Origin of the sequence: Exiguobacterium sp. s46 (assembly GCF_018618875.1) — a bacterium.
In the GTDB taxonomy this organism is placed as follows: domain Bacteria; phylum Bacillota; class Bacilli; order Exiguobacteriales; family Exiguobacteriaceae; genus Exiguobacterium_A; species Exiguobacterium_A abrahamii.
The window spans coordinates 1,427,301-1,542,643 of record NZ_JACSMY010000001.1; the positions used below are offsets into that span (position 1 = coordinate 1,427,301).

A 115,343-nucleotide genomic window follows, 5' to 3' on the forward strand; every position below is an offset into this window, starting at 1 on the left:
CCTTCTCGTTCCGTGATGTAAAATACTTCTCCTTCTCGGACAATATTCCACGGAGCGTTTAGCTCTTTAAATACGACGCCTTCTTGCGCTTGAGATGATTGCGTCGCTTCTTGATCACCTGAATCCTGTTGATTGTTTTCTTGTGTCGGCTGATTCGTTTCCTCTGTTGACGATTCTTCTGACGTTTGTGTACACCCCATCAGGATACCCGCTAACAGTAGGGGTATGACATACCTTATTTTCACTGTTTTCTCCCCCTTTTAGTATCATTGTTCCCGCTACGCTTTAAATCATGCATCTGAATTGGCTCAAAAAAAAGAACGAACCTCCGAAGAGATTCGTTCTTTTGATTCATGACATGCTTCCGTCAAGAAGCTGTCCGTTCACGTTCACGCTTGACCATCCACATCCGGAAGCGATAAATACCAAGTACGAAGACCATCGCTAAGAGTACTTCAGGAATCGGCCATGTCCAGAAGACAAGCGTCAATGCTGCCGAGAAGACGGCGAGCAAGAGATAGACGATCAGTGATTTCCACCATGCTAGTTCCTTAGCAAATCCTAACTTAAAGACGATAAGTGTCAAGATGACGACGGTAATCATTAAAGGATAAAATCCCGCTTCGATGTTATTCGGATCACTTCCGATACCGAGAAGTTTCGCGATGAACGGAATATCGTATTTCGAGAAATCAGAAGCAACGGCAGCTTGTGCATTCATTGCCAGTCCCCCTATTCGTTCAAGACTTAATCTTTACCTAGACGACGACGTTTTTCTTGCTTTTCACGTTCGTTCTTATTCAAGACTTGTTTACGGAGACGAACCGATTGTGGTGTGATTTCACAGTACTCATCTTCATTCAAGAATGTCAACGACTCTTCAAGTGAGAAGACACGTGGACGTTTAAGAACGTTCGTTGAATCTTTTGCAGATGCACGCATGTTCGTTAATTGTTTTGCTTTAACGACGTTGACAGCGAGATCGACATCACGGTTACATTCGCCGATGATCATACCTTCGTATACTTCAATACCAGGCTCGATGAAGATCGTTCCGCGGTCTTCAAGAGCTGAGATCGCGTAAGCAGTTGCTTTACCTGTTTCGATTGAGACCATAACTCCACTACGACGTCCACCAATATCCGCTTGGATGAACGGACGGTATTCTTCGAATGTGTGGTTCATGATTCCGTATCCGCGTGTAGCAGAAAGGAATTCGTTACGGTAACCGATCAAACCACGTGAAGGAACGATGAATTCCATTTTTGTTTGACCGTTGTCCATTGTTTGCATGTTCGTCAATTCACCTTTGCGGAGACCGATCGATTCCATGACAGAACCTGTGTACTCTTCTGGTGTATCGATGACGACGCGTTCGAATGGCTCGACTTTGACGCCTTCTTCTTCTTTGATGATTACTTGCGGTTTCGATACTTGAATTTCGTATCCTTCACGGCGCATGTTTTCGATCAAGATCCCGAGGTGAAGTTCCCCACGACCAGAAACGATCCAGCGGTCCGGTGAGTCTGTGTTTTCGATGCGAAGTGAAACGTCTGTTTCGAGTTCTTTTTCAAGACGCTCTTCGATTTTACGTGAAGTAACGAGATCCCCTTCACGACCAGCGAATGGCGAGTTGTTGACGATGAATGTCATTTGAAGCGTTGGCTCATCGATACGTAATAATGGGAGTGGATCAACGTGTGAAGTCGGGCAAACCGTCTCACCGACGTTGATATCTTCCATACCAGCGATCGCAATCAAATCTCCAGCTTTTGCTGTTTCGATTTCGACACGTTTTAGACCGAAGTAACCGAACAACTTCGTAACACGGAAGTTCTTCGTTGAACCATCAAGTTTTGAAAGCGAAACGCTATCACCAACTTTGATTTCTCCACGGAAGACACGACCGACACCGATCCGTCCGAGGTAGTTATCATAGTCAAGCATCGTAACTTGGAACTGAAGCGGCTCCATTGTGTTATCGACAGGCGCTGGTGTGTGCTCAAGAATTAAATCAAGAACGTTTGTGATTGTATCTTCTTGTTTCTCTAATTCAGGTTCAAATGAACTTGAGCCGTTGACTGCCGATGCATAAACGACTGGGAATTCGAGTTGATCTTCGTCAGCTCCGAGGTCGATCAAGAGATCAACGACTTCGTCGACGACTTCAAGAGGACGGACCATCGGTTTGTCAATTTTGTTGACGACGACGATTGGTTGAAGTCCTTGCTCGAGTGCTTTTTTCAAAACGAAACGTGTTTGTGGCATACAGCCTTCACGTGCATCGACAACGAGGATAACGCCATCAACCATACGCATGATCCGCTCAACTTCTCCACCGAAATCGGCGTGTCCTGGCGTATCAACGATGTTGATGCGTGTGTTCTTGTAATCAATTGCAGTGTTTTTCGCAAGAATCGTGATTCCACGTTCCCGCTCGATGTCATTTGAGTCCATTGCGCGTTCTTCGACTTGTTCGTTCGTACGGAACGTACCAGACTGTTTTAAAAGCTCATCGACTAATGTTGTTTTACCATGGTCAACGTGGGCGATGATCGCAACGTTGCGTAAATCATTTCGTACTAATGTTGTCATAGGTGTGTACCTCTTTCTATTCATTTAAATAAATCTTATCATACTTTCGGTCAACTTTAAGAGTATAGCACAGGTAGAGTCCTAATTGGCAATGACTAAGATTCGACATCAGTCCGAAAGCCTTTTCATTATCCTTCATTCACGCTACACTGTTAACGTACTCACGGGTAGAGGGGGAAAAGAACATGCGCCTGCTATATTTATTACTCGCCATGCTTGCCGTAGGATCCATGGCAGCCATCGGCATCTTCATCGCGGAACAAAACGTCCCGATGACGATCGCCTCTGTCATCTTGATGATTGTTGCGATGGGTGCTGGGTTCGTCTTAAAGGCACGTTTACGAAAACAAGCATGAGCAAAAAGGTTCCTTTCGTTCAAGACGAAAGAAACCTTTTTTCAATCCTCTTGTGTTTGTACGAATGTCAAAACATCTTCAACGAACGTCTGGCTCCCTGCTAGCACGCTCGTTTGTTCGAGAAATGACATCGATTCACCTGTGATCGTTCCGACACGCCCACCGACCTCTTCAATCAATAACTGACCGGCTGCGTAATCCCAAGGCATATTACGCATCGTGATATACCCATCAACGCGTCCTGCAGCTGTCCATGCAAGTTCAAGTGATGCTGCACCAATTGCTCGTACACCTACCGCGTGTCGCACGAGCGGAGCAAGGCGATCCGTATTGATCCGGCGATTCGGTGTCACCCAGGTCGCATTCATACAGATGATTGCTTCTTTAACACTCCGCTCCTCGATTTGTGGTAGTCGTATGCCGTTTTGATAAGCACCATGCCCCTTGATGACATGGAACAACTCGTCAGCCATGACATCGTAGACGAAACCATAGCGTAACTCACCATCCACCATAATCGCGATCGAGATGGCAAACATTCGTTTTTGACGAATGAAGTTCATCGTTCCATCGATCGGATCAACGAACCAGATCGTGCCTTCGAGTGTATCAGGTCGAGCGATTCGTCCCTCTTCCCCATAAATATGATGATTCGGATAGCGATCTAAAATACCTTGGATCAATAAATCCTCGACGGCTTGATCAATCTCTGTCACTAAATCGCTTTTTCCGGTTTTTTGTTCGACGTGATACGAACCATCAATTTTTTCTCGAATGTACTTTCCCGCTCGTTTGATCAAATCTATCGCATCCAACTCAATCTGCATTTGAGTTCACTCCTTCATCATTGTTTCCAGCTTCTTCTATAGTAACAAAAAAAGAAAACCAGCGAACAGTTCGCTGGTTGAAGAGTTGATATTTTATTATAAGGTAGAGATCGGAACGTTGAAATCAAGCTTCAAGACGTACCATCTCTTGACGATATTTTTCGAGGCGCTCTTTACTTGCGCCAACAGCTTCTGCGTCACTTGCCACCATCGCATCGTGTAATGTAGCAAGCTCATAATCGATTTCGAGACGCAATACAGGAATGCGTTTTTCTGCATCTTTTCTCTTGTATGCTTCTATCACTTGTTTCACAGTAACCACACTCCTTCGCGGGATAAACAGAGGTTTAATTTGTCAGACAATTGCGACTTATTAGTGGATTGAATCTATAATAGTACGATTCAACTTAGATGTAAAGCATCTAATTTTAAAAAATACAGTTTCACATATTTGTAAGGCCAACGTCTTGTATGTAGTATATAGCCGCTTCCTTTCCACTTTAAACAAATGTTGATCATTTCCCGCACATTTCCAGTCGGATTAAAAGATAAGACTCCTACGCGATCGCATAGGAGTCTTATCTTCATGATCCAATTATTTCTTCATACGAACAATCGGTTCTTCCTGACGTTTCGCTTGTTGCATCGTCCGATAACTCGAACAACCGGTCTCTTCCATATAAAACTGATCCCACTGTTTTTCCTCGGATTTCGAGGTGACGATTTGCTTGAATTCACGATACGCTTCGAGCAATCGTTGTCTTTCAACACCTGTCTCATACGCTTGCTCGACTAAATTAAAGAAGTCGATGACTTTCACGATTTCTTCAGTCGACCAATCGGAATTGAGCGGATAATTCAATGCCATCATTCCCACTTCCTTTCTGCACTTTTCTATTTTACACGCAAAAGAAGCATAAAACAGTTGCAACCGTCCGAAAACTTGTTATAGTTAGCTTGTTTGATTGTATTTTTATTCGGTTTTAAGGGGGGAAATCTGGTGCAAACAAAAAGCTTAACACAGCTCGATACACCTTTATTCGATGCGCTACTCGCGCATGCGAAACGTCAACCAATTCAATTTCATATTCCCGGTCATAAAAATGGTCAGGGAATGGATCCAGCCTTTCGATCGTTCATCGGTCAGAATGCGCTCGATATCGATTTAATCAATATCGCTCCCCTTGATGATCTCCATCATCCAAAGGCAATCATTAAAGAAGCTCATCAATTGGCAGCTCAAGCCTTCCATGCCGACGAAACGTTCTTTTCCGTACAAGGAACTTCAACGGCCATCATGGCGATGATCATGAGTGTCGTCGGACCTGATGATAAAATTCTCGTTCCTCGGAACGTGCATAAATCGGTGATGTCAGCTATCGTTCTTTCTGGTGCGCATCCGATTTTCATTCACCCTGAATTCGATGAGACATTCGGAATCGCACACGGTATCACACCAAGCGCGGTAGAACGTGCCCTTGCACTTCATCCCGATACAAAAGCCGTTCTCGTCATCAATCCGACCTATTTCGGCGTTGCTGGTGACTTAGAGAGCATCGTCAAGCTTTCCCATAGTAAAGGTATTCCGGTACTCGTCGACGAAGCACACGGCGTCCATATCGCCTTCCACGAAGATATGCCGTTGTCAGCGATGCAAGCAGGAGCTGATCTTGCCGCAACCAGCGTGCATAAACTCGGTGGCTCACTTACAGGAAGCTCTGTCCTGAACGTTCGTCGCGGACTTGTCTCTCCAGATAAAGTTCAAGCAGTGCTCTCGATGTTGACGACGACATCGACATCTTACCTGTTGCTGGCTTCTCTTGACTGCGCTCGGCGTCATCTTGCGATCAACGGTGAAGCGATGAATCGTCGGGCACTTGAACTTGCGACACGGATGCGCTTTGGATTAGCGAAGCTTCCTTATCTCGCCGTTTTCGGTGAATCCGATCTTCATTCGAGTGCGACGTTCGCCTTTGATCCAACGAAAGTGCTTGTTTCCGTCAAAGGGCTTGGCATTTCTGGTCACCTCGTCGAAGAGTTCTTACGTGAAGAACATCGGATCGAAGTTGAACTTTCTGATTTGAACAACATTCTCGTCATCATCACGTCTGGTGATTCAGAAGAGACGATTGATGCCTTTCTACATGCGATGTCGTTACTTGTCGCACGTTATCAAAATAATGGCGCCGAGACGACTGATCATTCGATTGTTCTTCCAGACATTCCAGCGCTCGCTCTCAGTCCTCGTGATGCATTCTATGAAGAGACAGAGACGATTCCGTTGGTCGATGCGGTCGGGCGGATTTCGGCTGAATTCATGATGGTATATCCACCTGGTATTCCTATCTTCATCCCAGGCGAAATGATCACTGCAGACAACCTTGCCTATATTAAAGAAAACATCGAAGCCGGTCTTCCGGTTCAAGGTCTTGAAGATCATTCGCTTGAGACGATCAAAGTCATTCAACAATCGAATGCGATTCGGTGAAGACAAGATAAAGCAGTAATCCTTATTCAATGAGGATTACTGCTTTTTTTGTCATTTCATTCTGCGTATTCATCGTTTGGTGAACAAGGAATGAATGCTGCGAGTGCTTCACCGATTACTTCGACATCCTCTCGTTCAATCGCAAATGTACGAATTAAGACATCTCCATTCAACACATCCTGTTGATCGAGTAACGCTGACTGACCACCGGTTAAACTGACGACAAGTACTTTCCCGAAGAATTGTCCCGTACAGACGACAGCAAAATCATAGCGGGCGAGTGCAGTCGTCCAGCCGACAAAACGAACCTTATCCATTTCCGATACGTAATACAGCTCCTCTAAGGTAGTCACGGATTCCATGTGCGTCCACCCTCTCCGATTTTTACTTTTTCTTTTCCTTTTTTGTATCAAGACCAAACAAAAAAACACCTCATACACGGTCGGCTCCCCGTGTATGAGGTGTTTCGATATTATTTAATGATGTGGATTGGGCTACCGATTGCAACTTCAGCAGTTTCCATTGCGATTTCACCGAGTGATGGGTGTGCATGGATTGTGAGTGCGATATCTTCAGCTGTCATACCAGACTCGATTGCGAGTCCCATTTCAGCGATCATATCAGATGCGCCTGTACCAGCGATTTGCGCGCCGATCAAGAGACCATCTGATTTACGAGTGATCATTTTCAAGAAGCCGTCTGGCTCGTTGAGTGCAAGTGCACGACCATTCGCAGCGTAAGGGAATTTAGACGCGATGTAATCGAGTCCTTCTTCTTTCGCTTGTGCTTCCGTGTAACCGACTGTAGCGAGTTCTGGATCTGTGAAGACGACCGCTGGAATCGCGCTGTAGTCGAGGTATGCAGGGTGTCCTGCAGCTGCTTCAGCAGCAATTTTAGCTTCGAATGAAGCTTTGTGTGCAAGTGGTGGTCCTGGAACGATATCACCGATTGCGTAGATGTTTTCGTTTGAAGTACGGCACTGATCGTCGATTTCGACAAGACCACGGTCGCTGACTTTGACTTCTGCCATTTCAAGACCAAGATCACCAGTGTTCGGACGGCGACCGACAGTAACGAGGACGTAGTCCGCTTCAACTGTTTGTGCTTCACCGTTGACTTCGAATGTTACTTTAACGCCATCTTCCGACTCTTCTACACTTTGAGCAAGTGCTTCGTTGTGGATTGTGATGTTACCTTTTTGTTTGAGCTTTTTCTTAACGACTTGCGTCATAGCAGGCTCGAAACCAGAAAGGATGTCTTTTGTTCCTTCAAGAATGACGACTTCTGTATCGAAGTTCGCATACGCTGTACCAAGCTCCATCCCGATGTATCCGCCACCGATGACGATGAGTTTTTTCGGGATTTCAGGAAGGTTCAATGCGCCTGTTGAAGAAAGGACGCGTTTTGACCATTTGAAAGCTGGAAGTTCGATTGGAGTCGAACCTGTCGCGATGATACATTTCTTGAATTTGTAAGGAGTCGAAGAATCTTCGTTGATGATACGGACTGTATCTTCTGATTGGAAGTAAGCTTCCCCAACGACAGTCTCGACTTTGTTCCCTTTAAGAAGACCACTAACGCCGCCAGTCAATTTGTTGACGACAGATTGTTTCCAAGATTGAACTTTCGAGAAATCGACAGTTGCATTCTCAGAAGTGATCCCCATATCGCTTGCACCTTTAGCATGCTGGAAGTTATGTCCTGCAGTGATCAAGGCTTTTGATGGGATACATCCAACGTTTAAGCAAACACCGCCGACGTTTTCACGTTCAACGATTGTTACTTTCATACCGAGTTGCGCGCCGCGGATTGCAGCAACGTAACCACCAGGGCCAGCCCCGATTACGAGTAAATCAGTTTCTTGTGCGAATTCACCTACTACCATTGCTTATCCCTCCATGATGAGAAGTTGTGGGTCGTTCAATAGGCGTTTAACTAAGTTAAGCGCGTTTTGTGCAGTTGCACCATCGATGAGACGGTGGTCGAAGCTGAATGAAAGTGCAAGAACTGGTGCAGCAACGATTTCGCCGTTTTTAACGACTGCTTTTTCAGCGATACGGCCGATACCGAGGATTGCAACTTCTGGGTGGTTGATGACTGGTGTGAACCACTGACCGCCAGCAGAACCGATGTTAGTGATCGTGATTGATCCGCCTTTCATCTCTTCGCCAGAAAGTTTACCTTCGCGTGCTTTACCAGCAAGGTCGTTGATGTCGTCAGCGAGTGAGAAGATCGATTTACGATCTGCATCTTTAACGACTGGTACGACAAGACCGTTGTCTGTATCTGCAGCGATACCGATGTTGAAGTAGTTTTTGTAGACGATTTCTTCGTTTACATCGTCGATTGATGCGTTGATTGCTGGGTATTTTTTAGCAGCAGCAGTCAATGCTTTTACGACGAACGGAAGGTAAGTCAATTTCGTACCTTGAGCAGCCGCAACTTCTTTGAAGTTTTTACGGAGTGCTACGAGGTTCGTAACATCGACTTCGTCCATGAGTGTTACGTGTGGAGCTGTATGTTTCGAGTTAACCATTGCTTTCGAAATCGCTTTACGGATTCCTTTGATTTTCTCGCGTGTTTCAAGTTCAGGTTGAGCAGCAACGTATGGCTTAACTTCTGTTTTTGGTGCAGAAGCAGCTGCAGCTGGTGCTTTTTCTTCTGTTGCTGGTGCTTCAGAAGTTTGACCACCGTTTGCGAATGCATCGATGTCTTCTTTGACGACACGACCGTTGTCTCCAGAACCTTGGACTTCACGGATGTCGACACCTTTTTCACGTGCATATTTACGGACAGATGGCATCGCGATGACGCGTTCTGATTTATGGATTTGAACCTCGTTTGGTTTGTCTTCCACTTTTTGATCCGTATCTTGAACGTCTTTCGCGTTGTCTTCAGCTTTTGGTTGCTCTGCTTCTTCAGAAGGAGCAGAACCTTCGCCTTCGACTTCGAAAGTGATGAGGACGTCGCCAACGACAGCTACGACACCTTCGTCAACTTTTACTTCTTTAACAGTACCATCAACTGGTGATGGGATTTCAACGACTGCTTTATCGTTTTGTACTTCAAGAAGAACGTCGTCTTCCTTGACAGTGTCGCCCGCTTTTACGAACCACTTTACGATTTCACCTTCATGAATACCCTCACCGATATCCGGCAATTTGAATTCAAATAAACCCATTTGAATATGCCTCCTTTTAGTTCACTCTTCTAGTCGATTGTTATCTGTAAAAACGGAAGCAAGGAGAGAATGAACCCCTCTCCTTATTTTCCGAAATGCTCTTAGAAATTGTAGACAGTTTTGACTTTCTCAACGATATCTTTGTGATCTGGGATCCAGACGTCTTCACCTTGTGCGAATGGGAAGATTGTATCTGGAGCAGCAACACGAAGAATTGGCGCTTCGAGGTCAAGGATTGCACGTTCTTGGATTTCAGTTGCAACCATTGCAGCGATACCCGCTTGTTTTTGTGCTTCTTGAACGACGACGACACGGTTTGTTTTCTTGACAGAAGCAAGAATCGTATCGATGTCGATTGGGCTGATTGTCATCAAGTCGATGATTTCGACGCTGATGTTTTCTTTTTCGAGCTCTTCAGCTGCTTTAAGTGAAGCGTGTACCATCGCACCGTAAGTGACGATTGTTACGTCTGTACCTTCACGTTTAACATCAGCTTTTCCGAGTTCGATCGTGTAATCGCCCTCTGGCACTTCACCGCGGAATGAACGGTAGAGTTTCATGTGCTCGAGGAATACGACTGGGTCGTTGTCGCGGATTGACGCGATCAAAAGACCTTTTGCATCGTAAGGTGTTGAAGGAATGACAACTTTAAGTCCTGGTGACTGAGCCATGAGTCCTTCGAGGTTATCTGCGTGAAGTTCCGGTGTTTTAACACCGCCACCGAATGGTGAACGGATTGTAACAGGTGCACTGTATGTGCCGCCTGAACGGTAACGGAGACGCGCAAGTTGTGCTGCGACTGAATCGAATACTTCGAATACGAATCCGAAGAATTGGATTTCCATGATTGGACGGAATCCTGTCAGACTGAATCCAACAGCAAGACCACCAATACCTGATTCCGCAAGTGGTGTATCGAAGACGCGGTCTTCGCCGAGCTCATCTTGAAGACCTTCTGTCGCACGGAATACCCCACCGTTTTTACCGACGTCTTCACCGAACAAGAGAACTTGTTCGTCGCGTTTCATCTCGACGCGCATTGCGTCAGTGATCGCTTGGATCATCGTCATTTGTGCCATGGGTTATTTCGACTCCTTTGCTGTATACTCATCAAGCTGCTCTTGCAGGTTTTGTGGAAGCTTCTCAGCCATCACGTTGATGAAATCTGTAACTTTTTGTTTTGGTTCTTTGTCAGCTTGTGCAAGTGCTTCCTTAACGTCAGCTTTTGCTTGCTCGATGACTTCGTTCTCTTTATCTTCGTTCCAAAGACCTTTTGCTTCCATGAAAGCACGGAAACGGACGAGTGGATCTTGTGCTTGATACTCATCATCCATGTCTTTTGTACGGTAACGTGTTGGATCATCACCAGCGAGTGTGTGTGGTCCATAACGGTAAGTCAATGTTTCGATCAATGTCGGAACACCGTTGAGTGCTTCAACACGCGCTTGTTTCGTAGCTGCGTATACAGCAAGAACGTCCATACCGTCGACTTGGATACCATTGATACCAGCAGCGACAGCTTTTTGAGCGATTGTTTTCGCCATAGATTGTTTTTCGACAGGTGTCGAGATTGCGAAACGGTTGTTTTGAACGACGAAGATTGCAGGTGCTTTGAAAGCTCCAGCGAAGTTCATACCTTCATAGAAGTCACCTTGTGAAGAACCACCATCACCTGTGTAAGTGATTGCGACTTGTTCTTTACCGCTTTTCTTAAGACCGAGAGCAACACCAGCCGCTTGAACGATCTGCGCACCGATGATGATTTGTGGCATTAAGACGTTAACACCTTCAGGGATCTTACCACCTGTGATGTGACCGCGTGAGAACAAGAATGCTTTGTAAAGTGGGAAGCCATGGAAGACCATTTGTGGAATATCACGGTATCCAGGAAGAATCCAGTCATCTTTATCCAAAGCGAATTGCGTACCGATCATTGACGCTTCTTGTCCAGCTACTGGAGCATAGAAACCGAGACGTCCTTGACGGTTAAGTGAGATTGCACGTTGGTCCCAGATACGTGTGTATACGAGACGGCGCATTAATTCCGTAAGCTCTTCATCCGAGAGGTCTGGCATAGCGTCTTTATTGACGACTTCACCTTTCTCGTCAAGAATGCGGAACGTTTCAAAGTTTTCTTCCACGTTTTTAAACATGTTTACGTTCATCTTTTCACCTCATCCTTTCACTGCGTTCAGCGAAATATTCCTCTGACTGATTTGCCCACATGACAATAGTGTCCAAAAAACGAAGTCCCGTGTGACTATCCTTTGAACATGTGTCTGTGTACCTATTCAGTTGAGTAAACTGTATTATCATGAATCGACACGTTATAGTGTCTTGTTCATTACGTTACAAGTATAAATCTGTAACACCTTAAAATCAAAGGAAATGTTTTATTTTTTTCGCGTTTCACATTGTGAATTCAATCACAAAACTAGAATATTCCATCTTCTGTATCATTCGATATTTTCCTACTGTGTTAGTTGTCATCATTCCCCACTTTCCTATGCTATACTTTTTGTAGACGAAAGGAGTGTTGTTCATGATCACCATGAATGAAATCGTACGCGAAGACGTTCCTGCTCTTCACGAACGGTCAGTAGAAGTGACCTTCCCTCTCAGCGATGAGGATAAGGAAACGATGCGACTCATGCGCGAGTTCCTCGCCAACAGTCAAGATGATGAAATTGCGAAGAAATACGATTTACGAAGCGGCATTGGACTTGCAGCACCACAAATCGGTGTCAACAAGCGCATGTTCGCGATCCGCTTACCGGATGGTGATGATTTGCTGGAATTTGGTATCTATAATCCAAAAATCATCAGTCATTCCGTCGAGCAGACCTATTTAACGGGCGGCGAAGGATGTCTGTCCGTCGATCGTGAAGTCGAAGGACATGTACCGCGCTATATGCGTATTACCCTAACTGGCATCGATCATAACGGAAATCCTATAAAATTACGTTTAAAAGGGATGAAAGCAATCGTCTGCCAGCATGAATACGACCATCTAGATGGCGTCATGTTCTATGATCGGATTGATAAAAAAGAACCGTTCAAGGAATACGGTCCTGCCACGTAATTCAAAAATCCTCGTTTCCGTTTCGGAGACGAGGATTTTTTTGAATCAGACTTCCATGATGATCGGCATGACCATTGGATGACGTTGTGTTTTTTCTGTTAAATACGGTGTGAGCGTATCATTGATGACTTGTTTGATGTCCGTCCATTTCGTATTACGGTTCGCAAGCGATTGATCAAGCGAACGCTTGAGTAGACGTTCAGCATCTTTAATCAAATTACCCGACTCACGCATGTAGACGAAACCACGCGAGATGATGTCCGGTCCAGAGACGAGACGATTCGTCTTCGAGTCAAGCGTCACGACGACGACGACGAGTCCCTCTTCTGAGAGAATACGGCGATCGCGTAAGACGATGTTTCCGATGTCTCCGATTCCTTTTCCATCGACATAAACGGCATTCGCTTGAATCTTCCCAGTGATAGCGGCTGCATTCGCATCTAATGCGAGTACTTCACCGTTATCCATGACGAAGCAGTTCTCTTCCGGTACACCAGCATCCATCGCAAGCGACATATGCTTCTTCAGCATCCGGTATTCCCCGTGAATCGGCATGAAGTATTTCGGATTCAATAGACGTAACATGAGCAACTGCTCTTGTTGACTACCGTGACCTGATGTATGGATATCATTCAGTTTACCGTACATGACATCTGCGCCAGCTTTATATAGCTGATTGATCGTCTTTCCGACAGAAACGACGTTTCCTGGGATTGGGGACGAAGAGAAGATGACGAGATCATCCGGAATGATCGAGATTTGACGATGTGTTCCGTTTGCGATACGGCTAAGTGCAGCCATTGGTTCTCCTTGTGAACCGGTACAAAGGATCGTCAACTCATTTGATTTATAACGTTTCATCTCGTTCGGCTCGATGATCGTCCCCTTCGGTGCTTTGATGAAATCAAGTTCTTGACCAATCATCATGACCTTGTCCATGCTACGTCCGAAGACGACGATTTTCCGTCCTGCTTCTACAGAAGCATTGACGACTTGTTGCAGACGATAGATGTTCGACGCAAACGTCGCGAAGATGATCCGTCCTTCCGCTTTACGGAAGATGTCTGAGATCGTTTCCCCAACGACACGTTCACTCATCGTAAACCCTTCCACTTCTGCATTCGTTGAATCCGATAGAAGACACAATACGCCTTCTTTACCGAGTTCAGCCATTTTCGCTAAATCAGCCGGCTCTCCGACTGGCGTGAAATCGAACTTGAAGTCCCCTGTATGCACGATGTTCCCTTGTGGTGTTTTGACGACGACACCGAACGAGTTCGGAATCGAGTGTGTCGTACGGAAAAACGAGATGCTTGTCTTCCGGAACTTGATGACCGAATCTTCATCGATCTCATGCAGTTCCGCGTTGCGAAGCAAACCATGCTCTTCTAACTTCACCTTGATGAGACCCATCGCAATCTTACCAGCGTAAATCGGTAAGTTCACTTGTTTAAGCAAGAAAGGCAGACCACCAATGTGATCTTCATGACCGTGTGTGATGAAGACGCCTTTGACCTTATCCTTGTTCTTGATCAAGTACGTGTAATCTGGAATGACATAGTCGATTCCAAGTAATTCATCTTCTGGGAACATGACACCCGCGTCAATGACGATGATCTCATCTTGGAATTGAACGACATACGTGTTCTTCCCGATTTCCCCGAGTCCACCGAGTGCGAAAACGGCGGCCTGATGGTTTTTGACGAACTTCATTCGAACGTCGCAACCTTGAAATCAGGATGTTGTTGTTCGTATGTCAAAAATTCTCCGCTGACTTCGCGGATGAACTCGATGTTGATATCTTTGAGGTGGTCAATCGTTGATCGCACGTCACGAATGCTTTCCCCTTCTACATACATTGTTTCTGTCCGTTCACGAACAGGTGCTTCCGAACGAAGCGGTTGGTAAAATACTTTAAAAATCATGCCTAGCAACTCCTTATCAGTACATTGTTTTTTGTCCTTAGTACAGTATACACGATACATGGACTATTTTTCATCCTTATTCGGCATGTTCCCTTCCGGCAACACGCTTTTGGTTATGCTATACTTTCACATGAACAGGTCATTTCGACCAATTAAAAAGAGAAGGTGAAACCATGGCAAATCAGAAAGTCGTCTTTTTCGATATCGACGGAACCTTATTGCATGATGGTCATTTTGTTCCGGAATCAACAAAACAGGCAATTCGTAAGCTTCAAGAAAATGGTGTCTATGTAGCCCTTGCAACTGGACGCGGACCTGCGATGTTGTCTGGAATCCGTGAACTACTCAACATCGATACGATTATCGGCTATAACGGGCAAATCGTCGTTCATCAAAATGAAATCATCTACAAACGTCCACAACCTAAGACGGATTTAACGCATTTAACGCAACAAGCGAAAGAAAACGGGCATACACTCGTTTATCTTGGCGAAACAAAAGGCTTCACGACGAAATCAAATGACACGCATGTCGTAGATTCGCTCGGCGAACTCGACATGCCATTACCGATTCACGATGAAGAAGCTTTCTTATCGCATGATGTTTTCCAAACGCTCGTCTACTGTACGGCCGAAGAAGAAGCGGATTATGTTAAACGGTATGACGCATTCGATTTCATTCGTTGGCATCCACACGCAATGGATGTCATCAATGTCGGTTCCTCGAAAGCAGAAGGGATCAAACAATTCCTGAAATTGACGAATATTCGCCGCGAAGATACCTTTGCATTCGGTGATGCTTTAAACGATTTAGAGATGCTCCGCTACGTTGGAACCGGTATTGCAATGGGCAACGGGCTTCCAGAAACGAAAGCTGCCGCTGACTATGTCACGAAACCAATCCTTGAGGACGGTATCGCACACGGATTAAAAGAATTCCAACTCATTTAATTAAGTAAATGTAAAGCTGAGGCGCGCCTCAGCTTTTTTTTAGTTCTTCACTTTATGAATCGCACGCTCTAGACGGTCGAGATCCTCATTTTCACCAATGACGACGAGATAGTCCCCTTTTTCAATCATTTCATCAGCTTGTAGAGAAATCAGAACGTTTTCTCCACGTTTAATGGCGACGACGTTCGCTCCGTATTTGCTTCGTAGATCAAGGTCGATCAATGTTTGTTTTGCCATCCGGTCACTGACTTTAATTTCAACGATCGAAAATTCTTGAGATAAGTCGAGATAGTCAAGAATATTTGAACTCATTAAACCATTTGCAATCCGGACTCCCATATCCCGTTCGGGGTGAACGATGAAGTCTGCTCCAATTTTTCGTAATACCTTTTCGTGGTAATCGTTCGTCGCTTTAACGGTGATCGATTGTACCCCAAGCTCTTTTAAGATCAATGTCGTCAAGATGGATGCTTGAATATTTTCACCGATGGCAACGATGACATGATCGAAGTTTCGGATTCCTAGACTTTTTAAGACATTCTCATCCGTTGTGTCCGCGATGACGGAATGCGTCGCAATTCCCATGAATTCATTGACGCGCTCCTCGTCGGAGTCAATCGCTAAGACATCGTAGCCATTTTTCGATAATTCACGGACAATCGAGCCACCAAAGCGCCCTAGTCCAATTACTGCAAACTCTCCATTCATTTTCACAACTCTCCTTCACAATCGCTCTTCCTTAGTAGTGTACCCGATTCAATTTAAAAATACTATAAACGCCCCTGCGATTCGCAGAGGCGTTTATTCATCCATTATTTTGAGGATTTCCCACGTACATAATCGTTATCGAACAAGAAGAGTCGTAAAATCAAGTACAACGCCGGAATCAAGAGTAAGAGTCCGAAGATGAAGACAACGACGAGTGCGGAAGCCATTGTTTCGTTAACGACCGCTTTGTTGATATCGATATATGGATACAAGATGTATGGTAGGTGCGTATAACCGTAACCAAACCATGCCACTCCATACTGTAACATGACCGCGACGAAGGCAATTCCGTAATTCTTCTTCATGTAGACGAGTGTCACCGCAACGAGGAAGAAGATGAAACTAGCAGCGAACCACCACCAGTTCCCGTTTAAGATGTTCTCATAGTGCCATGCCGCTTGATTTTTCAATCCAAAGAAGACGAGTGCACAGACAAGAATCGTCGGACCACTCCAGAAGAGTGCCCATTTACGAATTAGCGGAGTAGCCCCTTCATCCTTCGCTTTATCTGCGTAGAACAAGAGGAACATCGCACTGATATAGAGGACGGATACGATAGCGAGTGCTACGACCGACCAAGAGTAAAAGTTCGTAAATAATTTTGTTCCTAAAAACTCGACTGTTTCATTCGTTTTACGAATGAAACCACCTTGACTGATCGTCAATGTCGTTGACATCGCCGCCGGAATCAATAGACCAGTTGCTCCATATAAGAACGTATAGAACATGCTGTCGTTTGATCCATAATTGGCAAATGCATAGAAGCTACCACGAATCGCAATCAATACGAGAACGATCGAGGCTGGCACGAGCAGTGCCGTACCGAAATAGTAAGCGGTATCCGGGAAGAACCCGACTAGTCCGACGAAGAAGAATACGAAGAAGACATTCGTTACCTCCCACACTGGTGAGAGATAACGAAGAATCAATCGATTCGTTAAATGATCCCGCTTCGTATATTTTGAATAAAAGGCGTAAAATCCAGCACCGAAGTCAATTGAGGCAACGATGAGATATCCGTACAGGAAAGTCCAGAGGACCGTAATTCCTAGTGTTTGAACGTCCAAATCGTTCCCTCCTTACTTGTTATCATCCACGAACATAGCTTCCCCACGTGCGTGGTGGTTTTCAGCAAGTTCTTGAAGTTCTTTTCCAACCGGGTTTTTCTTGAACATCCGTAATAATACGACTGTACAAATCGTACCGAGCATCAAGTACAAGGCACTGAATAGAATCAACATCGGACCGACGGCAGTTGATGTCGTCGCCGCATCTGCTGTCCGCATGATGCCGTAAAGTGTCCAAGGTTGGCGACCAATTTCAGCATACATCCAACCTGCTTCAATGGAAATCATCGCCAGAGGTCCACCGATGAAGACACCTCTTAAAATCCATTTGTTATAAGGATTTAATTTTTTCAAACGGAATGCCAAGATGAACAAGGCAGAGATGGCAGCCAAATACATACCAATCGAAACCATGATATCGAAGAAATAGTGAACGATCAGCGGTGCTTGATCTTCTTTTGCGAACTCATTTAGACCAATGACTTCTGTATCTGGAGCTCCACCCGCAAGGATCGAGAGTGCATATGGGATTTTGACGGCTCCCTTGATTTCATAACTGCCGTCTTCTTGCTGATCAAGTATCCCACCAAAGATCAATTCTGCTTCACTTGTCGTTTCAAAATGCCATTCAGCAGCCGCGAGTTTCTCTGGCTGATATTTCGCCAAGTATTTCCCTGAGAAGTCCCCGACAAGTGCAGTCGAGAAGGCAAAAATCAATCCAGCCATAACCGTTAAGCGAAGTGCTTTTTTGTGATACGCTGTTTCCGCTGCTGAGAGTGTTTTTTTGCGGAGTAAGTGGAACGCCGCGATTGCCGCCAAGATGAAGGCGACTGTCAAATAAGCCGATACGATGACGTGTGTTGCTTTTGTAGGTGTTGCTGTATTGAACATTGCTTTTAATGGTTCAATTTGCGTTAGCGTTCCGTTGACGATCTTAAATCCTTCTGGTGAGTTCATGAAGGAGTTGACCGTCGTAATGAAGAATGCTGATGCTGTCGCACCGATGACGACTGGAATCCCGATCAACCAGTGTAACCATGGGTTTTTGAATCGATCCCATGTATACAGGTAAATACCGAGGAAAATCGCTTCAAAGAAGAATGCGAATGTTTCCATGAACAGTGGTAATGCGATCGTTTGACCAGCCACTTGCATGAGTGACGGCCAAAGTAGTGATAATTGCAATCCGATGGCCGTCCCTGTCACGACACCGACTGCGACGGTAACGACGTATCCACGCGTCCACCGTCTTGCTAATAAAATATAATCCGGATCTTTGCGTTTCAGACCGATGAATTCAGCTGCGAGTACCATGAGCGGTACCCCGACACCAATCGTCGCGAATATAATGTGAAACGCTAATGTGAGCCCTGTCAACAATCGACTGAGCAATACGGGATCATTGAACATGTATATAGCCCCCTCTTCCTAAAACATACTTCTCTATATGGTCTATAACCGTATCATAGAGAACATAACCCTTTATGTCTGTTTATAATGTTTGATGTAACAAATTGTTCACATGTGCACGTGATTTTTTTCACAAAATGTTCGAAAACTCCTATTCTTACATATATAAAAAGCTTTCCCATTCTTGATTTCGAAAGGGAAAGCTTAATGTCCTTCATTATTTCATAAAACTTTTTAAACATATTCTCGGAAATAATGATCGAGTAAATCAATCACAAATGGAATCGCGGATTCATCCGGATTCAAGGTTGGTTGATGAAGTCCAGATGTCGGATTGTCGACTCCAAGCCAAAACATCATCCCTGGAATTTCCTTCAACATGAATCCGAAGTCTTCTCCTGTCATTGCTGCATCACATTCAATGTAGTTCGCATTCATCTTGACGAATGATGAAAATTTATCAACGATGTGTCGGTCATTGACGACCTCGTAATAACGATTTCCGAATTGCAGATCAATCTTGACGCCAAAGGAAGCTTCGATTCCTCGAATGATGTCACGAACGCGTCGTTCCAGTTTTTCCATGTCTTCCCCATTGAGCGCGCGCATCGTACCGTCAAGAACTGCTCTACCGGCGATGACGTTTTCCCGAATCCCGGCATCGACCTTTCCGATCGTGATGACGCTACAGTTCATCGGATTGATGGATCGGCTGACGATTGTTTGCAGTTGCATGATTAAGGCTGCTTGCGCGACGACCGTATCAATCGTCAAATGAGGAAAGGCCGCGTGACCACTTTGACCATAGATCGTGATATGGACTTCTCGAGCACTCGCGAACAAGACGCCGGGACGGCTTGCAATCGTACCGACTGGATACTCCGGTGCGACGTGAAGACCATACATCTCACTTGGACGATATTTTTCAAACAACGGACTTTTGATCATCGGTTCTGCCCCGCCCGGACCTTCTTCCGCTGGTTGGAATAAAAAGACGACATCATCCATGACCGGCAATTCAATGATTCGTTTCATCAATCCCAACGCAATCGACGTGTGCATATCGTGACCACAGGCATGCATGAAGCCTGGATGTTCCGAGCAAAACGGAAGACCTGTCGCTTCTTCAATCGGTAACCCATCAATATCTGCACGGTACCCAATTGTCCGATTTCCAGTCAATCCTTTCACTCGAACGAAAACTCCCGTTTCAAACGTGTCATACGTGACACGATCTGGTGGATAGGCACGAATTTGTTCCAATATAAAAGCTTGCGTCTTAAACTCCTTGAACCCTGGTTCTGGTATTTTATGAAGCGCGCGCCGCATTTCAATGGCGTATTCCATCTGACTGACTTCCTCCTTCTTCTTTTACGATATCCCAAAATGCTTGAACTTGTTTTAGTTCAAGCATCGATTCCGTAGACAAAATCCATGTATCTCGCTTTAATATTTTTCCAGACGATGTTTTTAACGGAAGCTGCATGACTTCATTTGATTGCTGAATCGTCGACTCGGGTAAAATCGCAAATCCAATTCCATGTAGAGCCATCTGCTTACATGTCTCGATTTGATCGACGACCAGCGTCCGAGATGGTGGACTTGCGAACCGATCTTGCCACCATTCTAAAATTTCTTGATAGTACGTTGAATCACTCTTGAACTGGATGAATGGTCGATCCGTCACGCGTAACTGTTCGATTGACGTCAACTCACTATCGACTAAATAGAGCGGATCCGAGAAAAGACGTTCTTTAACACCTTTCCAGTCCGGGTTTCCACGAATGATCCCGATATGAAAATGTTCCTCTAACATATGACGCATCATCTCACTGGACCATCCCGTGACAAGCTGAACACGGACATGCGGATAACGCTCAACGAATCGTTTTAAGACACGCGGGAGCCAATATTGCCCCATGATGGAAGCGACGGCAATCCGAAGCGTCCCATAAACGGCACCCTCTTCTGCTGTCAATTCACTTTTTAACTCAAGTTCCTTCCGATTCATCTCTTTTGCGAGACCGATTACTTTTTCTCCTTGTGGTGTGATGCTTAACCCACGCGATGAACGAATGAATAATTTTGTTCCCCAGCGTCTTTCAATCGCAACGAGACGTTGACTAAGCGCAGGTTGCGAGACGAATAATCGTTCAGCAGCGCGCCTCATATTCAATTCTTCCGATAAGGTGATCAACATTTCCATTTCCGACACTTGCAATGTGAGATTCGACTCCTCATGATATAAGATGGCATTAGTTTAACACGTTAGAAAGGACGATACATATGACACGCTATCATTTTATGTTCATCATCTCAACGATTGCAACGCTTGGCAGTCTCTATTTCAGTGAAATTCGCGGATTCATCCCCTGCCCTCTCTGTTGGTGGCAACGACTATTCATGTATACGACTGCCTTTTATTTGCTCATCTCGCTATTCCGGTCGAAAACGATCGATCCGCTCTTCGTTCGCCTGTATGTGCTTGCCGGCTTTGGTGTCGCCTTGTACCACGTCATCCTTGAGCGTTTACCTGATGGCGAAGCGTTATGTACAAGCGGCTGTCTCATCAAGTGGGTCAACTATTTTGGTTTCTTGACGATCCCGATGATGAGTCTCATTGCCTTCACATTACTTTTGATTCTAGCGTTCTATCCAGCACGTTCGAACAATGAAGCATAAGATGGGGCTGACTCAAAAGTCAGTCTCTACAAAGATAAGTGTGGCAGAATGATGATCTGCCATCCTTATCTCGTAACAAAAAGAATGACGCGTCTTTTCACGCCCTTTCCTCAGGCGAGACACAAGCCAGTTTTCCTGCTTCGTTGAAGCAGGAAAGCGGGTCTTGTTCGTCTCTGACAGCGCATAAATGCGCTTGTTCCTGTAGGAGTGGCGTGTGACGCGTCATTCTTTTTTTGAGTCAGCCCCCGTTTGACATCACGTCCAGCGATTGAAGACGCTCACGGCACTTGAGAACGCAAGCTCCGAGAGTTGTCCCGTACCTTCACACCAGTCCCCGACGAAAGCGACACCTGCATGATCCGGAATGTGAGTCGCAAGCGGCGTTTGCCCCATTTTCCATTTGATTTCTTGTACGACTGCTCGTTTGATCGTTCGTTCTGCGACGATACGTTGTCGCCAATCTGCAAAATGAGCGTCAAGCATCTGTTCGATTCCTGTTCGGACATGTCCAATATAATCAGGATCCTCAAGTCGATCGTGTTCAAGGTAGGCGATTGCTTGAAGAACTTGACCATCCTTCGGTGCAAGACTTGCATCATAATGCGATAAATCCGTGATGAACGCTCGATGCGAACGGTCGTAGATGTATGAATACGGTGTTTCGATATACGGATGAAGTCCAAGATCATACACGAATACTTCTACCGGTTCATGGCTCGCGTACGGTGTAACAAATCGCTGAATGTCAGTGGGAGTCGCCATTTTTAAGATTTCACGCGGTGGGACGGCAAAGATGATCCGTTCGACGTTCCATTCTTGTTTCTTTCGATCACGTACTAAGAATCCTGTCGTAGTCGATTCGACTGCTGTTATTTTTATTTTTTTCAGGATCTCTCCGTGGTTCTCTAGGATGATCCGTTCCAACTCCTGTACTAACCCTTGCCATCCACCTTCGATGTATGAGACAGGCTTGCGCGTCCGAAAAAGTTTTTGATAATACTCGAAATAGACGTCTGACGGAATTTTTTCGGGTTCTGCCGTAAAAAAGTTCGTTGATGCCAAATCAAGCATCAACTGTGCCACTTGTTCATCGACTCGTTCTGATTTTAACCACTGCCCGATCGATTGTTGCGGATCCCCTCGTTCGACTCGTAAAATCGTTTTAATGATTTCCCATGTGAAACGTACTTTGTTCGTTCCTTCGATGACTTCTGTTTTCAATAATCCCCAGGCATTCGCAGGAACTGCCGTCAAATGACCTGAAAACTCATATTTCGCACGACTCGCTGAGAAATCCAGCCACGTCACTTCGATACCGAGCTGTTTCGTTAGTTTGCGAAGAATCGATTGATCGCGTCCATAAATCGCATGAGCACCGTAATTAAACGTAAATCCTTTTACGGTTTGAGAGGTGGCACGTCCTCCAAGTAATCCCGCATCCCAAAGCGTGACCGGCGTTCCTTGTTTTGCGAATAATGCAGCTGCCGTCAAGCCGGATAACCCTCCACCTATGATCCCAATCGTCATACTCTCGCCTCCTCAATCATCGTTTCTCTTCTTTTCCCATAACAATTGAAGAAGAATCGAAGAACATGAAAAAAGACGTGATTTCACGATTGAAATCACGTCTCCTTATTTTGGATTAGGCTTTCCACCATTCATCGAGTGGTGAGACCGGCATATGATGCTTATGCACAACACGTTTATACTGCGTCTCTAACTTTTCTTGACTTGCTTCTGAAATCGTCTTTCCTTCCAAATAATCATCGATTTCTTCATATGTCATACCAAGTGCCACTTCGTCTGGTAGTGCCGGACGATTTTCTTCAAGATCTGCTGTCGGAACTTTTTCAATCAAGACTTCTGGTGCGTTCAAGTAACGTAAGAGTTGTTTCCCTTGCCGTTTATTCAGTCCTGTCAATGGCGTCAAATCACATGCACCATCACCATGTTTCGTGTAGAATCCCGTCACGAATTCAGCTGCATGATCCGTTCCAACGACTAAACAGCCATAATGAGCGGCTAAATCATATTGGCTTTTCATTCGCTCCCGCGCTTTCGTATTTCCTTTACTAAAGTCGGAAAGTTCTGCACCTGTCGCTTCTTTGAACGCCTGCATCGATGCTTCGACTGCTGGTTTAATGTTCACACGAAGCGAATGATCCGGTTGAATGAACGTCAAGGCTGTCTGTGCGTCTGCCTCATCTTGTTGTTCCCCGTAAGGCAAGCGGACCGCATAAAATGCGACATCTTTTCCCTCTTCTTTTCGTAACTCTTCAACTGCCAGTTGGCACAGACGACCGGCGAGCGAAGAATCTTGTCCCCCTGAGATGCCCAGTACGAATCCTTTTGCACTTGTATGCTTGAGATACGCCTTCAAGAAGGATACCCGCTCGTTTACTTCTTGTGCTGGGTCAATGACAGGCTTTACTCCTGTTACTTGGATGATTTCTTGTTGCATGAATCGCTTCACTCCTTCACATTATGTTGATCGTCATTTCGAATCAATCATTTGTTGGTCCGTCGTTTGTTTCGCACTTGCTCCTTTAAACTGACGGATTGTCGATACGCGAACTTCCGTGCTATCACCTAAAGAGGAGATCGGTAATTCAACTGTATACTGTTTCGTTTCACGTTTCGTGAACGTATCCTTTTCAATCGCTTGCGTGAATACTTGCTCTTTCTCAAAATCATACGTTACGTGTTGTTTCGCATCAATCAATTGAGCCTGAAAACGTTGTGAGGAAGGATACGTCACGTTCACACTGTGATCATTTGGATTCGTTAAAGAAATGTTTAATTGCATCATGTCGTCCTGCTTTGTCGTTTTGACTGCAATCTGAATCGGTTCGTTCGTGGTTGTTGTTGCCTGTTGTTTCTTTTCTTGGCAACCTGCTAAACAAACAGTAAGCAGTAGCAGAATGAAAACGAGACGTTTCATCTCATCCCTCCTTTTATCTTTATCAATTTTATCATAAAAAAAAAGCGAGAGAGGATTCTCCTCTCTCGCACGTTTATTCACTTATGCTACAGGTAAAGTCGATGGATTCATCTTGAATGAAAACAATTGCTCTAATCCTGTCGCAAAAAGTTCGTCACAAATATCCTCTGCCGCGTTTGCTGGTGCGACTAATGTAATCGTACGACTGTCGATTGTTTCGATCGTTACATATACCCCTGTTTTTGTCCGTTCCTTGTATCCTACTGCTAAATCAGTTTCAGCGAAAAGTAACATATCCCCGATTCTCCCCTTTTCTCATTCATAATGCCCAGCCAAGAGATGACCTACATGATTCGAATTCGTTATTGTAGATTAACTGTACCAAAGGGCAGGAAAAAGAAGAAAATTGTCATTCGACATTTCATTTCAAAACAATATTTCAATTTCATCAGGGATATTTTGGAATGCTTGATTTAGTTGTTAGATGCAAGCGTTTTAATAAGCATTTCCAACACATTTCATTTCGATTTCAAAAAGATGACAACATAATTTTGATTATTTTACCAGCGTTTTTAGACAACAGGGAAAATATACCTATACAATCAGTGACTCATTTTGTCGAATGATTCTCTCAAGCAATTATTTTTTAAGTTCTTATGAACTTTCATCTATCATTCGATTCATTTGCTGCCAAACCGTTCCTAGTGCTTCTTCCCCACTTTCGATCCGCGTTAATGCGAGTTCGGCTTGTAGAGCCACTTCATATTCCCGGTCTCGGATGGCTTCACGCAGTCTTGGAATTGATTGTTCCGTTCCGACATCAAACAGGAAGCGAGCAGCTCGCCAGCGTACTAATTTATTTTTATCCGCTAACGCTTCCATCATCATTGGTTCAGCTTCTGGCATCGCCCAATCTGAAATCGTATCGCCTGCTGTCCGGCGAACGATCCCTGACGGATCATGCAGTGCACTCGTCAAATACTCTAACAGTTCTTCTCGGTGATCTTCGAACATCCCAAGCTTTACAATCGCTTGACGCCGAATTTGCATCTTCTCATCCTGTAACAGGCGAGCATAAGCTGGAACCCACTCCATCTCAACAGGTAGTTCATCGAGCGCCGCGAATCGTTCTTTCCAATCGGATGATTGAATCGCTTGACCGCTAAACGTAATATCCTCTCCTGCTGCGAGCGACTTGAGACGTTCGATACGTTCGACTGGATAGGCAATCTCAATCTCACTCGCTACTTCACGCAAACTTTCGTCAAGGTCACCGTATCGAGGTGCTTGTTCCACCCAACGTCGATCGCTAATGACATTCTGAACGAATGGTTGAACGAATAGCGCTGCTTCTCGGAAACGTTCCGACAGCCCTTCTCGTTTTTCTTCTAATCCTTTTACACCTTTGATTTGCATCGGTACGCCTAAAATGAACTGCACGAATAGATGGACAGGCTCATACTCAGCATCTGTCTCGTGCTGTTCAACGTCATTCAACGTTTCACCGAACGCACGTCGTATATCGATGACAAGCGAGCGCCAATCATACTTCGGATAACGCTCGATCGATAAAAAGTCACTGACCTGATAAACGAACTTAACGCCAGGTATTTCAAGTAATCGCTGAATGTGTTCCGGTGCGCCAAAGGCATGCTCGAATGTCTGCCCTTTTTCCGAAAAGACCTCATCAACGATGACTTTCATGTTATTTGGACTTGGTGTTGGTTCAATCGCTACGATTTTCATGTGTATCCCCTCCACTTCTATCATTTCAGATATCTTATCTGAAATGCAAAGCAAATGCCCTACAGACGTGACTGTAGGGCAAAAACTTACTTGAATGCCTCTTCGATGATTGCAACGAAAGCATCCGGTGTCTCAAGCATCCCCATGTGTCCACTGTCTGTTGACCGATGTATGAGATGATCATTCTTTGGTGCAAATGCACTTTCCTCTGAAATCAGTTGATCTTTCGTGCCGTGAATGATGACACCCTTCACGTTTGACCTCGTCAAGACCTTCGTCATATCTCGCCGATCTCGCATCGCAGAGAGCGCACGAATGGCTCCTTCGACCGTCATCATGTATCCAATCTCAAGTGCTTCAGCGACAGCGAACTCATCTGCCCCTTCAGCGAATAAGGATGGAACAAGACCATTGACGAATTCTCTGACACCGACTTCTTCAACGCGTGTGATGTTTTGATTTCGTTTTTGTTTCGCTTGTTCATCATCTGCTTTAGCTGTCGAATACACAAGACCGTATCCACTGATTTGATCCGCATACCCTTCAACGATTGCAGCTGTGATGTATCCACCAAAGGAATGTCCGATGATGATCGGCTTGTCGATACCACGTCGATCAAGTTCATGCATGACCCATTCTGCAAAGCCTTCAATCGTATCCGGACCAACGTCGAGTCCCTCATGTCCTGGTAAACTTAGTAGTAAGACATCAAAGGAATGTCGTAAATTTGCTTCTACCCGATTAAAATAATCTGTTCCTCCTGTAAATCCATGCAGGAGTACAAGTGTCTGTTTTTCCATTGACTACCTCATCCCTTCCATTCAGATGCGAGCATACGGTACATCGTTAAATCCATGAAACGCCCATGACTGTATGCATAATCTTCTAGTAATCCTTCTGCTTTGAATCCTAATTTTTGAACCAATGCGTTAGAAGCGAGGTTTTCAGGTGCGACGAGGGCGCTGATTCGATGGAGAGCAAATTCTTCAAAACCATATGTCAGAACAGCTCTTGCCGCTTCTGAAGCGACACCACGTTGCCAATAGTCTTGACTAACTTCAAAACCAATTTCAGCCCGATGGTATTGGGACAGCCAGTTATGAAAACCGATAGTACCGATCAATTGATTCGTTTGTGCATCAGCAATTGCCCAGCGAATCGCTTTACCTTGCGTGAACTGTTCTTTAAAGTAACTGATGACATTTTTAGCTTCATAGACCGTCACGAGCGGATCTGATCCGTAATAGTACATGACTTTATCGTCCGATAGGATTTTAAACAATTCGCGTGCGTCACGGTTTTCGAGCTCACGTAATATGAAGCGCTCGGTCCGCAATTCCGGGAAAGGCTTTCGCAAGCCCCACATGCTCCATCACCTCTCTTTATGCTTCTCTATGTAGTATGCCCGTTTTCAGAAGTAAATATCCTTTCAGGCAATTCGAAGTTTTGCTACTATTAAATTATGAAGTAGTTAGTCATGGAAAGGAAGCGAAGTGGTATGTCGAGTGCGTTACTTTACTTATATGAGGACGAGGAAAATCAACGATTAACGATGTCAGGAGTACATTTCTCTGATTTCGCTGCAGCCGTCGATTTGAAACGTCCTTTACTCATTTCAGGAAGTGATTTCAAACAGACGAAACAATCGTTTCGAACGATGCTTCATTACATCGAATCGCATGAGATCCAACAGTTTTCACAATCAACGGATGTCCAGCGTCATCCTTTGACTGCTATTGATATTCGATCTTCCCATTCGCTCGATGTATTGACGGATGTCGAAATCGCAGAATTATTATTTTTAATGCATATGAAACGAGGGACACCTCTTCCTTTCCTTGACTCGATCGAGAATGAACTGGTCTATTTTAGCGAACACGATGGGCTTCATGCTTCTGTTTACTTGAAGGATTGGTCACGAGTAGAACAACTTATCTCCGATCTCGTACAACGGAAATTTCGTCAGCACGCACGATCCGTCGCCTCGATCGCCTTAACAGCTGAAATCATGATTCATATCCGTCATCTCCTCAAAGAAGGAGTATTGATTAATTTCGAAAGTGCAAAACGGTCTGTTTTCTCAAGAAATATCACGATTCCCGTATATGTAGCAGGACGCTACGAAGATATGAGCGTATTACATGAAGATTTTGAAGCGGAGAAAGAATCGATCCTTCGACGAGGAACGCTTGTTTGTCGCAAAAAGAAATGGAGTTTTGAGTTAGATTGACCTTTAGCATCTTTTTCTTTTAGAAAAGGATGCTTTTGTTCTATTTGAATTTTACATGACGATTCCCTCTCAAAAGGTATTCCTATCCATATGACAATATTGTTAAAAAATTTTTCGAATTTTCACATAAAATAAGACTAGCATCTTGTGAAGACTTCGCTATAATGAGGATAACCTTTTCAAGATAGAAGTTAGCCCCGGTTTTTTATAGGGATAGTACTGGAATCAGCAGAAGGAGGAATTCAATATGGATCAGTTAAAAGTGAACGGAATTGGCTCATTCACGAAATTTGCGACAAATGGGAACATCCTGAAATTAAAGGATGCGACACTCGGTGAAGTGAAATTGTCGCTGAATGAGGCGAGTTCAATGACCATCGCCCCTGTCGATGAAGAAAATGGACTTTTCATCATTAAAGGGCAACAGCAGGAATCGCTTGTTGAACTGACGTTACCACGTCAATCCTGTGAGGTCGTTCACGCTTGGCTCCTCCATAAATTGAAACGTCACAAAAAAACGCGCTCGATTGCAACGAGCTGATGTATAACGTATAACGTCTTGGGTAGAGACCTCATCTCTCCTCAAGGCGTTATTTGTTTTCAAAAATTCGGTGGTGAATTTTCAGAAAATATTGTTTTATTAATTTCTTCATGTTATCCTTAGAAAAATTCAAACAGGAGGTTTTAAACATGACACACGCAACGCTCATCCAAAAACGACTGATTGTGATTAAGAGTAGGGACTGAAGATTCATTTCTCGTTTGAGAAAATGAAGATCCAGGCCCTTTTCGTCATTTCGACAAGGCGTCTGAGCAAACGACGCCTATCCACAAACTTAGTGGATGAGGCTTTTTTTATGAAATTAGGATGAATGGAGGACAACACATGTTTAAGACAAAAGATACATTTGCTTTAGGATTTATGATTTTTGCTTTATTTTTCGGTGCGGGTAACCTAATCTTCCCACCGGAACTCGGTGCGCTTGCGGGTTCACAGTTCCTTCCTGCCATCCTTGGTTTTATCGTAACGGGTGTCGGTCTTCCTTTGCTCGGCTTACTTGCAGTTGCCTCTATCGGGGGTGGCATCAAAACACTTGCTTCACCACTCCCTCGTTTTGTAGGTGCTGCCTTGACGTTCGCACTCTATGTTGCGATCGGTCCCTTTTTCGGAATTCCGCGAACATCGGTTGTCACGTATGAGCTCGGAGTCGTACCATTTCTTGGTGCTCCCTCACAAATGACGTTGATCATCTCATCGAGTCTCTTTTTCCTTGCCACACTTTATCTTGTACTACGACCAGGAAAATTACTTGAGATCATCGGGCGTTTCATCACACCATTATTACTGATTGCTCTTGCTGCATTAAGCATCAGTAGCATCATTTCGCCACTTTCGGGTGTCGCTTCACCAAACGAAGCGTATGAGACGACTGGACAGGCATTCATTCAAGGTTTCCTTCAAGGATACTTAACGCTTGATGCACTCGGCGCCTTGGTATTTGGTGTCGTCGTACTGCATACATTGAAAAGCCGAGGCGTTCATGAACGAAAAGCACAATTTAAAGTCGTCACTCGTGCCGGAATTATCGCTGCCACTGCTTTGACTCTCGTCTATGTCGGACTTGGAATGATCGGACGTAACACATTTGCCGCCATCGGAAAAGTTGATGGTCCAGCACTTCTTCAGCATTATGCAAATACTGCCTTCGGCTCAATCGGTTTAGCTGTACTTGGTCTTGCGATCTTGCTTGCATGTTTGACGACATCAGTTGGTCTCGTCACCGCATTTGCAGAATATATGATGACGATTTCCAACCGTGTATCTTTAAAAGTGGCAAGTATCTTCACGACTGCTCTTGGTCTTACGGTATCGATCGTCGGATTGCAGACATTGCTATCCATCGCCGTTCCGGTATTGATGTTCCTTTATCCAATCGTCATCGTCTTGATCGCTTTGACATTCATGCGTCATCTGTTCCGTCGTAAGTCGGTTGTTTATCAATCAACTCTTGGTGTAACGATTTTCTTCTCATTCTGTAGTGCGTTGAATCAACTTTCGCTTTTCCCGGGAAATCTTAAAACGTTCTATCAATCCTTGCCTTTAGTGGATCAAAGTTTAGAATGGTTATTCCCAACACTCATCGCCTTCGGTATCAGTTCATGGTTTGGACACGTTTCCAGTGCTTCTATCACACAAAAACGCGCTAGCTAGTGATTCCGCTTTCATCGCTATGGTATGATGAACAAAATGGTTCTATTAATGGAGGCGTCATATACATGGATAAGATTGCTTGGATTACCGACAGCATGGCTTTTTTTGAGCCAGGAGAGGCTGAAAAAATCGGAGTCCATGTGATACCGACTTTACTCATCTTAAACGGAGAGTCTTACCGGGAGTATGTCGATATCTCGATTGAACAGCTTGATCAAAAAATGCGAGAAGATGCTCACGCTTCACCGACGACTTCTCAACCATCATTCGGTGATTTCGTAACCTTGTATGAACAATTGCTTGAAGATGGGTATGATTATGGGTATGCGATTCATATCACGAGTGGACTGAGCGGCACATATTCGAGTTCTGTCGCTGCAGCTGAAGCCGTCGGTTTCCCCTTATACGCGATTGATTCGTATACAGGTGCTGCGAATCAGCAAGAACTTGTCCGGATCGCACAACGACTCGTTGCTGCTGGTAAAGGTCCAGATGAAGTCATGTCTACGCTTGAGACATTCAAACACAAATCGCATTTTTATCTGATCATCGGAAATATGGAGACGATGCGACGGAGCGGACGTGTCTCAGGAAGTCAATTTTTACTAGCAAACATGCTCAATATTAAACCAATCGCTCAATTTAATGAGGAAGGACGACTTGTCCCATTTAAAAAAGTCCGTTCCATCAAAAAAGCTTTTAAAGAAATGGTCAGTGAAATTTCATCAAAAGTCAGTGCTCATGGTGTATATGATCGGACTCTTTATGTCAGTCATACGCTCGCTCATGCCGCTGCTGAAGAATTACGGCGCTTGATTTCTACAGAACATCCGGAGCTTCAAGTACGCATTACCCAATTTGGTCCTTCCATCTTGGCACATGCTGGCGCTGAGACGGTCGGTGTGTACTGGTTCGATGAGATTCCTTTACCAACAACTTGACATCTTGCACGAAACGATGAAAACCGGACGGTCTGCTTGAGACCGTCCGGTTTTTTCATGTCGTTTCATACTTACGAAATAGTTCTTCTAATAATACGGCTTCGTCCGTCGTCCGTTGAATCGGCTCATGCGGAAGCGTGATTACACTGGATAACGTCTCAGAAGGATATACATCAATCGAAACTTGTTCCATTTCGATGAGATACTCAAGGATGGAATCAAGTGATGTCTCCTTATTGAATTGACGAAGCCAATTTTCATATCGACGATCCACTTTTCCTTCTTTAAGCAAAATCTTTCCACCGTCAATGATCGCCCACTTCGGTGGCGCATCGATTTGAAAGAGTTCCAACTGCTGGTACTCTTCCATCGTTCGTTTCGTCACCGGAACAACACCGTTAATCGATACTAACCGTTTTAATCTAAGATGCGCTCGCATCGTTATGAAACGAGGTCGCCCAGCGACTCGCTCGACAAGCAACGTCGGCTTGTCGATGGAGCGCATCGTCTCTTCATCAAATAATAAACTATGATCAACATCTAACAGTAACATCAAGCCACTCCTTTTTTTCTACGGGAGACGATGAATGCATAGGAGCTACATAAAAGAATCGCGGCAAAACAATATCCACCGATGACATCTGAGAAATAGTGAACGTTTAAAATGATTCGAGAAGCTCCCATGGCGAGGAATAATCCAATCGTCACGATCGATACAAGTACCTTCCCACCTGTTTTCAAATGACGAAACGCAACGACGAGAAATCCGGTATAGACGGCAAAAGCCATCGCTGAGTGACCACTCGGAAAACTGTATCCTACGCCACCAACCAATTCATTTAAGGAGGGGCGCTCTCGGACAAAGGCGAACTTAACGACTTGATTCAATACACCTACTGATATTGCCATGATCACATACCAGATGCTTGCAATGCGATCTCGCCACAAAACATAACTCAGTATTCCAAGTAACACCGTCATCGTCATCGCCCCTGGACCTGATCCGAGTTGAGTGAACCAAGAAACGTAATCCCCTGGGACGTATTGCGACATATGTGACGATAATTGAGCATCAAATAAAAAATAGCCTGTTGTCCGAATGGAGACAGCGATGATCACAAATAAGACGACAGCAATGGATGCACCAATCCACGCCGCTCTTGCACCCCGCATCAGTATGTCCCCTTACGTTCTTCTAATTCTTCTGCTGAATAGTCTTCCTTATCTCGCAAACGATGCGCTAGTCGTCCGGATGCATTTGCTGCGATGGCCGCGACGATATCATCCATGAACGTATTGACTTTTCCGTCCCCAAGTTTCGTATCGAGTTCTTTGATGATACCGACCTTTGCTTTATCCAAATAGCCAAACGTCGTAACCGCAATCGAACCATACGTGTTGACGGCACCAATCGCAATCGTCTCATCTACGCCAAATAGCCCTTCATCGCTTTGGATGATGGACAGCAGAGGTTCTGATAATAACCCTTTTTCCGCCAGGATGTCTAGTTCTGCTCCGACGAGAATCGCATGTTGTAATTCACGTTTTTCAAGAACACGTTCTACTGAACTGACACATGTTTCAATTGTCAGATCCACCGTGTAGGGAGCCTGCATTTGGTACACGATCTCAGCGATCGCATGAATCGTCACCCCTCGTTCGTGTAACTTATCGATAGCTGCCTGTTTGACCTCTTTTGAATGTGTTTTCTTCATGACTATATCCACCTCTCCAACAAAGTACTTCATTAGTATACACGGATTCTGAACCTCCTCTCAAACTTCTTTGACATCGACGCCAGAATCCGTCATGATTATTTTGTAAAGCGTTATCATTTCAGGGGAAAGTAGGGGATTTTCGATGAACATCGGGGTTGTATTGTTTCCATCGAAACGCGTTCAAGATTTTGCCAATTCATACCGAAAGAGATATGACTCGAAGTATTCACTGATCACACCTCATATCACGCTACGGGAGCGAACAGAGGTCGATGAGTCAGAACTTGATCGAATCGTTAGTGAATTAAATCAGATTGCATCTGAAACTAAGCCAGTTAATCTACACATTCAAGGAGCTCGTTCGTTCCATCCGACGAACAATGTATTGTTCCTTAAAGTAATGCCGACGGATGAGTTAGAACAATTACATCGCGCTTTGCATACGGGACCACTCGAACATAAGCCGAAATACGATTTCTTGCCACATATCACAATCGGTCAAGAACTGTCGGATGTCGAACTGTTCGATGTACTAGAACGTCTCAAGATGGAAGATATCCGTTTCCAAGAGGACGTCACGAAAATGGCTTTATTGTATGAACTGGAGAACGGTGCTTGGAGTGTCTATGAGACATTCCGCTTCACAGGTCAATGAATGATTAAACTTCCCGGTCGAAGCTTCGACCGGGAAGTTTTAGTTCTGGTAATACACCGTATGCATTTGCCTGTTCTTCTAAAAAGTCGTCTGCTTCGTGTTCGCGGTAAGGATCAGTTGGGCGAATTGGTTGAACTCGAGCGACTGGTTCAGTCTTTAGCTGTGGATCGACACGTACTTGACGATTGACATATTGTACGACTGTAAAATCGATTGCGTTCATCCTCTGCACTTCCTCTCTCCTTCTAATGACACTTATATTTGATAGTTCCCCGATCGAGCACAAAAAAAACCAAGCCTCCCGCATGGGAAAGCCCGGCTTAATCGATCGTTTATTAAAGAATGTGGAATCCGCTATCGACGTGAAGGATTTCTCCTGTCACCCCACTCGACATTTGTGAAAGCAAGAACAGTCCACTTTGACCAATTTGTTCCGTCGTCACGTTACGATGAAGTGGCGCTCGTTCTTCGATGCTATCAAGAATCGAATTGAAATCGCCGACACCTTTTGCGGATACTGTCCGAATTGGGCCAGCTGAGATCGCATTGACACGAACGCCTTGCTGACCGTATTCAGCAGCGAGATAACGAACGCTTGCATCTAATGCGGCTTTCGCAACACCCATGACGTTGTAGTTCGGAACCATCTTCTCACCACCGAGGTACGTCAACGTGATGACGGATGCATCTTCCGTAAAGAAATCTTTCGCCGCCTTGACGACTGCTGTTAAGCTGTAAGCTGAGATATCAAGTGCTTGCGCGAACTGTTCACGCGTTACCCCAGAAAATTCGCCACGAAGCGCTTCTTTATCCGCGAATGCGATCGAGTGAGCGATCCCTGAAATCTTACCGTGGTCCGCATGAATCGTTTGGAAGACCTGTTCAATCTCTTCGTCACTCGTGACATCACACGTATAATAAGAAGCCGGTCGTGATAATTCTTGTCCTAATTTTTCAAGTGGTGCCTTGAAACGCTCCCCGACATATGTAAATGCCAGGCTTGCTCCAGCAGCGTCGAGCGCACGTGCGATACCCCATGCAATCGAACGTTGGTTAATGACGCCCATGACGACGTACGTCTTGCCTTCGAGTGAAGGATAAATATTCATGATAAAGTCCCCCTTGAATTAGTACCTGGTAATAAAACCTATCTTCAGGTTACAAAAACGTAACGCTTCTGTCAACCATCGCTCTTGATATTGCGGATTTGATAAATTACGGTAATATAGAAAGAGATAGAAAGTAGGGATGAAATGAATCGATTCAAATCATTTACACAACGTTATGATCATACGTTGCTTTTTTTACTCGCCTGTCTGATGGTCATCAGTATCATCGCCATCTATACAGCACAACCTTCGCTTAAAGGTGCGATCAGTGCCATTAACTTCTCTGCCAAACAAATTCAATGGTATGTCATCGGCTTCATGGCGTTATCGGTCGTCATTTTCATCGATTATGAACAGTTGAAGCGATTCCACTGGTTTTTATATGGAGCAGGTATCGTATCGTTAATCGGTCTTGTCATTTTCCGTGGTACACCAATCGTCACTGAAATCAAAGGGGCATACGGTTGGTATCAATTCCCCGTTATCGGTACGGTTCAACCGGCTGAGTTCATGAAGTTCTTTTTGATCGTTACGCTCGCTGCCGTCATTACCGAGCACAATGCGCGTTATGTTCAACATGAAAGAGATCTCTTGTTACTTATCAAGTTAGTCGCGGTTACAGCCTTGCCGCTCGGTCTTATCATCATTCAGCCCGATTTAGGGATCGGTTTGATTCTATGCGTCATCTTAGCATGTGCGATGTTATTATCAGGACTGAATTGGAAATGGCTTTTGACGATGTTCGGTCTGTTCGCAGGAGCTGTCATCATCTTCTTTTACCTGTTCTTTTTCCAAAATGATTTACTCGCAACCTTTTTCCCAGGTCACGCGATGAACCGGATCATGGCTTGGTTGCAACCGTTCGAATATGCGGATGATTTGTCGTACCAGCTCGTCCAAGCAATCAACGCGACAGGTTCAGGTCAAATGTTCGGCGTTGGATACGGGAAACTGCAAGTGTTCGTTCCGGAATTGCATACAGACTTCATCTTCACGACGATTGCCTCACACTACGGTTTCATCGGAGCTGCCATCGTCTTGATCGTCTTGTTCCTGTTCGTCTATCGGTTGATCCAGATTGCTCTCGAGACAGCGGATCCATTTGGTACCTATATCGTGACAGGATATGTCGCGATGTTTACGTTCCAAATCTTCCAAAACATCGGGATGACGATTGGTGTCTTACCGATCACAGGTCTTCCCCTACCGTTCATCAGTTATGGGGGATCAACGATGATCGTAAACCTCGTCGGTCTAGGATTGATCATGGCAATCGCCTCTCAATCTCGGATTTCCATGTTTGATGAAGACTAAACACAAATAAAAGGCAGTGGACCAAGTCCATTGCCTTTTATTTGTGCACTTTATCATTCCAGTCGGAGATCCTCAGGAAGTGGTGCTTCAAAACGAACCCGTTCTCCCGTCGCAGGATGAAGGAACGTTGCTGACGCACTATGAAGCGCCTGACGCGGAAGTAACGGGTTCCCTTGATACATCGTATCGCCAATCAAAGGATGCCCAAGAAAAGCAAGATGGACACGAATTTGGTGTGTCCGACCTGTCTCTAGTCGGATATCGAGTAATGAGATTTCTTGGTCAAAGGCTCGAACTAGACGGCTATTTAAGATATGCGTAATGGCTCGTTGACCATCTGGTCGTACCATCCGTTCCATGAAGGAATGATCGGTTTGACCAATCGGTTGATCAATTGTTTGTACCGGTACGTTTCCGGGTGCATACGCTAAATAATGTCGTTCTAATTCATTGGATCGTTGCATGAGACTCATCCGGTGATGGGCAAGCCCATGTTTCGCGAACAAGACAAGACCACTCGTATCACGATCGAGCCGATTAACGATATGGATTGCATACGGAATTCCTTGTTTTCGGTAATAACCAAGGACATAGTTCGATAATGAGCGTTCTGGATGCAGTCGAGACGGAATCGATGCCATGCCCGGCGGTTTATTGACGACGAGCAACCAATCATCTTCAAACAAAATATCAAGTTCCCCTTCTGTCGCCACCATATCCGGTGCTGGTGTCTCTTCCGGGAAGAAGACATGGACATGATCACCCGCGTGTAAGACGTCGTGGACGTTAACATGGTGACCATTACGCGTGATATCCCCATGATTTTTAATCGATACTAACATTTTTCGCGAAATCCCTAAGCGGGTCGTACAAAAATGACTGACACGCCAGCCATCCTCGTTGTCAGTCACCATCTGTTGTAGCTGAAATCCATTCATGTTTCCATTTCCTTTACTTTAACGTCTTTCGTCTGCCAGGAAAGATTCCCGCACCCGTTGCCAGAACGGGAAAGAACGAAAACGAGCAAATTTCACTTTTTTATCAGAGACCCGGCATCGAATCGATGTCACGTTTTGATGAATGATTGAAGCATAGTGGTCATAGGTCATCTGAAAATCAATCGGATTAACGGGACGAATTTCGACATCATGATGTTTCGGTAACAACATCGGTGAGCCGATCGTCCGGTAAACACGATTGTTGATGGAAGCCATCTCTGTAATTTGAATTGCTTCGAGCGCCGGGTGAACGATCGCTCCGCCGAGTGCCTTATTGTAAGCTGTCGAACCAGACGGTGTTGATACACACAACCCGTCCCCTCGGAATGTTTCGAAGTAGTCGCCTCGAATCGATAAATCGCAAACGAGCGTCTGATTAAAACTTTTAATCGTACATTCATTCAAGGCAAGCAGTTGGTTGTGTGAACCGTCCGCATAATCAATCGAGAGTTCAAGCAACGGGTATTGAACCGTCGCTAAATCCTGCTTCGCGATATGATCAATCAGTTCATCCATTTCTTCAGGGCGCCAATCCGCATAAAAACCAAGATGCCCCGTATGAATCCCAACAAGCGTAATTGTCTCTACTTGATCGAGATACGAATGAAACGCCTGTAACATCGTTCCGTCTCCACCGATCGAGACGACGATTTCCGGCTGGCTGACATCAAGAATACATCCCCGATCCGTCAATGCCTGCTCGAGTTGCTGTTTCAGCGCATGAGATCGCTCATCATCACGAGCCGTGATTGCAAAATGCATGGTCATCCCCCTACTCTTTTAATCGTTCAGACGCCTTAGCGTCGCGTTGAAAGACGAGTTGTGCATCTTGGATTTCTACTTTCAGCTGGCTCATCTCCGCATCAAGCAAAAATGCTGCCTCTGCTGCACGACGCAGACGCTCACGCGTCTCTTCCGGAATATTTCCTTGGTACTTATAATTCAACGAGTGTTCAATCGTTGCCCAGAAGTTCATCGCAAGCGTTCGAATTTGGATCTCGACTAACGTCGGAACTTCACCTTCGATCGTCTGTACCGGATAGGCAATGATGACGTGATACGATCGATAGCCACTATCCTTTTTTTGCGTAATGTAGTTTCGTTCTTCGACGATTTTAAAATCTCCGCGCGAGCGCAACAGCTCAAGGACATGAATGATATCATCGACGAATTGACACATGATACGTAATCCGGCGATATCCTGCATATCTTGTTCTAATGACTCGCGCGCAATTGCTTTTCGTTCCGCTTTTTGAAGAATGCTCTTTACAGGTTTGACCCGTCCTGTGACAAATTCAATCGGTGAATGTTCTCCCCGTTGCTGAAATTGTTTACGAATCGCTTTTAGCTTAACTTTCAACTCATCGACCGCGATTTGATACGGCGCAAGAAATAAATCCCAATTTTCTTTTGTCATCTGATTTGTCACCACTTTTAATCGAATAGTATTGGTTCACTGCCTGTTCCTACCTCATTCATGTTATCATATTTTCAGACATTCAACTAGAAAGGCGTGATTCCGATTAGACAAGAATTGGAAATCGAATTTAAGAACTTATTGTCTGAACAAGAATATCTATCGTTATTTACCCATTATGCGTCAACAAAACAACCCATTTGGCAAGCAAATGATTATTTTGATACTCCTGATTTTGAACTTCGAAAAAAAGGTGCTGCTTTACGGATTCGTGAGAAAAAACAAGGGCTCGTACTGACTTTAAAACAACCTCATGAGGAGGGGTTGCTTGAAACGCATGTTACGTTATCATCAACTGAAGCAGAAGATCTATTCAAATACGGTCTAATTCATTCCGAAGAGATGAACGAACAGCTAAAGTCATTTGATTTACAGGGATCTTTAGAACATTTAGGTCGATTAGAGACAGAACGAATCGAAACCGTGCTCCCGGAAGGATTGCTTGTCCTTGATAAAAGTCGCTATCTCGGACATACCGATTATGAGTTAGAGTTTGAGGTCAGTAACTTCGAACAAGGGCAAAAGGATTTCGAGCGAATTCTTTCAGAACACGACATTCCACAACGCAAAACAAAAAATAAAATCGTTCGCTTTATGGAACGTAAAGCGCTTTCTTGATTTTTCGTGTAGAAATGAACAAGCAAAACCTTTGCTCTTTCTTTTTTTTCGTTGCTAAAATAGGGTAACGATAACAACAGGAAGGGGTGAACGGATGGAACACGCACAATGTAACGGATCTTATTGTTCATTGGACGAACCATCGATTCAACAACCGACGAAACCTCTGGAAATCTATCATTTTCTAGATGTGACACAAACGGATGGTTTACGGTTGATACCCGTTCTCAAGAAGTTAGAACTAGAATATGGCCATCTGTTCCGTCTTCGGACGATTGCAACGATTCCATGTGCTCCATCACGATCCGCATGCGACATGTCACCACTCGTCATTCTAAAAGCAATTGAGCTTCAAGGAAAAACGTTTGGTATGCGATTCATGCGACGCCTTCGAATGCTTCATAACGTCGAAGGAGAAAGTGCTTATAGTCGACCATCATTGATGCGGCTAGCAGAGGCATTAACGGAGTATGGTTTGGATTTAGATGAGTTCCATCGTGATGTCTCGTCGGATACGATTCAGCAAATGCTCGAGAAAGAAACCGAACTAGTCACCGAATGGGATGTTCGGATTCTTCCAACACTCGCTTTCGTTGGAGACGAAGAAGCGATCAAAGCAGAAGGACCTTATGAGTATTTGGTGTATGTCTCGATCTTAAGTGAATTGCTAGATCATACGATCGAAAAACAACCGAAGCCACCACTCGAACAATTCTTGAGACGGTATGAAACAGCAACAACGGCTGAAATCGCCTTTATTTATGACGCTCCTGAATCCCAGATTGAACACGAATTAAAAAAATTGGTCTTGCAACAAAAATGTGCTTCTCTATCGTACTGTGATGGAAAAGTATGGCGTCATTTAAAAGATTCGGCACATGCATGATAAAAACAACAAAAAGGACAGTGAAGCACGCTTCACTGTCCTTTTTGTGTTCAATCATAGATAAAAGAAAAAGTCCCTCATGACGAGAAGGACTTTTTCTTTTGACCATTGGATGGGGGAAAAAGAGAATCGACTGGGGAATGTGACCCTCTTCACAATATAAGTATATCGTGGTTCTCTTTTCTTTTCCACCCTTTGTTCACTTTGTCACAAAGATGTCACTCTGCTAACAAAGCTTCAAATTCATCTAGGACACGTTCAAATTGACGCAGTGCTGCTTCAACTGGTGCTTTTGTTGTCATATCAACACCCGCAGCTTTTAATACTTCGATTGGATAATCACTTGATCCCGCTTTTAAGAAATTGTTGATGTATCGCTCTACAGCAGGTTGTCCTTCTTCTAGAATCTGATCCGTCAAGGCAGCAGCAGCAGAAATGCCCGTTGCATACTGATAGACATAATAATTGTAATAGAAGTGTGGAATCCGAGCCCATTCTAGACCGATTTCTTCATCCAATACAATTTCTTCTCCGAAGTATTTTTGATTCAACGCATAATACGTTGACGTTAAGAATTCCGGTGTCAGCGATTGTCCAAGACGAGCCGCATCATGAATTGCATGTTCGAATTCAGCGAACATCGTTTGTCGGAACAATGTTCCACGGAATGTTTCGAGTTGATTGTTTAATAGATAGAGTTTTTCTTTACGATCCGTTACTTTCTTCAATAGATAGTCGTTCAACAATGCTTCATTCGTCGTTGAGGCAACTTCTGCGACGAAGATTGAATAATCACCGTATGGATATGGTTGAGACTTCCGCGTGTAATAACTATGGACAGAATGTCCGAATTCATGTGCGAGTGTAAAGAGGTTGTTGATGTTGTCTTGCCAGTTCATCAAAATGAACGGCTGTGTATCATAAGCACCAGAAGAGTAGGCTCCACTCCGTTTACCACGCGTCTCTCGGACATCAACCCAACGTTCAGACAACCCTTCTTCGAGGATGTGCTTGTACTCTGCTCCGAGCGGTGCGAGCCCTTCGACCATCAATTGTTTCGCTTCCTCGTAAGAGACTTTCATCTCCACCTCAGAAACGAGCGGTGTGTACATATCATACACGTGTAGTTCATCGAGTCCGAGCACTCGCTTACGTAGGGCGACGTAACGATGGAGCAATGGTAAATGCTCATGTACCGCTTCAACTAATCCATCATAGACGGACTCAGGAATCGCATTACCGTGTAAAGCTGCTGCGCGTGCCGATGGGAACTTCCGGACATCTGCATAGAAGTTGTCTTTCTTAACTGACCCAGCAAGTGTCGAAGCGAGCGTATTCGTGTATTTCGCATATGTTCCATACATCGCTTTAAATGCTGCTTCACGGACCGAACGATCAGATGATTCCAGGAATGTGATGAAGCGACCATGTGTCAACTCTGTTTCTTCTCCGTCTTCCCCTTTGATTTTCGGGAATGTCAGATCTGCATTGTTCAACATACCGAACGTCGTACCGGATTGACCGAGTACTTCTCCTGCCTTTGCAAGAATCGCTTCTTCCGCTTCCGTCAGGACGTGTTCACGCTCTTGATTCAATTCATCAAATGCATGACGATACATCGCAAGATCTGGATTCTCATTAAGATACGTCTCAATCGTTGACTCAGGTACAGCTAATAGTTCTGGTGTCATGAAAGCAAGTGTTGCTCCGATTTGCGACGCGAGTGTTCGAGCACGGTCGTTCATTGCTTGGTAGAAACTATCTGCTGTATTTTCGTCATAACGCATGTGCGCGTATGTATAAAGCTTATAAAGACGTCTTGAGACTTCGTCGCGTAACTGTAACCCTTCATAGAGCGTTTCTGCACTCTGTCCAAGACGACCCTTATACTCGACGAGTAATGGGAGCATTGCTTTCACCGATTCGAATTCTTCTTCCCACGCTTCGTTCGTTGCGTAAATCGACTCTAGATTCCATGTTTCTGTAACGTCAACATCTTGACGTGTTAATACTTCTGCCATTTCCCTCACTCCTTTAATTCAGTTATACCTGTTTTCTTTTCGACAAACAATCGAAGTGCTCCTGCTAAAGCAGCTTATTCGCCTCCTCAATCCGCTCCATCCATTCCCTGACGAGAGCACCAATCAAATCTCTTTCAATCGATAGATTCAATTGGTGAAGCAGTTGATTTATGACATATTCCAGACGGCTCAAAGTGTACCGCCCTTTTATCTCTAAAAAGACGACGATTTGAAATTCAAAGGGATGGACGGGGAGAAATAATAGACGTGTGATGGGGAGAAAGGCAAAAGAGGGAAGATTTTGTAGATGGAAACCTGATTGATACAGTGGGATCTTGAGGATGCGTGGAGGTAATGAAGGATAAAAAGGACGTCGCCGATAGCGATGAACGATTCCTTGCCATCGAGCGATTGAAAATTTCCGAGGAAATGATGAAGGTTCTTTCGAAAGAAAATCAGATAATGAGAGCGGTTGAACCGTACAATAGACATGATGTTTTGCAAAAGGAACCGGATGTCGAAATCTCCGGATTTGATTCTCGACGATCAGATCCAAGTAATCATGTTGTAAAAATGCTTGTCGCATCCAACCTTGCAATCGCAACGTGACACCATGTGAAGGATGAAATCCGATCCACCGAACCGTTTGTTCTTGTTTCGCATCAAGTAAGGCTCGTCTAATCCATTCCTCTGCCGACATCGGAGAACGTTGAATCTCAATTCCAAGTTTCTGTTCTGGTATCCACAGGTCAAAACGTCTCTCTCCAGTCACCCATTCAATTTCGACTTGGATACCTGCGTTTATTAAAGAATCGGCAATGCGCTTTTTCCAGGACATATGCAAACTACTTTCTCCTGAACAAGCTGAGATATGTGCAAAATGTGGTCGTCGTCCTTGCCTGACGCGCAAGGGCTTCAGGCAATACGGACAACGTAAGGACATCGCTTTTAATTCATGGATGGGAAATCTGTGAATCATGATGCGTTTACCAGAAGCATCAATGGCTTCAAACATCTGAATCGTCCCCTTTTTCTAGAGTAACGGTGAGAATAAACGTGAAATCGATTCAATCAATCGACGGCGTAATGGACGCCGATGGAACATATCAGCATCAACTTGTGTCGAATGGCTAAAATCTTCATAAAAATCACGTGTTAGTTCATGGACAGAGTTCGTTCCATATAAGAAAGCATTCACTTCGAAATTCAAATGAAAACTACGTAAATCCATGTTCGCTGTCCCAATCGTTGCGATGGCGTCGTCCACAACGATGACTTTCGAGTGCATGAATCCCTTATTGTACTCGTAAATTTTCACACCAGCTCGTAGCAAATCATCAAAATAAGAACGGCTCGCATAAAATACGATTTTATGGTCTGGAAAGCTCGGTAGCAAAATACGGACATCAATCCCTGCCATAGCAGCTGTCTTCAGTGCTGTCATCAGGTCTTCATCCGGTATCAAATACGGAGAAGCAATATAGACTGATTCACGCGCTTCCGTTATGAGCCCGAAGTAAAGTGATTTCATTGCCTCATGTGGCTCATCAGGACCGCTCGCAATGATTTGAACACCCCCTGTTGCTTCTTCAACGTACTCAAGTGGCTCCATGTAAAACGGTGTAAACAGCCGTTCACCGGTCATGTAATACCAGTCTTGGAGAAAAATCAGTTGGAGTTCAGAGACAGCCTCTCCCCTTACGAGAAGATGGGTATCACGCCAAAAACCAAAATGTTGATCACGACCGATATACTCATCCCCAATGTTGATTCCGCCTGTAAATGCAACCGTTCCATCGATGACGACGATTTTCCGATGATTCCGGTAGTTCGATTTACTCGAAATAAACGGTAAGACGACAGGGAAAAACGCGCGAACCTCAACGCCAGCCGCCTGCATCTTCTTGAAATAATGCTTATCCGTCGAAAAACATCCGACGGCATCATAAAGAAAACGGACCTCGATTCCTTGCTCGGCCTTTTCAATCAACGCTTCCTGTAACTGAAGCGCAAGTTGATCATCCCGTACGATATAGTACTCCAAATGAATATGATGCTGTGCTTGACGAATCTCTTCTAAAAGAATCGGAAACTTTTCCTGACCATTCGTCAAGATTCTTGTATGTGTATTATACGAAATCGGAAGACGACTGATTGAATCGATAAGTGTCACAACTTTTCCATAACGCCCTTCTTGGAACACTGATTGGTGTACCCCTGCCTTAAACTGGGTACGATATTTAATGTAAGACTCCTCATCAAGCATTGCCTTCAGTCGAAACATTCGTTTTCGGCGGTAGTTCTGACCAAATGTGAAATACACGAATACGCCAACGACAGGCAATGCCATCATGACGAGTGCCCAGACGAGCGTTCGTTCTGGGTTTCGATTTTCGAGTAGAATGATGACGAACACGCTCATGACGACCAAAATGATGACGATGGACAGCCATCCTACCATATAGACACTCCAATAGTAGGATAAAAAGGCAATCAAGCCGATGGTCAAGATGAGGGTCATGAGAAGTTGTACACGTCGTAGCATGAATCCCCCTCCTTTTATGTAAGTAGTACAAATCGTATTTAAACTGATGACAGAAAGGAAGCGTTTAAATGGGTACGTATATCATTACTGGTGCAACAAGTGGAATTGGTGAGGCAACTGCCCTTCAACTCATCCGGGAGGGACATACTGTCCTTGCGATTGGTCGTAATGAAGAAAAAGGATCCTCGCTTGAATCAAATGGAGAAGGACGTTTATATTTCTTCCCTGTCGACTTAACTGATTCCTCTGCAATCGATGCGTTCTTTGAAGAAACACAAGAAGATTTCCCAGAAATCGATGGTATTTTCAACAATGCAGGTACTTTCGGTAAACCCGTTGCACCTGAACGTGTCTCCGATCAACAAAAAGAAGTATTCCAAGTGAACTATCACGCACCCGAACGAATCATCCAGCTCGCGACGAAACGCTTTTCAAAAGGTGCTTCCATCGTCAATAATAGCGCCATCGTAGGTCATGTTAAGTTTCCAGCAATGCTACTGCCTTACGCTTCGTCTAAAAGTGCTTTACTGACGCTAACAAAGACATACGCCGCCCGCTTCCATGGTAAGTACCGATTTAATGCTATTTGCCCGGGACCAGTCGATACGGCGCTCAGTCATGCGTTATATGGCGGGAAAGATAAATTTGATCTCGCAATGAAACATCACCTTCGAGGTGAGCCCGCACAACCTTCTGAAATCGCTGAGGTCGTTTGTTTCTTACTATCAAACAAAGCAAGTTACATCAACGGTCAAGCGCTCATCGTAGATGGAGGCTATACCCTCACTTAATACCAGAACAAAAGGAGGTATCACGATATGTGATCCTCCTTTTCCTCGCACTTTTTCTGACCTTAGTTCGGAAAATGTTTCCGAATGAACGGAAAGACATCTGAAGCAATAATCTGTTTCCCGTATTCAGCTACAGGATGTATCGTTTGTTCGCTGAACTGGAGATACTCTGCGATTAAACTCATGACGTTTTCTTGCGCTTCTACGTTCACATCATCTTCGAAATGAACATGCAGTAAATAGAGTCCATCTTTTTGATAAAGCGCTGTTTCAAGTTCTGCGAATACAGGAGCATTCGCATATTGACTGAGCGCGATGATATGTTCGAAATCGCGAGTTTCAAATAAAACATCTTGGCTTAACTCTGTATCTTTATCTTCTGTCTCAGACATCGCTGATCGTAAAAGTGAATCGAGTTCGTCTTCATCGACTTGCTCACCATCAACTGCATTTTTCGCGATCGTTACAGTGACTTCAAGACCTTTTTCAAATGCTTGCACTTGTATCCATAGTGGACCTTCGAAGGAGATGGACTCTTTTTCATTCGCTTCGTCCATCATCTGCCAGAATAACTGTTCTCCCCGTTCCCGGTTATACCAAATCTCATCTCGGGCAAAACCACGGCGTTCGATGTCGGTGTACGTGATGAAGAACTTGACCGTATTGTCATTGACGCGTTCGATTTTCAAACTGTCCACTCCTTTCTTCTCGTTCCTTATCTAGAATACGAACGAGGACATGACTTGGATTCATAGTTTTGAATCCGAAGGATATATTTCTATTCCTTTGTTATCTTTATTTTAACCTTTTTTATCGGTAACAAAAAGCACACTGCTCACGAAGCAGCGTGCTTTTTAAAATTACTCGTTTACAAGACGCTGTGCTTCCAAAAGTTGGAATGTACGCACCTTGCGCGGTAAGAATCGACGGATTTCATCCTCGTTGTATCCAACTTGAAGGCGTTTTTCATCAATCAAGATTGGGCGACGCAATAATCCTGGATATTCTTGAATCAAATCGTATAGGTGCTGCAACGATAAGTTTTCAACGGAAACATCGAGTTTCGAGAAGACTTTTGAACGTGTTGAGATAATCTCGTCCGTTCCATCTTCCGTCATACGAAGAATCTGTTTGATTTCATCGAGCGATAATGGTTCTGAAAAGATATTACGTTCAACGAACGGGATTTCATGTTCTTCAAGCCACGCGCGTGCTTTCCGACAAGAAGTACAACTTGGTGAAGTATAGAGTGTTACCATTGAAAAACATCCTCCCCCTGATTTAACATCATTCAATACCTATGTGAATAAGCAGATATTGATGATGGTTCTATTACTTGACAGTTTACATCTAATAAAGCAGAAAACCTAGCTTTTTTATAAAGATGAAAGAACTTTTCGTAAAAAAGCTTGTTAAAGCCACCACGTGGCTTTAACAAGCTGGCGTGTGATCAAATGGCTGAGAAATCGTCTCTTTTGCTTTAGGAAGTTTCATTTCTTTCAGTTTTTTCTCTAAAATATCCCGCAAAAGGCGCTTCTTCAGCTTTTTCTTCTTGTCACGTTCTTTCATATTCCGACACCCCAATCGGCCCGAAACAGAACTAACAACCATACGAAAGCAAAATAATCATCTTCTACATTAGTAAGTATACCACGTATCTCAAAAATCTATTCCTACTTTAAGCAATTAAATATGTGAGATTGTCGATTGAGGAATGAAAAACAGTTGCAATTTCTTTCAAATTTCTGTAGAGTGTATAGAAATATCAACGCTCAGAAAGGAGTTTTTCATTCATGGCATTAACACTCGTTACGATTCTCGATCATCCGATCGCTCAAAAATATTTATCTCGTTCTGGCTTGAATCATGCGATTTCAGTAGCGGAACGCGCACTGACGCTTGCTACGAAACGCGGCTTAGATGCTGACACTGCTACGAAGGCAGCACTCTTACATGATATTGGTCATTACGAATGGTATACCGATGGCACTTGGAACTATGATTTATATCGCCAAAATGATATTCATGCCATTAAAGGAGCTGAACGTGCTCACAAACTACTAATCCGCCTTGGTGAAGAACCAGCACGCGCAAAAGAAATTGCTCTCGCCGTTCTTTTGCATACGGATTCTTATCTTCCACCAGGTGCGATCAATCGAACACCTCTTCAACAACTTGTCCATGATGCGGATACGCTGGAAGAACAGCCGGGCGGACTTCATCATTACGAAAAAATTGACTTTGAAGAAGCTATGCGTCGTCTTGATGCAATCGATGCAGTCGTCCATCGATTTGCTCATCTACCGCGTATCGCATCAGAAAATTAAAAGGCATTTCCACGATCAACGTGGAAATGCCTTTTTGCTTTAACGATTATACGAGTTGCGCTTGATACGCTTCAAGTTCTGCATCCGTCATCGAAACGAAGTGACCAGGCTCGATTTCACGAAGTGGCGGAATGCTCGAATCTTCATCCGATTTACCAACCGGTCCACTCGTCGGACGATCAAAGATGATCCGTTTACGTGTCCGCTCGTGCTCTGGATCCGGAAGCGGAATCGCAGATAAAAGTGACTTCGTATAAGCATGAACAGGATTCTCATACAGACGATCCGCATCACACAATTCAACGAGGTGCCCCTGATACATAACACCAATCCGGTCTGAGATATACTTGACCATCGATAAATCGTGGGCGATGAACAAGTATGTCAAACTGCGATCACGTTGTAGTTTTTTCATCAAGTTGACAACTTGGGCTTGAATCGATACGTCGAGTGCTGAAATCGGCTCATCCGCAATGATGAAGTCCGGCTCTACAGCAAGTGCACGTGCGATACCAATCCGTTGACGCTGACCACCTGAGAACTCGTGCGGGTAACGACTCGCGTGTTCTTTCGTCAAACCAACAGTTTCAAGCAAATCATATACACGGTTATTGCGCTCTTCTTTTGAGTTCGCTAAACCATGGATATCGATTCCTTCAGCGATGATATCGCCAACCGTCATCCGTGGATTTAACGATGCATACGGATCTTGGAAGATCATTTGCATTGCACGGTTGAATTTCAATTTGTCTTTACGTGACTTCTTACCATGAACGTTTTCACCTTTAAAGATGACTTCGCCGTCTGTCGCTTCGTATAAACCAATGATCGAGCGACCAGTCGTAGACTTACCACAGCCTGATTCTCCAACGAGACCAAGTACTTCGCCTTCGTAGATATCAAATGAGAGTCCATCAACCGCTTTGACGACGCGTCCACGTCCAATATTGAAATGTTGCTTCAAGTTTTTTACTTCAAGTAATTTATTACGGTTTTCCATTATTTCAGACCGCCTTTCAGAAGCGATTTTGAGAACACGCTGTCCGGACGGTATTTTAACGCCAAGTCACGGATTGCAGCGGGTGGTTCAACGTATGGAGCTTGTGGATGTAGCAACCACGTCGCCGCTTCGTGTGTATCTGAGATTTTGAAGAAAGGTGGTTCTTTCTCGAAATCAATCTTCATCGCGTATTTGTTACGCGGTGCAAACGCATCACCGACTGGTGGATGCATCAAGTTCGGTGGAGTTCCTGGAATCGCCGGAAGATCTTGCGAACGGTCATCAGATGGACGCGGCATTGAGCCTAGTAGTCCCCAAGTATATGGATGACGCGGCTCGTAGAAGATCTCATCTACTGTACCTTTTTCAATCAACTTACCAGCATACATGACGGCTACACGGTCAGCCATGTTCGCTACAACACCTAAATCGTGCGTAATGAAGATGATTGCTGTACCCGTTTTTTGCTGAATGTCTTTCAATAACTCAAGAATCTGAGCTTGAATCGTAACATCGAGTGCAGTCGTCGGCTCATCGGCAATCAACACTTTCGGATTACATGCAAGTGCGATTGCGATGACGATCCGTTGACGCATCCCACCCGATAATTGGTGCGGATATTGTTTCAGACGCGCTTCTGGATTCGGAATTCCTACGAGTGTCAAAAGTTCGAGTGTACGCTTTTTCGCTGCGTCACCTGTTAAACCTTGGTGACGCTTTAATCCTTCAGCGATTTGTTTGAAGATGGTCATCGTCGGGTTAAGTGATGTCATCGGATCTTGGAAGATCATTGCGATATCACGACCACGGACTTTTTGCATTTCTTTATCCGAAAGCTTAACGAGGTCACGACCTTCAAATAAGATTTCACCTTGTGTGATTTCACCTGGTGGGTTTGGAATCAAACGCATGATCGCTTTTGAAGTAACCGATTTACCAGAACCAGACTCACCAACGATTGCGAGTGTCTCGCCTTTTTTCAAATCAAACGATACACCGCGGACGGCTTGTACCGTCCCGGCATACGTATGGAAAGCGACATTCAGGTCGCGAACAGATAAAATAGTTTCCATTGTGAATGAGCTCCTCTCTAGTTTCCGTTAGCGTCGTAAACGTGGGTCGAACGCATCACGCAGTCCATCTGCCAACATATTGAAGCTGACCATGAGGAGTACGATGACCGTCGATGGAACAACGAGCAAGAATGGGAACGTTTTGAGTTCTTTGTACCCTTCGTTGATCAATGTACCGAGTGACGGTTGTGGTGGTGCAAGTCCTAAACCGATGAAGCTTAAGAACGCTTCGAAGAAGATCGCACTTGGAATCGTGAACATGAGTGAGATGATGATCGTTCCCAAGGTATTTGGAATCAAATGTTTAAAGATCAATCGTGCGCTAGAAGCACCAAGTGTCCGTGCTGCAAGAACGAATTCTTGGTTCTTTAGTTTCAGGATTTGACCACGAACAAGTCGGCTCATCCCGATCCAGCCGGTAATCGTCATCGCAAGGATGATCGTCGTGATCCCTGGTTCAAGAATCAAGATGAACAAGATGATCAAGATCAAGTTTGGTACACCTGTTAAAATTTCAGCAATACGTTGCATGATGTTATCGACACGTCCACCATAATAAGCAGAAATTCCGCCGTATGTGACACCAACGAGAACATCGATGAGTGCTGCCATCAAACCGATGAATAACGAAATCTTCGTTCCTTCCCAGACGCGTGACCAAAGATCACGACCAAGGTGGTCTGTTCCGAACCAGAAGTTCTCCGTCACCTGTTTTTGTTTATAAAAATCAATCGGCGTATCACCAAGTGTTGCCATACCGTCAAAACCAGCCCACTCTAAACCAGTAACTTTAGGTGGAAGTTTAGCTTGCGTGATTGTTTGGGTATAAGGGTCATTACCAGATAAAGTAGGTCCGACTAATGACATGATTGCGATGATGATGATGACAGCAAGTGAGAGAATTGCCGCTTTGTTCTTGCGTAGACGCATCCAAGCATCTTGCCAGAAGTTTAAGCTTTTACCAGCAAGGCGTTCACCTGCTTGTTCATTGAACTCAACGTGTTGGAACAGCGATGAATCAAACTGTTCTGCTTTTGCATTTGAATTTTGTTCAGCCATTATTTGTTACCCCCCAAACGAATCCGTGGATCAACGACACCGTACAGCAAATCGACGATCAAAATCATGAGAATGAAGACTGCTGAGAAGAACAATGTCGTACCCATGATGACTGTGTAGTCATTTTGTGTGATTGATGATACGAAGAGTTCACCAAGTCCAGGTACAGAGAAAATACGCTCAATGACGAGTGTTCCTGTAATCAATGCGGCTGTCATTGGTCCAAGAATCGTGATCGCCGGAATTAAGGCGTTCCGAACCATGTGTTTCCAAGTAATCGACTGACCATCTAGGCCTTTTGCTTTAGCTAACGTGACATAATCCTGGTTCGTAACTTCTAGCATCTCTGTCCGGACGAATCGAGCAATTGAGGCTGTGACCCCAAGTGATAACGATATGGTCGGCAAGATGGTATGCGCCGGGCTTTCCCAGAACGCGACTGGCAAAACGCCCCATTTCACGCCAACGTAGTATTGAAGGAGTGAGGCGAATACGAATGACGGTACCGAGATTCCGATAACCGATACGAACATCGCACCGTAATCGATCACTGTGTTGTGGCGAAGCGCTGCGACAACACCTAAGACGAGTCCTAAAAATACTCCAAGTACTAATGCTTGAACTCCTAATTGAGCCGATGGTCCAATTCGTTCAGAGATTAAATCCGTTACCGGACGGCTATCATATTTGAATGAAATACCGAGATCTCCTTGGAACAAGTTAACCATATACGCTGCATAGCGTTGTGGCAGTGGATCATTCAAGTTGTACTTATCCCGAAGGATGTTCAACTGTTCAGGAGAAAGTTTCTCCTGGTTTTGGAACGGTGAACCTGGTAGCAGATCCATCAGGAAGAAAGTGAACGAAGCGATGAGTAAAAACGTCAGTACGCCGTAAACCAGGCGTTGAGCTAAATAACGGCCCATAAGATGGCACCCCCTATAAAGATTTTCTGTTTTTTTCGAAACATCAATAAAATCAGTATGACCCACAATTGTCGGAACATTCAAGAATTTTGTCATAAAAATTTAAAAATTCTTTTTTATTGTGCTTTGATTTGATGTTCGCTTGGATGTTTTTCTAATTTCATCCAATAGTCAGAATTTTTCGTTTGATTCCATTATACTTTGCTAACAAAGTAATTAGAACTACTTTTTTACGAAACTTTCACATTTTCGATAAAAATGAGTTCCCATTCATAAAAAGTAGTATAAAACAGGAGCGTACCCGAACTGATCAGGGGACGCTCCCATTCTCGATTACTTAATATCAACGTATTTGTATTGGAAATCTGCTCCGAACACTTGACGGTTGAAATCTTTAACCGTCGGACGGCTCAAGTATGCAGAACCAGCTTGATAGATTGGCGCGATGGCTTGATCTTTCTCAATCAATTGCGCTTCCGCTTGTTTGAAGAGATCGAGACGTTTGTTTAAGTCAGACTCTTCATTCGCTGCGTTCAACAATTTATCATAAGCTGCAGACTTGTACTTGACGTCGTTTTGGCTATTCGTTGATTCGAAGATAGAAAGGTTAGACATTGGATCCTGATAATCCGGGCCCCAAAGTGAGTAAGAAACCTGGTAATCTCCTTTTGATTCAAGATCGAGTTTATTCTTGAACGGTTGTTGTTTGATTGAAACAGTGACGTTCGGAAGATTTTTCTCGATTTGACCTTTCATGTACTCACTGATCTTCTTCGCATCTTCATTGTCGAATGAAAGAAGTTCAATCGTCGTTTTCTTATCGCCGTTTGCTTTTTTCCAAAGATCAGCTGCTTCTTTTCCATCACGGTCGAACCAGTTGATGTCGCTCGTATAGTCTTTACCAGACGCATCTTTGATGAATTCTTTTGGAATGAAGCTTGTTGTTGGAATCGAACCGTTCGCAAGAAGCGTATCTGTGATTCCTTTTGGATCGATGGCACGAGCAATTGCTTTACGTGCATCAACATTTTTCATCGTTGCATCTTCGTTATTGAACTTCAAATAAGCGATTGAAGAACGAAGAGCTGTCTTGAATTCAGGCTTCGATTTGTAAGCTTCAACTTGCTCTGAAGTCAAACCAGCGTAATCGATATCATTTGAATCATAGAGGTTTACTACTGTTGACGTATCCTTGACGACACTGACCGTAACTTCGTCGAGTTTGACAGCGTCTTTATCCCAGTAGTTATCGTTTTTCTTCAGTACTCGTTTTGAATCCGTTTTCCAAGATTCCCAAACGAAAGGACCGTTATAGAGTAATTTATCTGGTTTAAGCGAGAAGTCTTTTTCATTCTTTTTGTAGAAGTCTTCACTGATCGGTGAGTACGTACCAAACGATGTCAGTGAGAGGAAATATGGCGCTGGACGCTCAAGTTTGACTTCTAACGTTTTGTCGTCAAGTGCTTTAACACCGAGCTCGTCGACAGCTTTTTTACCCTGCGTAACATCAGCGCCGTTTTTTAACGTGTCAAAAATGTACGAGTAACTAGATGCTGTTTTCGGATCAGCAGCACGTTTCCAAGCGAATTCGAAATCTTGTGCTTTGACGGGTGAACCATCAGACCATTTTGAATCACGAAGTGTGAACGTATACGTCAAGTTATCACTTGAGATATCTGTTTTTTCTGCAAGTGCTGGAATCGCTTTGCCGTCTTTATCGAGACGATAAAGACCTTCCATCGTGTTCCCGATCATGTTGAAAGCGACAGAATCCGTAGCTTTCGCTGGATCCACTGTCGTGATATCCGAAGAGTCTGTTAAGCGTAGATTTTTCTTTCCGTCTGTAGACCCTGAATCACTGTCTCCGCCACCTGTCGAACATCCAGCAAGCACTGCGCTTCCTGCAAGCATGACTGATAATGCGAGACCGACTGTTTTTTTCTTCATCGGTAAGTCATCTCCTTTTCAATTTCCAAGTTGCCATAATGCCTATGACATCAATAACGTCCCGTCGAAACTGCAATGTATTCCCCAAAATGCATTGACCTAGTTTCAAAAACTTAAACGAAGTGATAAATTGATTTTATGTGAGAATAGCATTAACGTCAAGTAAATAGTCACACTATTTGCTATTTTGCATCATTCGTTTGTTACCGATTCGTAAGAGGATTAAAAATTTCGTATACTAAGATTATCAATGCATTTAAGGGGGATTTTCATGCGATCGACCTATTTCCGACCGGTCATCATTGCGGTCATTCTAGTCTTACTTTATACGATATGGGCGACTATCACCGATTCGACGCACGGTATTTTATACCATCTATCTGGTGGGTTGTTCATTGGAGGCTTTTTGCTTATAGCAATCGGATTCTTTTCCAATATGTCGGCTAACGGCTTCTTCCGTGGCATGACAGCTGGATTTAAAAAACAACGGGAAGCAAAGCTTCGAGAGATTGATGGTGATTACTACGAAGATGATGACGAAGAGGAAGAAGTCCTTCGTAAAAAGCAAAATCGAGCTTCTGCCCGAACGAAACCCTATGTCTCTAGTGGTGTTATCTTTATCATCGTATCGCTGATCATCTCTTACTTTTAATCGAAATCACCGTGACGTGCCTTCTATCGTATGGTAAACTTAAGTGAATTAAACAAGAAAACACGACGACAAAGAGTAGTAACTTAGGTACATCCCTTTCAGAGAGTCCATGGTGCTGGAAATGGACAGGTGATGCCTACGTGAATGGACTTTCGAGTGGCTGATTCGAATCAAGTAGAGTCAGATGGGTTTGCCCATTACAGCAAATTGAGCGGCTATGTAAATAGCAACTTGGGTGGCAACGCGATGAATCGTCCCTTGATTTTCAAGGGGCGTTTTTTATTTTGATTTTATTATTTGGAGGGATTTCATTATGAAAACGATTTTCTCAGGTATCAAACCAACAGGAACAGTGACACTCGGAAATTACTTAGGTGCGATGAAACACTTCGTGAATTTACAGGATGGTCATGATGCGTATTATTGTGTCGTTGACTTGCACTCGATTACGGTCGATATCGATCGTGTCGAACTGATGAACAATACACGCGCCCTTGCTGCTCTTTATATCGCAAGTGGTCTGAATCCAGAAAAATCAACGATCTTTGTTCAATCAGAAGTCAAAGCGCATGCACAACTCGGCTGGATGTTGACGTGTCTTTCTGGAATGGGTGAGCTCGAGCGTATGACACAGTATAAAGATAAATCACAAGGAAAAGACCGAATCGGTGCAGGATTGTTTGTCTATCCGACACTCATGGCAGCTGATATCCTACTCTATGATGCGGAACTCGTTCCGGTCGGTGATGACCAAAAACAACATATTGAGTTAACGCGTGACTTGGCTCAACGTTTTAATAGTCGTTACTATGAGACGTTCACATTACCAGAACCAATCATCGCTGAATCAGGAGCACGAATCATGAGCCTGACGACGCCAGACAAAAAAATGTCAAAATCTGATCAGAATCCGAAGGGCTTCATCTCGATGCTTGACGCACCAGATGTCATTCGTAAAAAAGTGAAGTCAGCCGTCACGGACTCGGAAGGTATCGTCAAATTCGATCGCGAAAACAAACCAGGTGTATCGAATTTGCTTGAGATCTACTCTTTACTCGCTGGCATCTCGATTCCTGATCTCGAAACCAAATACGAAGGTTCAAACTACGGAACATTTAAAGCAGATGTCGCGGAAGCGATTATTTCGGAACTTGAACCGATTCAACAACGCTACTATGAATTGATTGATTCTGAAGAACTCGATCAGATTCTTGACGCTGGGCGTGACCGTGCTGAAGCCGTTGCTGCTAAAAAGATCGCGAAAATCGAGAAGGCAATGGGTTTACAACGGAAACGTGCTAAGGTAAAAAAATAAGTCTTCTTCCAAAAGAGATCGGAATGCTCCGATCTTTTTTGATATTTTCAAACAAAAAACTGCTTCCGAATTAAATCGGAAGCAGTTTTTATTTTGCTTATTTTCCTTCGATTGAAGCCCATTTGTACGAGAAGTCTGCGCCGAAGTTATGCTCGACGACTCCTTTGACGTATGGTTTAACGAGGAATGCACGTCCACGCTGATAAACAGGTGAGATTGCTGCAGAGTCGAGAAGGATTTTCTCAGCTTCTTGCAATTCAGACCAGCGTTTTGCTGCATCTGTTTGTGTTTGAGCATCTTTGATGAGTTTATCATACTCTTCATTTGACCACTTACCACGGTTGTATGGTCCGTCTGTCAAGAAGAGATCAAGGAACGTCATTGGATCTTGGTAGTCAGGTCCCCAGCCCGCGAATGAAAACTGGAAGTCCCCTTTGTTTTCAAGATCAAGTTTGTTTTTGAATGGTTGTTGTTTGATTGTGACCTTCATACCTGGAAGGTTTTTCTCAAGTTCACCTTTCAAGAACTCACCGATTTTCTTAGCATCGTCGCTATCGTAGTTCAAGAGTTCAAGATCAACCGATTTTTGACCGATTTCCTTTAAGCCCTCTTCCCAGAGTTTTTTCGCTTCGTCTGCATTGTATTCGTTGAATGCTGGATACTTATCACGGAAGTCTTTTCCGTCAGCATCTTTCGCGAAATCTTTTGGTACGAGATAGTTCGCTGGAAGTGATCCGTTTGCGAGGATGACATCTGTGATCCCTTTTTTATCGTAACCCATGTCGATTGCGCGACGGATTTTTTCGTTATCAAGCGCTTTTACCTTCGTGTTGAGGTAGAGGTAGAAGATTGTTGATTCGCCTTTTGTTTTGAATTCTTTATTATCTTTGAACTGGGCAACGAACTCAGATGTTAAACCTGTGCGATCGATGTCACCTTTTTCGTAAAGGTTAACACCAGTTGCAACTTCTTTAACGACCTTAACGTTGATCGTTTTAAGTTTAACGGCATCTTTATCCCAGTAGTTATCGTTTTTGACCATTTTCCAGCCTTGCTCACGTGTCCACTCTGTTAATTTGAATGGTCCGTTATAGAGCGCTTTGTCTGCAGTCGAACCGAAGTCTTTCCCGATTTTCTTCGAGAGTTCTTCTGATTTTGGCATGAATGGTCCGAATCCAGTGAGTCCGAGGAAGTAATCTGCAGGTGCTTTTAACTTAACTTCGAACGTTTTGTCGTCGATTGCTTTGACGCCGACGGCATCACGCTCGCCTTTTTTCGTATTGTACTCTTCTGCACCTTCGATGTTGTAGAAGACGTATGCATACTGTGAAGCGTTCTCTGGATTAAGAACTTCTTTCCATGCATATTCGAAGTCTTTAGCTGTGATTGGAGTACCGTCAGACCACTTCGCATCACGTAATTTGAACGTGTATGTCTTTTTGTCTTCTGATACTTCATGACTCTCAGCGATACCTGGTGTTGGCTGCTGCTTGTCATCAAGACGGTAAAGACCTTCCATCGTGTTGTTTAACACGTTGAATGAAACTGCATCTGTAGAAGTCGTCGGGTTAAGTGTCGGGATATCCGAACCTTCGATCAAGTTAAGTGTTTGATCACTAGATTTTTTGTCTGAACCAGTGTCGCCCGATTTGTCGCCTGAATCCGTTGTCGAACAAGCTGCGAGGAACGCACTTGATACGAGAGCTACTGAAGTAGCTAAAGCAAAACTTTTCTTCTTCATGTTACGATGACCCCCCTAGGTTTCTAAAAAATGATACTGTCAGGTTTTTGACCGAAAAAAAAAGAATTACTATATTCGAATCAAACCCTTCGTTACAAATAGTTTACAATGTTCTGATAATTTTGCAAACCTTTTATCCGATTTTTCTAAATATTTTTTCAAAAAAGACTGGGACCTCACGAAAAAATGGTCCCAGCTCAGTGATTATTTTAGAATTTTCATTGCGCGAAGTAGGTATTCCGGTCCATAAATCGGTACTTCGATTCCTTGAATCGTATCAGAAACATATAATTTCTCTGTCGTCTGATACAAAGGAACGATGACGGCATCTTGATTGATCAACTGTCTTTCAGCTTGATGATATAACGCCTGTTTTTTCTTTATATCTCGTACCTGCCGTGCTTTTTCGATCAATTGATCGTACGTGTCTGATTGATAGTTTACGGAATTCAACGGATTATCTGATACGAACTGATTCAAATATGCAAGTGGACCTGGATAATCCGGCATCCATCCCGTTAACGTCATCGCGTACTGAGCTGACTGTTCTTTATCAATCTTCTCTTCAATCGAAGCTGGTTTAAGAACGATATCAATATCAGGCAACTGTTTCTCAAGATACGTCTCGAGCTGTTTCCCGATCCGTTTTGCCTGTGGATCATCAAAATTAAGCATCTCGATTCGTTGTTTCTTCTGTTGTTTACCATTTTCTTTTTTTACTTGTACCGGTTCTGTCATTAATATATTCGTATCTGTGACGACGAATCGATTCGTCGGAATGCCTGCATATCCTAAAGGAAGTTGAACGGACTCTTTTTCCATCAAGGCGTAAGCAATTCGTTTTCGGAGTGTCTTTTCGCGGAAGGCTTCATTTTTTTGATTAAATGCGATATAAAAGACACCGCTCCGCTTTTTTTGATAGGTTGGTCGAGAGACTTGATCTTCTTGTGTCTCGACACTCTCTTGTAACGGAAGAATCGCTGCTTTACTGTTCTCATACGTACTCCATTGCGTCTGATGATCAGAGATGATGCGGCTTTTCACTTCCTCGACTGTGACAACATTTTGTTGATGATACTGGTTGTTTTTCTTAAGCGTATATCCGTTTTTAGACATCTGTTCTAGTGTAAACGCACCATTACCCGTGAGGTCTTGCCACTTCTTGGATTCGGGTTGTGGATAAAAGACGGACATCGCGAGTAATTCTTTTAGATTCGAAACCGGCTGATTCAGCGTGATGACAAGTTGATCGCGTCCTCTCGCCTTTACACCTAAACGCTCTGGCTTCATTTTTCCGTCATTGACGGCACGTCCATTTTCAAACACTTCAAATAAAAAACCATAAGGAGAATTCGTTTTATTAGCTGCGACACGTCGGAAACTATCGACAAAGTCTTGTGCCGTGATCGGCTGACCCTGCGCATTTTTCGCTTGTTTGAGTTGAATCGTATACGTCAGACGATCCTTTGAGACTGACATATCCTGTGCTAATCCTCTACGGACGGATGTCCCAGAAGTAAAGACATATAATCCTTCATACAGTTGTGCTAACAGTGTCTGAGAACGACTATCTGTCGCTAACGCAATATCGGATGTCTTCGGGAGTGATGATTCAATTAATTCAACCTTCACTGCTTGGGTCTCCTGATCTGTTTTCGTCTTTTGAGATGATGATAGACGGTATATGAGCGTACCACTGAGACCAATCAATAAAAATAAGATCAATATCAGGATTGATGTTTTTCTTGTGATGTTAGTCATAAACGACTCCTTTCTGCGTCAAACACGCATTTCTCTATTGAATCAGAAAATCAGCAAAAAAGCGACCCCCTCGTTTTTTCAAGGGAATCGCTTAAGCTTAAGCTTCGTAACGTTTGAAGACGAGTGATGCGTTGTGTCCACCGAACCCGAGCGAGTTGCTCAGGGCGTAATTCAATTCGACGCTCCGTGCACCTTCCGTCACGTAATCAAGATCGCAGCCTTCACTCGGCTGTTTGAGATGAATCGTCGGGTGAACGGTTTGTTCTTGTAACGATTTGATCGTCGCAATCGCCTCGACGCCACCAGCGCCACCAAGTAAGTGACCAATCATCGATTTCGTTGAGTTGACGACAAGTTGTTTTGCCTGTTCACCGAAAACACTGTGAATCGCTTTTGTTTCAAGAATGTCGTTCATCGGTGTGCTCGTTCCGTGTGCATTAATGTATCCGACTGCTTCTGGTGCGATACCTGCATCTTGGATTGCCATTGCCATCGCACGCGCGCCACCGTCTCCATCTGGATCTGGAGCTGTGATGTGGTAGGCGTCAGCTGTTAATCCATACCCACTGACTTCAGCATAGATTTTTGCGCCACGTGCTACCGCATGCTCGTACTCTTCAAGAATCAAGATGCCTGCCCCTTCTCCCATGACGAATCCATCACGCCCTTCGTCAAACGGACGGCTTGCTGTCTCAGGATCGTGATTCGTTGACATCGCTTTGTTGGAACAAAAACCAGCAAACGCTAAGTTCGTGATTGGTGCTTCCGCTCCACCAGCGATCATGACATCTGCATCGCCCCGTTCGATGACACGAAGTGCTTCCCCGATGGCATTCGTTCCTGAAGCACATGCTGTGACAGAACAGTTATTCGGCCCCTTGGCTCCGGTATAGATCGATACCTGACCGCTTGCCATGTTCGGAATCATCATCGGAATAAAGAACGGGCTGACACGACGGTGTCCACGCTCGAAGTAAATTTTTGCTTGTTTCTCGATTGTCTCCACGCCACCGATTCCTGATCCAATCCAGACACCTGCACGTTCAGCAATCGACTTGATATCAATTCCAGCATCTTTTACAGCTTCCATGCTTGCGACAAGTGAGTAATGAACGAAGCGGTCCATCTTGCGTGCTTCTTTCGCCTCGATGAATTCTGTCACGTCGAAGTTCTGCAATTCGCCAGTGACCTTTGTTGGATATTCATCGATATCGAGACGCTCCATCGGTCGAATCCCGTTCGTTCCTTCTTTTAATGCTTCCCAGAATGTATTGGCATCGTTCCCGATTGGTGTCAGTGCTCCGATTCCTGTGACTACAACGCGTTTTCTCATCATCTTATGTGTTCTCTCCTTTAGTCCAAGTAATGTATGCTGCTCCCCAAGTCAATCCGGCACCGAATCCAGCAAGTACGAGCTTCGTACCAGGTGTCAGGCGTCCTTGTTGACGTGCTTCTTCGAGTGCGAGTGGGATTGAAGCAGCCGATGTATTCGCATGCTCATCGATGGTGACGATGACTTTCTCTTGCGGTATATGCAGCCGTTCGCACGCTGCATCAATGATGCGTAGGTTTGCTTGGTGCGGGATCAAGATATCGATATCTTCGAGCGTACTATCCGCTTTTTGAATGACTTTTTCAACGATTTCCGGTAATTTGCGAACAGCGAACTTAAAGACTTCACGACCATTCATCTCGATCGGTCCATCGATGTCCTTAAATAATAAATGTGCTCCGCGTCCATCTGTTCCAAGTTCAAAGGCATTAAGCCCCGCTTGCTCAGTTGGTCCGATGACGACTGCCCCTGCACCGTCTCCAAATAAGATGGCAGTTGACCGGTCTGACCAGTCGACGATACTCGACATTTTTTCAGCACCGATGACGAGCGCATGTTTTCCTTCGACTGTTGCTAACATGCTAGCAGCTGTTTGTAATGCAAAGATGAAACCACTACATGCCGCACTAATATCGAATGCAGTCGCTCCTCGTGCTCCAAGACGCTCTTGAACGATACAGGCAGTAGATGGAAACGCCCGTCCTGTTGCCGTTCCGACGACGATCAACCCGATGTCCTCTACTGTCAATCCAGCATCATCAAGCGCTTTCTGAGCAGCTTCTGTCGCTAAGTCAGTGACATCCACATCATCGGCTGCAATCCGTCGTGCCCCGATTCCTGTCCGTGTCCGAATCCATTCATCGCTCGTATCGAGCGTCGTTGCTAATTCATCGTTCGTCACGCGGCGTGACGGCAAAGACGTTCCTAATCCTACAATCCCGATCTTCATAAGGCATCCCCTTTTGTTATTAGTATCTGGTACTAATATAAAGCGTTAATATGCTTTTGTCAAAGAAAAAAGGAAGAGCATGGTCTCCCGTGCCCTTCCCCATACCTCATTCTGCTAACGTCCGTACGACTTCCATGACCATTTTAGCGGAATTGATTGACGCAATCTCGAGGAACTCATCAAACGAGAGTGACGCTTCTTCATTGGCGCTATCTGAAATCGAACGTGTTACGACGAACGGAACACCGAACTGATGACAGACTTGTGCGATTGGTGCTGCTTCCATCTCGACGGCTGCGACTTCTGGGAAGTGCGCCTTGATTTGAGCAGATCGCTCTGAATCGTGGATGAATGAATCGCCTGTCGCAATCAATCCATGGACGACGCGAATCGCATCCATCCGCTCGATGACGGCTTCTGCTGTCGCAACAAGCTTCGGATCTGCTTGATAGGCAGCTGGCATTCCAGGTACCTGACCATATTCGTATCCAAATGCCGTCACGTCGACGTCGTGGTGACGTACTTCTGTTGAGACGACGACATCCCCGACCGTTAAGCCTTCCTTGAATCCACCTGCTGAGCCCGTATTGATGACAGCACTTGGTTTGTAGTGGTCTAGCAATAATGTCGTCCCGATCGCAGCGTTCACTTTCCCGATTCCTGACTTCAAGATGACGACAGGAACGCTATTTAAAAGCCCTTCATAAAAATGATAGTTTGCGATGACTGTATCTTTACGTTCTGATAACTCATTACGCAATAAGTTGACTTCCTCTTCCATTGCGCCGATGATTGCGATTGGCATAATTCATTCCTCCATCAAACAGAAAGCCGGATTGCTCCGGCTCCTGTGTTCTTTATTTGATCGATGTAATTTTTACTGCGTATTCGCCGCCTGGTGCTGGTACAGAGACTTGATCTCCGACTTGGTGCCCCATTAAACTTTTCGCGATTGGTGATTCGTTCGAGATTTTACCCGTGAACGGATCTGCTTCGGCACTACCGACGATCGTATACGTATCTTCTTCGTTATCTTCGACACTTAAGAAAGTGACCGTCGTTCCGATACCGACGACCGAGATATCCTTCTCTTCTTCTGAGATGATGGCAACATTACGAAGCATCTCTTCAAGTTGAGCGATCCGGCCTTCGACCATCGCTTGCTCTTCTTTTGCTGAATCGTACTCTGCGTTCTCTGAAAGGTCACCGAACGAACGGGCAATCTTGATGTTCTCGACGACTTCTTTCCGGCGGACTGACTTCAATTCATTCAATTCATTTTCAATGTTCGCTTTACCTTCAAGCGTCATGTAGTATTGCTTTTCTGCCATTTTTGTCACGCTCCTTTTTATTCCACTAGTATAGTATATTCACATCTTTTTTGGAATCAATATCCTCTTTGATCGAGTGCTGAACGATAATCAAGAATCGCTCGAATCTTCGTCACGAGTAAATCGATAGCGACATGATTCTCTCCGCCTTCCGGTACGATGATGTCCGCATACCGTTTTGTTGGTTCACAGAACTGCAGATGCATCGGACGAACGACATTCGTGTACTGCTCAACGACTGAGTCGATTGAACGTCCACGTTCGTTGATATCGCGTTGCATCCGACGCAGAATGCGAACGTCCGCATCCGTATCGACGAACACCTTGATATCCATTAGTTCCCGTAACCGTTCGTCTTCAAGCGCTAAAATTCCTTCTACGATGATGACATCGCGTGGTTCGAGACGAATCGTTTCTTGTGCCCGCGTGTGGGCGACATAGTCATATACCGGTTTTTCAACGGCAATGTTTTCACGGAGCGACTGAATGTGCTCAATCAACAGACCATTATCAAAAGCGAACGGGTGATCATAGTTTGTCTGATACCGCTCCTCCATTGATAAATCACTTTGATCTTTATAATACGCGTCCTGCTCAATCATGACGATTGATTCACTTGGGAACGCATCGACGAGTGAACGTGCCACCGTCGTCTTCCCTGAACCCGTTCCGCCCGCTACACCAATTACTACCGGTTTTTGCATGTCATTCGTTCCTCCATCATTTCGACTTTTTCCGACTGACGGATACACCGTCACCGAGCGGAAAAATCGTCGTATCGTATTGTTCTTGTTCCATCATCCAGACCGTGAATTCCTTGACGAGACGCACGAGTCGACGTCTTCTTCGATCGAATGTCTTCGGATCAGACTCGAGGACATCTCCGTGTAAGAAGAGATTATCCGTATAGAGCACGCCGCCCTCAGGAATGAGTCGCCCATATCCTGCAAAGAATTTTTTATACTGTCCTTTAGCTGCATCAATGAAGACCGCATCGAACTGGTCTTCAAGCGTTTCGGCTAATTCTACTGCATCACCAAAAATGATGTCAATCCGGTCCGCCACATCTGACCGGGCGATGAAGGTTTTTGCTTCTTCATACCGCTTTGCATTCCGTTCAATCGTCGTAATGCGCGCATCCGGTAGCGCACGGGCCATCCGAATCGCACTATATCCGATTGCGGTTCCAACTTCTAGAATGCGCTTCGGTTGTTGTAATCGCAATAGCGATAACAAGACTTCGGAACCTGTCAGTTCGATGATTGGTATATGATGTTCTTCCGCATAACGCTCCATTTCTTCTAACAGAGCATCTCGAGGATGAATCATTGATTCGACATAGGTCGTGAAATCATTCACGCCATTCACTCCCTCTTCCGCATAAACAGGTTGACTTGAAGCGAACTTCCCGCTTCAACCCAACCCGTTGCTCATTGCTCTTTACTCGCTTCGTATTCCACCCATTCCGGCTTATACTTAACGACGTTTCGTTGATGTTCTTCATATGTCTCTTCGTATAGAATCTGTCCTCGTGGATGTTTATCACTTGGTGGACGGGCGAAGAAATAGACATATTTCGTTTTATTCGGATTTAACACGGCAAGTACCGAATCCTTACTGACCGTTGAAATCGGACCGATCGGAATCCCTTCGTACTTATACGTATTGTACTTCGAATTATTCTCGAGATCCTTCAGCGTCGTTAAGGCCGTATTTTCACCTGTGCCATACCAAACCGTTGGATCCGACTGTAACTTCATACCGTCATCCAATCGATTTTTGAAGACACCAGCGATTTCACGACGATCATCTGCTGTCGCCGCCTCACGCTCGACCATGGAACCGAGACTGAGTACTTCATGGAAGGTCATGCCAGACTTTTGAATAGCATCCTCATTCTCATCGTAGACTTTTTCTGTTTCATCGAGCATCGTCTCGACGATTTGATCAATGCTTTTTCCTTTATCAAACTCATACGTTGCTGGGAAGAGGTACCCTTCAAGTGCATACAGGACACCATTCTTCTTCACTTCATCCGTCAACATCGGATATTTTTCAATCATGCTATCGATGAATGTCGCATCCGTCAATTCTTTACGGACCGTCTCTTCCTTGAAGTTCGTTGCTTTCGCGATCAAAGCAATTTGACGATCCATCGTGATGCCTTCAGGTAACGTGATTTTCACATCCGCTGCCTTCATGACCGTTCCCGTCTTTAATTCATTGATGATTTCATCCGGGGACATGGCTTGTGACAGTGTATACGTACCCGCCTGGAATGACGATTCATTCTTGTAACGGACGTAGTAACGGAAAATCGTCTCGTTTGCGATTAAGTCTTTTTCCTTTAGTAAAGAAGCAATCGAACTCGTTCCTGCTCCTAAAGGAATTTCGACTTTGACGGATTTCGTCGCTGTTTCATCGACTGGTTCAAGCGCATTTTTCAAAAAGACATAGACGACCGCACTGGCAACTAGAAAAATCGTCAACAATACAGAAAGGATGATTAGCGTAATCCGGCGTGATGTCCGGCGTCGCCTTTTTTCGATTTCAGCATTTTGCTTCCATTCGTTCTCCATCGGTTCCTCCTTCTTCTCTTAAAACAAGGTGACATCGTAAGAGAAAGTCTCTTACGACGTCACCTGTCATGAGTCGGGTTAGTCTAACTGGTCTTCGAGCGTGTTAAAGACTTCTTCGATTTCATCCCAAGTCGCTGTATCGTCTTCATCGATTGGTACGAGGTTGAAGTCGTTGTCTCCATCACCGTATTCGTCGAGTTCGTAAACGAAGATGTCGACTTCTTCTGCTTCGTCATAGTCTGCTCCGATTGGCTCAAGGAAGATGTATGTCTTGCTCGAACGTGGGCTTTCATAACGCAGACGTTCTACGAATTCGAAATCATTTCCTTCGCCGTCCGGAATTACGTAACGTGTTGGTTCATTCTGTTGCATCAGTGATCCGCTCCTTTAACGCAAGCTCGAGTTCATCCCAAGTTTGCTCATCATTTTCATCGATCAGGCTCAATTCGAAATCATCTTCGCCTTCTCCATATTCATCGATCTCACAGATGATCAGATCATCTGCTCCTTCGTCAGGGTTACCGATCATTTCAAGAAACAGATAGGTTTTTCCTGTACGTTCACTCGAGTAACGGTACCATTCTTCGAAAAGATGTTCGCCGCCCTCTTCATCTGGAAAGAGATACTGACGTTTTTCTTCAGCCATCGGTTTCTCCCCCTTCATCGGTTCGTCCGATCCAAGTACGATTGCAGGATCATGACGGCAGCCATCTTATCGATGACTTGTTTACGCTTTTTACGGCTGACATCGGCATCGATCAGCATCCGTTCTGCTTGCATCGTCGTCAACCGTTCATCCATGAAGACGACTTCAAGCCCGGTATGCTGTTCGATTTCCTTCGCAAAAGCTTCACTTGCTTCTGCGCGGGGACCGATGGAACCGTTCATGTTTTTCGGAAGACCAATGACTAGGATTTCGACATTGTATGTCTTCATGATGACATCGAGCCGTTTGAAGGCTTCTGGGTAATCCGGTTCCGTCCACTTGACCGTCTCGACGCCTTGCGCCGTCCAGCCCATCAAGTCACTGACCGCTACCCCGATCGTCTTCGAACCGACATCTAGTCCCATTGCACGTTTCATTTTGAATTTCCACTCTCCGCCAAATAAGATTTCACGAGTTCTTCGAGCAATTCGTCGCGTTCAATCTTACGAATTAAATTACGTGCGTCATTATGACGAGGAATGTAAGCAGGATCTCCTGAAAGGAGATAGCCGACGATTTGGTTGATCGGATGATATCCTTTTTCTTCTAAAGCATGATAGACCGTCAACAACACATCACGTGTCGCTGCTTTGTTATCGTCTTCCGGAAAGTTGAATTTCATCGTTTGATCCATCTGACTCACGTTCATCACCTCTTTCATATACACTACGTTTCTATTATGCCAGTGATTGCACGTATTGTGAAGCGTACGCGAGTGCTTCTTCTAATTTCGACGCATCTTTTCCACCAGCTTGAGCCATGTCAGGGCGACCGCCACCGCCACCACCGCAGCGTGTTGCGACTTCCTTGATCAATTTACCAGCATGATAGCCTTGGTCGATTAAATCTTTTGAGACGCTTGCGACGAGATTGACTTTCTCACCTTGCGCACTTCCGAGAACGATGATTGCTGATCCGAGCGAGCTCTTCAACTCGTCCATCATACCGCGAAGAGCATCCATATCTGAGACGTCGACGCGTTTCGCAAGCACACGCACACCGTTGATTTCCTCAACATCGTCCTTCAATGAAGCAGCTTCGATGTTCGCAAGTTTTGCTTGCAACGATTCATTCGCCCGTTCCGTCTCACGGAGCTGTTGTTGCAGTGCTTCGATGCGAACAGGAACTTCTGTCGTCTTCGTCTTCAAGACAGCTGCTGCTTGTTCGAGTGTTTCCAAGTGTTGATTCATGACACGATATGCGCCTGCACCCGTTACCGCTTCGATTCGGCGTGTACCTGCACCGATCCCAGACTCTGAAACGATCTTGAACAAGCCGATTTCTGCTGTGTTCCCGACGTGGATACCGCCACACAACTCGATCGAGTATGTGCCTGCTGAGACGACACGGACCGTTTCGCCGTACTTCTCACCGAACAACGCCATTGCGCCTTTTGCTTTTGCATCAGCGATGTTCATCTCTTCGATATCAACCGGTAGCGATGCCCAAATTGCTTGGTTGACGTCTTGTTCAATCTTCGTCAACTCTTCTTGTGTCACTGCACCGAAGTGTGAGAAGTCGAAACGAAGACGATCTGGAGAAACGAGTGATCCCGCTTGGTTGACGTGTGTTCCGAGCGTATCTTTCAATGCTTTATGAAGCAAGTGTGTTGCCGTATGGTTTTTCGTGACGGCTTTACGCTCTGCTGCTTCGACGTTTGCAACGACGTCTGCAGCTTCCGTTGCGATCCCTGTACGAACGATGACCGTATGCAAGTTTTGACCGTTTGGTGCTTTTTGAACATCTTTGACATCAAGAACGAAGTCTTTGCCTTCGATTGTTCCTGTATCCGCGACTTCACCACCACTTTCAGCGTAGAACGGCGTGATGTCGAGAATGACTTGTGCTTCTTCACCAGCAGCGACTTCTGTGACTCGTTCTCCATCATGCAACAATGCGATGATTTTCGCATCCGCCTTAAGGTCGGTATAGCCGACGAACGTACTTTTATCTTTTAGCGTCGAGAGGACTTCCGATTGCTGTTGCATCGAACCACTCTCTTCACGCGCTGCACGTGCCCGCTGACGTTGTGCATCCATCGCTAGTTTGAAGCCTTCTTCATCAACAGACATCTGATGATCTTCCGCATACTCGACTGTCAATTCGAGTGGGAAACCATACGTGTCATACAGACGGAACGCATCTTCACCACTGATGACATGCTCACCGTTTGCCTTAGACGTCTGAGCGACCGTATTCAAGATTGCAAGACCGTCATGAAGTGTCTCGTGGAAACGTTCTTCTTCGTTTTTGATGACGCGTTTGATGAAGTCCGCTTTTTCTGGCACTTGTGGGTAGAAGTCGACCATGACGTTTCCGACCGTATCGACGAGTTCATACATGAACGGACGCTCGATTCCAAGCATCTTCGCATAACGAACCGCACGGCGTAGTAAACGACGAAGGACATATCCGCGTCCTTCATTCGAAGGAAGCGCACCATCACCGATCGCGAATGATACGGTACGGATGTGGTCTGCGATGACTTTGAATGCTACATCAAGTTTTGAATCGTCACGGTAGATTTTACCGCTGATCTCTTCTGTTTTGTGAATGATCGGCATGAACAGATCCGTATCGAAGTTCGTCGGCACGTCCTGCATGACACATGCCATCCGCTCAAGTCCCATTCCTGTATCGATGTTTTTACGCGGAAGTTCCGTGTAGTTGCCGTGTCCATCGTGGTTATACTGACTGAAGACGATATTCCAGATCTCGAGATAGCGTTCGTTTTCGCCACCTGGATAGAGTTCTGAATCGTTCGGATCGTCTCCAAAAGCAGGTCCACGGTCGAAGAAGATTTCCGTGTTCGGACCAGATGGACCTTCACCGATTTCCCAGAAGTTATCTTCAAGTGGAATGATCCGCTCAGCCGGTACACCGAGTTCAAGCCAGATTTGACGTGCTGCGTCATCTTCCGGGTGAATCGTGACCGAGAGACGTTCCGGGTCAAGACCGTACCAGTCATCACTCGTCAAGAGTTCCCAGCCCCATTTGATCGCATCTTCACGGAAGTAATCACCGACAGAGAAGTTTCCGAGCATCTCGAAGAACGTATGGTGACGTGCTGTTTTCCCGACGTTTTCGATATCATTCGTCCGGATTGATTTTTGTGCGTTGACGATACGTGGATTATCAGGAATGACACGACCATCGAAATACTTCTTGAGTGTCGCAACCCCTGAGTTGATCCACAAGAGCGATGGATCCTCGACCGGTACGAGTGAAGCACTCGGTTCGATCGCATGCCCTTTGCTTTGGAAGAAATCAAGATACATCTGACGGATTTGTGCACCCGTTAATGGTTTTAGAGCTTTCATGAACAGTTACCCCCATTGGTTTTATTTGGACGCAAAAAAGCGATGCCTTCATCCCTGAAAAGGGACGAAAGCATCGCTTCCGTGGTACCACCCTCGTTCGTAAGCAATCCATTGCCTACCTCGAACATCTGATAACGGGGATGACCCGCAGGTGTTTACACCCGACTCCGGAAGGAGCTTCAAAGGGACTCGAGAAAGTGATTGCAGCAGACTCACTTCTCTCTGGACTCGAGTTTTCCTTTTACTTATCTTCCATCAACGTGTTACGTCCATTCATCTATCGTGATTATTACCTATCGCACAGCATCCGTCAAGTCTTTGTCACCCCACCGAGTCGTTCAATCAATCGTGTTCGGCGCCGAGGCTCCTCTTCTTGCGACGCTTTATGAAACGCTCGTGGGTCGCCGAACAATAATAAACTCGACTTCGCACGGGTGACCGCCGTATAAATCAAGTTTCGGGAATGCTTGAATGCCCCCGTGAAATAGACCGGCATCAAGACGATCGGAAACTCGGACCCTTGTGCCTTGTGAATCGTAATCGCGTAGGCATGCGTGAATTGATCCCAGTCACTTCGGTTGTACTCGACTTCCGTCTGGTCGAAGCGGGCGATGATCTTATCCACCTTGTCGACGTTTTCTTTGGCGAAGAAAATATTGACGATTTCGCCGATATCTCCGTTATAGACGTTCTCTTCCGCATTGTTGACGAGCTGAAGAATCTTATCCCCGGTCCGGTAAATCCGGGTGCCTTGTTTGACTTCGCGTTTTTTCGGTTCCTCCGGATTGTAGACGCGTTGCAAGGCGACATTCAGTTCGTCGATTCCGACCTGACCACGGTAAGTCGGTGCCAAAACCTGAACATCGAATTTCGAATACCCTTTTGCAAGTGCTTTTTCCGCGAAGGCTGAGATGCCGCGTAACGTCTCTTGCGGAGACGCGGTGTAAAAGCGACGATCCGCAAGTGGTGATAACAAATCAGCTGACGTCGTCCGGTTCTTCAAATCGTGCGCGAGCCGTAAAATCGAAGAATCTTCCGCTTGGCGATGGACGACGTTCAAACGAACGACGGGAATCCCTTCCGTATCCATCAAATCTGCCAGCACCTGCCCAGGACCGACGGATGGTAACTGATCGCGGTCACCGACGAACAAGATTTTCATGCCGTTCGGCACAGCACGGAGCAGACTCGATAACAAGTAGATATCAATCATCGACGACTCATCGATGATCAGTACTTTCCCCGTGATCGGCTGATCTTCATTTAGCTGAAAGTTCGTTCCGTCATACTTCAATAGACGATGAATCGTCATCGCTGGGACGTCCGTTGCTTCCGACAAACGTTTAGCGGCGCGTCCGGTCGGTGCAACAAGAACGTACGGATAGACATCTCCCGTCTTGACGCGACTCTTCTCAAGCGGCCAATCATGAATTTCTTGCAGGGCATGTAAAATTCCCTTGATGACAGTCGTCTTACCGGTACCGGGTCCACCGGTCAGGACCATCAGCGGTGCTTTGACCGCTAACTCGATCGCTTCCCGCTGTTGCGCCGCATATTCCATGCCAAACTGTTCTTCGAGGTGCCCGATTGCTTCAAGGATCGTCGCGACATCGACTTCCTGTTCGGCACCGTTCGCCATGACCCGCGCGAGTTCCTTCGCCGCCCGAACTTCGGCATAAAAGATCGTCGGTAAATACAGACAGCCTTCTTCGAGCTTGACCTTATCTTCAGCGAGCAACAGTTCAATCGCTTGTTCTAGCCGTTCCCCTGGGTCTTCACCAAGCAACCGGGGCGCCCGTTGCAATAGCGAGTCGACTGTCGCAAAGGCATGTCCCTCTCCTGCTTCTTGTTCTAATATGTGCATGATCGAAGCAGCGACGCGCTCCGGGTGTAATCCGACGAGTCCAAGATGTGATGCGATATGATCGGCTGTCTTAAAACCAATCCCATTCACTTCATACATCAAGGAATATGGATTCTCTCGTATTCGCGCCATGGCGTCCCCTTCGTAAGCAGCATAAATCTTTGCCGCTAGCTTCGGTGTAACATCAAACGGTGCTAAGAACAGCATCAACTGATCGACACCGTATAACGTGGCGAGTCGACTCAAGATGATGTCAGCTTGTTTTTGTTTTAACCCAGGCACCTGATTCAGTACCCGTTCATCTTTCAAAATGAGATCCACTGCCTCTTCTCCGAGAGCATCGACGATATTTTTCGCTGTCTTCGGGCCAATGCCGGTGAACGAACCATTCGTCAAGAAGCGGATCGTCGCATGTTTTGTCATCGGAACCGATCGCCGAATCAGCTCCGCCTTCAGTTGTTTTCCGAATCGGGGATGATCGACGAGACGACCGAATGCTTGATACGTTCCTCCGAGTTCGATCCCAACCCCAGTACCCGTGATGACAAGCTCGGTTTCTTTCAGTTCAAAGTTCTTTTCTTTGACGGCGACCAATACAATGGAGTGTGCTTCTTCTTCAGAAGAAAAGAGCACACGTTTGACGCGCCCGACGACTTGATGGGGGTGCTCCATCACTCCACCTTCTTTCTCTCTTTTTCATTCGCTGCTTTCATCATAGCATTCGTTTACCGGATTTTAAATCAGGGAAAGATACCCTGAAACATTTCGTTAAGAGGAGGAGTTTAAGGATGGCACGTTTACCGATTGCAGGATTGTGTGAATTAGTACTTGAAGTCGAGGATATGGATCGTGCGGTCGGCTTTTGGAATGGGACACTAGGCATTCCAGTCGTCGAGCAATGGGCTCCTGAGGACGCTGAACCGAGCAAAGAACAATCTAAGCAAGACGGGGTTTGGGCAACGTGGCTCTACATTGGCGGTAACACGCGACTCGGTCTGTGGCTGAAACGGGACTTTACGATGGAAGAACGGACCGTCAAACACTTACCAGTGTCCGAATGGGACACGTTGTACGATGAAGGTGGTGTCCATGTCCACTGTGCGTTCTACGTTGAGAAGGACGAGTTCCAGCAAGCCTTGAATCAACTGCGGGAAGCATCGATCACCGTGAAGCTCAGAGAATGGGACGAACAGGAGACCTCGAATCAAAAAGAGCATTCTGCTTATTTCAAGGATACGGAAAATAACGTCATCGAACTGTACACGAAAAACATGGATGAAGCCTATGAAGACTTTTCCGGTCCACCACTTCGTGTCATCCGTGAAGTTGGGAATTAAATAGCATAAAAAAGACGACTCCAGGCGGAATCGTCTTTTTTATATCAGTCTGCTTGTTTTAATAACGCATCCATCTTCGCTTTCGCGTCCCGCGCAAGAGCGTGTTCCGGCTGGTAGGCAAGAACGGCTTCGAGTTCTGCATAACAGGCTTCCTGTTGACCGAGGAAAGCAAGGGCAATCGCATAATTGTATCGTGCATCCGTATGCGTTTCGTCAAGCATCAAGACGTGCTCGAACATCTCGACCGCTTCTCCCAACTTCTCGTTTTGCGCTAAGGCAAGTCCGTATTGGAATGCGATCTCGATATCGACACCGTTTAATTCTGACGCGCGCTGTAAACGGGGCAACCCGCGTACTGGATCACCAAGTTTTTGATACGTCATCCCGAGCATGAAATGGAGATCCGCGTCGTCAAGTCCATATAATAACGCTGCCCGCAATGATTCCTCTGCTTCGACGAGTTTGTCGGCAGCAAAGAACAAGGCACCTTTCGCATAATAGGCACTCGCAAACGTATTATCGATCATCAGTGCCCGGTCATAAAAACGAAGCGCACGATCAGCGTCGTTCATCGATTGGAGTAATGTTCCAAGATTGACGTACGCTGTCGGATCTTTTGGGTTTTGTTCGATCGCGTCGTTAAACGCTTGCGCTGCTAATTCATAATTTCCAGCTTCTAGATGCCGGAATCCCACTTCATTATAGTTCATCTTCTTTTGCTCCTTACGCTAGATAAGCGAGGCGTTCGCCTGCTTTATAGGCTGCATCGATCGTCGCACCACCGAGACAGATGTCTCCATCATAGAACACGACCGCTTGTCCTGGTGTGATTGCTCGTTGACGCTCGTCAAACGAGACATCGAGTCCCTCTTCGAGGACACGAACCGTGACCGCTGTATCTTGTTGACGGTAACGGAATTTCGCCGTACAACGGAATGTCTCACCGACCGGACGCTCAGATGTCCAGCTGACATCTGAAGCATGTAATCCTTCCGAATACAACAATTCGTTATGGAATCCTTGATCGACATAGAGGATGTTCTCCTCTAAATTTTTCCCGACGACGAACCAAGGCTCTCCGTCGCCACCGATACCGAGTCCATGACGTTGCCCCATCGTATAGTACATCAATCCATCGTGACGTCCCATGACGTTGCCGTCAAGTGTCCGCATCTCACCGGGTTGGGCCGGCAGATATTGACCGAGGAACTGTTTGAAGTTCCGCTCGCCAATGAAGCAAATGCCTGTCGAGTCTTTTTTCTTCGCCGTTGCGAGGTTCGCTTCTTCTGCGATCCGGCGCACTTCTGATTTTTCCATGTGCCCGATCGGGAACATCGCCTTCGCGATTTGCTCTTGCGACAATTGATTCAAGAAATATGTTTGATCCTTGTTTGCATCAACGCCTCGAAGCAATTTATGTTCTCCATCCTCATAGACGGCCCGCGCATAGTGCCCTGTCGCGACGAAATCGGCACCAAGACGCATCGCGTGATCGAGGAAGGCTTTGAACTTGATTTCCTTGTTACACATGACGTCCGGATTCGGTGTCCGACCGAGTTTATATTCATCGAGGAAGTACGTGAAGACCTTATCCCAGTACTCTTTCTCGAAATTGACCGCATAGTACGGAATGCCGATTTGATTGGCTACCGCGATGACGTCTTCATAATCTTCCGTCGCCGTACAAAAGCCGTTCTCATCCGTGTCATCCCAGTTTTTCATGAAGATTCCGATGACGTTATAGCCTTGCTCTTTTAATAAATGAGCGGTCACAGAAGAATCGACACCGCCCGACATCCCAACGACGACTGTCGTTTCACTCGGGGCTTTCGCTCGTGTATTCATTTATTTCACCTCTTAGTTAATTCTGAAACGATTTTACGACATCTTGCAAGGCTTGTGCGAGTAGTTCGACTTGCGCGAGCTCATTTCCGTGACCAAAACTGATTCGGACCGATGCTCGTGTCCGTTCATCTTCGCCATACATCGCCGATAAGACATGCGAAGGTGCGACGGATCCTGCCGTACATGCACTCCCGCTCGATACGGCTATCTGGCGCATATCGAGCATGATCAAGAACGGTTCGATCTCAATCTGCGGGAAGTAAAGATTGAGGACATTCGGTAATCCTTCAACACCGTTGACTTCGTAAGTGACGCCACTTTCATCCAATCGCGTCAGCAAAACGCTGCGCAACTGTTTGATGTGGTCCTGTTGTTGATCACGCTCCGCGATCATCAGTTCGAGCGCTTTCGCTAAACCGACGATTCCCGGTACGTTCTCTGTACCAGCACGACGCTTGCGTTCCTGTTCTCCTCCGAACGTTTGAGGAGCTAACTTCACACCAGTCCGTACATACAACAATCCGATTCCTTTTGGACCATTGATTTTATGACCAGACGCTGATAAGAGATCGACCTGTAACGCTTCGACATCGATTGCTTGTTTCCCGAACACTTGCACCGCGTCCGTATGGAACAAAATACCGCGTTCTCGTAGAAATTGACCGAATGCCGCAATCGGCTGAATCGTTCCAACTTCATTGTTGCCGAACATGATCGAGACGAGTGTCGTATCTTCCCGTACCGCTTCTTGCAAAGCAGCCATTGAGACGACGCCTGTATCTGGAACATCGAGATACGTGACGTCATAGCCTTGTTTTTCGAGCTCTTCGAACGCATGTAATACAGCATGGTGCTCAAACCGTGTCGTAATGAGATGACGCCCTTTTTCACGCGCCGCCTCAGCCGCACCGAAAATCGCATAATTATCCGATTCCGTTCCACCACTCGTAAAAATCAGTTCGGTTGGTTTCGCGTTCAATTCTTGTGCGATCTGCCGGCGTGCTTTGTCAATTGCTGCCCGAGCAGACCGACCAGCCGCGTGGACACTCGATGGGTTGCCGTACTGTTCGAGCAAATAAGGCGTCATCGCCTCAAGGACTTCCGGACGCATCGGCGTCGTCGCCGAATGGTCAAAGTAATTCATTCGTTTTCACCTCTCAAATATAGAACATGTATCCTGTATCTTCTTCTTCCGCTAAGTCTTGTAGCGTTGTTGAATCGAGTACTTGATCGACTGCTTGCTGGATTTTATCCCAAAGTTTGCGCTTCGTGACCTCGTCACACGCATCGCCTTCGACGACCACGAGTGGTCCTTCAAGCAGACGGATGATTTCACCCGCTGTGATGTTTTGCGCTTCACGACCGAGCTTATACCCGCCGTAAGCACCACGGACACTTTTGACGAGACCTCCATTACGAAGGGGGGCAATCAACTGTTCAAGATAATGCTCAGATAAGTCATACATCTGCGCGATTTTTTTTAGGGATAATGGTTTAGATTCAGCTTCTTTCGCGAGTGCGATCATGATCGTCAGACCATATCGCCCTTTCGTCGAGATTTTCATCATGCGAAGGATCATCCTTTCTAGTATAGTAGTAGCTAAAAGTGGAAGGAGCGTATGTGTATGGCACATTTATTTGAATCCCAGTCACCTGCCGGACCGCTCGCGAATCGAATGCGTCCGCAGAATCTGGATGAAATCGTCGGACAACGCCATCTGATTGGAGAGACGACGCTCCTGCGGCGTGCCATCTTAGCCGATCGTCTCGGAACCGTCATTTTTTACGGTCCACCCGGAACCGGTAAGACGACGCTCGCGCGTGTCATCTCTAGTTATACGAAATCAGCGTTCGAACAATTGAACGCGGTCACAGCGAAACTGGAACAATTACGGGAAATTCTAAAAGCGGCCGAAGCCCGTCTTCAGTTCGAGGATCAAAAAACGATTCTCTTTCTCGATGAGATCCATCGATTCAATAAGATGCAACAAGACGCTTTACTGCCAGCGCTCGAAGCAGGTACGATCACGTTGATCGGGGCAACGACTGAAAATCCGAGTTTTGAGGTCAACGCCGCTCTGTTATCGCGGGCAACGGTTTTTCGTTTCGAACCCCCGACGCCAGATGACTTACGGATCGTCCTCGACCGGACCCTAAAAGACGAAGAGCGTGGTCTTGGCAAATATCCGATCACGATCACGGATGACGCGATCGATCATTACGTCAAGTTGTCGGATGGCGATTACCGGGCATTGTTGAATGCGCTTGAACTCGCCGTCTTAACGACACCGGAAATCGATGGTCAGATCACGATCGATCTCGCTGTCGCCGAGGAATCGATTCAACAAAAAGCATTGAAGTACGATAAGGACGGCGATCGGCATTATGATGTCATCTCCGCCTTCATCAAATCGATTCGGGGTTCCGATCCCGACGCTGCGCTCTACTGGCTCGCTGTCATGATTGAAGCGGGCGAAAGTCCGCGCTTCATCGTACGGCGTCTCTACGTCCATGCGGCAGAAGACATCGGTCTGTCTGATCCGCAAGCATTATTGATGGTCGATGCTTGCGCACGCGCGTGCGAGTACGTCGGTTTCCCTGAAGCAAGGATTCCGCTCGCTGAAACCGTCTTATATCTCGCGACGGCGCCGAAATCGAATGCTGTCATCTCAGCGATCGATCAAGCATTGACACTCGTCCGTCGTTCAGACGGTGGTCCGGTACCGCCGCATTTGCGCGATGCCCATCATCCAGGGGCAGCAGCACTTGGAAATGGCGTCACCTATCAGTATCCGCACGACTTCGAACATGCCTATGTGCCACAGAATTACTGGCCGGAGAACCTTGCCCGGACAAAACCAGTCTTTTATCGTCCAAGCCCACGCGGTTTTGAGAAACAACTGCAAGCTCGACTTGATTTTTGGCACAAACAAACAGCCACACATCAGAAAAAGCGACCATAAGGTCGCTTTTTTTAACGAACGCGTTCGATCGTCACGCCGGCTTCACGGACGATCTCATTGATGACGTAGCTCGCTGCGATCAATCCACCAACTGATGGAACAAACGCATTCGAACTTGGCGGCATCTTTGCCTTACGAATTGCAGCCGCATCGTTTCCGACGACTTGACGGACTTCTTCGATGATCTTAACGGGCGGTTCATCAGAGAAGACGACAGGAACACCTTTATGAATACCGGCTTTCCGAAGTTTCGTCCGAATGACCTTCGCTAGTGGATCATAACTTGTATCTTTGATGTCAACGATCTTGATGCGTGTTGGATCCATCTTGTTCGCCATCCCCATGCTTGAGATGATTGGAATGTTACGTTTCTTACATTCCTGAATCAAGTGAATCTTGAACGAGACCGTGTCCGATGCATCGATGACATAATCCGGTTGCTGTTCGAAGAACGACTCGAATGTCTCTTCATTGTAGAACATCTTCAAGCGAACGATTTCAAGATCCGGATTGATTAACGCAAGACGTTCTGCCATCGCATCGACCTTCGGTTGACCAACCGTCGGAAGCAAAGCATGGATTTGTCGGTTGACGTTCGTGATGTCGATATCGTCCTTATCGACAAGAATCAAACGACCTACACCACTGCGGGCAAGCGCTTCTGCTGAGAATGATCCAACACCACCGATACCCAGAATAGCGACGGACTTGGATGCCAATGCGTCAAGTCCAGTTTTACCGATTGCTAATTCATTACGCGAAAATTGATGTAACATCTCATAACCTCACAATACTCATACTGTTTTACTCGGAATTATATCATAAAAAAAAACGTCATGCGACGTGTCAAACAACAAAATAATAAGACGATGGGACCCGAAGTGCCGTGTCGATACCTTATTTTTGAACCTGCTGTGCAGGTGGGTGTCTTATCCGATTCCTATTCGTACGTCCTCCTGCTGTGTTACGAGGCATGTACTACTAGTTGGAACGTCAAACTCCCTATCAAAAAAGAGTGGCTCAAAGATAAAAGGCGGCTCTCGTACAATTCAGGAACCCCATCTGATGCATTTAATATAGCATCCTCCCCTCTGAAATGCAACTACTTCCCACTCCAGAAAAAGATGCTTTTTTCAGGTCCAACGTTTCGTGAAGTGTTGATTCGGATCATATCGTTGTTGTTGGAATGCAGGATCGAATCGTGGTGTGCGTGTTGCATTCCCGACACCCGCGATGAACGCCCAGTTCCCATAGTTCGAAGCGACATCATAGTCGATCAACTGCTGTTCGAAATATCGCGCTCCGATGCGCCAGTCCTGCTTTAATTCATGAATTAGATAACTGGCAACGATCTGCCTGCCGCGGTTCGACATCCATCCCGTCTCGCGAATCTCGTTCATGAAGGCGTCGACGAATGGCACACCGGTTTTTCCTTCTATCCAGCGTTCGACAGCTAGCTGGTCCGCCTTCCACGTGTATTGACCTTCTTGTAATCCGCTCGCACGGAACAGACGGCTTCCTGTCTCACGCATCGTCAAATGGAAGAAGTCACGCCATAACAGTTCGAAATACAACCAGTACGTCGAATCATTCGCTCCCTTTTTTCGCTCGGCTTCCTGCAATTCAGCCATGACGCGACGCGGCGAGAGTGATCCGTTCGCTAGCCAGGCAGACAGCTTCGAAGAATCATTTCGTAAGAACCCATTCCGTGTTTCTTTATAGGTGAATACAGGCTCAGCAAGGTATTCCTGAAGGCGCGCTCTCCCTGCTGACTCTCCACCACGGAACGGGAACGCGATTTCGGGATTCGCTTCGACCGATTCTTCTTTTACTAACTGAATACCGGTTGGTGGATCGAGTGGATCGTAGAAGGTCCCTTTCGCCTCGACACGTTTTCGAAATGCCGTAAAGACGCGTTTTAATTCATCACTTCCGATATCTTCGCGACGATGTAATGTCTGTGTCTCAAAAGAACGGACGGCATACTTGTCTTCGATATACTGTTCACTTGCCGCTTCTTCTGTGCCGGTCATCTTATGGAAATAGACGGTATCATCCGCTTGCAGGTAAGAATCGAGTGTCTCAATTGTCTCCCCTTCTACTATATCTAACGTAATCCCGATTTGAGACAGATGACCCGCTAGGTTCTCTAGTGTCTCTTGTTCGAACCGTGCTTGTTGTGTACCTCTTTTAAAATCGCGTTTCTTTTGGTCTTTAACGTATACGGCACGAATGACGTCTTGTTCTTCACACGCACTCCGAAGTGCCTCATGATCATCGACACGTAAATCATGACGATACCAAACGACTGCTCCCATATTGATCGACTCCCTTCTCCTTATACTATGACCCGACCAAGGTAGATAGAAAACCACTTGATGTGCCGATGAGGTTTTAAGACGTTGTTTTCGTGGAATATGATTAGTACAACAAATCAGAGGAGTGAATGAATCAATGGCAGCAAAACGCGGTAAACTCAGAACATTAATGACGCTCGTAACGACGGTTGGTCCAATCGTCTATAAATTCTATAAAAAACAGCAGTCGAAAAAATCAATCAACAACCCTAAATAAAAAATGGACGTCTCCTTATCGGAGCGTCCATTTTTTAACGTTTACTTACCCCTTCACTCGCCTCTACATAAAACCGCCATGGATAGGCTGTCGCTTCTCCTGCATTCGGAATACCGATCCGTGTCGTCTGGACGATCGCGTCGACCGAGTCAGCAACGAGTCGGAAACGGTCTTGATAAAGATCCTGTCCCGAATCAGCTGTCGTTAGACCGAATCCTTGGCACAGTTTCGCCGGTCCATTGACGAGATTGCGTCGTTGCGCCGCTGTCAACTCTGCGTAGGAACAACCAAAACGACGTTCAGCGACGAGATCGTGCCCACTAATGATTTCCGCACCTCGTAGCAACAGTCCGTATCCTTCCCCTTCATGTCCACAAACGATATTCATGCAGTGATGCATACCATATGTGAAATATACATAAAGATGCCCCGGCGGACCGAACATCGGTGCCGTCCGTTTCGTTGGTTTTCCGGAAAATGAATGTGCTGCTTGATCGTGAGGACCGAGATAGGCTTCGACCTCGACGATCCGCATCGTCACCTCATCGACTGTGATCTGTGTTCCTAAGAAGTCTGGACCGACTTCAACCGGAGACCGTTCAAAAAAGTGTCGTTCCATCCGTTCATCCTCCTTCATGAAACAAGCGAATCTCCCATACCGGAAGATTCGCTTGTCGTGTCTTACGATTGTTTGACTGCTGTTCGAATCGAGAGATCGTTTAATTGTGCATCTGAGACTGGGCTTGGTGCTGCCGTCAACAGATCACTTGCTGATGCTGTTTTCGGGAAGGCAATCGTATCACGCAAGTTTGAACGTCCTGCGAGTAACATAACGAGACGGTCTAGACCAAGTGCGATCCCCGCATGTGGTGGTGTTCCGTATTCGAATGCTTCCATCAAGAAACCGAACTGCTCGTTTGCTTCTTCTTCTGTGAAGCCAAGCAACTTAAACATCCGCTCTTGGATATCCCGTTCGTAGATCCGTTGTGATCCACCGCCGAGCTCGTATCCGTTCAAGACGAGGTCGTACGCGACGGCGAGGACTTTTCCAGGATCCGTCTCGAGCAATTCGAGATCTTCACGACGTGGCATCGTGAACGGGTGGTGGTTCGCGTAGAAACGACCTTCTTCTTCTTCGTACGTGACGAGTGGGAAATCCGTCACCCAAAGGAAGTTGAAGACCGACTCATCGATCAAGTCCAGTTCCTTCGCTAATTTCTGACGGAGTGCACCTAAGCTATCTGCTACGATCGATGATTTTGCTGCGACGAACAACAATAAGTCGCCTGCTTCCGCATCTGTCGCCGCTGTCAGGCGAGCAGTTGCTTCTTCGTCAAAGAACTTCGCGATCGGACCGTTCAGTCCGTCCGCTGTCATTTTGACCCAAGCGAGACCTTTTGCACCGTAGATCGCCGTGAATTCTTGTAACTTATCGATATCTTTCCGCGAGAAGCGCTCAGCTGCACCTTTGACGTTCAATGCTTTGACTTCACCACCTGCTTCAAGTGCCATGTCGAATACTTTGAATCCTGCACCTTTGACGGCTTCCGCGACATCGATCAATTCGAGACCGAAGCGTGTATCCGGCTTATCCGAACCATACCGGCTCATCGCTTCCGCATATGGCATCCGTGGGAACGGTGTCACGATGTCTTTGCCAAGCGTTTCCTTCATGACACGTGTCATCATCGACTCCATCATCGCATACAAATCTTCGATGTCCATGAAGCTCGTCTCGATGTCGACTTGCGTGAATTCAGGTTGACGGTCTGCCCGTAAGTCTTCGTCACGGAAACAACGTGCAATTTGGAAGTACCGCTCAAAACCAGACACCATCAGCAATTGTTTGAACAATTGTGGCGATTGTGGCAAGGCATAGAACTCACCTGGGTGAACACGACTCGGAACGAGATAGTCACGTGCGCCTTCTGGTGTTGATTTCGTTAGGATCGGTGTCTCGACTTCCAGGAAGTCTTGCTCATCGAGGAAGTTCCGCATGATGTTCGATGCTTTCGAACGGAGACGGAATGTCTCTTGGAGCGATGGACGACGTAAGTCAAGATAACGGTATTTGAGACGTAAATCTTCTGACGTCTGTTCTGCTTCTTCACTGATCGGGAATGGTGTCATCTTCGCTGCGTTCAAGATGACGACTTCATCCGCGACGACCTCGACTTGCCCAGTCGGGATGTTCGGGTTCGGATTCTCACGGGCGATGACGTGTCCTTTGATATCGAGGACATACTCTGAACGAATTGATTCCGCAAGGCGGTGTGCCTGCTCGTTTTCCGGTTGGAAGACGATTTGGACGATGCCACTACGGTCGCGGAGATCAAGGAAGATCAATCCTCCTAAGTCACGTCGTTTTTGAACCCATCCTTTAAGTTGAACGTGCTGTCCGATGACTTCTTCTGTCACCTGACCGTTCATATGCGTGCGTCCGATCATTGTGCTTCCTCCTTTAATTTCGCGACGATTGTATCAGCGACTGCTGATAACGGAACGTCCGTCTGTTCCCCTGTAGCCATGTTCTTCAGCGCCGCTGCACCACGCTCGACTTCTTCATCCCCGAGGATGACCGTGTAGCGTGCTTTCAAGCGATCGGCTGCCTTGAATTGTCCTTTGAACTTCCGACCGAGATAATCGCGATCCGCGACGAGTCCTTCGAGACGCATCAATTGTAAGAGACGTGTTGCTGTCTTTTCGACTTCGTCACTGCCTTGCGCGACGATGAAGACATCGATTTGATCGTCGACTACCGGTAAGACGTTCTCATTCTCAAGCGCCATCAATAAACGCTCGATGCCGATTCCGAATCCGATTCCCGGCGTTGCCGGTCCACCGATTTGTTCGACGAGACCGTTGTATCGTCCACCGCCACATAATGTCGTAATCGCTCCGAAGCCTTCTGCTTCTGACATGATCTCGAACGCCGTGTGATTGTAATAATCGAGTCCGCGGACGAGCGTTGGATCAACGACATACTCGATGCCGAGTGCATCTAAGTGAAGCAATACTTCGTCGAAGTAGGCTTTTGATGCCGGGTTTAAGTAATCGAGAATTGATGGTGCCGTTGCCATACTCGGGTGATCGCGGTCGACCTTACAGTCGAGGACACGAAGTGGATTCGTTTCGAGACGGTTCTGACAGTCCTGACATAACTCGTGAACGACCGGCTTGAAGTGATCGACGAGTGCTGCCCGGTGTGCCGCGCGACTTTCGTTATCCCCGAGTGTATTGATGACGAGCTTGAGGTGCTTCAATCCGAATGAACGGTAGATGCTCATCGCGAGACTGATGACTTCCGCATCAATCGCTGGCTGTTCACTACCGAGTGCTTCGACTCCATATTGGTGGAGCTGACGGAAACGACCTGCTTGCGGACGTTCATAACGGAACATCGGTCCGATATAGAACAATTTCGTCGGTTGGTTCGGTGAACCGAACAGTTTGTTCGTCACGAATGAACGAACGACAGCAGCCGTTCCTTCTGGACGTAACGTCAACTGGTCTTTTCCGCGTTTCTCAAGCATGAACATCTCTTTTTGAACGATATCCGTCGTCTCACCGACGCCACGTTTAAAGAGTTCTGTCTCCTCAAAAATCGGCGTCCGGATTTCCTTATAGTTGTAACGCTTACTGATGTCACGTAATTGTTGCTCGATGTACTGCCAGCGTTCGACTGTTCCTGGAAGGACATCAAACGTACCGCGTGGTAATTTCATCTCAAATTCCTCCTTTTTTGAATACAAAAAAGTCCTCGTCCGCAAAGGGACGAGAACTTGAAGATCCCGTGGTACCACCCTGGTTGTCAAATCACATTTGACCACTCGGTGCAGTTAACGCCTGCGTACGACCTTCCCTACTATCGGTTCAGGAAGATACCTCGGAAGGGTCTTTCATCGAGTTCGTCTGTTCGCCCTTCCAGCCAAGGGGCGACTCTCTAAGCAGACGAGGTCTTGATTACTCCTCTTCGTCTTCGGTCGTATGAATCATTTGGTTACGTCTAATATTGCCTCGTCTCTCGGTTCCTGTCAAGCGTTTGCTTCTTTTTCAAGAATCAATGTCACCGGTCCATCATTGACGAGCGCGATATCCATCATCGCACCGAACTGACCTGTCTCGACCGTCAGTCCTTGCGCACGAAGACGTTCATTGAACGCTTCATACAATTCGTTGGCAAGATCCGGTTTCGCTGCTTCCGTGAACGCTGGGCGACGTCCTTTTTTGACATCACCATACAACGTGAACTGTGAGACGGATAGAATCTGACCGTCGACATCTTGCAACGAGCGGTTCATCCGTTCCTCTTCATCTTCAAACACGCGGAGTCCTGCGATTTTATCAGCTAACCAGTTCACCTGATCAATCGTATCTTCGTGCGTGACACCGACAAGCAAGAGAAAACCTTGCTTGATTTGACCGATGACCTCCTGATCGACTGTGACACTTGCTTCTTTGACTCGTTGTAATACGACTCGCATGACTCATCCGCTCCTTACGTCATCATGACGCGATGCACAGCATACACGTCAGAGATTTGTTTGATCCGATCGACGACTTTCTGTAGATGGTTGACGTTGTTGATCGCGATCGTCATCGTGATTTTGGCTTGTTTACTGTCGTCGCCTTTCCCGCTAACGGCGACGATGTTCGTATTCGTCGCAGATACCGACTGCAGGACATCGTTCAATAATCCTGCACGGTCGAATCCAGAAATTTCGATTTCGACGTTATAACTCTTAACGGCTTTGCCTTCGTGTTCCCACTCGACTTCGAGCAAGCGTTCTGGATTTTGTTCATGAATGACATTCAAACAATCCGTCCGGTGAATCGAAACACCCCGTCCACGTGTGATGTACCCGACGATATCGTCCCCTGGTACTGGATTACAACAACGACTCATGCGAACGAGCATGTTATCGATTCCTTTGACACGAACACCTTCTGGATTTTCCTTCTTCGGACGATCGAACGTCTTCATCTCACTGATCGCTTCGTTCAGTTCAAGATTTTTAGATTCTTTGTCTTTGCGTAACTTTTCCGTCAATTTATGAGCGACTTGGGCAGCGGTCAGACCATGATACCCAACGGCAGCATACATGTCTTCTTCTTGCGCGAAGTTGAACTTCCGCGTCACGTCTTCGAGCGTCTTCTCATTGATGACTTCCTTCGGCTCGAATCCGAGCTTCTTCACTTCCGCTTCGATCAGTTCCCGTCCTTTAGATACGTTCTCTTCCCGTTGCTGACGTTTGAACCATTGACGGATCTTATTCTTCGCCTGACTCGACACACAAATCTTGAGCCAGTCCTTACTTGGACCATAGCTGTGTTTTGATGTGACGATTTCAATGATGTCACCTGTCTTCAGCTTATAATCAATCGGTACCATCCGTCCGTTGACTTTCGCTCCGATCGTCCGGTGACCGATTTCTGTATGAATCCGGTAGGCATAATCAATCGGAACAGAGCCTTTCGGCAATTCGATGACGTCGCCTTTTGGTGTAAAGACGTACAACATGTCACTAAAGAAGTCGACTTTGACCGATTCCATGAATTCTTCAGCATCCGCCGTATCCTTCTGCAACTCAAGGATTTCCCGGAAATGGGCAATCTTATCCTCAAAGCCTGATTTCGCTTCCTGTTCCTTACCTTCTTTATACGCCCAGTGAGCGGCAATCCCGTACTCGGCAATAAAGTGCATGTCCCGTGTCCGAATTTGGACCTCGAGCGGCTCGCCTTTCGGTCCGATGACCGTCGTATGCAGCGATTGATACATGTTCGGCTTCGGCATCGCGATATAATCCTTGAAACGTCCCGGCATCGGTTTATATTGCGTATGAATGATTCCGAGAACAGCGTAACAGTCCTTGATTGAATCGACGATGATGCGCACAGCCATCAAGTCATAGATTTCACTGAACTCTTTTTTCGAGTTTTGCATCTTGTTATAAATGGAATAGATATGCTTCGGACGTCCATCGACTTCCGCTGCGATTTGTACATCATCAAGTACTTCGTTGACCTCTTCGATGACCGAACTGACGAGCGCTTCGCGTTCCGTCCGTTTTTGTTTCATCATTGAGACAATCCGGTAGTACTGTTGTGGATTGATATAACGCAAACTGATGTCTTCGAGTTCCCACTTGATCGTCGAGATCCCGAGACGATGCGCAAGCGGTGCAAAGATTTCGAGCGTCTCTTCTGCCTTTTGCACCTGCTTTTCCTTGACCATATGTTGCAACGTTCGCATGTTATGCAAACGGTCAGCCAGTTTGATCAAGATGACGCGAATGTCTTCTGCCATCGCAATGAACATCTTCCGATGATTCTCAGCCAATTCTTCGCGTTTCGATTTATATTTGATTTTCCCGAGTTTCGTCACGCCGTCAACGAGCATCGCGACGTCGGGTCCGAATCGTTCCGTTAATTCTTCGAGAGTAATGTCCGTATCTTCGACGACATCATGAAGAAGCGCAGCGACAATCGTCGTTGCATCCAAACCAATATCGACTAAGATACCGGCAACTTGTACCGGATGAATGATGTAAGGTTCCCCAGAACGGCGGAATTGCCCATCATGTTCGTCTTTCGCGAATTGGTAAGCCCGTTCGATGTCTTTGACTTCAGCTTGCGTCATGTATTCCGCACATCGAGCGAGAAGGTCTTCTACATTTACGATTTGTTTGTTTGTCATCCCTTTTCCTCACCCAGTCCCCGGGATCGTCTGCAACGGAATCCCTAATATATAGTTCTTATTATCGTGAAATCTTGAGAAGATGTCAAAATAAAAAGAAATACCCCCTTGGTCACCATGTACCAAGAGAGTATATATGCTTTAGTCTTCGTAGCGAATCAATGAGAGAACGTCGTATCCTTCGAGTTTCTCACGTCCACCAAGACCATCGAGTTCAATCAAGAATCCGATTCCGGCAACCGTTCCGCCTAATTTTTCAATCATTTGGATCGTCGCTTCGATCGTACCACCTGTTGCAAGCAAGTCGTCAAGGATGACGACGCGTTGTCCTGGTTGAATCGCATCTTCATGCATCGTCAAGACGTCTTTTCCGTACTCAAGACCATACTCGACACGGACTGTCTCACGTGGTAATTTTCCTTCTTTACGGACAGGTACGAATCCGATCTCCATCGCGTAAGCGGCTGGGCAACCAACGACGAATCCACGTGCTTCTGGACCCGCGATGACATCAGCACCTTTACTGCGTGCATATTCGACGAGTGCATCAACCGATTGTTTGTACACTGGTCCGTTCTGCATGAGTGATGTGATGTCTTTGAAACTGATTCCTTCTTTCGGCCAGTTTTCGACCTCTTTTATATGCTGTTTGAACTCCATGTCTTTTCCTCCTGCTTCGCCGCTTCTACCAAAGTATCAAAACGCTCTTTCAACTGAGCGAGTGACGAATAAATGTATTGTTGCTCGAGCTCTTGACGCGCTTCATGACGCTGGTACGTCGGAGCTTCCGTCAGATCTCGTTTTGCAGCATTTGGGTTCACACCCGGCAGCCCGTCCTCCATTGTAACAAGAAAATCAAGTTCCGAGAATACCGAATGCATAAAGTTAATCGATCGTTTCGTCCATTTTCGCGATTTCGACAAACGTACGAGACCAATCCGGAGCTCGTCACGTGGACATTTCGCGAAATACTGGAAGTAATGCTTGAAGTCCTCGCGCGATGGAATCGTCTCGAAATAATAGCCCTCGTCCTTAAAGGCACAATAAATCCGCTCTGCCTGTTGGACGTATGGATAAAATGCCGCTTCTTCTTCCGGTAGATCAAGGAAAACGATATTTTGACGAATCGGTCCGTTCAACGGACGTTCCGCGTACTTCTCCTTCACCTCATCAGTAAAGGCAACGAATGTCGTCGTCTCATGTGGTAACGCGAATAGTTCGCTCAGAGGTCGCTTACCCCCACGGTAATCGAACACTTGAACATCTTCGACAGCGACATCTTGAATCATCAATTGTGGTTTACGGAACCCATTCCATTCATTGATGTTCAGACTGCCCATCAAGTGAATCTCGGATAAAGTCGAGACTTCATCGACAAGGTCGCCGAAGCCGAAGCCGATTGCATCGAGTTCCTTTCCGTCGCCTGATAATAGTGCTTTGACATGCGTCAAATCACGACCGATCCGTTTCATGTCACGAATCTTCGCCTGCTCGATGACGATTCGTGGCGCAGGATTTCCCATCCCGAAAGGCGCGAGTCGCTGAATATCTTCAATCAACTGAATCGAGACATCACTGACCTGTAGACGTAGATCCACATCGATCGTCGCGATGAAGGCATCGTCCGGCAACGTACTTGCTTGTTCATTCAAACGTTGACGTAACGCCTCGACGTCATCGGAAGAGAGCGTCATGCCGGCAGCAGCCGGATGTCCTCCGAAATGCGGCAAGATATCTTCACATTTCGTGAGTTCAGCGAATAAATCAAAGGCTGGAATCGATCGTCCAGAACCCTTCGCTGTTCCTTTTTCAGCATCATGACACAGCATGATGACGGGACGATGGTATTTTTCAACGAGTCGCGAGGCGACGATCCCGACGACACCTGGATTCCAATCTGCCGCATCGACGACGAGTACGCGGTCATCTTTAAAACGTTCTTCGACAAGCGCCGTTGCTTCCTCCGCAATCTGCTTGACGATATCTTGACGTTGTTTATTTTGTTGGTCGAGTTGTTTCGCGAGATGAAGTGCCTCATCTTTGCTTTCCGCTAGTAACATCTCAAGCGCTGGCATCGCCGAATCAAGACGACCTGCCGCATTGATCCGCGGACCGAATGCAAATCCGACTGATTCTTCCGTCAGTTCGTCTTCCGTCAAACTACAAACGTCACGTAATGCAAGGATACCCGGACGTTCACTCGCATTCAGCGCCTCGATGCCTCGTATCGCAAGCAACCTGTTCTCTCCGACGAGCGGCACAAGATCGGCAATCGTTCCGAGCACCGCAAGATCGAGTAACTCGACGGGTTCCCGGTCAAGGAGTGCATGTGCGACTTTAAAGGCAACTCCTGCTCCAGCAAGTTTTGAGAATGGATAATCTGAGTCGACACCCGGATGAATTAAGGCAAAGGCATCAGGTAACGTTTCTTTGGCTTCATGGTGATCGGTAATGATTAAGTCGACACCGAGTTCCTTGAGGACATCTGCTTCGTGGATGCCGGAAATGCCACAGTCTACGGTGATGACGAGACTAAACCCTTCTTCCGCCGCCCAGCGAAACGCTGCTTCGTTCGGTCCATAGCCTTCCGTGAAACGGTTCGGGATGTAGCACTCTGCCATCCCCCCGATTTCGATCAAGGCATGCCAGAGAATCGCAGCGGAACTCACCCCATCGACATCATAATCACCGTAAATCAAAATCATTTCGCCTTCGTTGACGGCACGTTGAATCCGTTCAACGACTTTCGGCATATCCTTAAAGGTAAATGGATCATGGAATGCCATCTGATCCGTCTCTAAAAAATCACGGGCTGCTTCACGAGTCGTGAATCCCCGTTGGACAAGTAGTTGTGCGACGTGCGGTGAGATTGTGCCATCCGCCGTCAATTGTTCGATCTGTTCTGAATCGATGACTTTATCAAGCCATGTTTTTTTAGCATGGTACATCTCTAACCCTCCAATCAACTTCCCCATTATAATAGAAAATCCGCACCAGCGATAGCTGATGCGGATACTCTTTTAAGAAGCGCGTTTTGTGCGACCAAGTGTCCGACCTTTCATCACAAGCCAGAGCTGCGCGGCGATGAAGATCGAAGAATACATTCCCATGATCAACCCGACAAGCAGGGCAAGACTGAATCCGCGGATCGCTTCGCTACCGAAGATGTAGAGTGCTGCTGCTGTCATGACGACCGTGACGACGGTATTGATCGAGCGGATGATCGTCTGTTGGATTGATTCATTGACGATATGCGCCAATTCATCAAACGAGACTTTCCGACCACCTTTTTCAGCGAGTCCGAGATTTTCTCGTACCCTGTCGAACGTAACGATCGTATCGTTGACGGAATACCCGATGATCGTCAGGATCGCCGCGATGAAGTACAAGTTGACTTCGATCTGGAACAGCGAGAAGAATGCCACGATCATCAACGCATCATGTAGCAATGCGAGTACTGTCGCAATTCCGTATAACGGTTGGAATCGGAACGAGACGTAGATGACGATCCCGAGTGACGCGAGCAAGACGGCATAAATCGCGTTACGCGCGATTTCTTGACCAACTTGAGCGGAAACCGTCGAGATGCTCGGTTCCTTATCATACTGCGCTTCAATCGTTTGTTTCATTTCAGAAATTTGATCCTGACTAAATTCACCAACGAACGTGACGTTCGCTAACTTTCCGCCTTGAGCGAACTGAATGCCATCGATTTCTTCCGCATCGATTCCGGCATCTTCAATGACGGAGCGAACGTCCGCTTCCTTAATTTGATTCTCAGAAGAAATCTCGACGCGAGTTCCTTGCGTGAAGTCGATACCAAGGTTCAGACCACGGAACGACAACAAGAGTACAGAAACGATGACAAGCGCGATCGTGATCGCGAAATAAATTTTTCGATGTTTGATGTAATCGAATTTCGTAGGATTAAAGCTCACGGATTTCACTCTCCTTTACACCGAACCATGATTTCTTCTTATCGAACCATCGGCTACTGACAAGGAGTTGCATCAGGTAACGTGAGACAAAGACGTTCGTGACGAACGTGACGGCGATCGAAACCATCAACATGATGGCGAATCCTTTGACCGTACTTGTACCAAAGTAGTACAACACGCCAGCAGAGATCAACGTCGTCAAGTTGGCATCAAGAATCGTACCGAATGAACGACGGTTACCAGCTTTGAATGCAGACAAGACGGATTTTCCACTTCGTAATTCATCCTTGATTCGCTCAGCGGTGATGATGTTCGCATCGACCGCCATCCCGACTCCAAGAACGAGTGCCGCGATCCCCGGTAACGTGAGGACGGCGTTGATCCCGTTAAAGAAGATCATGACAAGATAGATGTAGAACAGCAACGTGATGATGGATACGAATCCAGAGATCCGGTAGAACAGTAGCATGAACAAGAAGACAGCGGCTACACCAATTGCTGACGCGAACAATGTTTGATCAAGTGCATCCTGTCCAAAAGCAGCAGAGACCGACGTCGAGTAGATTTCCTCGAGTTTGACCGGTAATGCACCGGCGTTTAGGATCGATGATAATTGTTTCCCGTACTCGGCATCAATATCGCCACCAGAAATGATCGCTTTATCCGAATTGATCGGTTGTGTGACCGATGCATCTGATACGATCTTTGAATTCGCTTTTTGAATTTCTTTTTCATACGAATCGCCTTTCTCGTAATCGAGCCAGATGACGAGACGATTCGCAGGTGGTTGCATTTGTGAGACTTGTTGTGTCACTTCATAGAATTTCTCTTTTGATTTCATCGTCAACTCGACGAGTGGTTCATTCGTGTTTGGATCATACCCGACTTTTGCCCCTTTGGCTTTTAAGTCTGATCCATCCAGCAACAACTTATCGTTGATGTCACGGAATGACAACTGTGCTGTCGAAGATAAGATTTGACGCGCTTCCGTCTGATCCTTGACGCCAGCAAGCTGGACACGAATCCGGTTATCGCCTTCGATCCGGATGTCCGGTTCAGAGACACCGAGGACGTTGACACGGTTCTCGATTGCCGTCAGCGTCGCACTCATCGCATTTTGATCGATGACGTCTCCTTCTTTCAGCGGTTGTACTTCATACAAGACTTCGAAGCCACCCTTAAGGTCAAGGCCGAGCTTCGTATCCTTCAACAACCATGACGATGTCGTACCGATCAGTACGAGCAACGCGATGACGACGATGAAGAATGTGGCAAGTTTCCCTTTCTTGATCATGCTACATTGTCCTTTCTCTAGTTCCCAGTATATTTTCAGACAACTTTGTTCTCCTATCCTAGCTTACAAAAGAAATGGTAATCTTAGCAAACGTTTTTCTCATATATAAACAGAAAAGACGCTCCGGAATCCGGAAAGCGCCTTTTCAATGCCTTATTCGACAGTTTCGTCGTCCATGACAGTCGTTGATTTTTTCGTCACTTCTGCGACAGCACTTCGGTTGAATGTCAATTGTGCATTACCTGACTTCAATGTCACCGTCATGTCGTCAACTTTTTGGACAACCCCGTGAAGACCACCGATCGTAACGATCGAGTCGCCGCGTGAGAGTTCATTTTGCATCTGACGCACTTGCTTCTGGCGTTTGTTCTGTGGACGGATCAACAAGAAATAGAACACCACGAAGATCAAGATCATCGGGAGGAATGTGATTAAGCCTTCCATCTGATTCAGCTCCTTTTATCATTCAAATCACGTTCATTATACCGTGAAAGAATTGATTTGTCAGACGATTTGTTAGAAATTCTTTGCGTTCGGTAAATTGTAACCGTATTCTTCAAAGAATTCTTCCTTGAAATCAAGTAGACGATCCTCACGAATCGCTTGGCGAACGCCTTCCATCAACTTGACGAGGAAGTGAAGATTGTGTGTCGAACAAAGATGCAGACCGAACGTTTCTTGCGCACGAATCAAGTGATGGATGTACGAACGCGAGTAGTTCTTACACGCGTAGCAATCACATTTCTCGTCGAGCGGACGGAAATCACGTGCATACTTCGCATTCCGGACGACGAGCCGTCCTTGTGATGTCATCAACGTACCGTTTCGTGCGATCCGTGTCGGTAAGACACAGTCGAACATATCGATTCCGCGGATTGCGCCTTCAATCAATGCGTCCGGTGAACCGACGCCCATCAAATAACGTGGTTTGTCTTCCGGCATGAGTGGTGTCGTGAATTCGAGCGCACGGTACATGACGTCTTTTGGCTCTCCGACCGATAGACCACCGACCGCATAACCCGGGAAATCAAGGGCAACGAGATCTTTTGCACTTTGACGACGTAAGTCTTCGTATTCTCCACCTTGGATGATACCGAACAGCGCTTGATCGTGTGGACGTTCATGCGCAGCAAGACAACGTTCCGCCCATCGGCTTGTCCGTTCGACGGATGCTTTCATGTACTCGTGAGAAGCTGGGTACGGTGGGCACTCGTCAAACGCCATCATGATATCTGAACCGAGTGCATTCTGGATTTCCATCGCTTTTTCCGGTGACAAGAACAATTTGTCCCCGTTCAAGTGGTTACGGAAATGAACGCCCTCCTCAGAGATGTTACGGAGATCAGCAAGTGAGAAGACTTGGAAACCACCTGAGTCCGTAAGAATCGCGCCATCCCAGTTCATGAATTTATGCAGACCGCCCGCTTCCTTGATGACATCATGTCCTGGACGAACCCAGAGGTGGTACGTGTTCGCGAGGATGATGTTTGCGTTCATGTCCTTGATTTGTTCCGGTGCCATCGTCTTGACCGTCGCTTGCGTTCCAACCGGCATGAAGACCGGTGTCTCGAAACTACCGTGCGGCGTGTGGACGATTCCTAACCGCGCTCCGGATTGTTTACATGTTTTGATATGTTCGTATGTTACCGCGTGTTTTGTCATTAGTTTCGTTCCTCTCTCGTTAAGAACATCGCATCACCAAAGCTAAAGAAACGATAGCCGTTTGCAACTGCTTCTTCGTAGGCATGTAGAATGTGTTCCCGTGTCGATAACGCGGACACGAGCATGATCAATGTTGATTTCGGTAAGTGGAAGTTCGTGATCAGACCATCAATCCCTTTGACTTCCTGACCCGGGAAGATGAAGATGTCCGTCCAGCCCGTTGCTTCGACGAAGTCGCCATGGTCGCGAATGACAGTTTCAAGCGTCCGTGTCGATGTCGTTCCGACCGCGATGATCCGTCCGCCTTGTTTTCTCGTTTCACGCAGCAGAGCTGCTGAACTTTCCGGCAGTTCGTAGTACTCACTGTGCATCTTGTGACTATCGACGTCGTCGACCGAGACAGGTCGGAATGTGCCAAGTCCGACATGTAGCGTCAACGGTGCGATCCGGACGCCCTTCGCTTTTAATGCTTCAAGCAATTCCGGCGTGAAATGAAGCCCGGCTGTTGGTGCTGCAGCACTTCCGCGTTCGCGAGCGTAGACCGTCTGATAACGATCTTGATCCTCGAGTTGTTCATGAATGTATGGTGGCAGTGGCATCGTTCCGAGTTGGTCGAGCACTTCATAGAAAATGCCGTCATAGAAAAACTTCAGGATTCGTCCCCCGTCTTCAAGTGCTTCGACACACTCAGCACGGAGTAATCCGTCACCAAACGACAAAATCGTTCCTGGTTTGACGCGTTTTGCCGGTTTCGCAAGTGTTTCCCAAACATCGTCACTCGTTTGCTTCAAGAGTAACAATTCGATCTTCCCACCCGTCTCTTCCTTCACACCAAAGAGACGTGCCGGTAAGACTTTTGTATCATTGATGACGAGTGTATCGCCCTCCCGGAAGTGGTCGACGATATCATGGAAGTGCTGATGCTGAATCGCACCTGTCTCCCGATCGAGAACCATCAATTTCGAACTCGTCCGGTCGAGCAATGGCACTTGAGCAATTTGTTCTTCTGGTAAATGAAAATCAAATAAGTTTACATCCATTGGTTCAATTTCCTTCTTTCAGTCCTAAATGTTGGCGAGCGAACGGTGTTAAGACACGTCCTCGCGGAGTACGTTGTAAAAATCCTTGTTGCAGTAGATATGGTTCATATACATCCTCGATCGTCTGCGCATCTTCACCAATCGTTGCAGCGATTGTCTCGAGACCTACCGGACCACCGGCAAACCGTTCTGCAAGCGATCGAAGTAAACGATGGTCGACATCGTCGAGTCCAAGCGCATCGACATGCAAGCGATCAAGCGCACTTGTCGCAAGCGTTGCATCGATCTCGGTTTGATGGGCGACTTGAGCGAAGTCACGGACACGCCGTAACAACCGATTCGCGACACGTGGTGTTCCGCGTGAACGGAGTGCGATCGCTTCTGCAGCGAGACGATCCGCTTCGAATCCGAACAATCGTGACGTCCGGGTCACGATGGCAGACAACTCTGACATCGTATAATATTCAAGCTTCAGCGTCACGCCAAAACGATCACGGAGCGGTGCCGATAACATCCCGGCACGTGTCGTTGCACCAACGAGCGTAAACGGTGGTAAATCAATTCGGACGCTGCGGGCGAGTTCCCCTTGACCGATGACGATATCGAGACAATAGTCCTCCATCGCTGGATACAGGATCTCTTCGATCGATCGACTCAATCGGTGAATCTCGTCGATGAAGAGGACATCGCCCGGCTCCAGTGATGAGAGGATTGCCGCTAAATCACCCGGTCGTTCGATTGCAGGACCGGCTGTCGTCTTGATACCGACTCCCATCTCGTTCGCGATGATCGTCGCAAGCGTCGTCTTCCCAAGACCCGGAGGACCGTAGAGAAGCACGTGATCGAGTGTTTCTTGACGAATTTTTGCCGCCTCGATGAAGACACTCAAGTTTCCTTTTGCTTTCTCCTGCCCGATATATTGCTCGAGCGTCTGAGGACGCAGACTCCACTCTTCTTGATCTTCCGCATGGGCGGATTCTGACAAAATGCGCTCTTCCATGTCCTCACCTCACATTCAATAACAACTGGAGTGCCCGTTTGACATATTGATCCGTCGACAGGACTTCTGCCTGCAACGCTTTTTTGACTTTCTCGACTTCTCGGTCACTGTAACCTAGCGCCGTCAAGGCTTCACAAGCTTCATTCAATTCAGCATTGCCTTGCGCGAACAAGCCTTCGCTCGGTACGTAATCCGGTGCGAGCTCGGCTAACTTTCCTTTTAGGTCGAGTGTCATTTGTTTTGCTGTTTTCTTGCCGACCCCCGGGAACTTGACGAGATAACTTTCTTTCTCTTGTTCAATCGCTTCAACGAGCGCATCGACATTCCCTGATGCGACGATTGCAAGCGCTCCTTTCGGTCCGATTCCTGTGACACCGAGCAACTTCGTGAACAAGGCACGCTCACGACGGGAACGGAATCCGAATAAGACTTCTTGGTCCTCACGGACATAATGATACGTATATACGATGATCTGTTCGTCTCCGGTCCGATAAAAAAACGGGTTCGGTGCTACGATTTTGTAGCCAATCCCGCCAACTTCTACCGTCACGAATTCCGCGCAGACATAAGCGACTTCGCCGCGTACGAATTCTATCAATGTGGAACGCTCCCATCCTTAAACAAACTCTCGTGTTATTGTAGCATACATCTTCGTTTGGCTTCAAAACGTTCTTCAGCAAAAATCAATACATATGTTCGCTCTCTCAATCAGAAGACAAAAAAGCGTGATCGTTCGCACGACCACGCTTCCATCTTCTATTTTACGAACGCTCAAGCATCCGTTCGAGCGCCAACACGGCATGCCGCGTCGTCTCCGAGTCGACTGTAATGACGTTGACCGGCTCACCGGCTTCGACTTGTTCGAGCGCCCACGCTAAGTGCGGTAAGTCGATCCGGTTCATTGTCAGACACGGACACATGAATGGATTGAGCGATACGATATCGAGTTCCGGATACGTCGTCGCGAGGCGATTGACGAGATTCATCTCTGTTCCGATCGCCCACTTCGTTCCGGGAGCAGCCTGTTCGATTTGTTGAATGATGTACGCGGTTGATCCGTTGAGATCAGACGCTGTCACGACTTCATGCGAACATTCCGGGTGAACGAGAATCTTTCGCTCCGGATCCGTCTTGCGGAACTGATCAATCTGACCGACCGTGAATTTCTCATGGACCGAGCAGTGTCCTTTCCACAAGATGACGCGGACGTCCTGGTCCTCCCCATCAAAAACGAGTTCGTCCTTGATCGGATCCCAAATCGCCATCTGTTCTAACGGAATTCCGAGTGCGTGCGCCGTATTGCGACCGAGGTGTTGATCCGGCAGGAAGAATAAGATGTCGCGTTCAGCAAGCGCCCATTCGACCATCTGGACAGCGTTTGATGACGTCACCGTCGCCCCACCATGACGACCAACGAACGCTTTGATCGCTGCCGTCGAATTGACATACGTCAACGGTAAGATCGACTCCCCGAACCGTTCCGTCAAGATCGTAAAAGCACGCTCCGTTTGCGTATCGTTCGCCATATCCGCCATCGAACAACCAGCACGCATGTCAGGCAAAACGACCGTATGTGACGCATCTGTCAACATGTCTGCCGTCTCTGCCATGAAGTGGACACCGCAAAAGACTGTATATTCCGCTTCTGTCATCTGCTTCGCGACTTGCGCGAGCTGGAGCGAATCTCCCGTCGCATCCGCGAACTGGACGACTTCGTCTTTTTGATAGTGGTGGGCAGGTAAGAACAAGCGACTGCCCATCCGTGCTTTGACCCCTTCGATGATCGCGATCAAGTCTGCTTCTGTTTGCTGTAAGTACGACGCCGGAATTCCCTCGTGACGTAATAGATCAAATGACATCTTTTTTTCCTCCTTCGATTTTCATGCTGATATCAAGTGCTGTTGCTGAATGGGTGAGTGCCCCGAGTGAGATGACGTCTGCTCCGCTATCCGCGAAGTCTGATAACGTGTCTATCGTGATCCCGCCGGATAACTCGACCGTGATATGCGGTGGAATCAATTGCCGAAGTTGTTTGATTTCTGCTGGTGTCCGGTTATCGAGCATGATGATATCGACTTTTGTAGCCACTGCCTCCAGCACTTCCGCTTCCGTCTCGACTTCGACTTCAATTGGTGTCGTATGACCCGCGACACGTTTTGCTCGCGTCACCGCTTCCGTAATCGATCCCGCGACCGTAATGTGGTTGTCCTTGATCATGACGGCGTCATCGAGACGTCCGCGATGACTATAGCCACCCCCGACGCGAACGGCATGTTTTTCGAGCATTCGTAATCCAGGGGTCGTCTTTCGTGTATCCGTGATTCGGATTCGTCCTGCTGCTACCTCGACCGCTTGACGTGTCTTCGTCGCAATCCCGGATAAGCGTTGCACTAGGTTCAAGGCGACCCGTTCTCCGCTTAAAATGTCCTGTAACGAACCAGACCACTCGGCAAGGAGTGTTCCTCGCGTGACAATCGTCCCTTCCGCTACATGAATCGTCACGTCGACTTGTAAGAGATGTGCCATCTCCCGAATGATGTCGACTCCGCAAAAGACACCGTCTTCCTTTGCTAGAAAACGACCGGTCCCGCGTTCTTGTCCCGTCAGACATCCTTCACTTGTGATATCCCACTGTCCGATGTCCTCGATTAAAAATGCTTCCAGTTGTTGCCGTAACTGCCACTTGTTCAACGTTCTCATCCTCTCCTGTCAACCGACTTCGCGCCCCTTCAAGCAACAGACATGCCGTTACGTGACGTAATCGATTCTCTTCTGCTTCCTGTCCGGATTCGTCTAATGTCCAGCTTTTTAACTCTTCTAAACTATCTTCTATTTGCTTAACATCCATTTCGACACCAATGACCTGTGATAGACGGTCTGTTACGGAACGAAGTGTTCCCGGGCGTCGTTTGACTTGTTTGACTAAAAGTTCCGGTAACAACTCGAGCTGTTCTGCTACTGCTTTCCCCATGACAACACATTCAAGGAGCGAGTTCGACGCCAGACGATTTCGACCGTGAAGTCCAATCGATGCTGTCTCACCGACCGCGTAAAGTCCTTCGACATGCGTCTGCCCCGTCAGATCCGTTTCGATCCCACCCATCAAGAAATGGATGCCTGGTGCAATTTCAACGAGATCCGGATTTATGTTCAGTTTTTCACATTTTTCAACAAACGTTGGAAACCGTTTCGTCCGGTCGACGACGTTTGACGTATCGAGATAGACCGGTTCACATTTTCGCACCTCATGGATTCGTTTTGCGACTTCATCTCGCGCCGCTAAATCTTGCATCGGATGATCCGCCATGATCCGGTCACCATTTTTCGTTACAAGCGTCGCTCCTGCACCTCGTAGTGCTTCCGTGATCAAACCTTCCGAGCGACCAGCATGAACGAGTACCGTCGGATGATGCTGGATATAACCGAGATCACGAATCGTCGCCCCCGCTTCAAAAGCGAGTGCAATCCCGTCTCCTTGAATCAAAGGGTCATTCGTCGACGCCGCGAATAATCCACCCACTCCACCGGTCGCGAGAATCGTCGCGCGCGCCACAATCTCGATCGGCTCCCCATGGCTATATCCGACTGCACCAACTACCTGCCCATTGACTTGAATCAACTCTGTGATACGCGTCTGCTCGAGAATCGGAAATGGTACTCGCGGCATCAACGTCTCCATGATCCGTTTACCAGTCTCGTCCCCGCCAGAGTGATAAATCCGCGGCAAACGATGTGCTCCTTCACGACCGAGCAAAAACTCTCCCTCGGATTGATCGAATGGTACGCCTTGTCGTAACAAGAATTCCATCGCCTCGGTTCCCGATCGGGTGACGTAATCGACGACGGACGGATTGATACGCCCTTTTGCTGCTTGGCACGTATCTTCAAAGTGACCACGATGATTGACTTCTGCATAAGCGGAAGCAATCCCACCTTGTGCTCGAACGGAATTTGTCTCAAACCGCGTACCTTTCGTGACAAGCAACGCTTCCGTTCCGGGTGGAAGATGCAGGGCAACCGAAATCGCAGCAAGTCCTGTTCCAATGATCAACACATCCGTCTCAAGTCTTTTATATAAAGACATATGTTTTACACCTCTATATCTAAATGTTTACTATTGACTTGACAATAAGTTTGGCATACTTTTAGCTGAGTGACAAGACGAAAGGACAGGATTTTTTCATGATCTATCTCGATTACGCAGCGACGACTCCGCTGCATCCACAAGCACTCGATCATTATCAACAAGCCGCTCAGTCGTTCTACGGCAACAGTTCTTCTCTTCATGACATCGGTGGGAACGCTGAACGTTTACTCGAACGAGCCCGTCAGTATCTGATGCAACAATTGGCTCAACAAGAAGGAACCGTCATCTTTACAGGGAGTGGATCTGAAGCAAACTACATCGCGTTGACCCATCTGATGCGACAGAGTAACAAATCAGTTGTCTTGACACTTCGATGTGAACACGACTCGGTCTTGCTTCCGCTAGCGCGCTGGGCACAAGAAACACGGCACCTTTCTTTATTACCGGACGGAACGTTCGATTGGGAACAATTCATCGTAGCTTGTACGGATGAAATCGGTGTTGTCTCGATTCAACATGTCAATTCGGATACCGGTTTTCGTTTTCCGGTCGAACGGATTGCAGCATACTGTCAATCGCGTGAGATTCTGTTTCATTGCGATGGTGTCCAAGGATTTTTAAAAGATGCAATCAACATCGACGCTTTTGATGCCTACACGATGAGTAGTCATAAAGTGTATGGACCAAAAGGATTGGGCGCTTTGTATTTACGGTGTCCGCTCTTCAGCCCTTATTACGAGGGACATCACGAATTTGGAATCCGTCCAGGCACAGTCGACGTTCCAGGAATTGCTGCGTTCATCGCTGCCTGTGAAGCGTCTCGCTTCGAAAATCCAGGAATCCAAGCTTCAAGCCGTCGATTTCGTGGTATGCTAAAAAAAACATTGTCTTCGTCTCGTTACACAATGATTGAGTCGCCAACGCAACTCGCTTCCATCTGCGCCATCCATACGAAACAACGGGACGGTCAATATGCGTTGCTCGCCTTGAATCGTGCCGGAATCGCGGTTTCCGCTGGTAGTGCCTGCCGGGCTGGAGAAAACGGTCCGAATGCGACATTACGTGCCATCGGCTTCGATGAATCAGCGGCTCATGGGTTGATTCGGCTCAGTTTTGGAAGACACACGACGAACGAAGAAATCGAACAGTGCATTGATGTGTTGAACACGATTTCATGACACTGGAGAAAGGTAGGAGACATGATGGGGAAACGCATCTCCGGAGAAGAACGCCGGAAATCATTACTTCGTATGATTGAGGAAAGTGAGCAACCTGTCACAGGAACGGCACTGGCGAAACAAGCAGGTGTCAGTCGCCAAGTGATCGTGCAGGATTTATCATTGTTAAAGGCAAAAGGATATCCTGTCATCGCGACAGCTCGTGGCTATTTCATCAATGATCCGGAAGTCGACGGTTCAAAATTACGTCGCAAGATCGTTTGCCGTCACGGCATCGATCAGTTAAAGGATGAGTGTGACGCCATCGTTGACGAAGGAGTCGTCGTCCGCGATGTCATCATCGAACATCCCGTCTACGGCTTCATCACTGGAGAATTGATGCTAAAGAGCCGCCGAGACGTCCGTGTATTGCTAGAGCAGCTAAAGGAGACGCAAGCCACTCCGCTCTCGAGCCTGACGGACGGAGTCCATATCCACACGCTGGAGGCGGATCATGAAGACGCACTGGAAGCAGCCATTGCGAAACTCGATCGTCTCGGAATTCTCGTTTCAGAGCTCGATGTCTGAACATACAAAAACCGCCTATTCCAAAGGAATAAGCGGTTTTTTTATCGTTCAATCGGTTCAAGTCGTGTCTCCGGCATCGTAGATGGCGGATCGAACGTTGCTAAGACTTTGCGGACGCGTCGGTTTTCGATATGCAAGACGGTCAACGTGACACGTTCATAACGCATCGCCGTTCCGACGTCCGGTAATTGTCCGCTCTCCTCCATGATCCATCCCCCAAGTGACTGGGCGTCCGTGTCTGGCATCGTCAATTGAAATTGCTGACAGAAGTCTTCAATGTCGTACTCTGCTAGACATTCGTATTGCTCTGGACCAATCCGTTTCGTATATTCCAATGATTCATCGTGTTCATCCCAAATCTCCCCGACGATTTCTTCTAAAATATCCTCAAGGGTGATCAGACCTGCCGTACCTCCGAATTCATCAAGGACAACTGCCATGTGGGACTGTTTGACTTTGAGTTCCGGTAATAAATCCATCAATCGCGTCTGTGGTACGACGAACGATACCGGTCGAATCCATTCTCGGATATCAACGGAGCCGTTCTTCACGTATGCACGCAGAAAGTCCCGCTCCGATAATACACCGATGACGTGATCAATCGAATCTTTATAGACTGGTAGACGAGAATAGCCACCCTTCTGGACCTCTGCAAGGATGTCTTCAAGCCGCGCATCAATATCGATTGCCTGAATATCCATGCGAGGTGTCAGTGCATCCTCGACCGTCACATGTTGAAAATCAACCGCTTGGTGAACGAGTTCCGCCTCTGCAAGCCCCATGATCCCCTCTTCTTGACTGATATCGACGAGTGCCTTGAGTTCCTGTTCGGTCACGAGCGGTCCTTTCGGATCTGCTCCAATCAACCGAAGCGCAAACTGACGTAAGCGGAGTAACAGAAAAACGAGTGGTCGAAAGCACAGTAAGAAGAAGCGCAGTGGACGTCCGATCAATAACACGTAACGTTCCGTATGTTCACGAGCATACGACTTCGGTATCAATTCTCCGAACAACAGCAACAGGAAAAACAGCGCAAGAAAGGCAACGGTTTGTGTTGCGATCGTCTCGACGAACTGGATGATCCACCAGCCACCAAATAAGATAAAGGCGACGTTGACGATCGTATTCCCAATCAAAATCGAAGTCAGTGTCTCTTCGTAGCGTTGAAGTAAGCGAAATACACGGGACGCACGCGCGTCCCCTGCTTCCGATTGGTGCAACAACCGCAACCGATTGACACTCGCGAGTGCCGTCTCAGCTGAGGAAAAGAACGCAGATAACATGAGAATCGGAATTAACCAAACGACTGAAATCATGGGCAATGGGTCCACGATGCTTTCACACTCCGTTTCCTAATGGAATGAACCGCTTAGAATGATGACTCGACGAATTCGAACTCGAAATCGCGGATTCGAACGACGTCGCCGTCGATCGCACCAAGACGACGCAACTCTTCGTCGACACCCATTTGACGCAGTGTCCGAGCGAAACGTTTAATCGATTCTTCACGCATGAAGTTCGTCATCGTGAAGAGTTTTTCGATGCGTGGTCCTTTGATGACGAAGCAATCGTCTTCATCTTTCGTGATCGTAAAGCCAGCTTCTGGTGCTTCGTAACCGTAGACGACACGTGGTGTCGCTGTTTTCTCTTCGAGTTCCTCAAGACCGAATTCTGGAGTTGCATCGACGAGGTCAGCGATTCGGAATAACAGATCGCGTAAACCTTGACGTGTTGCTGCTGAAATCTCGAATACTTCAAGCTCTGGGAAAGCTTCCTTGAAGGCTTCAAGATGTTCTGCCGCATCTGGCATGTCCATCTTGTTCGCGACGACGACTTGCGGACGTTCTGTTAAGCGGAGGTTATAGTCCGCGAGTTCTTTATTGATGATGTTGTAGTCTTCGATTGGATCGCGACCTTCCATCCCGCTCATGTCGATGACGTGGACGATGACTTTCGTCCGCTCGACGTGACGGAGGAACTGGTGACCGAGTCCGACACCTTCACTTGCACCTTCAATCAATCCTGGCAAGTCAGCCATGACGAAACTACGGCTATCTTCCGTTTCGACGACACCGATGTTCGGTGTGATCGTCGTGAAGTGATATGCGCCGATTTTCGGACGTGCGGCTGAAACGACGGATAACATCGTTGATTTTCCGACGCTCGGGAAACCGACGAGACCGACGTCTGCTAGCATCTTCAGCTCAAGTTTCAAGTACTTCTCTTCTCCTGGCTCACCGTTTTCAGCGTGCTCAGGTGCTGGGTTGGCTGGTGTCGCAAACCGTGTATTTCCACGTCCGCCACGTCCGCCTTTTGCGACGATCGCTTGTTGTCCGTGATGGACGAGGTCAGCGATGACCGCATTCGTATCGTCATCGTAAACGACCGTGCCGGGTGGAACCTTGACGATTAGATGCTCGGCTTTACGACCGTGCATCCCTTTTGACATACCGTTTTCACCTTGAACCGCTTTAAAGTGACGTTTGTAACGGAAGTCCATCAATGTCCGAAGTCCTTCGTCGACTTCGAGGACGACGTGAGCCCCGTGACCACCGTCACCGCCGGCAGGACCGCCGTCCGGAACGTATTTCTCGCGACGGAACGCTACTTGCCCACGTCCTCCGTCACCTGCTTTTACATAAATATTTACCTGATCGACAAACATGTCGGATCCCTCCTCTTACTTCTCTTCCTCAAACGGAAGACTTTCAATCTCAATCACACACTCATTTTCCGTCTGCGACTCGATTTCCATCGGCGTCACTAGATCCTCAAGGCGCGACATATCTAGTAGATCCCGATAGATCTCGATGGTCACGCCCTCGTGGAAGGTCACGGATACTTCTCCTACTCCTACATCAATCATGGCGATGGCTGCTTCGACGAGTTGCTTCAACCGCTCATCTTCCATGTGGGGTGCTCCGATGACATCATACGTCACAGTTTTGCCTGACCATTCAGCTTGCAGTAACGCCAGTGCGGTTTTCGGCAATCCGATTCGCCCTAGACGTCCTTCCCGAGATGCTTGCTCCCGGTACGCCGAACAGATCGACTCGACTGCTTGTTCGTCTCCGATCGCGCCATACGAACGGACGAGTTGTATCCGGTTCAACCACTCGTGACGAAGAGTCTTCAAAAGATCAAGTACCTGCTGTTCCTCCATCGGTCGTTCCCTCCTAAAAAAAACAGACCCTAACCCTCGAAAGTGGCTAGAGTCTGCTTCGTCGATCCTTATGCTGGGTAAACGCTGACTTGTTTCTTGTCGCGTCCGAGACGTTCGAAACGAACGACACCAGTTGCAGTTGCGAAAAGTGTATCATCGCCACCACGTCCGACGTTCATACCTGGGTGAATCTTCGTACCGCGTTGACGGTAGAGGATTGAACCAGCAGAAACAGTTTGACCGTCTGCACGTTTCGCCCCAAGGCGTTTCGATTGCGAGTCACGACCGTTCTTTGTCGAACCTACCCCTTTTTTCGATGCGAAGAACTGAAGATTAAGTTTCAACATGTGGAATCCACCTCCTATACTTGTTCAAGTTGGATAAACTCACCGTAACTTTCAGCGATGGTACCAAGTTGGACCAAAGTCGCTTCCAGTAACAATTGGGTGCGTTCACTGACATCCGGTGCTAAGTCAGCGTACGGTTCTACATAAAAGTAGCCACCCTCTTGTTGTTCTGCCATTTCAAGGAGCAGGACCTGCCCGAGTAATGCTTCTATGGCATTGTATGCCCCGAAGATCACCGACGAGACGCCGGCACAGACAAGGTCGAGACCTGGTTCTGCGAACTCGGCATGTCCTGTCACTTCGATGGAGCGGACGAGTTCCGCTTCATCTCGTCGAATCTTGACACGTATCATGGCTTACGCTTCGATTTTCTCGATGCGGACCTTCGTGTAAGGTTGACGGTGACCTTGCTTACGACGGTAGTTCTTTTTCGCTTTCATTTTGAAGACAGTGATCTTTTTCGCGCGAGCGTGTTTGATGACCGTTGCTACGACCTTCGCACCTTCTACGAGTGGAGCGCCGACTTTAACATCGTCACCACCAAGGATCAATACTTCACCAAATTCAACTGTGCTGTCGACGTCTGCGTTTAATTTCTCAACGTAGATTTCTTGGCCAGCTTCAACTTTGACTTGTTTACCACCAGTTTTGATAATTGCGTACATTACGTGCACCTCCTCTTAGGAACTCAGACTCGCCATCACGGGCAGCGGATGCTTTAAAACCCGGTCTGTGCGGTTGTAGTCATTTGGGTGCTTCCAAACGAACTAACGTTATTCAGAATACCAAACGTTCTTCTACCTTGTCAATGCTGTTCTGAAGGATTATTCCGATCGCTTGATGAAATCGAGACAGTCCTGTGACGACCCCGTGAACAGGACCGCTGGATTGCCTTCGAGCACATGGACTTCGAGCGGTTGACGAGAGATGAATTCGTCTTGCAACAGATGCCGTGGTGCGCGAATCACGACCGCTTCCGCATAGGTCGCAATCTCAAGTAACTTCGGTTCAATCAAGCGATAGACACTCAATCGCGTCCACTGCCCGGATTCCTGTGAACGTTCCTGTAGCGATTTCCCGTGACGTTGTCGTGTCAGTTCGCATAAGCCCATCTTCGTAAAGCCATAGACTTCGATTTGTTTCGTCTCGAGCGCCGCTCGTTCTTTGAGGAGTTGCGTCACCCGTGTCTGACCTTTACTAGAGCCACGTAAAAAATCGATTGCAATCATACCGCTGATGTTGCGCAACCGTAATTGGCGCATGACTTCGACGGCAGCCGCTTCATTGATTTGATCAAACGTTCGCTTTTGTTCCTTGACGGAGATCGTCTTCCCACTGTTGACGTCGATGACAGTCATCGTCTCGACCTCTTCAATCAAGAGATACGCTCCCCCGTCAAGCCAGACGACCCGTTGCATCGCCTTCTCGATTGCGCCATCGATCGCTTCCATCTCAGGTAAGCGTCCTTTTCGTAGCGACCGTTCGACGGACAGACCAAGCAATTCCAGGCGTTCCTTTTCCTGACGCGTCATGACGAGCGCATCGGTGACATGTGGAAGTCGTTTTGCTTCCTGAACGATCAGTGCCTCGTCTTGTTCAAGACGCGGTGCCTGCAAAAGTTCTTTATGTCGTGTCCGTAATGACTGCAATTCTTGCTTCAATTCGTCGATTGATGCTTTTGCCGCCTCTGTCCGGTAAAGAATCCCCTCTTCGTCCGTCGTCGTCAATTGCTCCGCCAGTTGACGCTGAACAACGAGATCCAGCTTCCGACTGAAACGGATGCGGCGACCGTATGGAAAATAGACAAGATAACGTCCACCATAGGTGATATTCTGCGTCACCTTGTGTTGTTTTGGTGCGACCCCTTCCTTGACGACCTGGACAAGTAACGTCTGTCCGACCTGGACGGCTTGTCCAATCGTCGGTACGTCCGGATAACGGCGCAACGCTTCAATCGTCTCATTCAGCGGTAAGTAAAGCGGTGTACCGTCGGTCGCAATCAAAAAGGCTGCCCCGAGCGTCGGATGCAACCGGTCGACCTTGGCATAGACGAATGTGCCAACCCGGATCTCGTCACGCATCCGCTCATGATATTCAATCAATCGACCGCCTTCGACCAATGCCAATCGTTCAAGCGAAGCGGTCTGTTCACTAATCCATCGCATACTGATCCCTCCAAAAAAATTAGACTAGGCGCGACGATGTCGTCCTAGTCTAATTTCCCATTCTTATTTCATCCCAAGCATCTTCTTCAATTTGACGAAGAACCCTTTTTGCGGTTGTTCATTTAAATCAAGCAGTGGTACAGATTCGCCGAGAATCCGGCGAGCAATGTTCCGGTAGCCGAGTCCAGCCCGGTTATCCGGATTCATCGTCACAGGCACACCACGGTGGGAAGCGGCGATGACTTCTTCATCATCGATGATCAGACCAAGTAGATCAATCGAAAGGATACGCATGATCTCATCGATGTCGAGCATGTCACCTGATGCCATCATGTGTGAACGCACCCGGTTGATGACGAGTTTCGGAACGATGTTTCGTTCTGAGCGCTCGAGCATCCCGATGATCCGGTCCGCATCTTGAACGGCTGCTTTTTCCGGTGTCGTCACGACGACGGCTTCATCGGCTCCAGCGATCGCATTCATGAAGCCTTGTTCGATTCCGGCAGGGCAATCGATCAAGACGAAGTCGTATTCGAGTTTCAGTGTATCGATGATTGCCTTCACCTGTTCGGGTGTGACGGAGGACTTATCCTTTGATTGAGCAGCAGGCAACAGATACATCTCTTCAAAACGTTTATCGCGGACGAGCGCTTGGTGCAACTTACATTGCCCTGTCACGACGTCAACGATGTTATAGATACTCCGGTTATCGAGACCAAGCACGATATCCAGATTACGTAACCCGATATCCGTATCAACGAGGCAAACGGAATGTCCCATCAATGCAAGTGCTGTTCCGATGTTTGCAGTCGTCGTTGTCTTTCCGACGCCACCTTTACCGGATGTGACGACGATGGCGCGTCCCATGTTCGTCTTCGCCTCCATATGTACCTGTTCTTTCACTTGTTCCATATCCGTCACCCTCTTTCACTATCAATCGCAAACTGATCCATCCGCGCGAGCGGAACGGTTTGAAGGCGGGAGAATTCCACCCCGTCTTCGCCTAAAAATGCACAACCCATATCGAGAGCAGGAATCGGTGCGTCGTCCGGTTCTTCGTGGACGGTGCCAGCGACTGCGACCCATTTCGGTTGCAATACACTCGCAGCGATGACGGCTTCCGTATTGCCACCTTTACCTGCATGAACGGTACCACGTAAAGCACCGAGACAATAGATACTTCCTGTCGCATGGACGACCGCACCCGGATTGATATCTCCGATGATGACGATCGATCCTTCGACGTCTAATACGTGCCCACTGCGTGCCGTTCCACCGAAGTAATGAAACGTTCGCTCTCCGTACAAGGCTTTTGCCTCGTCCTTCGTGATGCACTCACTATCATAGCCTTTGAAAGAGAAGGAATCATGTCGCGCGACGATAGATTCGACGGCCGTCAACACCCCTTCATCGACATAACGTCGACCGAAGAAGAAGGTGATCGGTACGGCGCGTCCGTTCTCGACGGATTTGTCCGCAAGCGTCAACTCTAAATCGTCAAGAAATTCATCCACACTGCACCTTTCATTCACATAGACGGCGAGGCCACCACGATGACCTTTCATCGTTACATAACGTTTACGCTCAATCATGACTCATCCTCTTTTCTCGTCAAGGGTCGACTGCACGAGTCGGGTCATCGGATAGTACAGGATGATGATCCCGATCAACTGCGCAACCAGACTCCTTGGAATGATCTGTGTCGCGAGCTCCTGGAAGGAGACTCCGACACCCACGACCGAAGCCGTGAAGAAATATATATCGAGCTCATACAAAATGGCACTGAACGTGAACGTGACAAGAATCGTCAATACGTTCTCCTTTACATATTTTAGCACGAAGCTACTAAAAAGCGGAATGGCGGATAACGCAAATAAGTAAATGCCGATGATATCGGAATACACGAAATCATACAGCAATCCGAAAACGAGTCCGAATCCGAGTGCCTGTTCAAGTTTTCCGTACCGACCGAGGAACATCAGACCGATCAATGTCGCATGGATGACGTACGGCGAACCATCTCCGAGTGGTCCTGCGAACAACGTCCCTTCTAAGATAAAAAGAAGGAACACGGCGAAAAACAACTTAACGTTATTCACGAGTGTCCCCTCCCTTATCGGTCTCAGCGAAAGGTTCCTTCGCTTCGCGCTCAATCACGAAGACATGACCGAACTGTTCGAAGTCTGCTGCCGGTTTGACGTATGCGATTTTCGAAGCCCCATACTGATCGGCTTTCACTTCCTCGATTTTTCCGATGACGATTCCGCTCGGATACTTTCCACCGAGACCGGACGTCGTGACGGTCTGCCCTTTTTTCAGCTTCGCATCATTCGGAATTTTCGTGAACTTGAGTAATTTCGTCTCTTCATCAAAGCCTTCGATCGTACCGAAGACTCCTTTTCCTTTCGTGTCGTCTGCCGTTGCCGAGACGTTATTCGTCCGACTTGTATCCGACATCAGCTGCACGAGGGATGTATAAGCACTCGCCTGGATGACGCGACCGATCAGTCCATCTGCTGTTACGACGGCCATATTCGCCTTGACTCCTTTTTGTTCGCCGATATTAATCGTGACGAACCGTTGCCATTCGGACGATGTCCGACCGATCATCTCTGCCGGTAACAACTTATAATCGCGAATCGATCCGTTCAGGTCGAGCATGTCTTTCAATTCTTTATTCTCACGTTCAAGATCACGGACTTTGACGGCATTGCCGGCATAGTCACTTAAGCGTGATTTCAAGTGTTCGTTCTCTTTGTACACGTCACGCACTTCTTTAATCGAAGTGACCGTATCATCAATCCAGCCAATCGGTGTCGCGAAAAGGCGTTGACCGACGCCCACGGTATCACGCACGAAGCTTTGATACCAGTGGGATTGGTTACGCCCTTGTAGCGAAATCCCGATCAAGATCACCAAAAGGAGAAAACTAAGGAGTGTGATGAGCAGTTTTCGATTATTTAAAAATCGCTTCATCGCTCATCCCGTCCTTATCTTTTTTGCGAGATGCCTGATTTCGAACGAAGAACATTCATCATCTCGAGTGATTTTCCTGTACCGATTGCGACACAATCGAGTGCATTTTCTGCAACGAGTGTCAAAATTCGTGTTTCGTCTTCGATGACAGCGTCGAGGTTCTTCAAGAGTGCCCCACCGCCTGTCAAGACGATTCCGCGGTCCATGACGTCTGCTGATAATTCAGGAGGCGTCTGCTCAAGTGTGTGCTTGACACCTGCAAGAATCGCTTCGACCGTATCCGAGAGTGCGTCACAAATTTCCGCACTTGTGACTTCGATCTGTTTCGGAAGACCTGTGACGAGGTCACGTCCACGGATTTCCATCGTTTCGTTTTCTGACTCTTCATCGATGCGAGCGTAACCGATCGTCATTTTCAACGTCTCAGCTGTCCGCTCCCCGATCATCAAGTTGTATTTCGATTTGATGTAACGAATGATTGACTCATCCATCTCATCACCACCGACACGGATCGATTGGCTCGTGACGATACCACCGAGTGAGATGACAGCAACTTCTGTCGTACCACCACCGATATCAACGACCATCGAGCCTGTTGGTTCTGAAACCGGAAGACCAGCACCGATTGCTGCTGCGAATGGTTCTTCGATCGTGTACGCTTCACGCGCACCTGCAAGTTTCGCTGCATCTTCGACCGCACGTTTTTCGACCGATGTGATACCACTTGGTACACAGATCATGACGTTCGTCTTAGAAGAGAACAAGCCTTTTTTCTTCGAAGCTTGATCCATGAAATATTTGATCATCGTAGCGGTTGTTTCATAATCCGCGATAACCCCGTCTTTCATCGGGCGTCGTGCAGTCACGTTACCCGGCGTACGACCGATCATGTTTTTCGCCGCGTTACCGACAGCTTCAATTTTCCCTGTATCCGTACGGAAGGCGACGACGGACGGTTCGCGGACGACGATTCCTTGCCCCTTTACATACACAAGCGTGTTAGCCGTACCTAAGTCAATGCCGATTTCACGGCTGAATGATCCAAACATTATTCAAAAAACCCCTCTCTGAGAATACACTTCACTAATTATAACGGAAAAGCCTTCATTGGAAAGCGTTAAAACGTTACAGCTTGTTTACAGTTAGCCTTAGAAAACACACAAAAAAACGTCTGACGGAAAGAATCGAAACTTTCCCTTCAGACGTTATTCTTACATAAATCCGCGCTGTTTCATACTAATAAATTGTCCATGCCCGATGATGATGTGGTCAAGACAACTGATTCCAATGAGTCGTCCCGCCTCAACGAGTCGCTCGGATACCTCGATATCTTCCCGACTTGGCGTCGGGTCCCCAGACGGATGATTGTGGACGGCGATGAAGTTCGCAGCCGAGCAGCGAATCGCTTCTCGGAAGACGTCTCGCGGGTGGACGATCGACGTGTTCAATCCTCCAATGAATAACGTCTTTTTCGAGACGACCTCATTTTTCGTATTCAAATACAGGCAGATGAAGTGTTCCTGCTGATAGAGGCGCATCTCTTCTAACAACAGTTCGGCGGCGTCTTCCGGTGAACGGATCGTCGGTCGCACCCATTTGGGTTCCGTGACGAGCCGTCGACCGAGTTCTAGTCCAGCCATGATTTGTAGTGCCTTCGCCTTCCCGACCCCCGGTGCTTTTTCGAGCCCACCGACTCCGGCCGCCTCGAGTTCGATCAACGAAGGATAGATGTGCAGTAATTCTTCCGCGATTTCAAGCGGTGTCCGGTCGCGCGTCCCACTTCGGACGAGACACGCCAGTAACTCGACTGTCGTCGCTTGTGCCAAGCCTTTTAACTGAACCATATCCTTCGGCCATTCAATCACAGCATCCGACCTCTCTGTTTCAGGATTACGCAAACATCGGCTTGATTTCAAAGGACGCGAGACGTTTTGTGATCTCGTGGATCGGCAGTCCGACGACATTATAATAATCGCCTTCGATCGCCTCGACGAACAGACCACCCATCGCTTGGATGCCATAGCCGCCCGCTTTATCATAGGGCTCGTTCGTCGCGATATAGTCTTCCATCCACTCGTCTGGTAATGCACCAAAACGGACGTGCGTCGTCACGTCGAACGTCTCTTCCTTCTCTCCGAAGCGAATCGTCACGCCTGTCACGACTTCATGAGCACGTCCTGACAGACGCGCAAGCATCGCCCGCGCTTCAGAAATATCCGCCGGCTTCTCAAGAATCATGTCATCGATCGCGACGACCGTATCGGCAGCCAGAATGACACCATCTTCTGTAATCGCTCGCGCTTTCTTTTGTGATAGATGGCGGACGTATTCATGCGGTGACATCGGGTATGGTGCTTCTTCGACGACATTCGCCGGTACGACTTCATGAGGAATCCCGATTTGTTGTAGGAGTTCCGTCCGACGTGGTGAAGCCGACGCGAGAATCAAGTGTGGTTGCGTTATCATCAGTATCACGTTCTTTCCCGTTAATTTCGAATCGGATAATTCGAGTCATCGTTTAGTCTAACAAAAAACAAGCGGTCCCTAACAGTCTAGGAACCACTTGTTTTATCTTAATTTCCTGTCACATCGACAAACGGATCCGACTTCGGTGTCTTCTCCTCGAGTGGGGTTTGCTTATCCGGCGTCAACTTCGTTAAATCCGGACGATAATACGATTCGATCTCGACTGTGAACGAGAGCATCTCATCCTCGAGTAGGACCGTTCCACTGCCCGGACCCGGTTCTTCCGGTCCTGACAACTGGATTTGGCGTAAGACCGTGATTCGGTCCGTCCGTTCGATTTGCTTCAGGAATGCCATTAATTCAACATACGACGGGGCTTCGACTGTTAGTGATGCCGGAAGCGGTGTTGCATTCGCTGTGACCGGTGCTACGGCAGTTGTTTCAGCCTGATCTGATTCCGTCGCCATCGCTCCGTCAACTGCAGGCGTTGATGTCACCGGTGACTGCGGTGCTGTCTCTGTCGCCTGACCAAACGTGATCGACTGGACTTTGACACCGGCAATCTGACTCGACGCATTGATCGCATCGATGACGTCATCGTTTGACGCAGTCACTGGAACTTTTTGTTGCAAGAAGCTCGATTCAGCGACGTCGACTTTCTGTTCGTTCGTTTTCGCTTGCTCGAGTACCATCTGTTCTCGCTTCAACGTCGCTTCTTTTTCTTGAAGCGTTTGATGCGTCGTATAGGTCGTATAACCGAAGTAACCGACCGCACCGAGGACGATTAAAATCGTTAGACCGAGGAGGATGAAGCTACTATAACGTTTCAATTGTCCGGCACCTCCTCGATTTCAGTCGTTACATTCGGATCAGTCGTCTCCGTCGTATCGGTCTCAGGAGTCGCTTCCGTCGAGCCATCCGTTTCCGATTCAGACGGCTGATCTTCTTTTGGTACTTCCGGATCAGCCTCGTTCGTCTCACCTTTGACGACTTCCGTCGGGTTGACGTTCAACGAGAATTGTCCGATATAACGGGGTTCTTCTGATTTGGCATCGTCAGACGGTGTAATTTCCGTCGTCGGGACTTCTTGTCCGGTCGTCGGATCAACCGTCGTTGTCGTGACGACGTCTGCCTTTTCATTCATCGTTCGTGTCGTCACACTCGCGAGATTCGTTCCTGAGAAGACTTTATCCGTCAGTAGCTCGCGATAAAAATCGTTCAGTTCATCGAGCGTCTCGAATTGTGTCATCATCGTCACGGCATGATCTGCCCCATATGCGAATTGAAGAATGTAACCGCGCTCCGGGAGATAACGGGTAATCCGCTCAAGTGTTGGTACAGCAGGACGAGGCGTCGTTTCAAGTCCTTCGACCGTCTGTTTAAGTTGTGCGACTTCTTGTTTCGCCGATTGATCCGATTCCGACTGCAACTGACGGACGATCTGGATTTGATCGTTCGTCGATTCGACGCGGTCCGCGAATTGATCGGTTTGCCAATACAGATAGCCACCGGCGAGTCCCCCGAACAATAAGAGGATCAATGAAGCGACGAGTGGATACTTCGGGGCTTCATCGTTTTCCGGTAACAAGTTGATGCGGTCTTTTCGCGGTGAAGCAAGACCAGCGAGTGGTAAGTAGGCCCGTGGAATCGACTGTCCGTCGATTGTCATCATGTCAGGAATTTCGTCTAAACTTAAATCAAAGTTCGACCGGAAACGCGTCGCCAGTTCATCACGGAACGGGAAGTCGCCGGCAAGGACGACGTTCGTGATTTCTCGTCCTTCGCGCGCGAGTGAAAAACGATAGAAATCAAGCACACGTGAGAACTCGAGTAACATCTCGTCTAAAACAAGTTCGACCGTCGGATCATCCGAACGGTAACGGTAATGCAGTTGATCGTCGATGACATCAACATCCCACGCGTCAGCCGCAAACGTATCAACAGAGCGAATCAGACGTGGGACGTGATCTTCGATGATGATCAGCTGATGGTTCGTTGCATTCGCATTCCAGATCAATAACGTATCGGCTTCCGTTGCGACCGGATGATGGGCTTCAATCCCGAAGTAGGTCGCGAGCGGTTGTGGTTCAGCAGCAACGAGTCGCAAATACTTTTGTTTGAACAGTTGCGTATATTGCTTCAGCGCCTCGTTTGGCGCGGCATAGAGCATGATTTCTCGCTTGCCGTCTTCTTCCAGAACCGTGTAATCAAAATACGGTTCTTCAAACGGCAAGACGATACTATGTCCGATCTCCATGAACAAGTAGCCGCGAATTTGATTCGTCTCGATCGTTTCCGGAATATCGAGTTTCCGGGCAAGAACGAGTGAACCATCGAGCGCCAGCACCGCTTGCGAGCCACGTGGTACTTTCAGCTTCGTCAGTAACCCGTCAAAGATGAAATCAAGCGAGGCTTCCGGTTGCAACCAGCCTCCTTGTAGTGTTCCCGGCGGCAGCGCGACGACTGCTCGGCGCTTAATGACGCCTTTTTTGACGACTGCACCGAAAATTGCGACATCGGTGAAATTAAAGTAAATATATGTACCTTTACGCCGTTGCGCCATATGTACGTTCTTCCTTTCTTAAAGCAGTAAATCGAGGTACCACGATACCCAATCATCCGCAAAAT

The 115,343-nt window shown here is 46.7% G+C and carries 118 protein-coding genes, 1 other RNA gene, 1 pseudogene and 4 other annotated features (2 of these 124 cut by a window edge); of the genes and pseudogenes, 21 read left to right on the plus strand and 99 right to left on the minus strand.

The genetic code is table 11. The features are described 5' to 3' along the window. The 3 genes from KNQ08_RS07575 to typA all read right to left on the minus strand — a co-directional run. A protein-coding gene (locus tag KNQ08_RS07575; RefSeq protein WP_214805194.1) for a PQQ-dependent sugar dehydrogenase crosses the window boundary here: on the minus strand, positions 1–245 show its beginning. It extends 850 nt beyond the left edge of the window; 245 of the gene's 1,095 nt are visible here — the first part of the coding sequence; it begins with the start codon at positions 243–245; its stop codon lies off the left edge, out of view. Positions 246–367: 122 nt separating this feature from the next. Continuing rightward, positions 368–721: a YlaH-like family protein gene (locus tag KNQ08_RS07580; protein WP_214805196.1), complete on the minus strand. Its 354-nt coding sequence runs from the start codon at positions 719–721 to the stop codon at positions 368–370. A 26-nt stretch (positions 722–747) separates the two neighbouring features. Then, positions 748–2,595, minus strand: a complete 1,848-nt coding sequence (typA, locus tag KNQ08_RS07585) for a translational GTPase TypA (protein ID WP_023468842.1) — start codon at positions 2,593–2,595, stop codon at positions 748–750. Between the two features lie 185 nt (positions 2,596–2,780). Between typA and KNQ08_RS07590 the strand changes: the two genes are divergently transcribed. Further along, on the plus strand, positions 2,781–2,951 hold the full coding sequence (locus KNQ08_RS07590; protein WP_214805198.1) for a DUF5325 family protein: 171 nt from the start codon (positions 2,781–2,783) through the stop codon (positions 2,949–2,951). A gap of 41 nt (positions 2,952–2,992) precedes the next feature. Here KNQ08_RS07590 and KNQ08_RS07595 read toward each other — a convergent pair whose 3' ends face one another. The 3 genes from KNQ08_RS07595 to KNQ08_RS07605 all read right to left on the minus strand — a co-directional run bounded on the left by KNQ08_RS07595 (position 2,993) and on the right by KNQ08_RS07605 (position 4,646). Further along, positions 2,993–3,778: an inositol monophosphatase family protein gene (locus KNQ08_RS07595; RefSeq protein WP_035396699.1), complete on the minus strand. Its 786-nt coding sequence runs from the start codon at positions 3,776–3,778 to the stop codon at positions 2,993–2,995. Positions 3,779–3,902: 124 nt separating this feature from the next. Next, positions 3,903–4,091, minus strand: coding sequence for a hypothetical protein (locus tag KNQ08_RS07600; protein ID WP_023468845.1), 189 nt, complete (start codon positions 4,089–4,091; stop codon positions 3,903–3,905). A 282-nt stretch (positions 4,092–4,373) separates the two neighbouring features. Continuing rightward, entirely contained in the window at positions 4,374–4,646 is a 273-nt protein-coding gene (locus tag KNQ08_RS07605) for a UPF0223 family protein (protein WP_023468846.1), read from the minus strand. A 132-nt stretch (positions 4,647–4,778) separates the two neighbouring features. Between KNQ08_RS07605 and KNQ08_RS07610 the strand changes: the two genes are divergently transcribed. Next, positions 4,779–6,266 carry an aminotransferase class I/II-fold pyridoxal phosphate-dependent enzyme gene (locus tag KNQ08_RS07610; protein WP_035406702.1) on the plus strand — a complete coding sequence of 496 codons (1,488 nt, stop codon included), beginning with the start codon at positions 4,779–4,781 and terminating at the stop codon, positions 6,264–6,266. A gap of 56 nt (positions 6,267–6,322) precedes the next feature. Here the strand turns inward: KNQ08_RS07610 and KNQ08_RS07615 are convergent, their stop codons facing one another. The 5 genes from KNQ08_RS07615 to pdhA form a co-directional block, all read right to left on the minus strand. After that, a complete protein-coding gene (locus KNQ08_RS07615) occupies positions 6,323–6,628 on the minus strand; it encodes an SAV0927 family protein (protein ID WP_023468848.1) in 306 nt (101 codons plus the stop codon). 110 nt (positions 6,629–6,738) lie between these two features. Further along, positions 6,739–8,151, minus strand: coding sequence for a dihydrolipoyl dehydrogenase (lpdA, locus tag KNQ08_RS07620; protein ID WP_064299598.1), 1,413 nt, complete (start codon positions 8,149–8,151; stop codon positions 6,739–6,741). A gap of 3 nt (positions 8,152–8,154) precedes the next feature. Then, on the minus strand, positions 8,155–9,447 hold the full coding sequence (locus tag KNQ08_RS07625; RefSeq protein ID WP_023468850.1) for a dihydrolipoamide acetyltransferase family protein: 1,293 nt from the start codon (positions 9,445–9,447) through the stop codon (positions 8,155–8,157). Between the two features lie 101 nt (positions 9,448–9,548). Beyond that, positions 9,549–10,526: an alpha-ketoacid dehydrogenase subunit beta gene (locus KNQ08_RS07630; RefSeq protein WP_023468851.1), complete on the minus strand. Its 978-nt coding sequence runs from the start codon at positions 10,524–10,526 to the stop codon at positions 9,549–9,551. A 3-nt stretch (positions 10,527–10,529) separates the two neighbouring features. Further along, complete coding sequence (gene pdhA, locus KNQ08_RS07635; protein WP_023468852.1) at positions 10,530–11,612, minus strand: pyruvate dehydrogenase (acetyl-transferring) E1 component subunit alpha; 1,083 nt, start codon at positions 11,610–11,612, stop codon at positions 10,530–10,532. Positions 11,613–11,989: 377 nt separating this feature from the next. Between pdhA and def the strand changes: the two genes are divergently transcribed. After that, on the plus strand, positions 11,990–12,529 hold the full coding sequence (gene def, locus KNQ08_RS07640; RefSeq protein WP_029342180.1) for a peptide deformylase: 540 nt from the start codon (positions 11,990–11,992) through the stop codon (positions 12,527–12,529). Between the two features lie 45 nt (positions 12,530–12,574). On the opposite strand, the gene rnjA is transcribed toward def, so the two are convergent. Then, complete coding sequence (rnjA, locus tag KNQ08_RS07645) at positions 12,575–14,242, minus strand: ribonuclease J1 (protein ID WP_035396693.1); 1,668 nt, start codon at positions 14,240–14,242, stop codon at positions 12,575–12,577. Then, entirely contained in the window at positions 14,239–14,454 is a 216-nt protein-coding gene (locus KNQ08_RS07650; protein ID WP_023468855.1) for a DNA-dependent RNA polymerase subunit epsilon, read from the minus strand. The genes rnjA and KNQ08_RS07650 overlap by 4 nt, the downstream gene beginning before the upstream one ends. A 173-nt stretch (positions 14,455–14,627) precedes the next feature. Here KNQ08_RS07650 and KNQ08_RS07655 point away from each other — a divergent pair, with 173 nt between their 5' ends. After that, a complete protein-coding gene (locus tag KNQ08_RS07655) occupies positions 14,628–15,404 on the plus strand; it encodes a Cof-type HAD-IIB family hydrolase (RefSeq protein ID WP_064299596.1) in 777 nt (258 codons plus the stop codon). Between the two features lie 39 nt (positions 15,405–15,443). Here the strand turns inward: KNQ08_RS07655 and KNQ08_RS07660 are convergent, their stop codons facing one another. The 5 genes from KNQ08_RS07660 to KNQ08_RS07680 all read right to left on the minus strand — a co-directional run bounded on the left by KNQ08_RS07660 (position 15,444) and on the right by KNQ08_RS07680 (position 20,870). After that, the gene (locus tag KNQ08_RS07660; RefSeq protein ID WP_023468857.1) at positions 15,444–16,112 is read right to left on the minus strand and encodes a potassium channel family protein; all 669 of its coding nucleotides are present in this window, start codon (positions 16,110–16,112) and stop codon (positions 15,444–15,446) included. A gap of 104 nt (positions 16,113–16,216) precedes the next feature. Next, positions 16,217–17,239, minus strand: a complete 1,023-nt coding sequence (locus KNQ08_RS07665) for a cytochrome d ubiquinol oxidase subunit II (protein WP_023468858.1) — start codon at positions 17,237–17,239, stop codon at positions 16,217–16,219. 12 nt (positions 17,240–17,251) lie between these two features. Further along, positions 17,252–18,649, minus strand: a complete 1,398-nt coding sequence (locus tag KNQ08_RS07670) for a cytochrome ubiquinol oxidase subunit I (protein WP_023468859.1) — start codon at positions 18,647–18,649, stop codon at positions 17,252–17,254. A gap of 234 nt (positions 18,650–18,883) precedes the next feature. Further along, positions 18,884–19,996: an N-acetyldiaminopimelate deacetylase gene (locus KNQ08_RS07675; protein WP_023468860.1), complete on the minus strand. Its 1,113-nt coding sequence runs from the start codon at positions 19,994–19,996 to the stop codon at positions 18,884–18,886. Then, the gene (locus tag KNQ08_RS07680) at positions 19,980–20,870 is read right to left on the minus strand and encodes a transcriptional regulator CcpC (protein ID WP_029342184.1); all 891 of its coding nucleotides are present in this window, start codon (positions 20,868–20,870) and stop codon (positions 19,980–19,982) included. Before KNQ08_RS07680 ends, KNQ08_RS07675 begins: the two co-directional genes overlap by 17 nt. Positions 20,871–20,935: 65 nt before the next feature. Between KNQ08_RS07680 and KNQ08_RS07685 the strand changes: the two genes are divergently transcribed. Next, positions 20,936–21,331, plus strand: a complete 396-nt coding sequence (locus KNQ08_RS07685) for a disulfide bond formation protein B (protein ID WP_023468862.1) — start codon at positions 20,936–20,938, stop codon at positions 21,329–21,331. Between the two features lie 255 nt (positions 21,332–21,586). Here the strand turns inward: KNQ08_RS07685 and KNQ08_RS07690 are convergent, their stop codons facing one another. The 7 genes from KNQ08_RS07690 to KNQ08_RS07720 all read right to left on the minus strand — a co-directional run bounded on the left by KNQ08_RS07690 (position 21,587) and on the right by KNQ08_RS07720 (position 27,384). After that, positions 21,587–22,858 (minus strand): FAD-dependent oxidoreductase, encoded by a 1,272-nt coding sequence (locus tag KNQ08_RS07690; protein WP_214805200.1) that lies wholly within the window; start codon positions 22,856–22,858, stop codon positions 21,587–21,589. 115 nt (positions 22,859–22,973) lie between these two features. Beyond that, positions 22,974–23,792: an ammonia-dependent NAD(+) synthetase gene (nadE, locus tag KNQ08_RS07695; protein ID WP_214805202.1), complete on the minus strand. Its 819-nt coding sequence runs from the start codon at positions 23,790–23,792 to the stop codon at positions 22,974–22,976. Between the two features lie 33 nt (positions 23,793–23,825). Beyond that, positions 23,826–24,272 (minus strand): BsuPI-related putative proteinase inhibitor, encoded by a 447-nt coding sequence (locus tag KNQ08_RS07700; protein WP_149427640.1) that lies wholly within the window; start codon positions 24,270–24,272, stop codon positions 23,826–23,828. Positions 24,273–24,353: 81 nt separating this feature from the next. Further along, positions 24,354–24,566: a hypothetical protein gene (locus KNQ08_RS07705; protein WP_023468866.1), complete on the minus strand. Its 213-nt coding sequence runs from the start codon at positions 24,564–24,566 to the stop codon at positions 24,354–24,356. A gap of 360 nt (positions 24,567–24,926) precedes the next feature. Continuing rightward, on the minus strand, positions 24,927–26,018 hold the full coding sequence (locus KNQ08_RS07710; protein ID WP_214770943.1) for a conserved virulence factor C family protein: 1,092 nt from the start codon (positions 26,016–26,018) through the stop codon (positions 24,927–24,929). Between the two features lie 86 nt (positions 26,019–26,104). Then, entirely contained in the window at positions 26,105–26,818 is a 714-nt protein-coding gene (locus tag KNQ08_RS07715) for an alpha/beta fold hydrolase (RefSeq protein WP_214770944.1), read from the minus strand. Positions 26,819–26,826: 8 nt separating this feature from the next. Next, entirely contained in the window at positions 26,827–27,384 is a 558-nt protein-coding gene (locus KNQ08_RS07720; protein ID WP_023468869.1) for a GNAT family N-acetyltransferase, read from the minus strand. Positions 27,385–27,495: 111 nt separating this feature from the next. On the opposite strand from KNQ08_RS07720, the gene KNQ08_RS07725 reads away from it, so the two are divergent. The 4 genes from KNQ08_RS07725 (at position 27,496) to KNQ08_RS07740 (ending at position 31,401) form a co-directional block, all read left to right on the plus strand. Beyond that, entirely contained in the window at positions 27,496–28,248 is a 753-nt protein-coding gene (locus tag KNQ08_RS07725; RefSeq protein ID WP_251133634.1) for a hypothetical protein, read from the plus strand. Between the two features lie 247 nt (positions 28,249–28,495). Continuing rightward, a complete protein-coding gene (locus tag KNQ08_RS07730; RefSeq protein ID WP_050677561.1) occupies positions 28,496–28,789 on the plus strand; it encodes a hypothetical protein in 294 nt (97 codons plus the stop codon). A gap of 345 nt (positions 28,790–29,134) precedes the next feature. After that, positions 29,135–30,460 carry a branched-chain amino acid transport system II carrier protein gene (brnQ, locus tag KNQ08_RS07735; RefSeq protein WP_214805204.1) on the plus strand — a complete coding sequence of 442 codons (1,326 nt, stop codon included), beginning with the start codon at positions 29,135–29,137 and terminating at the stop codon, positions 30,458–30,460. A 65-nt stretch (positions 30,461–30,525) separates the two neighbouring features. Then, positions 30,526–31,401: a DegV family protein gene (locus tag KNQ08_RS07740; RefSeq protein ID WP_214805206.1), complete on the plus strand. Its 876-nt coding sequence runs from the start codon at positions 30,526–30,528 to the stop codon at positions 31,399–31,401. A gap of 55 nt (positions 31,402–31,456) precedes the next feature. Here the strand turns inward: KNQ08_RS07740 and KNQ08_RS07745 are convergent, their stop codons facing one another. From KNQ08_RS07745 to KNQ08_RS07755, 3 genes are read right to left on the minus strand one after another with little or no spacing between them, the layout of a single operon-like run. Next, positions 31,457–31,954 carry a hypothetical protein gene (locus KNQ08_RS07745; protein ID WP_214805208.1) on the minus strand — a complete coding sequence of 166 codons (498 nt, stop codon included), beginning with the start codon at positions 31,952–31,954 and terminating at the stop codon, positions 31,457–31,459. After that, positions 31,954–32,574 carry a phosphatase PAP2 family protein gene (locus KNQ08_RS07750; protein ID WP_214805210.1) on the minus strand — a complete coding sequence of 207 codons (621 nt, stop codon included), beginning with the start codon at positions 32,572–32,574 and terminating at the stop codon, positions 31,954–31,956. Before KNQ08_RS07750 ends, KNQ08_RS07745 begins: the two co-directional genes overlap by 1 nt. Then, on the minus strand, positions 32,574–33,116 hold the full coding sequence (locus KNQ08_RS07755) for a phosphatidylglycerophosphatase A family protein (protein ID WP_034786059.1): 543 nt from the start codon (positions 33,114–33,116) through the stop codon (positions 32,574–32,576). The genes KNQ08_RS07750 and KNQ08_RS07755 overlap by 1 nt, the downstream gene beginning before the upstream one ends. A gap of 145 nt (positions 33,117–33,261) precedes the next feature. Between KNQ08_RS07755 and KNQ08_RS07760 the strand changes: the two genes are divergently transcribed. Further along, positions 33,262–33,774 carry a YjcG family protein gene (locus KNQ08_RS07760; protein WP_149427648.1) on the plus strand — a complete coding sequence of 171 codons (513 nt, stop codon included), beginning with the start codon at positions 33,262–33,264 and terminating at the stop codon, positions 33,772–33,774. Between the two features lie 4 nt (positions 33,775–33,778). On the opposite strand, the gene KNQ08_RS07765 is transcribed toward KNQ08_RS07760, so the two are convergent. Continuing rightward, on the minus strand, positions 33,779–33,997 hold the full coding sequence (locus KNQ08_RS07765; protein ID WP_023468878.1) for a hypothetical protein: 219 nt from the start codon (positions 33,995–33,997) through the stop codon (positions 33,779–33,781). Positions 33,998–34,109: 112 nt separating this feature from the next. Next, positions 34,110–34,883 carry an enoyl-ACP reductase FabI gene (gene fabI / locus KNQ08_RS07770; RefSeq protein WP_029342212.1) on the minus strand — a complete coding sequence of 258 codons (774 nt, stop codon included), beginning with the start codon at positions 34,881–34,883 and terminating at the stop codon, positions 34,110–34,112. A gap of 144 nt (positions 34,884–35,027) precedes the next feature. Here fabI and KNQ08_RS07775 point away from each other — a divergent pair, with 144 nt between their 5' ends. Continuing rightward, positions 35,028–36,197: an FtsW/RodA/SpoVE family cell cycle protein gene (locus tag KNQ08_RS07775; protein ID WP_029342211.1), complete on the plus strand. Its 1,170-nt coding sequence runs from the start codon at positions 35,028–35,030 to the stop codon at positions 36,195–36,197. 53 nt (positions 36,198–36,250) lie between these two features. Here the strand turns inward: KNQ08_RS07775 and KNQ08_RS07780 are convergent, their stop codons facing one another. The 3 genes from KNQ08_RS07780 to yjbM are packed head-to-tail and all read right to left on the minus strand — an operon-like array spanning position 36,251 to position 38,612. Continuing rightward, complete coding sequence (locus KNQ08_RS07780; protein WP_214805212.1) at positions 36,251–37,135, minus strand: RluA family pseudouridine synthase; 885 nt, start codon at positions 37,133–37,135, stop codon at positions 36,251–36,253. An 18-nt stretch (positions 37,136–37,153) separates the two neighbouring features. Next, positions 37,154–37,957 (minus strand): NAD kinase, encoded by an 804-nt coding sequence (locus tag KNQ08_RS07785; RefSeq protein ID WP_149427650.1) that lies wholly within the window; start codon positions 37,955–37,957, stop codon positions 37,154–37,156. Between the two features lie 10 nt (positions 37,958–37,967). After that, positions 37,968–38,612: a GTP diphosphokinase gene (gene yjbM, locus KNQ08_RS07790; protein WP_035396676.1), complete on the minus strand. Its 645-nt coding sequence runs from the start codon at positions 38,610–38,612 to the stop codon at positions 37,968–37,970. Positions 38,613–38,729: 117 nt separating this feature from the next. Between yjbM and KNQ08_RS07795 the strand changes: the two genes are divergently transcribed. Further along, the gene (locus tag KNQ08_RS07795) at positions 38,730–39,290 is read left to right on the plus strand and encodes a CYTH domain-containing protein (protein WP_149428148.1); all 561 of its coding nucleotides are present in this window, start codon (positions 38,730–38,732) and stop codon (positions 39,288–39,290) included. Between the two features lie 94 nt (positions 39,291–39,384). After that, positions 39,385–40,176 carry a DsbA family protein gene (locus KNQ08_RS07800; protein WP_050677567.1) on the plus strand — a complete coding sequence of 264 codons (792 nt, stop codon included), beginning with the start codon at positions 39,385–39,387 and terminating at the stop codon, positions 40,174–40,176. A 218-nt stretch (positions 40,177–40,394) separates the two neighbouring features. On the opposite strand, the gene pepF is transcribed toward KNQ08_RS07800, so the two are convergent. The 3 genes from pepF to cls all read right to left on the minus strand — a co-directional run bounded on the left by pepF (position 40,395) and on the right by cls (position 44,742). Next, the gene (gene pepF / locus KNQ08_RS07805; RefSeq protein WP_050677569.1) at positions 40,395–42,197 is read right to left on the minus strand and encodes an oligoendopeptidase F; all 1,803 of its coding nucleotides are present in this window, start codon (positions 42,195–42,197) and stop codon (positions 40,395–40,397) included. 64 nt (positions 42,198–42,261) lie between these two features. Continuing rightward, on the minus strand, positions 42,262–43,212 hold the full coding sequence (locus tag KNQ08_RS07810) for a competence protein CoiA family protein (RefSeq protein WP_149427651.1): 951 nt from the start codon (positions 43,210–43,212) through the stop codon (positions 42,262–42,264). 18 nt (positions 43,213–43,230) lie between these two features. Further along, entirely contained in the window at positions 43,231–44,742 is a 1,512-nt protein-coding gene (cls, locus tag KNQ08_RS07815) for a cardiolipin synthase (RefSeq protein WP_149427652.1), read from the minus strand. 68 nt (positions 44,743–44,810) lie between these two features. On the opposite strand from cls, the gene KNQ08_RS07820 reads away from it, so the two are divergent. After that, on the plus strand, positions 44,811–45,533 hold the full coding sequence (locus KNQ08_RS07820) for an SDR family NAD(P)-dependent oxidoreductase (RefSeq protein WP_174316456.1): 723 nt from the start codon (positions 44,811–44,813) through the stop codon (positions 45,531–45,533). Positions 45,534–45,595: 62 nt separating this feature from the next. On the opposite strand, the gene mecA is transcribed toward KNQ08_RS07820, so the two are convergent. From mecA to KNQ08_RS07835, 3 genes are all read right to left on the minus strand, one after another. Beyond that, complete coding sequence (gene mecA, locus KNQ08_RS07825; RefSeq protein ID WP_023468889.1) at positions 45,596–46,222, minus strand: adaptor protein MecA; 627 nt, start codon at positions 46,220–46,222, stop codon at positions 45,596–45,598. A gap of 171 nt (positions 46,223–46,393) precedes the next feature. Further along, complete coding sequence (spxA, locus tag KNQ08_RS07830) at positions 46,394–46,792, minus strand: transcriptional regulator SpxA (RefSeq protein ID WP_012370920.1); 399 nt, start codon at positions 46,790–46,792, stop codon at positions 46,394–46,396. Between the two features lie 172 nt (positions 46,793–46,964). Continuing rightward, positions 46,965–47,102: a hypothetical protein gene (locus KNQ08_RS07835; RefSeq protein ID WP_023468890.1), complete on the minus strand. Its 138-nt coding sequence runs from the start codon at positions 47,100–47,102 to the stop codon at positions 46,965–46,967. A 224-nt stretch (positions 47,103–47,326) separates the two neighbouring features. Between KNQ08_RS07835 and KNQ08_RS07840 the strand changes: the two genes are divergently transcribed. Further along, complete coding sequence (locus tag KNQ08_RS07840; RefSeq protein WP_029342203.1) at positions 47,327–47,860, plus strand: HD domain-containing protein; 534 nt, start codon at positions 47,327–47,329, stop codon at positions 47,858–47,860. A gap of 46 nt (positions 47,861–47,906) precedes the next feature. On the opposite strand, the gene KNQ08_RS07845 is transcribed toward KNQ08_RS07840, so the two are convergent. The 5 genes from KNQ08_RS07845 to KNQ08_RS07865 form a co-directional block, all read right to left on the minus strand. Further along, positions 47,907–48,860, minus strand: coding sequence for an ABC transporter ATP-binding protein (locus KNQ08_RS07845; RefSeq protein WP_029342202.1), 954 nt, complete (start codon positions 48,858–48,860; stop codon positions 47,907–47,909). Further along, on the minus strand, positions 48,860–49,933 hold the full coding sequence (locus KNQ08_RS07850) for an ABC transporter ATP-binding protein (protein ID WP_053453915.1): 1,074 nt from the start codon (positions 49,931–49,933) through the stop codon (positions 48,860–48,862). The genes KNQ08_RS07845 and KNQ08_RS07850 overlap by 1 nt, the downstream gene beginning before the upstream one ends. A 27-nt stretch (positions 49,934–49,960) precedes the next feature. Continuing rightward, positions 49,961–50,992: an oligopeptide ABC transporter permease gene (opp3C, locus tag KNQ08_RS07855; protein ID WP_050677572.1), complete on the minus strand. Its 1,032-nt coding sequence runs from the start codon at positions 50,990–50,992 to the stop codon at positions 49,961–49,963. Then, positions 50,992–51,918 (minus strand): oligopeptide ABC transporter permease, encoded by a 927-nt coding sequence (gene opp3b, locus KNQ08_RS07860; RefSeq protein WP_058703812.1) that lies wholly within the window; start codon positions 51,916–51,918, stop codon positions 50,992–50,994. Before opp3b ends, opp3C begins: the two co-directional genes overlap by 1 nt. A gap of 333 nt (positions 51,919–52,251) precedes the next feature. Next, complete coding sequence (locus KNQ08_RS07865) at positions 52,252–53,865, minus strand: peptide ABC transporter substrate-binding protein (protein ID WP_047393676.1); 1,614 nt, start codon at positions 53,863–53,865, stop codon at positions 52,252–52,254. 271 nt (positions 53,866–54,136) lie between these two features. Here KNQ08_RS07865 and KNQ08_RS07870 point away from each other — a divergent pair, with 271 nt between their 5' ends. Both KNQ08_RS07870 and trpS read left to right on the plus strand, forming a co-directional pair. Beyond that, positions 54,137–54,517, plus strand: coding sequence for a DUF3899 domain-containing protein (locus KNQ08_RS07870; protein WP_214805214.1), 381 nt, complete (start codon positions 54,137–54,139; stop codon positions 54,515–54,517). A 56-nt stretch (positions 54,518–54,573) separates the two neighbouring features. Beyond that, positions 54,574–54,779: a binding site (T-box leader), on the plus strand. Positions 54,780–54,830: 51 nt separating this feature from the next. Continuing rightward, positions 54,831–55,832 (plus strand): tryptophan--tRNA ligase, encoded by a 1,002-nt coding sequence (gene trpS / locus KNQ08_RS07875; protein WP_149427655.1) that lies wholly within the window; start codon positions 54,831–54,833, stop codon positions 55,830–55,832. A gap of 97 nt (positions 55,833–55,929) precedes the next feature. On the opposite strand, the gene KNQ08_RS07880 is transcribed toward trpS, so the two are convergent. The 15 genes from KNQ08_RS07880 to recD2 all read right to left on the minus strand — a co-directional run bounded on the left by KNQ08_RS07880 (position 55,930) and on the right by recD2 (position 72,088). Beyond that, a complete protein-coding gene (locus KNQ08_RS07880; protein ID WP_029342219.1) occupies positions 55,930–57,573 on the minus strand; it encodes a peptide ABC transporter substrate-binding protein in 1,644 nt (547 codons plus the stop codon). A 204-nt stretch (positions 57,574–57,777) separates the two neighbouring features. Continuing rightward, positions 57,778–59,205 (minus strand): peptide ABC transporter substrate-binding protein, encoded by a 1,428-nt coding sequence (locus tag KNQ08_RS07885; protein WP_214805216.1) that lies wholly within the window; start codon positions 59,203–59,205, stop codon positions 57,778–57,780. 226 nt (positions 59,206–59,431) lie between these two features. After that, a complete protein-coding gene (gene fabF, locus KNQ08_RS07890) occupies positions 59,432–60,670 on the minus strand; it encodes a beta-ketoacyl-ACP synthase II (RefSeq protein ID WP_133207561.1) in 1,239 nt (412 codons plus the stop codon). A 1-nt stretch (position 60,671) separates the two neighbouring features. Beyond that, positions 60,672–61,616 carry a beta-ketoacyl-ACP synthase III gene (locus KNQ08_RS07895; protein WP_050677578.1) on the minus strand — a complete coding sequence of 315 codons (945 nt, stop codon included), beginning with the start codon at positions 61,614–61,616 and terminating at the stop codon, positions 60,672–60,674. Between the two features lie 106 nt (positions 61,617–61,722). After that, positions 61,723–62,421, minus strand: a complete 699-nt coding sequence (gene mtnN, locus KNQ08_RS07900) for a 5'-methylthioadenosine/S-adenosylhomocysteine nucleosidase (RefSeq protein ID WP_023468903.1) — start codon at positions 62,419–62,421, stop codon at positions 61,723–61,725. 52 nt (positions 62,422–62,473) lie between these two features. Further along, positions 62,474–62,947 carry a transcription elongation factor GreA gene (greA, locus tag KNQ08_RS07905; protein WP_029342224.1) on the minus strand — a complete coding sequence of 158 codons (474 nt, stop codon included), beginning with the start codon at positions 62,945–62,947 and terminating at the stop codon, positions 62,474–62,476. A gap of 56 nt (positions 62,948–63,003) precedes the next feature. Continuing rightward, the gene (gene udk, locus KNQ08_RS07910) at positions 63,004–63,651 is read right to left on the minus strand and encodes a uridine kinase (RefSeq protein ID WP_023468905.1); all 648 of its coding nucleotides are present in this window, start codon (positions 63,649–63,651) and stop codon (positions 63,004–63,006) included. A gap of 16 nt (positions 63,652–63,667) precedes the next feature. Beyond that, the gene (locus KNQ08_RS07915) at positions 63,668–64,306 is read right to left on the minus strand and encodes an O-methyltransferase (RefSeq protein WP_023468906.1); all 639 of its coding nucleotides are present in this window, start codon (positions 64,304–64,306) and stop codon (positions 63,668–63,670) included. 71 nt (positions 64,307–64,377) lie between these two features. Further along, on the minus strand, positions 64,378–65,526 hold the full coding sequence (gene mltG, locus KNQ08_RS07920; RefSeq protein WP_149427657.1) for an endolytic transglycosylase MltG: 1,149 nt from the start codon (positions 65,524–65,526) through the stop codon (positions 64,378–64,380). Positions 65,527–65,604: 78 nt separating this feature from the next. Continuing rightward, positions 65,605–65,898 carry a DUF1292 domain-containing protein gene (locus KNQ08_RS07925; protein WP_023468908.1) on the minus strand — a complete coding sequence of 98 codons (294 nt, stop codon included), beginning with the start codon at positions 65,896–65,898 and terminating at the stop codon, positions 65,605–65,607. Continuing rightward, positions 65,885–66,172 carry a DUF1292 domain-containing protein gene (locus KNQ08_RS07930; protein ID WP_023468909.1) on the minus strand — a complete coding sequence of 96 codons (288 nt, stop codon included), beginning with the start codon at positions 66,170–66,172 and terminating at the stop codon, positions 65,885–65,887. Before KNQ08_RS07930 ends, KNQ08_RS07925 begins: the two co-directional genes overlap by 14 nt. Positions 66,173–66,186: 14 nt before the next feature. Continuing rightward, positions 66,187–66,609 (minus strand): Holliday junction resolvase RuvX, encoded by a 423-nt coding sequence (gene ruvX / locus KNQ08_RS07935; protein WP_023468910.1) that lies wholly within the window; start codon positions 66,607–66,609, stop codon positions 66,187–66,189. Continuing rightward, positions 66,606–66,875: an IreB family regulatory phosphoprotein gene (locus tag KNQ08_RS07940; RefSeq protein ID WP_029342229.1), complete on the minus strand. Its 270-nt coding sequence runs from the start codon at positions 66,873–66,875 to the stop codon at positions 66,606–66,608. Before KNQ08_RS07940 ends, ruvX begins: the two co-directional genes overlap by 4 nt. 34 nt (positions 66,876–66,909) lie before the next feature. Continuing rightward, positions 66,910–69,552, minus strand: coding sequence for an alanine--tRNA ligase (gene alaS / locus KNQ08_RS07945; protein ID WP_214770975.1), 2,643 nt, complete (start codon positions 69,550–69,552; stop codon positions 66,910–66,912). 57 nt (positions 69,553–69,609) lie between these two features. Then, positions 69,610–69,820 (minus strand) — a binding site (T-box leader). A 42-nt stretch (positions 69,821–69,862) separates the two neighbouring features. Further along, on the minus strand, positions 69,863–72,088 hold the full coding sequence (gene recD2 / locus KNQ08_RS07950) for an SF1B family DNA helicase RecD2 (protein WP_023468913.1): 2,226 nt from the start codon (positions 72,086–72,088) through the stop codon (positions 69,863–69,865). A 116-nt stretch (positions 72,089–72,204) separates the two neighbouring features. Here recD2 and KNQ08_RS07955 point away from each other — a divergent pair, with 116 nt between their 5' ends. Further along, positions 72,205–72,753 (plus strand): VOC family protein, encoded by a 549-nt coding sequence (locus tag KNQ08_RS07955; RefSeq protein WP_023468914.1) that lies wholly within the window; start codon positions 72,205–72,207, stop codon positions 72,751–72,753. A 44-nt stretch (positions 72,754–72,797) separates the two neighbouring features. Here the strand turns inward: KNQ08_RS07955 and KNQ08_RS07960 are convergent, their stop codons facing one another. From KNQ08_RS07960 to cymR, 4 genes are read right to left on the minus strand one after another with little or no spacing between them, the layout of a single operon-like run. Continuing rightward, positions 72,798–73,463 carry a tetratricopeptide repeat protein gene (locus KNQ08_RS07960; protein WP_214805219.1) on the minus strand — a complete coding sequence of 222 codons (666 nt, stop codon included), beginning with the start codon at positions 73,461–73,463 and terminating at the stop codon, positions 72,798–72,800. Positions 73,464–73,476: 13 nt separating this feature from the next. Next, complete coding sequence (mnmA, locus tag KNQ08_RS07965; protein ID WP_214805221.1) at positions 73,477–74,598, minus strand: tRNA 2-thiouridine(34) synthase MnmA; 1,122 nt, start codon at positions 74,596–74,598, stop codon at positions 73,477–73,479. Between the two features lie 16 nt (positions 74,599–74,614). Continuing rightward, on the minus strand, positions 74,615–75,742 hold the full coding sequence (locus KNQ08_RS07970; RefSeq protein WP_149427659.1) for a cysteine desulfurase family protein: 1,128 nt from the start codon (positions 75,740–75,742) through the stop codon (positions 74,615–74,617). Between the two features lie 13 nt (positions 75,743–75,755). After that, positions 75,756–76,163 carry a cysteine metabolism transcriptional regulator CymR gene (cymR, locus tag KNQ08_RS07975; RefSeq protein ID WP_029342236.1) on the minus strand — a complete coding sequence of 136 codons (408 nt, stop codon included), beginning with the start codon at positions 76,161–76,163 and terminating at the stop codon, positions 75,756–75,758. 60 nt (positions 76,164–76,223) lie between these two features. Here cymR and KNQ08_RS07980 point away from each other — a divergent pair, with 60 nt between their 5' ends. Beyond that, the gene (locus KNQ08_RS07980) at positions 76,224–77,561 is read left to right on the plus strand and encodes a replication-associated recombination protein A (protein ID WP_214805223.1); all 1,338 of its coding nucleotides are present in this window, start codon (positions 76,224–76,226) and stop codon (positions 77,559–77,561) included. Positions 77,562–77,572: 11 nt separating this feature from the next. On the opposite strand, the gene KNQ08_RS07985 is transcribed toward KNQ08_RS07980, so the two are convergent. From KNQ08_RS07985 to KNQ08_RS08080, 19 genes and pseudogenes are all read right to left on the minus strand, one after another. After that, a complete protein-coding gene (locus KNQ08_RS07985; protein ID WP_023468920.1) occupies positions 77,573–78,337 on the minus strand; it encodes a tRNA threonylcarbamoyladenosine dehydratase in 765 nt (254 codons plus the stop codon). 93 nt (positions 78,338–78,430) lie between these two features. Beyond that, positions 78,431–78,620, minus strand: a non-coding RNA gene (ssrS, locus tag KNQ08_RS07990) — 6S RNA. Between the two features lie 74 nt (positions 78,621–78,694). Further along, positions 78,695–79,879 (minus strand): DASH family cryptochrome, encoded by a 1,185-nt coding sequence (locus tag KNQ08_RS07995; RefSeq protein ID WP_214770997.1) that lies wholly within the window; start codon positions 79,877–79,879, stop codon positions 78,695–78,697. A 290-nt stretch (positions 79,880–80,169) separates the two neighbouring features. After that, entirely contained in the window at positions 80,170–80,754 is a 585-nt protein-coding gene (locus KNQ08_RS08000; protein ID WP_214771000.1) for a DNA-3-methyladenine glycosylase, read from the minus strand. A 62-nt stretch (positions 80,755–80,816) separates the two neighbouring features. After that, positions 80,817–82,583: an aspartate--tRNA ligase gene (aspS, locus tag KNQ08_RS08005; RefSeq protein WP_214805225.1), complete on the minus strand. Its 1,767-nt coding sequence runs from the start codon at positions 82,581–82,583 to the stop codon at positions 80,817–80,819. Beyond that, the gene (gene hisS, locus KNQ08_RS08010) at positions 82,580–83,860 is read right to left on the minus strand and encodes a histidine--tRNA ligase (RefSeq protein WP_214805227.1); all 1,281 of its coding nucleotides are present in this window, start codon (positions 83,858–83,860) and stop codon (positions 82,580–82,582) included. The genes aspS and hisS overlap by 4 nt, the downstream gene beginning before the upstream one ends. 42 nt (positions 83,861–83,902) lie before the next feature. Continuing rightward, positions 83,903–84,124 (minus strand) — a binding site (T-box leader). 45 nt (positions 84,125–84,169) lie between these two features. After that, positions 84,170–84,619 (minus strand): D-aminoacyl-tRNA deacylase, encoded by a 450-nt coding sequence (gene dtd / locus KNQ08_RS08015; protein ID WP_058713802.1) that lies wholly within the window; start codon positions 84,617–84,619, stop codon positions 84,170–84,172. Between the two features lie 14 nt (positions 84,620–84,633). Further along, positions 84,634–86,832, minus strand: a complete 2,199-nt coding sequence (locus tag KNQ08_RS08020) for a RelA/SpoT family protein (RefSeq protein WP_023468927.1) — start codon at positions 86,830–86,832, stop codon at positions 84,634–84,636. Between the two features lie 141 nt (positions 86,833–86,973). After that, positions 86,974–87,492, minus strand: a complete 519-nt coding sequence (locus KNQ08_RS08025; protein ID WP_023468928.1) for an adenine phosphoribosyltransferase — start codon at positions 87,490–87,492, stop codon at positions 86,974–86,976. Then, on the minus strand, positions 87,471–89,780 hold the full coding sequence (gene recJ, locus KNQ08_RS08030; protein ID WP_214805229.1) for a single-stranded-DNA-specific exonuclease RecJ: 2,310 nt from the start codon (positions 89,778–89,780) through the stop codon (positions 87,471–87,473). The genes KNQ08_RS08025 and recJ overlap by 22 nt, the downstream gene beginning before the upstream one ends. A 72-nt stretch (positions 89,781–89,852) precedes the next feature. Next, positions 89,853–92,064, minus strand: a pseudogene (secD, locus tag KNQ08_RS16875) (protein translocase subunit SecD). A 153-nt stretch (positions 92,065–92,217) separates the two neighbouring features. Beyond that, the gene (gene yajC, locus KNQ08_RS08045; protein ID WP_029342244.1) at positions 92,218–92,508 is read right to left on the minus strand and encodes a preprotein translocase subunit YajC; all 291 of its coding nucleotides are present in this window, start codon (positions 92,506–92,508) and stop codon (positions 92,218–92,220) included. 72 nt (positions 92,509–92,580) lie between these two features. Further along, positions 92,581–93,726 (minus strand): tRNA guanosine(34) transglycosylase Tgt, encoded by a 1,146-nt coding sequence (gene tgt, locus KNQ08_RS08050; RefSeq protein ID WP_029342245.1) that lies wholly within the window; start codon positions 93,724–93,726, stop codon positions 92,581–92,583. Further along, entirely contained in the window at positions 93,726–94,766 is a 1,041-nt protein-coding gene (gene queA, locus KNQ08_RS08055) for a tRNA preQ1(34) S-adenosylmethionine ribosyltransferase-isomerase QueA (RefSeq protein WP_023468934.1), read from the minus strand. The genes tgt and queA overlap by 1 nt, the downstream gene beginning before the upstream one ends. Positions 94,767–94,770: 4 nt before the next feature. After that, positions 94,771–95,766, minus strand: coding sequence for a Holliday junction branch migration DNA helicase RuvB (gene ruvB / locus KNQ08_RS08060; protein ID WP_029342246.1), 996 nt, complete (start codon positions 95,764–95,766; stop codon positions 94,771–94,773). A 4-nt stretch (positions 95,767–95,770) separates the two neighbouring features. Then, positions 95,771–96,364 carry a Holliday junction branch migration protein RuvA gene (gene ruvA / locus KNQ08_RS08065; RefSeq protein ID WP_023468936.1) on the minus strand — a complete coding sequence of 198 codons (594 nt, stop codon included), beginning with the start codon at positions 96,362–96,364 and terminating at the stop codon, positions 95,771–95,773. 163 nt (positions 96,365–96,527) lie between these two features. Beyond that, positions 96,528–97,625, minus strand: a complete 1,098-nt coding sequence (gene nadA / locus KNQ08_RS08070; RefSeq protein ID WP_214805231.1) for a quinolinate synthase NadA — start codon at positions 97,623–97,625, stop codon at positions 96,528–96,530. Next, positions 97,615–98,466 carry a carboxylating nicotinate-nucleotide diphosphorylase gene (gene nadC / locus KNQ08_RS08075; RefSeq protein ID WP_353049221.1) on the minus strand — a complete coding sequence of 284 codons (852 nt, stop codon included), beginning with the start codon at positions 98,464–98,466 and terminating at the stop codon, positions 97,615–97,617. The genes nadA and nadC overlap by 11 nt, the downstream gene beginning before the upstream one ends. Continuing rightward, positions 98,381–99,850, minus strand: coding sequence for an L-aspartate oxidase (locus KNQ08_RS08080; RefSeq protein ID WP_214805232.1), 1,470 nt, complete (start codon positions 99,848–99,850; stop codon positions 98,381–98,383). The genes nadC and KNQ08_RS08080 overlap by 86 nt, the downstream gene beginning before the upstream one ends. 98 nt (positions 99,851–99,948) lie before the next feature. Between KNQ08_RS08080 and KNQ08_RS08085 the strand changes: the two genes are divergently transcribed. Further along, positions 99,949–101,031 (plus strand): cysteine desulfurase family protein, encoded by a 1,083-nt coding sequence (locus tag KNQ08_RS08085; protein ID WP_214805233.1) that lies wholly within the window; start codon positions 99,949–99,951, stop codon positions 101,029–101,031. Between the two features lie 24 nt (positions 101,032–101,055). After that, positions 101,056–101,598 (plus strand): transcription repressor NadR, encoded by a 543-nt coding sequence (locus KNQ08_RS08090; protein ID WP_149427668.1) that lies wholly within the window; start codon positions 101,056–101,058, stop codon positions 101,596–101,598. 41 nt (positions 101,599–101,639) lie between these two features. Here KNQ08_RS08090 and KNQ08_RS08095 read toward each other — a convergent pair whose 3' ends face one another. The 17 genes from KNQ08_RS08095 to KNQ08_RS08175 form a co-directional block, all read right to left on the minus strand. After that, positions 101,640–102,914 (minus strand): hemolysin family protein, encoded by a 1,275-nt coding sequence (locus tag KNQ08_RS08095; RefSeq protein WP_251133635.1) that lies wholly within the window; start codon positions 102,912–102,914, stop codon positions 101,640–101,642. 53 nt (positions 102,915–102,967) lie between these two features. Then, positions 102,968–104,263 carry a GTPase ObgE gene (obgE, locus tag KNQ08_RS08100; protein ID WP_149427670.1) on the minus strand — a complete coding sequence of 432 codons (1,296 nt, stop codon included), beginning with the start codon at positions 104,261–104,263 and terminating at the stop codon, positions 102,968–102,970. 15 nt (positions 104,264–104,278) lie between these two features. Further along, positions 104,279–104,761 (minus strand): Spo0B domain-containing protein, encoded by a 483-nt coding sequence (locus KNQ08_RS08105; protein WP_047393635.1) that lies wholly within the window; start codon positions 104,759–104,761, stop codon positions 104,279–104,281. 68 nt (positions 104,762–104,829) lie between these two features. Continuing rightward, positions 104,830–105,108: a 50S ribosomal protein L27 gene (gene rpmA / locus KNQ08_RS08110; RefSeq protein WP_012370976.1), complete on the minus strand. Its 279-nt coding sequence runs from the start codon at positions 105,106–105,108 to the stop codon at positions 104,830–104,832. A 14-nt stretch (positions 105,109–105,122) separates the two neighbouring features. Beyond that, positions 105,123–105,461, minus strand: a complete 339-nt coding sequence (locus KNQ08_RS08115) for a ribosomal-processing cysteine protease Prp (protein WP_023468945.1) — start codon at positions 105,459–105,461, stop codon at positions 105,123–105,125. A gap of 3 nt (positions 105,462–105,464) precedes the next feature. Next, positions 105,465–105,773, minus strand: coding sequence for a 50S ribosomal protein L21 (gene rplU, locus KNQ08_RS08120; RefSeq protein ID WP_012370978.1), 309 nt, complete (start codon positions 105,771–105,773; stop codon positions 105,465–105,467). 15 nt (positions 105,774–105,788) lie between these two features. Further along, positions 105,789–105,858 (minus strand) — a sequence feature (ribosomal protein L21 leader region). Positions 105,859–105,932: 74 nt separating this feature from the next. Next, the gene (locus KNQ08_RS08125; RefSeq protein ID WP_214805234.1) at positions 105,933–107,273 is read right to left on the minus strand and encodes a ribonuclease E/G; all 1,341 of its coding nucleotides are present in this window, start codon (positions 107,271–107,273) and stop codon (positions 105,933–105,935) included. A gap of 63 nt (positions 107,274–107,336) precedes the next feature. Further along, entirely contained in the window at positions 107,337–108,140 is an 804-nt protein-coding gene (gene minD / locus KNQ08_RS08130; RefSeq protein WP_029342255.1) for a septum site-determining protein MinD, read from the minus strand. Between the two features lie 50 nt (positions 108,141–108,190). Beyond that, the gene (locus tag KNQ08_RS08135) at positions 108,191–108,865 is read right to left on the minus strand and encodes a septum site-determining protein MinC (protein WP_035406484.1); all 675 of its coding nucleotides are present in this window, start codon (positions 108,863–108,865) and stop codon (positions 108,191–108,193) included. Between the two features lie 3 nt (positions 108,866–108,868). Then, positions 108,869–109,372, minus strand: coding sequence for a rod shape-determining protein MreD (gene mreD, locus KNQ08_RS08140; RefSeq protein WP_023468949.1), 504 nt, complete (start codon positions 109,370–109,372; stop codon positions 108,869–108,871). After that, positions 109,365–110,249, minus strand: a complete 885-nt coding sequence (gene mreC / locus KNQ08_RS08145; protein ID WP_058703839.1) for a rod shape-determining protein MreC — start codon at positions 110,247–110,249, stop codon at positions 109,365–109,367. The genes mreD and mreC overlap by 8 nt, the downstream gene beginning before the upstream one ends. Before the next feature lie 14 nt (positions 110,250–110,263). Continuing rightward, on the minus strand, positions 110,264–111,298 hold the full coding sequence (locus KNQ08_RS08150; RefSeq protein WP_029342258.1) for a rod shape-determining protein: 1,035 nt from the start codon (positions 111,296–111,298) through the stop codon (positions 110,264–110,266). A gap of 162 nt (positions 111,299–111,460) precedes the next feature. Further along, entirely contained in the window at positions 111,461–112,093 is a 633-nt protein-coding gene (gene radC / locus KNQ08_RS08155) for a RadC family protein (RefSeq protein ID WP_050677672.1), read from the minus strand. 46 nt (positions 112,094–112,139) lie between these two features. Then, positions 112,140–112,715, minus strand: coding sequence for a Maf family protein (locus KNQ08_RS08160; RefSeq protein WP_214805235.1), 576 nt, complete (start codon positions 112,713–112,715; stop codon positions 112,140–112,142). A 107-nt stretch (positions 112,716–112,822) separates the two neighbouring features. After that, a complete protein-coding gene (locus tag KNQ08_RS08165) occupies positions 112,823–113,545 on the minus strand; it encodes a tetratricopeptide repeat protein (RefSeq protein WP_214805236.1) in 723 nt (240 codons plus the stop codon). Then, the gene (gene pilM / locus KNQ08_RS08170; protein ID WP_214805237.1) at positions 113,542–115,278 is read right to left on the minus strand and encodes a type IV pilus biogenesis protein PilM; all 1,737 of its coding nucleotides are present in this window, start codon (positions 115,276–115,278) and stop codon (positions 113,542–113,544) included. The genes KNQ08_RS08165 and pilM overlap by 4 nt, the downstream gene beginning before the upstream one ends. An 18-nt stretch (positions 115,279–115,296) precedes the next feature. Further along, positions 115,297–115,343 carry the 3' end of a prepilin peptidase gene (locus KNQ08_RS08175; protein ID WP_214805239.1) on the minus strand. 709 nt of this gene lie beyond the right edge of the window, so the window shows 47 of its 756 coding nt (coding positions 710–756); the start codon falls outside the window, past its right edge; its stop codon occupies positions 115,297–115,299.

Excerpts from the sequence above, each read along its gene's own strand:
- KNQ08_RS07670 (WP_023468859.1), bottom strand. The coding sequence starts at position 18,649 with ATGTTCAATGATCCCGTATTGCTCAGTCGATTGTTGACAGGGCTCACA.
- rpmA (WP_012370976.1), bottom strand. The coding sequence starts at position 105,108 with ATGTTGAAACTTAATCTTCAGTTCTTCGCATCGAAAAAAGGGGTAGGT.
- ruvB (WP_029342246.1), bottom strand. The coding sequence starts at position 95,766 with ATGGAAGAGCGCATTTTGTCAGAATCCGCCCATGCGGAAGATCAAGAA.
- KNQ08_RS07985 (WP_023468920.1), bottom strand. The coding sequence starts at position 78,337 with ATGTTACATCAATTTTCGCGTAATGAATTAGCAATCGGTAAAACTGGA.
- KNQ08_RS08025 (WP_023468928.1), bottom strand. The coding sequence starts at position 87,492 with ATGGAGTTCAAACAGCATATAAAAGAGGTCGAAAACTGGCCGAAAGAA.
- KNQ08_RS07750 (WP_214805210.1), bottom strand. The coding sequence starts at position 32,574 with ATGCGGGGTGCAAGAGCGGCGTGGATTGGTGCATCCATTGCTGTCGTC.
- pepF (WP_050677569.1), bottom strand. The coding sequence starts at position 42,197 with ATGGCAGAAGTATTAACACGTCAAGATGTTGACGTTACAGAAACATGG.
- KNQ08_RS08150 (WP_029342258.1), bottom strand. The coding sequence starts at position 111,298 with ATGTTTGGATCATTCAGCCGTGAAATCGGCATTGACTTAGGTACGGCT.
- mtnN (WP_023468903.1), bottom strand. The coding sequence starts at position 62,421 with ATGCCAATCGCAATCATCGGCGCAATGGAAGAGGAAGTCAACTTATTG.
- pilM (WP_214805237.1), bottom strand. The coding sequence starts at position 115,278 with ATGGCGCAACGGCGTAAAGGTACATATATTTACTTTAATTTCACCGAT.
- KNQ08_RS08080 (WP_214805232.1), bottom strand. The coding sequence starts at position 99,850 with ATGTCTTTATATAAAAGACTTGAGACGGATGTGTTGATCATTGGAACA.
- KNQ08_RS07675 (WP_023468860.1), bottom strand. The coding sequence starts at position 19,996 with ATGGAATACGCCATTGAAATGCGGCGCGCGCTTCATAAAATACCAGAA.
- KNQ08_RS07970 (WP_149427659.1), bottom strand. The coding sequence starts at position 75,742 with ATGAATTACTTTGACCATTCGGCGACGACGCCGATGCGTCCGGAAGTC.
- fabF (WP_133207561.1), bottom strand. The coding sequence starts at position 60,670 with ATGATGAGAAAACGCGTTGTAGTCACAGGAATCGGAGCACTGACACCA.
- KNQ08_RS07925 (WP_023468908.1), bottom strand. The coding sequence starts at position 65,898 with ATGCAACAGAATGAACCAACACGTTACGTAATTCCGGACGGCGAAGGA.
- KNQ08_RS07710 (WP_214770943.1), bottom strand. The coding sequence starts at position 26,018 with ATGAAAATCGTAGCGATTGAACCAACACCAAGTCCAAATAACATGAAA.
- KNQ08_RS07580 (WP_214805196.1), bottom strand. The coding sequence starts at position 721 with ATGAATGCACAAGCTGCCGTTGCTTCTGATTTCTCGAAATACGATATT.
- KNQ08_RS07690 (WP_214805200.1), bottom strand. The coding sequence starts at position 22,858 with ATGACGATTGGGATCATAGGTGGAGGGTTATCCGGCTTGACGGCAGCT.
- fabI (WP_029342212.1), bottom strand. The coding sequence starts at position 34,883 with ATGAATATTTATCCTTCACTCGAAGGCAAGACGTACGTCGTCATGGGC.
- dtd (WP_058713802.1), bottom strand. The coding sequence starts at position 84,619 with ATGCGAGTCGTATTACAACGAGTCAAAGAAGCAAGTGTCACAGTCGAT.
- KNQ08_RS07705 (WP_023468866.1), bottom strand. The coding sequence starts at position 24,566 with ATGTTACTTTTCGCTGAAACTGATTTAGCAGTAGGATACAAGGAACGG.
- KNQ08_RS07765 (WP_023468878.1), bottom strand. The coding sequence starts at position 33,997 with ATGAACGCAATCGATTTTACAGTCGTACAATATGTCAATCGTCAAGTA.
- KNQ08_RS07845 (WP_029342202.1), bottom strand. The coding sequence starts at position 48,860 with ATGGAAAACCGTAATAAATTACTTGAAGTAAAAAACTTGAAGCAACAT.
- KNQ08_RS08095 (WP_251133635.1), bottom strand. The coding sequence starts at position 102,914 with ATGATTTCAGTCGTTTGGTTAATTCCGATTCTCATGTTATCTGCGTTC.
- recD2 (WP_023468913.1), bottom strand. The coding sequence starts at position 72,088 with ATGGAGCACCCCCATCAAGTCGTCGGGCGCGTCAAACGTGTGCTCTTT.
- KNQ08_RS07775 (WP_029342211.1), top strand. The coding sequence starts at position 35,028 with ATGAATCGATTCAAATCATTTACACAACGTTATGATCATACGTTGCTT.
- yjbM (WP_035396676.1), bottom strand. The coding sequence starts at position 38,612 with ATGACAAAAGAAAATTGGGATTTATTTCTTGCGCCGTATCAAATCGCG.
- opp3b (WP_058703812.1), bottom strand. The coding sequence starts at position 51,918 with ATGGGCCGTTATTTAGCTCAACGCCTGGTTTACGGCGTACTGACGTTT.
- KNQ08_RS07655 (WP_064299596.1), top strand. The coding sequence starts at position 14,628 with ATGGCAAATCAGAAAGTCGTCTTTTTCGATATCGACGGAACCTTATTG.
- KNQ08_RS07895 (WP_050677578.1), bottom strand. The coding sequence starts at position 61,616 with ATGAAGATCGGGATTGTAGGATTAGGAACGTCTTTGCCGTCACGCCGC.
- KNQ08_RS07850 (WP_053453915.1), bottom strand. The coding sequence starts at position 49,933 with ATGGAAACTATTTTATCTGTTCGCGACCTGAATGTCGCTTTCCATACG.
- pdhA (WP_023468852.1), bottom strand. The coding sequence starts at position 11,612 with ATGAACGTAAACATGTTTAAAAACGTGGAAGAAAACTTTGAAACGTTC.
- KNQ08_RS08020 (WP_023468927.1), bottom strand. The coding sequence starts at position 86,832 with ATGACAAACAAACAAATCGTAAATGTAGAAGACCTTCTCGCTCGATGT.
- KNQ08_RS07995 (WP_214770997.1), bottom strand. The coding sequence starts at position 79,879 with ATGGGAGCAGTCGTTTGGTATCGTCATGATTTACGTGTCGATGATCAT.
- KNQ08_RS08105 (WP_047393635.1), bottom strand. The coding sequence starts at position 104,761 with ATGGAGGAACAGCAGGTACTTGATCTTTTGAAGACTCTTCGTCACGAG.
- mnmA (WP_214805221.1), bottom strand. The coding sequence starts at position 74,598 with ATGAATACACGAGCGAAAGCCCCGAGTGAAACGACAGTCGTCGTTGGG.
- KNQ08_RS07740 (WP_214805206.1), top strand. The coding sequence starts at position 30,526 with ATGGATAAGATTGCTTGGATTACCGACAGCATGGCTTTTTTTGAGCCA.
- KNQ08_RS07715 (WP_214770944.1), bottom strand. The coding sequence starts at position 26,818 with ATGGAAAAACAGACACTTGTACTCCTGCATGGATTTACAGGAGGAACA.
- KNQ08_RS07720 (WP_023468869.1), bottom strand. The coding sequence starts at position 27,384 with ATGTGGGGCTTGCGAAAGCCTTTCCCGGAATTGCGGACCGAGCGCTTC.
- KNQ08_RS08125 (WP_214805234.1), bottom strand. The coding sequence starts at position 107,273 with ATGCGATGGATTAGTGAACAGACCGCTTCGCTTGAACGATTGGCATTG.
- KNQ08_RS07745 (WP_214805208.1), bottom strand. The coding sequence starts at position 31,954 with ATGTTACTGTTAGATGTTGATCATAGTTTATTATTTGATGAAGAGACG.
- KNQ08_RS07960 (WP_214805219.1), bottom strand. The coding sequence starts at position 73,463 with ATGAACTATAATGAAGTGGGATTCCGGCATCTAGAAGCTGGAAATTAT.
- KNQ08_RS07810 (WP_149427651.1), bottom strand. The coding sequence starts at position 43,212 with ATGTTTGAAGCCATTGATGCTTCTGGTAAACGCATCATGATTCACAGA.
- KNQ08_RS07880 (WP_029342219.1), bottom strand. The coding sequence starts at position 57,573 with ATGAAGAAGAAAAGTTTTGCTTTAGCTACTTCAGTAGCTCTCGTATCA.
- KNQ08_RS07780 (WP_214805212.1), bottom strand. The coding sequence starts at position 37,135 with ATGAATGGATTTCAGCTACAACAGATGGTGACTGACAACGAGGATGGC.
- cymR (WP_029342236.1), bottom strand. The coding sequence starts at position 76,163 with ATGAAAATCTCGACGAAAGGGCGATATGGTCTGACGATCATGATCGCA.
- KNQ08_RS08160 (WP_214805235.1), bottom strand. The coding sequence starts at position 112,715 with ATGATAACGCAACCACACTTGATTCTCGCGTCGGCTTCACCACGTCGG.
- KNQ08_RS07930 (WP_023468909.1), bottom strand. The coding sequence starts at position 66,172 with ATGGCTGAAGAAAAACGTCAGTATCTCTTTCCAGATGAAGAGGGCGGC.
- mreC (WP_058703839.1), bottom strand. The coding sequence starts at position 110,249 with ATGAAGCGATTTTTAAATAATCGAAAACTGCTCATCACACTCCTTAGT.
- queA (WP_023468934.1), bottom strand. The coding sequence starts at position 94,766 with ATGGATGTAAACTTATTTGATTTTCATTTACCAGAAGAACAAATTGCT.
- alaS (WP_214770975.1), bottom strand. The coding sequence starts at position 69,552 with ATGAAAGCTCTAAAACCATTAACGGGTGCACAAATCCGTCAGATGTAT.
- rplU (WP_012370978.1), bottom strand. The coding sequence starts at position 105,773 with ATGTACGCAATTATCAAAACTGGTGGTAAACAAGTCAAAGTTGAAGCT.
- ruvX (WP_023468910.1), bottom strand. The coding sequence starts at position 66,609 with ATGAAACGTGCAATGGGACTAGATGTCGGTTCGAAGACGATCGGGGTA.
- obgE (WP_149427670.1), bottom strand. The coding sequence starts at position 104,263 with ATGTTTGTCGATCAGGTAAATATTTATGTAAAAGCAGGTGACGGAGGA.
- KNQ08_RS07590 (WP_214805198.1), top strand. The coding sequence starts at position 2,781 with ATGCGCCTGCTATATTTATTACTCGCCATGCTTGCCGTAGGATCCATG.
- mltG (WP_149427657.1), bottom strand. The coding sequence starts at position 65,526 with ATGGAGAACGAATGGAAGCAAAATGCTGAAATCGAAAAAAGGCGACGC.
- KNQ08_RS07625 (WP_023468850.1), bottom strand. The coding sequence starts at position 9,447 with ATGGGTTTATTTGAATTCAAATTGCCGGATATCGGTGAGGGTATTCAT.
- KNQ08_RS07870 (WP_214805214.1), top strand. The coding sequence starts at position 54,137 with ATGCGATCGACCTATTTCCGACCGGTCATCATTGCGGTCATTCTAGTC.
- KNQ08_RS08115 (WP_023468945.1), bottom strand. The coding sequence starts at position 105,461 with ATGATACGTGTCAAGATTCGACGAGATGAAGCGGAACTCGTCCGCTCC.
- KNQ08_RS07865 (WP_047393676.1), bottom strand. The coding sequence starts at position 53,865 with ATGAAGAAAAAAACAGTCGGTCTCGCATTATCAGTCATGCTTGCAGGA.
- KNQ08_RS08090 (WP_149427668.1), top strand. The coding sequence starts at position 101,056 with ATGGGGAAACGCATCTCCGGAGAAGAACGCCGGAAATCATTACTTCGT.
- rnjA (WP_035396693.1), bottom strand. The coding sequence starts at position 14,242 with ATGAAGTTCGTCAAAAACCATCAGGCCGCCGTTTTCGCACTCGGTGGA.
- nadC (WP_353049221.1), bottom strand. The coding sequence starts at position 98,466 with ATGAGAACGTTGAACAAGTGGCAGTTACGGCAACAACTGGAAGCATTT.
- hisS (WP_214805227.1), bottom strand. The coding sequence starts at position 83,860 with ATGAAATTACCACGCGGTACGTTTGATGTCCTTCCAGGAACAGTCGAA.
- def (WP_029342180.1), top strand. The coding sequence starts at position 11,990 with ATGATCACCATGAATGAAATCGTACGCGAAGACGTTCCTGCTCTTCAC.
- KNQ08_RS07785 (WP_149427650.1), bottom strand. The coding sequence starts at position 37,957 with ATGCATTTTGCAATCACGGCTCGTGATGATGAGCGATCTCATGCGCTG.
- KNQ08_RS07800 (WP_050677567.1), top strand. The coding sequence starts at position 39,385 with ATGGAACACGCACAATGTAACGGATCTTATTGTTCATTGGACGAACCA.
- minD (WP_029342255.1), bottom strand. The coding sequence starts at position 108,140 with ATGGGACGCGCCATCGTCGTCACATCCGGTAAAGGTGGCGTCGGAAAG.
- KNQ08_RS07700 (WP_149427640.1), bottom strand. The coding sequence starts at position 24,272 with ATGAAACGTCTCGTTTTCATTCTGCTACTGCTTACTGTTTGTTTAGCA.
- KNQ08_RS07605 (WP_023468846.1), bottom strand. The coding sequence starts at position 4,646 with ATGGCATTGAATTATCCGCTCAATTCCGATTGGTCGACTGAAGAAATC.
- KNQ08_RS07660 (WP_023468857.1), bottom strand. The coding sequence starts at position 16,112 with ATGAATGGAGAGTTTGCAGTAATTGGACTAGGGCGCTTTGGTGGCTCG.
- KNQ08_RS08085 (WP_214805233.1), top strand. The coding sequence starts at position 99,949 with ATGATCTATCTCGATTACGCAGCGACGACTCCGCTGCATCCACAAGCA.
- brnQ (WP_214805204.1), top strand. The coding sequence starts at position 29,135 with ATGTTTAAGACAAAAGATACATTTGCTTTAGGATTTATGATTTTTGCT.
- KNQ08_RS08000 (WP_214771000.1), bottom strand. The coding sequence starts at position 80,754 with ATGGAACGACACTTTTTTGAACGGTCTCCGGTTGAAGTCGGTCCAGAC.
- KNQ08_RS07685 (WP_023468862.1), top strand. The coding sequence starts at position 20,936 with ATGACACGCTATCATTTTATGTTCATCATCTCAACGATTGCAACGCTT.
- KNQ08_RS07820 (WP_174316456.1), top strand. The coding sequence starts at position 44,811 with ATGGGTACGTATATCATTACTGGTGCAACAAGTGGAATTGGTGAGGCA.
- nadE (WP_214805202.1), bottom strand. The coding sequence starts at position 23,792 with ATGCAACAAGAAATCATCCAAGTAACAGGAGTAAAGCCTGTCATTGAC.
- typA (WP_023468842.1), bottom strand. The coding sequence starts at position 2,595 with ATGACAACATTAGTACGAAATGATTTACGCAACGTTGCGATCATCGCC.
- KNQ08_RS07595 (WP_035396699.1), bottom strand. The coding sequence starts at position 3,778 with ATGCAGATTGAGTTGGATGCGATAGATTTGATCAAACGAGCGGGAAAG.
- nadA (WP_214805231.1), bottom strand. The coding sequence starts at position 97,625 with ATGTCATTTGATCTATTACGTCACGAGGGAATTCCGGCGTCGTACTTA.
- KNQ08_RS07650 (WP_023468855.1), bottom strand. The coding sequence starts at position 14,454 with ATGATTTTTAAAGTATTTTACCAACCGCTTCGTTCGGAAGCACCTGTT.
- KNQ08_RS07730 (WP_050677561.1), top strand. The coding sequence starts at position 28,496 with ATGGATCAGTTAAAAGTGAACGGAATTGGCTCATTCACGAAATTTGCG.
- recJ (WP_214805229.1), bottom strand. The coding sequence starts at position 89,780 with ATGTACCATGCTAAAAAAACATGGCTTGATAAAGTCATCGATTCAGAA.
- trpS (WP_149427655.1), top strand. The coding sequence starts at position 54,831 with ATGAAAACGATTTTCTCAGGTATCAAACCAACAGGAACAGTGACACTC.
- KNQ08_RS07835 (WP_023468890.1), bottom strand. The coding sequence starts at position 47,102 with ATGAAAGAACGTGACAAGAAGAAAAAGCTGAAGAAGCGCCTTTTGCGG.
- cls (WP_149427652.1), bottom strand. The coding sequence starts at position 44,742 with ATGCTACGACGTGTACAACTTCTCATGACCCTCATCTTGACCATCGGC.
- udk (WP_023468905.1), bottom strand. The coding sequence starts at position 63,651 with ATGCAAAAACCGGTAGTAATTGGTGTAGCGGGCGGAACGGGTTCAGGG.
- KNQ08_RS08135 (WP_035406484.1), bottom strand. The coding sequence starts at position 108,865 with ATGATTGAGCGTAAACGTTATGTAACGATGAAAGGTCATCGTGGTGGC.
- KNQ08_RS07955 (WP_023468914.1), top strand. The coding sequence starts at position 72,205 with ATGGCACGTTTACCGATTGCAGGATTGTGTGAATTAGTACTTGAAGTC.
- KNQ08_RS07725 (WP_251133634.1), top strand. The coding sequence starts at position 27,496 with ATGGAAAGGAAGCGAAGTGGTATGTCGAGTGCGTTACTTTACTTATAT.
- aspS (WP_214805225.1), bottom strand. The coding sequence starts at position 82,583 with ATGATCGGACGCACGCATATGAACGGTCAGGTGACAGAAGAAGTCATC.
- greA (WP_029342224.1), bottom strand. The coding sequence starts at position 62,947 with ATGGCAGAAAAGCAATACTACATGACGCTTGAAGGTAAAGCGAACATT.
- opp3C (WP_050677572.1), bottom strand. The coding sequence starts at position 50,992 with ATGGCTGAACAAAATTCAAATGCAAAAGCAGAACAGTTTGATTCATCG.
- radC (WP_050677672.1), bottom strand. The coding sequence starts at position 112,093 with ATGGTTCAGTTAAAAGGCTTGGCACAAGCGACGACAGTCGAGTTACTG.
- KNQ08_RS07630 (WP_023468851.1), bottom strand. The coding sequence starts at position 10,526 with ATGGCACAAATGACGATGATCCAAGCGATCACTGACGCAATGCGCGTC.
- KNQ08_RS07615 (WP_023468848.1), bottom strand. The coding sequence starts at position 6,628 with ATGGAATCCGTGACTACCTTAGAGGAGCTGTATTACGTATCGGAAATG.
- KNQ08_RS07755 (WP_034786059.1), bottom strand. The coding sequence starts at position 33,116 with ATGAAGAAAACACATTCAAAAGAGGTCAAACAGGCAGCTATCGATAAG.
- KNQ08_RS07760 (WP_149427648.1), top strand. The coding sequence starts at position 33,262 with ATGAACATCGGGGTTGTATTGTTTCCATCGAAACGCGTTCAAGATTTT.
- lpdA (WP_064299598.1), bottom strand. The coding sequence starts at position 8,151 with ATGGTAGTAGGTGAATTCGCACAAGAAACTGATTTACTCGTAATCGGG.
- KNQ08_RS07980 (WP_214805223.1), top strand. The coding sequence starts at position 76,224 with ATGGCACATTTATTTGAATCCCAGTCACCTGCCGGACCGCTCGCGAAT.
- yajC (WP_029342244.1), bottom strand. The coding sequence starts at position 92,508 with ATGGAAGGCTTAATCACATTCCTCCCGATGATCTTGATCTTCGTGGTG.
- KNQ08_RS07840 (WP_029342203.1), top strand. The coding sequence starts at position 47,327 with ATGGCATTAACACTCGTTACGATTCTCGATCATCCGATCGCTCAAAAA.
- spxA (WP_012370920.1), bottom strand. The coding sequence starts at position 46,792 with ATGGTAACACTCTATACTTCACCAAGTTGTACTTCTTGTCGGAAAGCA.
- tgt (WP_029342245.1), bottom strand. The coding sequence starts at position 93,726 with ATGACAAAACACGCGGTAACATACGAACATATCAAAACATGTAAACAA.